The organism is Desulfosporosinus burensis (genome assembly GCF_054657535.1).
The window spans coordinates 230,687-346,029 of sequence record NZ_BAAHYN010000006.1 but is presented as its reverse complement, the minus strand read 5'-3'; the positions used below and the strand labels follow the sequence as shown (position 1 = coordinate 346,029).

The window sequence follows — 115,343 nt, the reverse complement described above, 5'->3', positions numbered from 1 at the left end:
GAGTACCGTGGTAGGAACGGTCTTTTTAAGCGCCTTTACCACTAAGACAGCTGTTTACGTTCTGGCCAGGGGTTTTGCCGGTACCGAGATATTGGTCTGGGCCGGAATTACGATGATTATTTACGGAATTGTCTTTGCTATCCTGGAAAACGATATGAGGCGAGTATTGTCTTACAGTATTATTAACCAGGTGGGCTTTATGGTCGTTGGTATCGGAATCGGTACAGAGTTGGCCATTAACGGGGCAGCATCTCACGCCTTTGCCCATATTTTATACAAGGCCCTCTTGATGATGTCCGCAGGTGCTGTGCTGTATTTGACGGGCCGCAGTAAAACAAGCCAGTTGGGCGGATTATATAAGACCATGCCTTTGACTCTACTCTTTGCCATAGTTGGCGCTGCATCCATTTCGGGCTTCCCGCTGACCGGAGGTTTTGTTACCAAATCCATGATTGCCTCAGCAGCAGGACATGAGCACATGATCATTATCTGGCTGTTGCTTACCCTAGCGTCAGCAGGTGTGTTCTTGCACGCTGGGATTAAATTCCCCTACTTTGTATTCTTTGCCAAGGATTCAGGCCTTAGGCCCGATGAAAAGAAGCTTCCGCTAAACATGAAGGTGGCAATGGGCTTCCTTGCCTTTATGTGCATCCTGATCGGGGTATTTCCCCAGATGTTGTACCGCCTGCTCCCTTACCCGGTAGATTATCTTCCCTACACCGGTGACCACGTTGTCAGCCAGCTCCAACTGCTGATGTTCTCGGCCTTGGCCTTCTTTATGCTCCTGAAATACCTTAAGAGAACCGAGACCCTTACCTTGGATACTGACTGGATATACAGAAGAGGGGCAAATATTGTTATTGCTTATCTTTCTATTCCAGTGGCATGGACCTATAACAAACTTGGTTATGTTTTCCTGGAAAGGATTCCTAACCTAGCAACTTGGTTTAGTAAAAACCCGCTGGGGGCCATGAAAATAGGGATAGATAATTTAGTCATTTCTATGGTTGGTGGTGAAAAAGCACTAAAACGCTTAGAAAAACAGAAAGCAACCTATCCTGGCCCTCTAAAGCAATGGTCCGTTAGTACAGCCGTAAGCGTTGCCCTAGTAATATTTGCGATCTATTTGATACTCTTCTTCTTCTATGCCTAACTCAACTTAAGCAAGACGATTTTCTAAAGTTGTTATCCTAGCGCACCATAAGAAAAAGACCGAGGCTGAGCCTCGGTCTTTTTGATTGTTATTAGATATCTCTCCTCCACATTTTCAGAACTGAGCTGCTCTATCCCCCATAGATATTCCAGCCAATGCGATCTTTATCATTTCAATGGTGTTCATATAGAATCCACCAACTTAATAACCGAGAAAAAATGCAATAAAGTTTCTAAAATGTCCCCTATACTTATCGCTAAGTAAATTATGGAGTCTTTAGCTTTTCGACATAATTGCCGTTTATTGACACTATAAAATAATCTCTTTTGATTAAGACTAAAGATGATTCTATATTTAAACCTTGAGGAGGAAAAAACATGAATCGTTGGTATTTAAGGTTTTTAAGCTCAGCAGTAATAAGTATACTGCTAACAACTACTGTATTCGCCTCAACGCTTTATGCTCAAACCCCATTCAGTAGAGCGAATATACCGTCTCAAGTAAAAGTTACTGCTGCCTCTCTAAATATCAGATCTGGACCCTCTGCAGCAAAGACAAAAGTCGGATTGCTTTACAAGAACCAAATAGTTGACTGTATTGGAAAAATTGGCAGCTGGTGGGTGATTCATTTAGAAAATGATACTGTAGGTTTAATTTCAAGTAATTATGCCACCCCTTACTACCCATCCAGACCGACTCCTGCACCTGCTCCTGCACCTGCTCCTGCTCCTGCTCCTACTCCAAAGCCAACACCAACACCTACTCCTACCCCAGCTCCTACACCTAGTCCTCAACAACCCACTATTGGCGTAGAAGAACAAAAAATGCTTGATTTAATCAATGCTGAGCGCGCTAAGGTTGGGGTTGCTCCGTTAAAAGCAGATATCAAAATAATGGAAGTCGCAAAGCTTAAAGCTGATGATATGGTAAAAAACAACTATTTTTCTCACACTTCGCCTACCTATGGCTCCCCCTTTGACATGTTGAAGAAGTTTGGAGTTACTTACCAAAGCGCTGCTGAAAACATCGCCGGTAACTCATCTGTTGAAGCTGCTCATAACGCTTTAATGCAATCCGAAGGACATCGCAAGAATATCTTGAATTCTAGCTATAACTATATCGGTATTGGTATCTGTCCTAGCCCTGTCTATGGTAAAGTTTTTGTGCAGATGTTTGTAGGACGTTAATTAACGAAAATAGCCGTAGAGTTTAAAAGGAGCAGTTTTGTTAATCAAAACTGCTCCTTTTAACGCATTATGCAATGGTTTTTATATTAATAATGGGTTGAATTTATTTTCAACTATACTTATAAAATGACCTCTTCACCTGCTTTAAGTGCTAAAACTTTAACATCTGGTGCCTTTACTCCTAACCATTTAACGATAAGACATTATATATTTCCCCCTTATTCCCCATTCTTGAACAGGTTTCTATAAGTCAAATTCATCTTGAGTCATGGCATCCTTGAGTGTCAGTTCACAACGTTCGCCAAACCTTATTGTATTATCCGTAAATCTTAAAAACTCTGGTATTATGCAATGCCACCGGGCCTTCGATACTCCCTTGAAAGAAGCTGGAGTTTGAAAGATGTGTTTCGCAGCAGGATATTTTTTAAAATAAGAGGCTAACACCATCGCTGTTTCCTTCAGACTATTAACTAAATAAGTGTGCCCTCTTAATTGAATACCTTGAATCTTTCTAAAATCCTTGTAGTCCTCAGTAATTGACGCCGCCATCAGAGGATTTTCTCGCAGATTACAACTATGTATTGTAGTAGGTTCAGATAGGAAATAAATTTTAAATCCGCGATTAACAAAAAATACGGGGGTTGACCATGGGGCGTCTTCTCCATAGGTCGAGAGGATTATGGTGTTATGAGTTGCTAGATAGTCAAGCATTAATTGGGCTATTTCGGTCGTCATATACTCCTCCATACTATACTTTAGTGTAGGTCAAATGAGATTCTTCCGCACTACCTCTTCTCTACATGTCTCGGATACGAATACCTATCTATATCTATGCCCCTTCGAAATAGCCATTCCGCCGTCTTTCCTGTAATAACCAAAGGCTTCTCGGAAAGTTCCTTCAAATTAGCAGCACCAACCATTAACATTGTGTGTCGTAAATCCTCAATAATGATGTCGACACGTTCATTAAGACATTGTTCTGAACCTTCTGTAACTATTCTTAAGAAATGACCTGCCATACCGACCAGTTTCGCCCCTAAGGCAAGTGCACACGCGACATCACTTTCACCTGTGAAACCACCCGAGGCAACAACTACTATGGGCAAATCCATGCTTAAAGATTCTACGAGGCTGATAGCCGTAGAAATACCCACGTTCTGGAACTTATCTCGGTAATCCCGACCTGAACGCATATATTCTATTCTTATAAAATCAGTTCCCCCTTGACCACTGACGTCAATATGCCGCACACCAACATCATAAATTTTTTTGATTGTCTCGCGGGAAAGACCAAAACCAACCTCCTTAATAATAACCGGCACCTTAGAAAGAGTTACTATTTTTTGAATATTAGCTAAGGTGCCGCTAAAATTTCGGTCACCTTCAGCCATGGCGAGTTCCTGGGCGACATTTAGATGTAGCTGAACACCGTCTGCCTCAATCATTTCGATAGCTTCTTTGACCATATCTGGTGAAGAAAGTGCACTTACATTCGCCAATAAAATACCGTCGGGATTTTCATCCCGAGCTACTCTGTAAGTGTCTCTTACTTTAGAATCCTCTAATCCGGCAGTCTGGGACCCAATAGCCATGGCGATTCCTGCCCTAGCTGCCACCCTCGCCAAACTCCGGTTAATATATTTCACCTCAGGATGACCGCCGGTCATGGCATTAATAAGCAGAGGGGCCTTTAACTTCTTATTCAAGAAGTTAAGCGAAGTATTAACCTGTTCCAGATCTAGTTCCGGTAACGCATCATAAATTAAAGAAATATCAGAAAAACCATTCCCTACCGTGAATTGGGGGGTTTTAAGAGCAAATTCAATATGTTCCTTCTTCCTATGTCGCCTAGATATTTTTCATCTCCCCTATCCTCAGTAACAGATTTTATGAACAGTTGTAGAAGATAGACCTAGCAATAGTTGTTTTCTAAACATTAAGAATTAAGCATAAAGCTCTTTATTGACTATCCCGCAGAGATATTCATTTTAGAATTTATTTTCTTTACTTTTGAGGATATCCTTTTGGGAGCTATACTCTTAAGAGTATTATTTTTCCGATCTCCTTCTTCAAGTTTACGCCAAAGTGTTGTCCGTCCAATACATAGTTGAATAGCCGCTTGGGAATGATCTCCGCCAAAAGCATTTAAAGTATGTTGTATAACCTGTTTTTCGACTTTCGAAATAATACTTTTCAAGGACCCATTAACAAACACTTTAATATGAGGACTTTTTTCGCTTTGAAGAAAAGTATAATTTTTACTTCGACAATGTAGATCAAACATCTGTTTTCCCTTTTCACTTGCTTGATTCTCAGTTAGTCCCTTTGTAACTACAGCTACACGACGAATAACGTTCTCTAGCTCCCTAACATTACCTGGCCAAGAATAATCAGGTCTGCTAATTACGACTGAGATAATTATTTTCTTCATCTTTAAGGACGAATCTGTATATTTATTTAAAATTTCCATTGCCAAAGCCGGTATATCCTCTTTACGTTCGAACAAAGAGGGAACATTTAATTGAAGGACGTCCAGTCGATAGAACAAATCATTGCGAAATTTCCCTTCGGCAATTAATTCCTGTAAATCCTTATGCGTAGCGGCAATGATACGTATATCCACCATCACTAATCGGTCACCGCCGATCCGGCGTACCTCTTTCTCCTGAATCACACGCAAAAGTTTAGCTTGTAATTCGAGCGGCATTTCCCCAATCTCATCTAAAAACATTGTCCCACCATGGGCGAGTTCAAACAGACCTGGCTTACCCCCTTTGCGCGCACCAGTAAAGGAGCCTTCAGAATAGCCAAATAACTCACTTTCTAACAATGTTGCAGGAATAGCTGCACAGTTTACTGCAATAAACATCTTTCTTTTCCTATTAGAGATACCGTGAATACTTTGGGCAAATAACTCCTTTCCAGTACCGCTTTCACCTAAGATTAAGACTGTTTCATCACAATCAGAATACCTTTTAGCTAGATCTACTGCACTACTAATAGCCCTACCATTACCTATGATATCCGCAAAGGAATATTTAGTTCCGTGGTTTTTAGTGACTAATTCTTTCCTGATCTTCTCCTCAATATCCTGAATTACTTGTAGTGCCTGGTAGCTTGCAACAGTTCCCACTATCTGTCCATCGTCGATAATCGGCACTCGATTTACAACTACTTTGGTATCTTCCACATGAGTGACTTCTCCGATAACTGCCTGCTTAGTGGTCAATACCTCGTTAAGTTTTGTTTTATCTAAAACTTCGAAACAATTACGGCCTATAACGTCTTTGGCATTAATTTTGAATATATCCTCTGCTGCACGATTATATAAGGTAATGATTCCACTTTCATCAGTTGCTACTATCCCCTCGTAGGTACAGTCTAAAATAGCCTTTAATCGATAGGTTTGTTTCCTCTCAGCCTGTTGGGCCATGGCAAGTCCTTTCGCAACTTCAATAGCACTAACGAAAGACTCCTTGCTCATATTAACTGCTTCCGTCATGAATCCTAAAGCTGAAGCTACCTGACAAACAAAGCCTCCACCAATAATAATTTGATCTGTTCCCTGAATTTTCTCCAAAAGAAATTCAAGATGTTCGGCATTGTTAAATACTAATACCTTGGGTTGAAAACCCAGTATTTCCGATATTTCAGTAAAATCAATTTGCGATTTACGATAGACAAAAATCACTACATTTGAACCGTACTGTTTAACGGCTCGGGCTATAGGATAAAAAATGTCAAATTTATGTTCTGGTACAGAAACCACAGGAATGGTTGTATGATCTTTAATAAATAAAGTATTACCCTGAGTACTTACAATCGCCTCAACACCTTTTCTCTCGAAGTACTCTAAGCCGGGCAATGAACTTTCTAGGACTCCTTCATGAACCATTAATTTAATACCTTGAACTAGTCCTATCTGACGACACAATGCAGTTAAGTGGGCGTGCGTTGAAATGACCCCAATTAAAACCTCGCTTTCCATTCGGCCCCTCCTATTCCATCTAAACTCCACCTTATCTATAATGCTTAGGAATACCACCTTTCCTCTGCCGTATTGTAAGGCCATGCATGCCATAAGTATGAAATTCAAAAGAAAGTACTAAACACATGGAAAAGGTCATTCATTAATTCAATTGAGAGGCCTTCGTTAACAGGTTGTTAATATAGAGTATCAACTAATCTATTACAAAGCTTCATTTTGGTCTGAAATATCTACTAGTGTTGTTCCCCAGCGTCTTGTTAGAATATTATCAACACCGAGCAAATCAAGGATTCTGGACGTTTGATGGTTAATAATATCATCTAGAGTGACAGGATGATTGTAAAAAGCAGGCATTGGCGGCGCTATGATTGCACCCGCTCGGGTCATCTTGAGCATATTCTCCAAATGAATCTCATTAAGTGGGGTCTCCCTCGGTAAAAGTATCAAACGCTTTCTTTCTTTGAGCATTACATCAGCTGCACGAACAATCAAATTATCTGCATAACCATGGGCAATAGCAGATAGAGTCTTCATACTACAAGGGGCCACAACCATACCTTCCACACCAAAAGAACCGCTGGCAATCGGGGCGCCTTGATTTCGATAATCATAACAAAATGTTGCCATCTTTTTCACTTGTTGGGGACTATACTTTGTCTCCAAAGCAATAGTTTTTTCTGCCCAAGGACTGATGATCAAATGCACCTCATAATCACTCATTGACTTTAACACTTCAATGAGTCGAACTCCAAAGACAGCACCGGTTGCACCAGATAAAGCTATGATAATTTTTTTCATAAAAATCTCCCTTCGTTTAGATTACAACATGAACTTGGATTATGTTTAATGTTTCTAAAATGCAAATCTTATTCCATATACCCTAATTTCTTCTCAAAAGTTAAAATGCTTTCTTGAATGTTAGCTTATCAGCCTTGAATGGGTTGATGCTCCATAATTTAAATCAAACAACTAAAGCCTCGTGCCCAATATTGAAACGATTGTTTTCAATATTGGAAAACAAACATATTCGCAGCCTAGTCTAGTTTGAGGTCACACTTAGCAAGATAATAATTCCACACTTTGTTAAACTGAAGCTCTGTCCATATACGAGGGCCTTCAGCTAACTCCTCGGGAGATAACGATTGTGGTTCCCCCATACTGTAAGCTTGACAAAGCTTATCTGCATTATCTTCTAAGTAGATCGAAGCCAAGAATACTCCCTTTATACTGTCTGCAACTAACGTTGCACCATGCCCACGAATAATTACCGCCCGCGCTAACCCAAGGGAAAAGGCCATAGCGTCTCCGCGCTCAGCACTGTTTATATGCCTACAGTCATTATAGATAGGGATCTGTTCGCCGAAAATCGCCCCGTGGTAAATTACAGGTATGCATGGCTTCCCTACAATACTTAGCGCTACGGTCCTCGGAGGATGAATATGGGCTATCGCCTGTACGTCTGGTCGAGCCCTGTATACTGAGGTATGAAGAGCTAATTCGAGAGGTGGCCGACCCTCACCTTCCAACAAAGAACCTTCTAGAGTAAGTCTCAATAAGTCCTTAGGCTTAATAGCATTTCGACTTAGGTCACGGGAATTAATCAGTATCTCTTTGGTACCTGGAATTCTGGCACTGACATGTCCACTAAAATCTATCAGACCCTGATATACAAGTAGTTTTATACAAGTAGCGATTTCATCTCGCAAGTATTGTTCATTCACAGCCTTACTTCCTCCAAAATAAAAACTTCTTTCTAAAAATGTCACATAGCAATAAAGTCAAACAGATATAGTCAAATATTCCCATCCCCAAAGCCATAAAGGATGTTACTTGATCAATTTATTTAATCCATAAATCTCCAGGTTGGCTAAAACCATCTCTCTATGTTCAATAGGAGGTATCGCGAGTGGGGGATAGCTATGTTTTTTTGTTGCATCAATGATAATCTTGGAACCAATAGATCTCTTTTTGGTAAGTTGAAGTTCCTCTGCAGACGCAGTAGAGGGATCTAGGCGTACAGATGCGGTATCGGCAACAATTGTGCAATCTTTAGCAGGCTGACAACGGAAAGACATCGCCCAATCAACCGCAAAATCATCCCAAATATCAATGTCATCATCAACAATTACTGTAAACTTACCTAGAGTTGGGTCAATCGCCCACGCTCCCCAAGCAACTTGTTTTGTAAGTCCAGCTGATCCGTCTTGTCTGATAGAAATGACTAGGTAAGCAGCTGACCCTCCGCTTTCCTTTAATCTAAGATCAGTTATAGGCAAATGTAAATCGTCCCTTAATCCTTTAAATAAGCCAGCTTCTCGTCCCACACTCCGAATTAAACTGCTTTCACTCGGAGGCATTTGACTGATAAACGCTTGATATATAGGATTATTTCGGTAAGTAATGGCCTTGATGTTTACTTCATAGGCATCACCATCTGGTCCCATATAGCCTGTATATTCTCCAAATGGTCCCTCATGCTTGAGAGTGTTTGCTTCAATTTCACCTTCGATTACGATTTCAGCTGATGCAGGAACCTCTAGATCACAGGTTTCACACTTTACAACCTCTACAGCTTGCCCACGCAGGCCACCCGCCACAGCATACTCGCTTAAACCATAAGTAATTCTTGCGACCGAACAAAGACCAATTGTAGGATCTGTACCTAAAACGATCGCCACTGGAGTTGGCTTTCCCAAACTATTGTTCTTCTCAACATGCTTTCGGGCGTGTTGGTGAAAGTTAACCATACAGCCAATTCGGTCTTTAGCCTTGACTTGAACACGGTAGGTTCCAACATTAATGACACCGGTCTCTGGATCTTTTGTTACCACATAAGGAGCGGTGAGATAAGGTCCTGGATCTTCCCCTACAGTCCAGATAGGTACCGGGAATTTACCCATGTCAATCTCTGAACCTTTAAGAATATTTTCTTTACACGAACCCGTACTAACTAAAACAGGGTTAATCGGATGATTTTGGGCTTCTGTCCAACGCTTGCTAATATTATTGATCTGTGTTTCAAGGGCTAATGAATATACTGCACGAGATGCTCCTAAAATACCTGCTACTACAGGAACACTAGATCCTTTAACTTTTTCAAACATAATTGCCGGACGACGCGAAGCAGGAACTTTTTGAAAGAGTATCCTAGCTGTTGCTGCAATTTCCCAGTCTTTATCAACCTCTTTACTTACCTTGTGCAACAGCCCATTTTCTTCGAGGGCCACTAGATATTCACGTAAATCGTTATAGGGCATAAAGTTTCCTCCCTTAAAAGATTCCAACCTGCAATAGAATATACACAATTTTGTTATTTTTTAAATATTCAATTTTTTTATCTTAAAAAATTTAGTTCTATCTTTACTTTTTTCTAGATCCATTATCTTCTAATAGATCTCTTCTTTTTATTAAAGTAAAGATACCCCTTTCGAACTGGCGTATTCATTTATTGTCGCGGGTTGCTACACAAAATTATTTACATTTCATAGCAACTCTAACTTCTGGACAATACCAGGGTAATTCATTAGGGTTTTTACCCTCTTGCAAATCATCTTGAATTAAATTCGGCAAAATAAATGTCTGATGAGTACCTTTATTCTCAATAAATACTATAGTCTTTCCTTCAGTAATTTCTTTTCCACTAATTATTTTAACTGCCTTCACAGGATCTTCTATACAAAGTTTACGAAACTCTAGATCTACTCTTGCTTTTTCCATAATTTCCGACAAGGTATCAACTACCTCATCTTGTGTCCAGTCGCTCATGTTTATATCCATTCCTTTCGCTGCGCTCAAGGCACAAAACGTTATGAAACGTGTTGGCTTTGAGCGTTATTTTATTTATCCTATAAACGTAGGGATAGCAGTTAACTACAAACCACGGGGAGGTGAGTGGGCTACTCCAAACACGGAGTGACCGCATGTTTATATGTGTAGATTGCCTTTCCAAGCACAAATAAGTGTGACTTTGAGCACGCAGACTTATCTTTGTATAAACATTACTCGTTTATAGCTAGGCAATCAGTCAATGCTGTCTATCCCTTCAAATCTAGGAAGGGAGATTCTACTGTGGCTTTAAAAATTGTCCATCAAATTTGTTGTGGCATTGACGTCCACAAAACCTTTGTGGTTGCCTGTATTGCTACGACAAACAACAAGGGGGTTACTAGTTACAAACGCCATCGCTTTTCTACCTTTACAAAAGGCCTAAAAGAGCTGTCACAATGGCTTTGTGAAAACAACTGCAGCGAAGTTTGTATGGAGTCTACAGGAAAATACTGGATTCCAATCTTCAACATTCTTGAAGATTCTTGCAACATTACCCTCGCTCACCCGAAATACGTCAAAGCGATCCGCGGTAAAAAAACGGATAATAAAGATGCTCAGTGGATTGCCGACTTGTTCAAGCATGACCTTGTCGCAGGTAGCTTTATGCCACCACTTGCCATTAGACAGCTTAGAGACTTGATGCGCTATCGCGCTAAGCTGACCAACTTTATGTCCAGCGAAAAAAACAGACTTCAAAATTGCTTGACGGTATCCAACATTCAACTTGGCAATGTCCTTTCGGACACTTTTGGCAAGAGTTCTATGAAGATTATTGACAAGATCCTTGAGAACCCCCTGGATACCACGTTTGACTTAGAATCCCTTGTACATTGTTCTCTGTTTAAAAAACTTCCTGAACTTGAGCTTGCCGTTGATGGGTTTATCACACTCGAACAAGCGGGGAAACTTAAAATCATCAAGCGACACTATGAAGATCTCACTGAGCGCAAATCAGATCTTGAGGGAATTATCCTTTCTCTTTCCGTGCCCTACGCAGAAGAACTAAACTTGATCTTAACTGTTCCGTCCTTTAAAAACATCTTTTCTACCATTACTGTGGTTTCCGAAATAGGTGTCAATATGGACGTGTTCCCGACAGCTAAGCATTTATGCTCCTGGGCAGGGCTTACACCTACGAATAACGAAAGTGCCGGAAAGAAAAAGTCTGTTAGGATTTCAAAAGCTGGTTGTTACATCAAACCACTTTTAGTCCAATGCGCCACTGCTGTGGTAAAGAGTGAAAAGCATCCTGAAATCCGTAACCGCTACTTAAAACTCAAAAAGCGTCGTGGGCACAAACGAGCAATCATCGCAATTGCGCGCATGTTACTAACTGCGATTTATATGATTCTTAAAAAGAAAGAACCCTATAATGCTGACTTATACAAAAAATCCGATGTTCTTCCAGTAGACCGCGAAATCACGGTTGAACAAGCAATTTTGATCGCTAAAAATCAAGGATACCGAATAAAAACTACAGCCTGACTCAGTATATTAATTCAATTTTAAGTCATCTCTTGATGGCTTGTTTGCTATGCTCTCGAACTAATGTGCGTTATCCTACAAATGTTTCAGACTTGTCCTCCCTTTATCCTTCTTATTCATTTAGCAAGCTTTCTTCTTATAACGAAATTCTCCTTTTAAGCAGATCAGTTTGTCGTAATCAAATAATTTCTATACATTTTTTCAAAATCCTTCTATTTTAACCTAAATATCCAAAATAGTTAAATACTTGTTTCTGTGTCCAGCGAAGGGTACAGGTCTATATTTCCACCTTACTGGAGGCTACAGACAAAATCGACTCCTCGATCTTTTTATACCCTGTACAACGGCAAAGGTTACCAGCGATGGCTTCCCGTACCTCGTCCAAGGTTGGTGTCTCGTTATTCTCCAAAAGTACCTTAGCGGACATCAACCATCCCGGTGTGCAAAAGCCACATTGGATTGCACCATGTTCGACAGCGGACTTTTGGAGAGGATGAAGTTCTCCGTTTTGAGACAAGCCTTCGATCGTTACGATCTCCCTTCCCTCGCATCTGATAGCTAAGGTCATACAACTTAAAGCGGGTTCTCCATCTATAATTACTGTACAAGCTCCACAGGCTCCCGAGTCGCAACCCTTCTTTGATCCTTGCAGACCAAGTTGTTCCCTTAGTACATCGAGCAATGTCTGATTGGCAGTAACTGTCACTTGGTAACTTTTTTGATTAACCTTAAGAGTAAGGGCTCTATTCATTCCAAACCTCCTTAAAATTCTGCAAGCTGAAGGGCTTGCTCCAGGGCTGAGTGAACATAAACTTTGACCATATCTTTGCGATATTTAGGGGTAAAATCACGCAGGTTGTTTAATGGGCGAGCAATACTATAAGCTTTCTGGACGAGAAGTTCTAATTTTTCATCCCCGAAGAGGCCCTCTCGGCTGACTTCCTCGAGCAATAGTGGTCTTTTATCGACCCCCGTCAACCCAACAGAAACTTTCTGTCCTGCTTCTGCCTGTTTCACACTAACCGCTACACCTAGAGCCGGGTAATCAATCGTTTTGCGCACTCGCAACTTAAGATAAATATTACCGCTTTTAGGACCTAGTGAAGGAACAATGATTTGAGTCAGTAGTTGTCCAGGTCGCAGGGTTTGAGGCTGCTTTCCGTTGCCAGTATATAAATCATTCAGAGGAATTATCTTCTCTCCTGTGGAGTCAACAACTTTTATCTGCGCTCCTAAAACCAATAAAACCGGGGCTAAATCACTACAATAGGTCGCCCAGCACTCTTTACTTCCCTTAACGGTATGGCAAACGTCGCCACCGGCTTTATGACAACGCTCTAGACCATGTTTGGATCCGACTGACTGATTGTAGTATTGACACAAACAATCTTGACAGAGGTTGCCTCCAACAGTTCCCATCGCTTGGATTTGAGCAGTGGCAACTTCAAGTGCTGCACGTGCCAACGCTGGGTAATTTCTTTTAACCGTTGGTTCAGAAGCCAAATGACGAAGTGTTACGAGGGCTCCAATTTGTAGTTCTCCCTGAACACCATAGCTTATTGCTGTAAGACCGGATATAGCTCGCAGATCCACTAGGCAATCCGGTACTTTTAGCCTTTCTTTCATAGGCACAATTAAGTCTGTTCCTCCTGCAATGACTAAAGCTTTGCCGTTCATTTTTTCCAGTAAGGCACTGGCCTCAATGAGTGACCTAGGAGCTTGATAATCAAACCTTGGTAGTTTCATACTATGTATCACCTCCAATTTGTTGCTTTAAAGCTGCCAAAACCTTGTCGGGTGTGATAGGTAAGCTCTTGATGCGAATGCCGACAGCATCATAAATCGCGTTTGCCAGAGCAGGGGGTACTGGCACATTGGTCGTTTCTCCAACCCCTTTGGCACCGAAAGGCCCTTCTCTGTGCTCTTGTTCCACCACGATGGGTACAATCTCTGGAATATCTAAAGCAGAAGGCAATTTATAATACAAAAACGATGGATTAAGGACATGGCCATCTTTGAAGACATAATCTTCGTAGGCCGCAAAACCGACGCCCATTGAGACTCCCCCGACAATCTGGTCAGCAACATTTTCAGGGTGAATGGCCTTACCGGAGTCATGCGCAGCATAAATTTTAAGAATTTTGACCTGCCCTGTTTTCCTGTCTACCTCTACCTCAACCCCGTTGGCTCCTAGTAACCAAAAAACACAATAAGCAGAATAAAAATCCTCCCTTTTGTCAGCTGGCATTTCCGGAATATAATATCCTCGGCCGAGAATTGTCCCACTAGAGCTGCAAGTTTTGCTAAATATTGTCGAAATGGGCAAAGCCACCTCCGGCTTTCCATTGAGAACGACGATACCCCGTTTGATCTCGAGATTTGAAGGATCAACACCCAGTACGCTGGCACCGAGCTGCAATACTTGCTGACGAGCATCATTTGCTGCCATCTTAACGGCATTACCCATATGAAACGTTGAGCGGCTGGATGTAGTCGATGCATCATAAGGGGTAAATGCCGTATCTGGGGTATGCTTCCTTACCGACTCAAGTGAGACGCCTAATTCTTCAGCGACAATCTGGCAAAGAATCGTCTCGGACCCTTGGCCAACTTCTGTTGTACTGCTTAAGATATCAACCGTACCATCTTCATTAACTTTCACAAAGGCAGCTGAACCGAAAGGAGTTTTAACGGCTCTCTCCATACATGCAATACCGCGTCCTTGATCTTTAGCCAAGGGTTTCTCTCCCCAGGCCATGCTCTTGGCGACTTCTTGAAGACACTTTTTAAGACCCTCGGCATGTAAAATCTGTCGGGTGGTAGTATGGGTATCACCGTCCTCATAGGCATGGCGAAGCCTTATTTCTAAGGGATCAATTCCTAACTTGGCCGCAATAATATCCATTTGAGATTCATAGGCCCAAGACAACTGCGGACCCGAATAACCTCGCATAGCTCCTGCAAGCAAGGTATTAGTGTACATTAAGTAAACGTCAATTTTTACATTTGGAATCTTATAAGGACCCGCTGCCGACATTCCACCAAACAGAGAAACACTTGGTCCTTTTTCGGCATAGGCCCCGGTAGCTAAATACGTTGTTACCTGACGGGCCACAATCGTCCCGTCCTTTTTAACACCGGTTTTCATCCTCGTGACCGAGGGATGACGCACCAACGACGAGCAGAATTCTTCCTCTCGGGTATACATTACCATGATTGGGACATTTCTTATCTTCCAAGCTAAGGCAATAACAATGGCTTCAGCTCTTAAGCCTCCTTTGCCCCCAAAATTCCCCCCTGTGTACGGCGCACTGATCACGCGCACTTTTGTTAAGGGAAGATGCAAAGAATTTGCAATCTCGATTCGCGCCCGATAGGGTGAATCATTATTCGTCCACAGTACGAAATTATCGTCATCATTTATTTGGCAAACAGAACCATGGGGTTCTATCGTGCAATGTTGTACTGCTTGGGTGCTAAAGTTGTCTTCAAAAATGTAGTCAGACTCCTCAAACCCACGTTCGACGTCCCCTATGTCAAAATTAACATGATTACAAATATTTGTCTTAGGGATTGGTTTTACCAGTGGTTTATGCTTGTAGGCTTCTTCATGAATTAGAATCGCGTCAGGCAGAGCAGCTTTTTCAGCATCAAATAAGCTAGGCAACTCCTCATATTCAACCTTAATTAGGGCCAACGCCTTTTCTGCAGTCACTTCGTCAATGGCCGCTACCGCAGCCACAGCTTCTCCTACATAACGGACCTTACCCTTAGCCAAATAAGGCTCGTCCAGACAAGATTCGCCATGTAGAAAAGGCAAATCTGCTCCGGTGACTATTCCCATCACGCCTGGCAATTTCGCAGCTTCAGAAGTATCAATATCAGTGATCTTGGCGTGCGCATAACTACTTCGCAAAACCTTACCATAAAGTAGTCCAGGGAACTTCATATCTTCTAAATAGATACTTCTCCCCTTTACTTTATCCCAAGCGTCGGAACGAAGTGGTGAACTTCCCACAATATCATAGTGCTTGTTTACAATCGTACTATTAAGCATACTTCCTCCCTTCTAATCTATACCCTGCCACCGCTCAGAGACGGAAAACTAGATTAGTTTTCAATGATTTTATGGACTATTATTTAATGAATGCTTACTCATGTATCCATGTATTTTTTAATTAAGCCCTCTCATTCAATAACCTAAACTGAATTCTAGACAGCTCCGCATATTCTCGGGGGGTATGACCTACCTTCTTTTTAAATAGAGTCATAAAATTAGAACTATCTTGATAACCGACCCGTTCGGCAATTTCTCCGATCGTATAATCTGTAGTACAAATTAATCTTTTTGCTTCCTCAATTCTAGTTAACGTAATGTAATTATAGATAGTTAAATCTGTAAGCTTTGTAAACAAGCGACATATATAAAATGGACTAAAGTTTACTAAACGTGCTAAATCATTTAATTGGATAGGCTGGCTATAATTACGATGAATATGCATTTTTACTGCTTCGACCGCTCGAACAGCTGACTCATTATAATGAAGGGTTACACGATCTAAGAGTTCCTTAATAATACGGTGCACAAAAGCACGGACAAGCTCGCTGGATTCTAAGACGCGTACTTCTCTACTCAGGATCGTTAAATTATTTAGAATATCCTCAGATGGAATACCAATTTGCATACTTTTGCGAGTAAATACAATGATCATTTTTAGAGCATAGGCTTTAATATAGTCTAAATCTTCCACTTCCTCATTTATTTCTGCGAGTAATTTATTTAATAAAGAAACTGTTGTCTGAAAATCACCGCCCAGAAAAGATACCAAAGCGTTTCTTTCTTTTTGGATCCAAAGCTTACCTTTGGGGACTTTCTCCGCTTCAATGCCTTCAGAGCTAATCTTCTCAAGTCCCTTTACCTTAACAAAATCAATATTTCTTCTCTTGGCATATTGCCCCGGCGTAATTCCTTCCAGACATTTAAATACTCTAATAAAGTAACTTGAGTCACGGAACCCAATTTGGAGAGCTATCGCAGCTATAGAGAATTTTGTACCAACAAGCATTTTCTTAGCCTCGTTGATTTTGATCTTAATCAAATATTCATGAAAGCTTAATCCAAATTCCTTTGACAAGATTACACGTAAAAGTGCTTCATCAACGTGTACTGCTTCTGCAACATCTTTAATTATTAAATTTCTATGGAAATTTGCTTGAATATACCTTTTCGCTTTAATGGACAATGTGCTCGTGTCTATCTCTGACTTATGATTTACCAATCGCCAAACTATACTGATATGCTCTTTAAATAGCTCCCGCAAACGGTCAATCTCAAAAGGCCTATCTTCCTTTTCCGCCAAATCAATAATTTCTAAAAGAGAATTAATACCTGGCAATACAGTTCTTAAAGGTGTTCCAAGTTGCCAAGACTTATGATAAATAACAGCGATCGCATTAATTAGCCACGACCTAAGCAAGGGCATATTACTATTTGAGAGGATAACTAGTTCATTAAAGGTATCGGAAACGGCAACGTCAATAAGTTCAGATTTTCCCGCAAATAAATACTTTCGTAAACGATATTCAAAATCTACTGGATAGCCATAAGGATAGTAGGTACACTGACTCTTTTTATTGTCTTTTGTCATAATGGTCTCCTCCATAAAACACACGGATAAAGATTAGTATGGAACTTTTCACTTTCGCCATGTAATAATGAGGGTAATAAACCAAAGAGACCTAATCGAATTTAACACTCTATTCCTAACTTAAACTCCATAAAATTCCTGTCATTGTGGACTTACTCTAAAAACGTCCGGATGTTAAACTACTCCTCAACACCCTTCATTTCTATCACAAGAGGACCGTTACCTGCGCGCATCTCTAGATAGATAGCTTCTACAATCTTTCCCCTGGGTGCGCTGGCGCCCTTTTCTGGAGCATACTTATCCATAACTGATTCGCCTAGAGAATTTACTAAAGTCCCACCCAACCGTCCATGGGGTGGAGTATCCCGAAAATTTGCAAACTCCATATCAATGAGTGACAAGCCTGCTCGTAAAGCAAGTGCGTAACCGTCCCCAGTAGTGCGGTACATTTTATGAGCGATTCTAGGTGTAACATTGGGATAAAGCCCGTTAGCTCCACCGGCAGCAAGAATAACTGACTTGGCCATGAAAGTGTGAGTCTGGTTTAGGTGGTCGATACCTAATGCTCCCAGCACAATACCCATTTCAACATAAAGTTCAACAATCATTACATCTTCAATGAGCATAACACCTTTTTTCCAGGCTTCCTTACCTAGTACTGCCACAACATTAATACCGTTTGCTTTTTCATCAAAGGTTATTCCATGGGGGGTGGAATGCCCTGAACCTTGATAAATGTCGAGACTTCCATCATTTAAACGAACAAAATGCATGCCCATACGCTTGAAGAGACTCTGCTTCGCTATGACTTGACTGTACCGCTGTATATACCGAATCAAGATCACTAATTGAACAGCCTGTTTCAATGATGTCATTCGCTATTTTAATAAATAACCAAACTTCTCACGTGCTAACTTAGCAAGCTCAGGGCTCGGATAGTTAACCCTAGGGAACTCGTCCTTCCATTCCCAAGGCCTTGTAGCATCAATGACCGCTCGGGAATTTGTATGATTTCCTCTCGCCTTTTTCTCTGGAGAAACTCGAGGGTCAAGTGGCGTACTCCAAGCCCGCGAAATTAGGTCAATTGATTCCACAGGATCAGAACGAGTTGACATGGCCCAAATCACAGCCTCAAGATCAGATGGGTCTATATCCTCATCGACGATCACCACATACTTTCCGGCATAAGCTCCCACATGGCACATAGCCGCAATGTGACCGGCTTGACGGGCATGCCCTGGATAGCGTTGCTTAATTGAAACAGCGACGAACATCCTAACTCCGCCGACTTCGTGACACCAAGCAGCCTTCACATCAGGCACACCAGCTTTTTCTAATTCCTCTTTCAAAAGCCCAGAACGTACAATGGACCGATACCGTACTAACTCATCAGGTGGACGATTTGGCGGACTACCAATAATAATCGGATTGTTTCTATGGTAAATCGCTTTGACCTCGATGATTGGCTCTGCCCTCTCTCCACTTGCATAATAGCCGGTCCATTCCCCAAAAGGTCCTTCCATCTTTTCTACACCTGGATAGGCATAGCCTTCAAATACAATTTCAGCATTAGCGGGAATTGGTAGACCCGTAATTTTACCCTCGATTACTTCGTACGGCTTACCACGTAACCCTCCGGCAATATCATATTCGCTAATCCCATAGGGCACCTCGTTACAGGCCATTAAATAAAGAAGTGGATCTCCCCCTACAACAACGGCTACAGGACAAGGCTCGTTGCGTGCAAAAAATTTATCTCGGTGAATACGACCATGTTTTCCAGGTGAAATATAGAAGGCTAAATGTTTTTCATCGTGCACCATAACTCTATAAGTTCCCAAATTAACCCAGTTCTCGTCTGGATCAATCGTTATGTCGTAACTTCCGGTACCGATATAACGCCCACCATCATGTTCATGCCAAAGAGGGGTAGGAAATTTCAGGATATTGATATCGTCACCCATTAACACATTTTCCATGACCGGTCCACTTTCAACTACCTTATAGGGAATAGGAACATTGTTCTTCATCTTTTCATTCAAAGCAGCACTAACTTCAACTTTTGTCAGTTCCGTTGAAAGTCCAAAACTCATGTTCATACGTTTGTCACCAAATGTATTAGTTATTACTCGATAACCTTGCTCGACACCAGGTATTTTGTCAAAAACAACTGCTGGAGAAGGCGAAGTATGATGCAACATTTCTGTGGCCATACCAATATCTTGCTCCCAGCTCGCTCCTTCCACAACCTTTAGTTCACCTAGCTTTTTAGTTTCCTCAATCCATTCCCTTAGGTCGTTATAAACTATCTCGCCCTGAATAACTTCACTCATTTTAAAACTCCTCTCCAAGATAATTACTAAATTTAATAAGCAATCTCTATGCCAAAATTCCCATTTAACCCTTCAATAGTCAAAATCAAAGAGCTAGTGAACAGATTCTGGGTTCTATCCGCCTTGCAAAGGAAAATACTTCAATAAATCTCTGGAAATAAATACAAAAACGGAACACTACGTTCCATAAGTGAAAGGCAATTCCTCATCTCATTTTTTATTAACAGCTGGACTAATTGCTTCTGCCCCCAACTCCCGTTTGGCATATTGTACTCCAGCTCCGAAAGCCAAATACAGCGCCCCACTTAAGACAAATGCCCAATTTACTCCCAACAGACTAGACGCAAATCCTAATAATAAAGCCCCTAAAGCGGTAACAGCCTTATTCATCAGATAAATACCCATAACCCGGCCCATATAGTCTGAAGACGTTGTAAGTTGCATTGCTGTTACAACACTATTGTTATAAGTCACTGTCGCAAATCCCAGTAATAACATTATAAATAAAGCAAGTACGGGATAGCTCGTCAAACCTAAGAATAAGAAGGTACTACCTTGTAGAACGGCAAGCAAAATGGTGATCGTTTTCCCAACATTACTACGTATTGCAGCGCTATTCATGGCCCCTAAAATGCCGCCAATACCAAAGGCAGCAGTTAATAGTCCATAAAATTGAGGACCTTTATGAAGTATAGTATCCACATAGGCCACCAACAAGCTAGTAAAAGGCATGATAAGTAAAGAAGAGATCATACCAAGATAAATTAACATTCTTAAGCGATTATTATGCCAGATGTACAGGTAACCTTTGATCAAGTCTTCTTTGAAACTAGCTGACTTTTGATTTAAGTCATTTTTGGATTGTGGCAATATCTTCATTAACATAACGGCAATTACAATGACTAGAAATGTAAACGTATTAATAAACATAAGCCCGGCAACGCCAGTAATTGGAATAAGAATACCGCCTAAAGCTGGTCCTAAAATTCTAGCTAGATTGTTTCCAGTAGCATTTAAAGAAATTGCACTAGGAATATTTATACGTGGAACTAATTCCTGTAACAAAGCTTGCCTAGTTGTCTGATTTATAATTTGAGTTGTTTCTAAGGAAAAAATAAAAAATAGAACCAGTAAATAATTAATATTTTCAGTTACTGCAGCTATACTGAAACTTAAAGCAAAAAAAAGAGCTACAAATTGAGTCAATCCTAATAATCGACGTCGGTTATACTTATCCACGAGTGGCCCACCAAGAAATCCAAAAAGCAAGCGGGGAACCATGCCCACAAATGCCGCTAAGCCTAAAGCAGTGACTGACCCAGTTATTTGCCATACTAACCAATTTTGAGCAACGAGTTGCATGTGATCGCCAAACTGGGAAGATGCATTACCTATAAAAAGCAACCGATAATTTCGAAATTTAAACGCAGACCAAGTCATAGAAATAGGAATGCCGATTTTCAGTTTCATTGAAAAACGCTCCACTTCCGAATAAAGCATTTTTAGATTAATTATCTAGGTGCTTTATCCATTAACTAATATACAAACCGACTTATCTTGCATTTAGGAGAATAACAGCTAACAATTGCTGAGCAGTAGCGGCTATTATATACATGAAATAATCGGCAGTATGCTGGTACAGCGGTTTCTACATGTGGGAGTCTAATATAGAAAAAATACCCCCCGCAAGTTTTAGCTACGGGAGATCTAAGAGCTACGAATTTATTGATCTACTTGCTTATCTTTGTTAGATATTTTTCAACAATGGAGGCGTCTAATACTACATTTGGATCATACTCCGGTGCATCTTCAAACTGTTCCAGATTATTAAGTCCACAGTATTTATAAATTCGGTTGATTGCGGAAATTAAACGGACCGGTTTATTTGGATCAGCATTAAAATGCTGGTGAATGGTATTAGGAGGAGTGTAAATCACATCTCCTGCCTGCCACTCGTACCGTTTTACCTCGTTCTGCGGCTTCCAATGATAAGTATCAGTAATCTCCACATCACAATCTTGATGAAGATCGTAGCCTTTTCCCTCCAAAACATATAAACATTCTTCTGCCAAGTGACGATGTTTTCCCGAACGGCTTCCCGGCGGTATAATCTGCATATACGCATCGACAGTCTCCATCCGAGTATTCATCTGTTCATTTAAAAGGTGCTTTAATAGGCCTTGGCGTGCCATTTCCCACGGCATTTCAGAAGGTTTTACGATTTTCTTCCGTTTTGTATCTAGAACCGGCTTAGCTGTTGCATCATCCAGTAGATCCTGATAAAAATTCTCCGATACGTTGCCTTGTTGCCATACTTTCGATTCATCCCATGACATGTCATTTCCTCCTCCCAAAATTTCATTTTTCGTCATCTTCTCTAGCCTTGAAGCCTTCCCCTTCCAGAGTAGCCTCTGTTGCACGAGGCTCAACCGTCTTTTGGAAAAGCATGTTCATAAACATATACATAGGCTTGGTCTTTATCACTAAAGCACGAGCGGGTTTATTAGGGTCTGCATTAAAGTGTTGATGCACACAGTTGTTATGAACAATCGCCACATCCCCCGCTTCCCATTCATAGCGAATTTCATCATGAATCTCGTAACCTGTTCCATCAAGAATATAAAAGGCAGCTTCGTTTACATGCCCATGTTTCTGAGATTTGCCCCCTGGACCATACTCTTCGAGATGAATATGGAACATTTGTGAGATGCCATCTTTCGGTTCCACGTAGTGTTTACTAAACGCTTGAGGACCATCGTTGAATTTAATCTCATTTCCTCTCATTACACGCGGCTGTGAGCGTAATCGTTCTAACTCTTGTTGCAAATTGTATTCACCAGAAATTCCTCTGACAAAAATACGATCCTTCTTACTGTGATAATGTGACTCTATGCCCATATTCCTATCTCCTTCCCTATACCCTAAGGCCTATACTAATAAACTTACAGGATACGCTTAGGCATACTAAGCATATCCCGTGTGTTGTCAACTCAAACTTTTACTTGATAACCAGCCAATTTATCTCCAGTGCGGTAATGTTCGCCTTGAACCGCCAGTCGAGCTTCTTCTACCAGTTCACTATCCCACTGGCCTAATGAATAGCCAAACCATGGAATTTGGGCCTTCAGTTCAGGTAGCCCAAGTTCCCGCCAGATTTGCCCTGCCCGTTCCATGTACTCTCGGGCAGGAAGGGATACCGGGGGTAGCGGTTCTTTGATTATGGCATTGATTAACAAGGCAGAATCATTTGCCGCATCCGCTTCCACAATACCCCCATCTTTTTCACCGTGAGCAGTAAACGGAGGCCCATGTCCTACTACTTTACTTCGTACTATTTCAACATCTTTATGCGGTTTCATACGGTAACTTAATGCCCACATTACAGAGTCCATATTCTCCGGGTCAATATCTTCGTCAACCGCAATCACAATCTTACCAGACTCTTGACGATAACTAGTAGCACCATAAAGTGCTCGCCAAACCTCGGCCTCTTTTGGTTTACGCATCTGAACAATGATTACCTTTCGCAGATTTGTTAAGGGTTCATGCATAGATACCCTTACGACACTTTTAATTCCTAAATGTTTATTTAGATGTTCCGTAAATAATGGTTCATAACCGACCTTCTTAATTACACTGCTTTCACTGGGAGTCACTTGACTAATAAAAGAAACCCAAATCGGTTTTTTCTTATGTGTAATACAAGTAACTTCCATAAACGGATTCATTTCACGGGGATGCATATAACCGTGTGACTCACCAAATGGTCCTTCAGGTTCGAGAACATCAGTACGTATCAATCCTTCGATGACAATTTCTGCGTCAGCCGGTACTTCAATATCTACAGTCTTACATTTAACAACCCGAATCGCCTCGCCTGCTAAACCCCCGGCGACCTCCATCTCATCAATTCCGTAAGGGAACTTTTGAACAGCAGCATACGATACCACCGGCGGGGCGCCTACGACAAGAGCTGCTTGTAAAGGAATTCCCCTCTCCCGGCACTTCTGTAGATGAACTATAATATCTTGGTTTTGTCCGGCATTTGGGTACATTCCGATTTTACCTCGTGCTTTTATATGACCACGGTAGTTTCCCAAGTTAGGAATCCCAGTATCTGGATCTTTGGTGATCCAATGACTACACGTCGTATAGGGAGCATTGTCAAATCCTGGAGTGGAAATGGGTACAGGAAACTGATCAAATCCTCCATTTTCCTCTAACAAATCCTTACCACTCTGAATTACTTCCTGTACAGGACCAGATTCAACCAATATCGGTTTAATTCGATTGGCCATTGCATTAAGCCATTTGGCGGGAACTTCTTCGGGTAAGCATTTTAAACCGGTTGCATAAATCTCAGGATTTCCTGCTAAAGCTGCGACTACAACAGGCATAGCGAATTTTTTCCCTTGACTATCGACAACATTTTCAAAAAGAAAAGCTTTACGATTAGGCTCAGTAATTCCGCCCCGGTATTGCCACCGCACTAAAGGATGCAATTCAGTATTTTTGTTAATCTCTTTGGTAACCCGAATAAGGAGACCTTTTTTTTCAAGATTAAGAAGATGCTCCTGTAAATCAACGTAATGGCTCAAAGGTTATCCTCCCTTTCGTCAGATACCCCCAATTTCACTCCTTAAATTCCGGGGCGTTCTCTAACTTCTCAAACCAGTCAAATCCCATAGCTTTGACAATCCTACTGGTGCAAGAGACGAAACGAGCAGGCTTAGCTGAATCTGCATTAAAATGCTGATGAGTGGTATAGGGTGGAATATAGATAAAATCTCCTGCTTCCCACTCACATTTTTTCGCTTCAGTTTCCCATTCCCAGATATATTCATCTGCACAGTCAAACTTAACATCCCAATGCAAATCGTAACCGTTACCTTCAAGTACGTAGAGTATCTCCTCTGATAAGTGACGGTGTTTCCCAGATTGACCGGAAGGCTCTAGGTCTTGTTGATAGATATCTAGACAATACTCCTTAGTATCCATTGTATCGTTCACCATATGCTTGATTCGACCCTGAGGACTATCTTCCCATAACATATCCTGGGATTTTACAATGGTTTTCTGTTCTGCATACACTTTCCTAAATTCTTGTGACTGCTTTAAAGAATCTTTGTAATAGGTGCCTTTTGCTTGTTCAGTCATTTTGCTCCTCCTCTTTGATACTAATACTTAGGATTATCAGGATGAAAATCCTCATAACCCGGCATAGGTACTTTGGACGGATATTCTACAACTTTTTGATAAATCATGTGGGCAAACAGGAACAATGGTTTGGCTTTAAAGACCAGAACTCGAGCCTTTTTCTCGGGATCAGCGTTGTAATGACGATGAACACAGGAATTCTCAACGATACAAATGTCGCCTTCTTCCCAATCATAACGAATAGTGTTATGAACATCGTAGCCTTTACCTTCAAGAATATAAAATACTGCACTGTTCATATGTCCATGTTTCTGACCGAAACTGCCAGGAGCATATTCATCCAGATGCGCTTCGATCATTTGAGTTACTTCTACGGCCTGGGGGTTAATCACTTTCTTACCGAATAAACTAGGCCCGCCTTTCCATTGGGAATCCTTGGTCTTGTAGACTCGTGGTTTGGCCAACAATTGCTTATAAACTTCTCCGTAAACCCCTTTCAGACCACGCACAAAAGTTCGTTCCTTTTGCCACCGCTCCCACTTCACTTCTTCCTCATGAGTGTGACCTTTTTCACCATCTTCAGTCAAAATATCACTCCCTTAAAATTAATTATTATATTCAACTCATTAAGCTGAAAATTAACTCTGAACCTGGACTTGAATAAGGGAAATAGCCCCAGCAATACATGATAATGACATTAACACAAGGGCCCCAGTAAACCCTAATCGGTCAACCGTAAAACCTATAATTACAGACCAAATTCCTCCAGCGAGATATGTAATCGTAAAAAATACACTATAAGCCATGTCTCTTTTTTCTCGCGAGCTAACATCCGCTATCAAAGCCTGAATCTGGGAACTCTGAGCAAAAGCAACTATACCAAGAAAGGCTACGGCGACCATGAGGTAAACCATATTCTTCCCAGCAAAAAATAAACTAGTTGTAGCAAGAGCCGTTAAGGTATAAGTTGCCATTGCGGTCCATTTCCGACCTACACTATCAGAAATTCGTCCCACAATTAAGGGGCCTAAGACACTTGCCAACATCATGATCGTAAATAGGGTCGCATAATCAACACTCTTAAGCTGTAATTCCTGTTGGAAGTATAAGGGGATATAAATCATAACAACCCCAATCCCTCGACCTCCGGCCGCTGCAGTAGCCCCAAAAATTACATGGCGAATATTTTTGTCCTTCAGTGGTTCAAGCCATTCTTTCCCGGCAGACCAAATGATTTTTCCCCTAGCCGTTGCCTTTTTTTCTTCTGTCAATGGTTTTTCCTGTATAGTCAGGATTAAAAGACCCGCTATGAAAGCCAGCAAGGCAAAAATCAGCAGTGTTGTTCGCCATCCAAAGGTTGCTAATCCAATCGTACCTAAAGCTGGGACAATCAGGGTTCCAACATTCCCTCCCGCAAAGTTTAGAGCAAATGCCGTACCTCTTAACTTTTTACCAAAGCTCTCGGCAACAAATGAATTCCCTACAGGATCTTGAGAACTGGTACTAACCCTTGCTAAAACTTGAACAATAAAGAAGGGCACTAAACCACCTGTTAGCGTCATAAGTCCAACAGATAACGCTAAGAGAAAGTTTCCGGAGGCCAATATTACCTTCCTATATATACGGCGCATTATAAAGACATAAATCCCTTGCATTAGGCTCTGAAGGGTGTTTCCCAATCCAACCATAAATCCAAGCTGAGTATAGCCAAATCCAAATTCCGCCATAATCGCTGGGTAGAGAATAGTCATCAAAGCAGCGTACATATGGCTTACCGAATGAGATAGTGCCACTAAAATCAAGGTGTAATAGCCTTGCTTCTTTATCATTGGGATTTGGCTATCTAGAGGTGTATGCAAACTATCCCTCCTCTACCCAGCGATTATGGATGAACGGATTCTGAAAACCATTTACCTGGAAGTGCCGTGCCTAGGCCTGCTTTTTGAGCCTTATATGTTTTCATTATTTAAAAACTTCTGACTATTTTAATTATGAGTAAAGTAATCTCTAAAAACAATTAATAATCTTGCTCATTAAGTTGGATTTTTTTGCCTCTACCTCTACCCTTAGGTCCTCAGAACTCCGGCCCGTTACATGTCCAGCTAATACCTTTCCTAACTCAACGGTCTTCTTACGAGCTATTTCATTTAAAATGCTTCGCTGCTCGTATCTCTCCAGGTACCCGTGATCCCATTACCCAATGGGTGGGTTCTTCCTTGGACCGTACAACAATTAATTCAGACCGAGCAAGCGTAATTTCATCAAGCTCTCTCCTCTGAATTGAATTAACGTGCACTCCCGGTTCTAACCAATCACCTCCTCCTACCTATACTGGGTTACAATATCCACCAAGGCTGGTACCTGTTGCTCTTCAATTACCTTAATGGCCCTCCGAAGTGCTTCACCTATGTCATTTCCATTCTCTACCGGTCCCTCAGCATACATACCCAATGAACGTGCCAAAGCAGCAAAGTCAGGAGCCGGATTGTCTATCTCAGTCCCAAGTGTTACATGCTCTTGCGAACGCCCCCTGATTCCGGCTGTCTTAAACTGGTGATTGTAACTATTGTAATAACAACGATTGTTATTCATCACGATTAACATAGGAATTTTGCTGTGAGCCGCTACCCATAAAGCACCCGCATCATACATTAAATCTCCGTCAGGTTGAATATCCACGACAAGTTTTCCAGTTCCTTTATAAGCTAGCGCTATACCCAGGCTCATTCCTATTTGTGTTGCCGTTCCCAGATGTTTACCTGGATGCCGGTAAGGAACATCGAAATCCCAAAGACGGCGAGTCCATTGGGCATCCTTAACCGTATTAGCCGTTAAAACCCAGTCCTTGCCCTTGATAGCCTCCCAAACCTCAGCGCTCAACCTGGCCGGGGACACCGGGATTATGTCCCAATCTTCGCGGGCTTTTTCCTGCCAGTATTTCCTGTCTGCTTTGTGTACTTCGGTCTTTAGCTCAATGCGTGCTTTGCTGTTGGCAACGCTACTTTTAGCCGGAGCCTTGGATGCATTAGCTTTGCATTTGTTGAGTAGCTCTGGTAAAGCAAGATACGTATCAGCGAGAATAGAAATGTCCGTCGGTTGAAAGCGCTGAATGTTCTGCGCCCAACTACTAACCTCAAGGTCGTTGACAGTGATTTCTATAATTTTACAGTTTTCTGAAATATGCTGTTCTCCAGTGGGTCTTGAGTCCTCATTCGTAATTTGCAAGCACCCATGTAAATCCCTTACGTCAAGAGCCAGCACAACGTCCGCCTCTCTTAAAAGATTCTTGTTCATGGTAAATAATGGATGGGTATTTGGGAAGTTCATTTTACCGTTAAGATCAATCACGGATGCACCAAGAAATTCAGCTAATTCCACCAATGTTTCGACCCTTTCTGGATGTCTTCCGACCAAGTCGGCGACAATAACCGGATTTTCCGCCGCAAGTAATATTTCAACCGCTTTCGACAGCTCTTGCTGTTCCGGTCCAATGCGACTATAAAGTTTAGCCTTATCACTTGCCGGAAGTTTCACTTCTTTCTGTAATAAATCTTCTAGAAGAGCCACATCATAACAAAGATACACCGGGCCCTGTGGTTCGGTCCTAGCCATCCTGTATCCTCTCTGAAAAGACTGTACTACCCCTTCAGCTCCGAACGGTTGGTCATCCCATTTGACATAATCCCTAATAGCGTTCCCCTGTACCACTGCAGTATGGTCCCAGTCTACGCGAGGTCGCCTTCGAGCAACTTCCATGGGTCCGGTAGCTCCTAAAATAAGCATAGGTGCCCTGTCAATGTAAGCATAATAAATCGCCATATTGCTGTGCAAAAGTCCAACAACATTATGCAGAATTGTTACCATTGGTTTCCCTGTAGCTTTTGCATAACCATGAGCAATCTGCACCGCAATTTCTTCATGTTGGCATTCAATAATTTCTGGCTTTTTGCCTCCAAAATTAACAATTGAATCATGAATCCCTCTAAAGGTTGCACCCGGATTCATTGCAACATAGGGAATATCGTATGTATGCATTAGTTCTACAATCAAATCAGAGCCATATTTTTTCATTTACTAACCCTCCCTCATAAGTTGTAGGGATATACTAAATCCCTTAATTATTGGCCATTAATACAACTGGCTGTCTGAACCGCTTTGACGATTCTTACATACCCTGTGCATCGGCACAAGTTACCCGAAAGAGCGGTACGAATTTCCTCCTCATTAGGTGTAGTGTTAACATCTAATAAGGCTTTAGTAGACATCACCATACCCGGGGTACAAAAACCGCATTGGACTGCCCCTTCTTCGACAAAAGCCTTTTGGATAGGGTGGAGCACACCGTCTTGTTCTAAACCCTCTATGGTTGTTACTTCATGCCCCTCTGCCTTTACTGCCAAGAATAAGCAAGAGTTGATGGGCTCACCGTCGACTAGGACAGTGCAAACCCCACAATCTCCTTCATCACATCCCTTTTTTGTACCCGTTAAATTCAAATCCTCCCTTAAGACATCTAAAAGTGTCCGGCAGTCATTGGTAAAAATATGATGTTGATGACTATTTACAATAAGCGTTATCTGTCTAAGCATTGACTCTCTTCTCCCTTCTTAAGATTAGCTCCCGAATATTGCGCTGCACGAGAACTTTTATCATAGCGCGACGATAATCAGCGGATGCTCTTAGGTCATCTATTGGAAGACATTGGGATGCTGCTATTCTAGCACTCTCATTGATTAAGGACTCTGTCCAAGGCTGACTCTCCAAAAGGGCACTTGCTTTAATTGCTAAGATTGGGGTTGGTCCCACAGCCCCCAGACCTAGAGAAACATCCCGCCAGTAATCCCCCCGCGGTGTCGCTACCAAAGCTACTCCACAAATGGCTATTTCTAGCGCCTTGCGGCGTCCAATTTTACAATAAGTGCTTAGTGTTTCTTCGTCCTGTTCTGGAATGATCAGTTCTTCAATCACCTCTCCACGTTCCAGAACTGTTAGCCCAGGCCCCTTGAAAAAGTTATTCAAGCCTATGCAGCGCCTTCCGTTAGGACCGAACAAAATTAGCTCTGAGCGCAAAGCTAAAAGAGCTGGAGCTGTATCCGCTGCTGGAGAAGCATTAGCTAAGTTTCCTACTACTGAACCCAGATTGCGAATCTGGGGTGAACCGACTAAACTACAAGCTTTAGCTAATGCAGAATACCTTTCTTTAACTTCTGTATTCCTTGCAACCTGGGCGTGTGTGACTAGCGGACCGATCCTTAGTCCTTGTTTCTCACAATACTCCAATCGACTTAAACCAGGGACCTTATGAAGAGAGAGCACAATAGAAGGTTTAATTAGCCCTGCTTTAATTTTAACTAACAGGTCTGTTCCACCTGCCATAATTGCTACATTGTCTTGCTCCATAAGAATTTCTCTGGCCTCAGTCAAACAGGTTGGTTCCAATAATTTAAACCTCATGCAGATCACCTTCTTCTCTGTTGACAGCTAAGGCTTGGAGAATTTTTTCCGGAGTAATAGGCAGATCAAGGATTCGAACCCCAATTGCATCATAAATAGCATTGGCAATTGCCGGAGCTGTGGCTGCAATACCTTGTTCCCCAATTGATTTGGCACCATAAGGCCCTGGTCCTAATTCCTCCTCCAATAGATAACTTTCTACGGGAGGTGCATCTAGGCAAGTAGCCAGTTTATAATTGGCCAAACCTCGTCCCCTTGGCTGCCCTTTATGATAAGAAAGTTCTTCATTTAAGGCAAAACCCCAACCTTGTACAACGGCACCTTCGACTTGGCTTTTTACAGCCAAAGGATTGAGTGCCCGGCCAATATCATTTACAGATAACAACCGAGCTACAGTAACCTGACCCGTTTCCATGTCAACCTCCACTTTTGCAACTTGGGCCGAGAAACAGGTATCCATACTTTTTTCAGCGACAAAACTTCCCCGACCAACGATCACATTTTGGGCTCTTCCTGCTTTGGCTAGAACTTCTTGGAGGGATAATCCCTCTTTGCCAGGCGCGATGAACAAACCATCTCTGTAAACTATCTTATCTTCCGCAGACTCTAACTGAGATGCTGCCAACTGCTTGGCTTGGCTGAGAGCATCTTGAGTCGCCTGACGCACCGCATGTCCTGTGACATGGGTTACTCTGCTGGAACCGCTACCGTTGTCATAAGGGACCAAGGCGGTACTTCCCCCGGCAATGCTGACTTTGGCAAGTGGAATTTCTAGTTCACAAGCCACAATTTGTCTCAAAACTGTTGAACTTCCAGTACCTGGGTCGGTAAAACCACTTACTACTGTAGCACCACCATCCGCATGTAACATTACGGCTGCAGCAGATCCTCCTAACCCTGAAGAGCGTTCCGTAAGAGCAATTCCGTAACCTACATTGAGTAATTTCTGACGATTGTCCCAATTTGCTTTTTTCACAGCCAGTTCTAAGACTTGTAAAGCATTGATTCCCTCCCATTTAAGGTTACAGGGAGAAATATCTCCCGGATGAAGAACATTTCGTCTGCGAAACTCTACAGGATCCAAGCCAATAGCATGAGCAAGCAGATCAGTATGGGATTCGACCGCAAAAAAGACTTGTGGATCCCCTGGTGCCCTGCAATGCCCTGCTGGTACGGAGTTTGTATAGACCGCATAACCATCAATCTTGGTATGAGGAATTCGGTACGCCCCTAATGCTCGGCGTATACCGCCGACAATAGGGTGGCTATTGGCTCCGGCATAGGCCCCCGTATCAAAAACTACTTTGGCATGTCGTGCCATTAGGGTCCCGTTCTTTAACATCCCGCTCTTAATCGTGATTATAGTGGCATGTCTGGGGTTGGCTGCAAACAGCTCTTCCTCCATTGTCATAGTCAGCCGGACCGGTTTCCGAGTGGCTAAGGCTAGATAATAGCAGATGGGTTCATCCATGATGGCCCCTTTTCCACCAAAATCTCCTCCAATATTCCCGTAAATAACCTCTAGTTTAGAAACGGGTAAAGAAAAGAGTTTTGCAAGCTTACCTCTTAATTCAAAGGGAGCTTTATTATTACTCCACACCTTAACTTCTTTATCACTTCCGACTTCCACCATGCAAACATGAGGTTCTAGATAGCCTGAATGTACAACTTGTGTACGGAAGGTATGTTCGTAGATTAATTCCGCTTGGGTAAAACCAGCCTCTAAATCACCGATACCGAAAGTAACATAATCAACAACGTTGGGTATAAACATAACTTTATTATCCTTACGATAAGTATTGAGTTCAGGATGTAAAAGTGTTGCTCCCTGTTGCATTGCCTCTAATGGATCGGTAGAACCTGACAGTTCTTCATAGTCAACATGAATTAGTCCAAGTGCTTCCATAGCCGTGTCAACATCATCTGCAGCAACGGCAGCCACCCGTTCACCCACGAAACGTACAAGTCCCCTAGCTAAAACTGGCTGATCCTGTATACCGTTACCATATCGTTGATTGGGCAAATCTTGCGCAGTTATAACTGCCTTGACACCGGGAAGTTCCTTAGCACGTCTCGTGTCTATCTTCACAATACGAGCATAGGGATAGGGGCTGCGTAAGACCTTCGCTTCCAAACAACCTGGTAGTTTCAAGTCACTAGTATACACAGCTCCCCCTGTAACCTTACCCCAAGCCTCTTCGCGTGGCACGGACAAGCCAATAGAATTTGAGTACAACTTAATCACCTACCCGTAGTATTATTGATATGCCCACCCTTTCCTTATGATCGGTCTTGCCTTCTTACAAAACTAAGAGCCTATACCGTAGATCAGTAGAAAAAGATTTCTTTCTTAAAAATATTAATAATACTCTCTTGATTTAAGTAGTTTAACCGATCAAGTACCGGCACTGGGAATACCGATGCTGGTAACTCGATCGGTTTTATAATATTAATCAAAACTTATATTTAATAGGAAGGATAAAAATAAACTTTGATCATTAACATTAGTGAGTTAAAAGAATTTATCTACGATGATCCCTGGGTAGAGTGGGATGTGCAAAATCAGACCAAAAAACCCATATAAAGCTCCCCAAGAAATTAAAGAAAACAGACCTGAAAAAACTAACTTTTCTTGCGATTTTATTTTTAAATATAGAAACAAATAGATAGGGATAGCTATTATAAAGCCCACAACGTAGATCAATAGAAAAAGACCTGTCAGCCAGGAAAAAGCAATGATTTCCTTCCGAACCTTTTCTTTATTTTTAGACTTCTCTGTAGCCGCAGCGCTTTGGTCTACAGCTGAAGGGTCTTGCTTGATCATACTTTTTCTTAACTCAAAAACTAGAGTAATAACCGTAACTAGTAACCCAGGGATACCAATAACCAGTGGAGTTAAACGTGCCCTATAACTATAGCCTAATGAAACGATAATCACTGCGGCAAAAACTAAAACCAAAAAGATATTAAAGACCACTGCACCATTAATCCGCATCTTCATGTGTTGAACCCTCCTTTCTTCGCGCCATATAATGTTTGAATAATGGAAAGAACACTGTTATCATGACGCAAATTAATAAAATCATTGTAATTGGGCGGTATAAAAAGTTGATGCCGTATAGATCCCAAGACATGTTCAGATTAACTTCGGCCATTTTACCCAGAACTAGACCCATAATCAAAGGGGCTTTAGGGTACCCGTATTTCTTAAGGAAATAACCGAGCACTCCAAAAGCAAATACCACCGCAAGATCCCCCATGCTATTGCTAGTTCCATAGGCCCCCAGAACTGCGAACATCAAAACTAGTGGCACGATAATTGAACTACGTAGATAAGTCAGCTTTGCCATCTCATTTGCCAAGAGCAAACCTAGACCTGCGCCGAAGATATTTGCTAAAGCAATAGTCCAAGCCATATTAAAAACCAGTGGAAGATTTTCAGTTAACATTTTAGGACCAGGAGTCAAACCTAAGATCAAAAACGCCCCTAATAAAATCGCCATACCCGAACTACCTGGTACGCCAAAAACCACAGTTGGGATTAAAGAGCCTCCTTCTTTAGAATTGTGGGCTGATTCCGGAGCAATTAGACCTTCAATCATGCCAGTACCAAATTTTTTCGGGGTTTTTGATGTTTGTACCGCATGCCCATAAGCCAGAAAACTAGCGGCCTCCCCACCAAGGCCAGGAACAATGCCGATGACTGATCCGATTACTGCGCAACGTATATTCAGCCACCAATGTTTCAGAACATCTTTAACCCCTTTCATGACACCTCCATCCACTTTGGCACCGTTAATATCGGCGATTGATCCCTTTTTCTGAGACAATTCCACCATTTCACTAACTGCAAAAATACCAATAACCACCAAGACCTGGTGTATCCCTTCCCACAAATACAAGCTGCCAAATCCAAAGCGTACGACGCCAGTGGAAGGATCTTGTCCGACCATAGACATTAACAAACCTAAAGACCCGATCGCCAGCCCTTTAGACGGAGATGTACCACCCAAAAAGGCCAAAGCTGCTACACCAACCATCACCATCATAAAGAACTCCGGCGGTCCAAAAGCCATAATAAGCGGGCGTACAACTGGAATAATAAACATCATTACGATTGCTCCGAACACACCACCAAACGCCGAGGCAGCCATGGCGATTCCTAAGGCTCGCCCGGTCTCACCCCTTTGAACTATGGGATAGCCATCGAAACAGGTGGCCGCGTTCGGTCCTGTACCAGGCGTATTAAATAGAATTGCCGAAATCGATCCTCCTGTATGAACTACGGCATGGCCGCCGAGCAAAAGGGCGAAAGCGGCGTAGGGATTCATGCCAAATACAAAGGGAATCATCATCGCTAACATAAAGTTTCCGCCTAGGCCGGGAATAAAACCAACTATCATTCCAATAGTTGCACCTAACAACATAAAGCCAATGTTTGGCCACATAAAGACTTGCAAAAGCCCTTCCCAACTTGCTTCTAACATATCAAGTCTCCTTCCATAAAGCTTTTAAACTATTCTACAAGCACTTGCCTTTCCTCAACCCAACGTCTATAGGTCTTACTAGGAGGAATTCTATCCTCTGGGTCAATGAAAACTTCCACAATCGCTAGTCTATTTGGAGTTTACAGGGACATGCAGTCCATGCATTGAACCGCATGTCCGATCTGTCATTTAAACAATTAACGTATCTTTTTGCATTGATTTAGCCTTTATTCAGAGGCTTTTACAGCCTCCTTAACTATAGTGACAATTTCCGGTGATTGCTTGAGAGCGGCGGCAACTGTTTTAGCAACGTCTTCTCCAGATACATACGTAATCGGTAGTTTGGCTATTTTGGCCTTCTCCAGTAATTCTGGATCGCTCAGGGCTTTCTTGATCGCATCTTCTAGCACCTTCACACGTGCGGCGGGGATCCCCGGCGTAGCGGCTAATGGCCGAGCCAACCAAGCTTGGGAATCCAACAATTCTGCTAACTCCTTTTTATTTGCTGGTGCTTTTTCATTAAGATAGGGAATATCTTTTAATTCAGGAATCTTCTCTTTTCCAATAATAATAATCGGTTTAGCTTGTTTCTGTTCAAGTAAATTTTTCATGCTGTCATAGGCACCCACTTGACCCTCTACTTCACCCCGCATCATAGCCAAATCAGCTTCCGATCCAGCATAACCACTGATTAGCTTTACCTTAAAACCAAAAATGTTACTTAGCATTAAAGCATCATTACTGGAAGCGCTTCCAACACCAGCTGAAGCCAATTTGATTTCACTAGTAGCCTTTCGCAAATCTTCGATAGAATTATACGCAGAATTTATTCTCAGAATCAGGACTCTTGATTCTGTGGACGCACACCCTATCCAGTTAAACTTATTTAAATCGAACTTTATGCCTTCCATTTCGGCTATTTGGCTCATAATCAAACCTTTATTAAACGTTCCAAACGTTAGTCCATCTGCTTTGGCATTAAATATTTCATTTGCACCGATGATATGGCCAGCACCCGGTACATTCTTTACAAGTACTGTACTCCCTGGCAAGTATTTTTGGACGTAAGGAGCCATTATTCTAGCATAGCTATCGTACCCTCCGCCCGCTTTAGTTGCGACCACAAAGTTAACTGTCTTACCTTTATAAAAGGCCAACTCATCCACTACAGGAACAGCTTTGTCAACAGTAGCAGGCGCTGCAGTTGGAGTAGTGGTTTTGGCACAACCAGACAACTCAAGCCCTAAAATCAAGAGACAAATCAGAATAAAAACCAAGGATTTATGCTTTCTCAGATTAAACATTTATCAAACCCCCTATTTATAATTTAGTTCTCTTTTGTCTTAGCTTCGGGTTACCTTATTTTCAATGACCTTTTCGAGTTTTTTTGATAATATATCTTAAGTTCTTAGATTATTCTAAATTTTCAGATTATATTTTATAAATTTTTTTTGTTTTCCATTCTAATCAATTTAATCGTCAACCTGTCGTCCAAAGAGAATACGTTAACCCATCAAGCCCCGGCACCGAAATTATTCGATGCCGAGTTTCATGATAATTTATATTTCATTTATATGAATTGTGTTCGAACAGATATCAAACCTTTACCTGAAGTCCAACCAGTTTTTCCCCAGTTTTATAGTGGTTGCCCTGGACGGCCAGATTTGCTTCCTCTTCTAGTTCTTCGTCCCACTGTCCTAAGGAATAGCCAAACCACGGCGCTTCTGGCTTTATCGTCGGAAATCCCAGTTCCTCCCAGATTTCCTTGGCACGTTCCATATATTCTTGCTTTGGTAGAGATACTGGTGGGAAGGGTTCTTTTAAAATTGCATTAATTAATAAAGCAGACTCATTGGCAGGATCAGCATGATTCGCTACATCCTTACTGTCACTCGCTCCACTGAACGGGGGCGCATGTCCTTTGACCATACCTTTGATGATATCGATATCCTCATGAGGCTTCATCCGGTAACTCATCGCCCACATCACGGAATCCATGTTTTCCGGATCAATGTCCTCATCTACAGCTATACAAATCTTACCTACACCCTGATTGAATACTGCGGAGGCATGCAAAGCACGCCAGACATCCACTTCTTTAGGTTTCTTCATTTGTATTATGATAACTTTACGTAAGTTAGTTAACGGCTCATGCATTGACACGCGTACCACACTCTTTATGCTAAGCGTATTTCTAAGATAATCAAGGAACAGAGGCTCATATCCGACCTTTTTAATCATACTGCTCTCACTTGGGGTAACCTGGCTGATAAAGGATACCCAGGTAGGATTCTTTCGGTGTGTGATGCAAGTAATTTCCATAAAAGGATTTAACTGACGGGGGTGCATATAACCGTGCGATTCCCCAAAAGGACCCTCCGGCTCCATCACATCTGTCCTAATGATCCCTTCGAAAACGATCTCAGCTTCAGCTGGAACGTAGAGGTCTACTGTTTTGCATTTGACAATCTCTATCGCTTCTCCTGCTAATCCTCCTGCAACTGATACTTCTTCCATACCGTATGGAATCTTTTGTACCGCTGCATAGGAAACTACGGGTGGAGCACCTACGATTAAGGCTGCTTGTAATGGAATTCCTCTTTTTTTGCACATTTCCCAATGAACAAAGATATCTTGGCCTAAACCACAGGGGAAAACTCCAATTTTATTGCGCCCTTTGATATGTCCACGATAATTACCCATATTATGAATACCCGTATCAGGATCTTTGGTTACCCAATGAGTACAGGTGGTGTAAGGGGCATTATCAAAGCCTGGCGTTGAGATAGGAACTGGAAATAAGTCAAAGCCACCTCCTTCTTTGGTTAGGTCATCACCCAGATAAACAACATCTTGTACTGGACCGGTTTCTACCTTTACCGGAGAGATCGGTGAACTCATTGCCTGCTTCCAGACAGTACCAATTTCCTCAGGGTTGCAATCCATGCCGGCAGCATAGATTTCTCTATTCCCAGCTAAGGCAGCTACCGCTACTGGAATTGTATACTTTTTCCCTTTTACGTCTATAACATTCTCGAAGAGAAACGCTTTCCTCTCTTTCTCAGGAATTCCACCACGGTATTGCCAACGCACTAATGGATGCAACTCAGTTTCTTTAACTATCTCCTTTATGACACGAATCAATAGCCCTTTTTCCTCTAGATGAAGGAGGTGTTCTGATAAGTTGCGGTATTTGCGCATCTTTTCTGTCCGCCTTTCTTAAAATTCTTAAAAATATGCTTTTTGCTTTTAAGTACCCTTTGAGCTTGATTCAAACTTACTTTCGGGTCTCTTTTCTCATAACGAAATAACACGAAACTCATATTCTAGAAGCCAAGCAAAACAAGACTCAGGATTTCTCCAGTTTCTACTTTAGTAGAAAATCTCCCCACTTAGCTAGCGTCTTTTCCCTTAGTTCTGGGCTAGACTCCACAACAGGTGGAAATTGATCTTTCCAGTCGTAGGGACGGCAAGCATCAATAATGGCCCTTGAGTTAAAGCCCTTTTGTCCTACTGGCATGCGAGGATCCAGCGGACCGCTCCAGCACTTGCGTATAATTTCGATTGATTCAGTGGGTTCTGATCTTGAAGCGATTGCCCACAAAACATCGAACGTATTTGAAGGGTCAATATCTTCGTCTACAACCACTACATACCTACCCAGATAGTTTCCTGCGTGGCTTCCCGCAGCTACCAAGCCAGCCTGTCTGGAATGGCCAGGGTAAGCCTGTTTAATCGATACAATATTAAACATCCGGCCTCCACCGGCCTCATGACACCAAACTCCATGCACATTTGGGACTCCAATTTTCTCTAATTCGTCCCAGATCAAAGCGGACTTGACTACACACTTACTGTATGAGTAGTCCGAAGGTGGCCTACCCGGGCGAGCACAACATAAAATTGGATTATTTCTGTAGTAAACGTTCTTCACCCTGATTAGATGTTCCGGACGGCCTGCACTGGCATAATATCCTGTCCATTCGCCGAAGGGTCCTTCCTCCGCGACATCCCCGAAGATGACTTCTCCTTCGATTGCGATTTCAGCATTAGCTGGAATCGGAAGACCTGTGTACTCTCCCAGAACTACATCTATTGGCCCCCCTTTAAAGCCGCCTGCATATTCATATTCTGACAAGCCATAGGGAATTTCATTACCGGAAGCGAGAAATAATAACGGATCCGAACCAACGACAACAACCACTGGACAGGGTTCTCCTCGATCAAAGTATTTTTGCCTGTGCAGGTTACCGTGTTTTCCTGGTGAGACAAAAAAGAACATTGATTTTTCGTCATGAACCATCCCACGATAAGCCCCAAAGTTGACCCAACCTTCATCTGGATCTTTCGTGGTAACTAAGGAGGCTGTACCAATATACCTGCCACCATCGAGTTCATGCATCATAGGTACCGGAAACTTAAGTAGATTGACATCTTCACCACGATCAATGTTTTCCAAGATAGGGCCGTATTTAACCACACGCGGGGGAATAGGCTTAAAATCCTTGAGTTTGTCCCTGTACGTTCTTACTACATCCAAGTCGTTTTTGACTGAAGCTAATCCTAAGGTTACGGCCATCCTATTTGGAGAAGTGGTCAAGCCAAATAGTGTCCGGAAGCCTTCTGAATAACCTGGTACGTTATCAAACAACACTGCTGGGGGTACGGCTTGTGTCCCCTCTTTATAAATAATTTCTGTTATAGCACCCATCTCTAAATCCCAATGTGCACCATCAATCTTTTTTAACTCTCCTTTTTCTTCAACCTGCTTCAACCATTCACGCAAATCCGTGTAAGCCATGTTTTGCCTCCTTCTCTATGAACAGTACAACAACGATCTAAATTATTAGTAAAATATTTGGATCATATCACCTACCTTTTTTATCTATCATTCGAAGAAAATGAAGAATTAATATTACAACTTTTTATAATTATATCTCGCTTGAATTTTCAAACAATTATTAATCTTGCTCATATAATTGGATTTTATCAAAACAGGAAATTATCCTAAGATAAGCATTTCAAACCCAACTGGCGCCCTCCTCACGGAAGACGCCTGTTGGCTTCGTCAATCTACCCGGACTTTCCGCCTAAATAATGAAACCTAATCTGATCATCCTTAAGCAATTGTGTAGCAGAGCCTTCTTGTACCACACTGCCATTTTCCAATACATACCCCCGATGTGAAATACCAAGAGCTGCATAAGCATTTTGCTCAACCAGCAAAATCGAAACACCCAATGCATTAAACCTATGCAACAAAGCAAAGATCTCCTCAACAACCATTGGCGCTAAGCCTAAAGACGGTTCGTCGAGCATTATGAATCTTGGATTAGCCATTAGACCTCGGCCAATTGCCAACATTTGTTGTTCACCACCACTCAGTGTGCCAGCCAATTGGAGAGCCCTTTCCCTCAAGCGTGGAAAAACGTCCATAACTTCTTCCATTTTATCCCGAACCGCATGATGAGAACGCTTGTTAGGTTGACCAAGACTGCCCAGTAATAGGTTGTCGCTTACGCTTAAGCCACTAAAGAGTTGCCGACCCTCTGGGATTAGACTTAAACCCTTCTTTACAATCTTATTGGCCTTAAGACCTGTGACATCATCGCCGTCAAAAACAACCTTCCCAGAAAGTGGTTCATGCAACCCGGCGATCGTTCGCATTAGAGTACTTTTTCCTGCTCCATTGGCACCGATGAGCGTAACAATTTCGCCCTCCTTAACTTGAAGCGACACTTGGCGAAGGACCGTGACGTTGCCATAGGCCGATGTAAGCATCTCTGTTCTAAGCACATTACGTCCTCCTTGTACCTAAATATGCCGAAATAACTTCCGGATTGTTTTGGATTTCTTCAGGCTTGCCTTCTGCAATCTTTTTTCCGTAATTTAGGACTGCTACTTCATCTGAAAGTCGCATAACCAGATTCATGTTGTGTTCAATTAATAACACGGTTATTCCATCGGAACGCAATTTTGTTACTTTTTGCAAAAATTCATTTGTTTCACTATCGTTGAGACCTGCGGCTGGTTCATCCAAGAGCAATAGCTTTGGCTGGCTTGCCAAAGCCCTTGCCACCTCTAGAAGTTTACGTTGACCTAACGGCAATTGACCAGCTACTTGAAGAGCTACCTTAGTCAAGCCCACTTCTTCCAAGCAAGCCATTGCTTTTTCGAAAACCGCCTTTTCTTCACGACGCACTTTAGCCACCGGCAGACAACCAAGAATCGGTCCCACTTTAGTCCAACGATGACAACCTATCTTTACATTATCTAGGGCACTTAAATTATCAAAGAGACGTAATATTTGAAAAGTGCGGGCGATCCCCAGCTCATTGATCTGGTGGGGAGGCTGACCAATAATACTTTTATTAAAAAACTCTATCTTCCCTTCATTAGCAGCATAGGTACCGGTGATAAGGTTAAATAATGTCGTCTTTCCTGCACCGTTTGGACCAACAAGTGCTTTTATCTGCCCCTTCTTGACCTTAAAACTTACTTTTTCTATGGCTGCTAAACCTCCAAACCGTTTACTGACAGACTCGATCGACAAAATAACTTGGTCCATCTGCCTACTCCCCTTCTTTTAAGATGCCAGGACGGAGGATAATTCGGACCAACCCGCTATGCAATAACTTCAGTAAGCCAGATATTCCTTTAGGAAAAAACACAATTGTCACAAATAAGACTAACCCGTTGATAATAAGTTGATATTTTTGAGTAAAAGAAAGAAGGTCCGGTAGGAATGTCATTAAGCCTACCCCTAATAGTGGGCCCCACAAGGTACCCGCTCCTCCCAACGCGGTCATCACTGTAATGTTGATAGATGCCTGCATGCCTACCATGTCTGGAGAAATAAAACGCATATAATGCACATAAAGGCTCCCACTCAAGCCTGCCAAACAGGCTGCAATAACAAAAGCCAATAATTTGTAATGGCTCGTGTTAACTCCTAGCATTGACCCCGCAAGCTCATCCCCGGAAATTGCCAGCCAAGCTCGTCCGACCCTGACAGAAGTAAGGTTTTTGAGCAAGATAACTAAGATGAATAGGATAACCATAACCAAAAAATACAATGGCAAACCTGATGGAATTACAGTACCTCCCACCGAAAAAAATGGAATCCCGGCCAAGCCTGATGGTCCGCCAGTTAATTCCCGAGAATTAATAAGCACTTGTTCAACTATTACACTAAAGGCTAACGTGGCTATGGCGAGATGGTAACCCTTTAGCCGAAGTACCGCTTTTCCAATCAATAAAGACAAGAAAACGGTGATTGCCTGGGCAGCCAACAACGCAAATATTGGGGGCACATTATATCGAACGATAAGAATACCCGAAGTATAGGCTCCGATGGCCATAAACCCGGCCTGTCCCAGCGAGAGCAAACCAGTAAACCCCATGAGTATGTCCATACCTAACACGGCAATCCCTAGTATAGCTGCTAAAGTCAGCAGGCTAACCAATTGTTTCGACGCAAAAACGGGAATCAGTGCTGTGATAAGAACGGCTAGCCAGCCCCAAACTGAACCACATATCAACATCTGCTTTAGTTTTCCAGCCACTGCTTTCCCTCCCTTATCATTTACTGCCACTATGCCCTAGAATTCCGGCTGGACGTACATATAAAACAAAGATTAATAAAACGAACGCCAAGAGATCCTTATATTGGGCTGAAATAAATCCCGCTCCCAAGGATTCGACTAGTCCTAAAATCAGTCCACCCACTAAGCCTCCCCAAATACTATTCATACCACCTAAGGTGAGTGCAATAAACCCCTTAAGTCCAATCATTGTTCCACTATCATAGGAAACAAACGTTATTGGAGCAATAAATCCCCCTGCTAAAGCACCTACTGCTGCACTGAGAGCAAAAGAAGCCATAACAGCGAGCCGGATGTCGATCCCAACTAATGCTGCAGCATCCCGGTTTTCCGAGACAGCGATTATTGCTTTACCAACGATGGTTTTCTTAAAAAAGTACCAACTTAGACCAGTGATTACGGTCAAAACCCCGACGACCCAAAATACTTGAGTTGCAATAATTGTTTCGCCCAAACGAACTGGCAGCTCTCCGGAAAAAGACGGAGCAGAAAGAGGGTCTTTTCCCCAGATAAGCATAGCTATTCCTTTAAGAATAATAGATACAGCCAGAGTAGCAATAAGCATGACCGTAGTCGAGGATTTCCAGGCCGGACGAATAGCTAAACGTTCAAACAACACTCCCATAAGGGCAGTAACAACCACTGCTAAAAGGATTGCTAAACCCAAAGGTATATGCCACGCACTGAAACTGATCATGAGTAAAGCTCCCCAAGTTAAGAATTCCCCTTGAGCTAAATTAATCACCCTACTAACATTGAAAATGATCCCAAGTCCTAGTCCAACCAGTGCGTAGATACTTCCACTCGTAATACCTGCAATCAAAGATTGCCACAATATATTCATTCCAGCTTGTCCTCCCTTATCATTGTGCTAACTGGAACTGGCTATCTTTAACTTGAAGCATAATAGTATCCTTGCGGGCCGTGCCCCGATGATCCTCGGTTGAAAAATTAAAGATTGCTGTGGCGCCCACTTCATTCTTTGTACTCTCTATAAATGTACGTAATTTCTCCTTATCAGGGCCGACCTGTCGCAACCCTTTGATGATCAAATTCATAGCGTCATATGCCACACCGGGACCAAAATCAGCTTCTTTTTCGTATTTACTCCTATAATCAGTATGCAATTTCTCATTGATCTTTTTTTGCGGATCGTTATCAGGAAGTGACTTCCATGCAAAATCTTTGGTCGCAGGCATTAATAACGTTTGCGGTGCGTAACTCTTGATATCTCCGATAAAGCTATACGACAAGTTTCCGTGGGAGACTACAAGCGGTATATTGAACCCCGACTGGTAGAAGTTCTTAGTCACGACATTTACCAGCTTACCCGTCATCCAGGCAATAAGGGCCTGAGGTTGCTTAGCTTTAATACTATTGAGCTGTACAGTAACATCGACGTCTGTAGGATTAACCCGTTCCAGGGCAACCATAGTCATACTAGTATCTTTAGCTAATAGATCTTTTAACGAGTCAACCGCTTCCTGTCCAGTAGAATCGGTAGCTGCCAACAAAGCGACCTTTGTTATTCCTTTGGTTTTAAAATAGTCTGTGACGGTCTGTTGCATTACTTCAGTCTGAGCGCTCGCTGCAAACATCCATCGGTTTTCAGGACGGTATCCGCCGGAAAGTGAATACACTAAAGGTCCCTGATCCTTGACCAGCGGAGCAAGGGCCTTACTTTCAGCCACTACGGAAGGGCCGAGAATAGCTATAACACCCTCACCAATTAGCTTACCCGCGCCCTTAACTGCTTGCTCAGGACCACTCGCCGTGTCATAGGCTATGATTTTGATTGGATGCCCATCGATCCCCCCTTGAGCATTGACTTGATCGGCAACCATATTAGCTGCTTTTAGCTCACCATCTCCAAGCCAACTGGCAGCTCCTGTTTGGGCTGTTAAAACACCTATACGGTAAGGGTCTTTATTAGCTGGAGTCCCTTGATTTGTCACCGTTTGACTAAGACCACAGCCTGAAAGAAGAAGTATAGTCATAATAAATATGGTTGGAAATAACTTCTTCACTTTAAAATTCCTCCTTTTTACTACTTTCTAAATCAAATACCGCTCTATAACTCTAGGTTTTCGACAGGAATACGATTTCAACTTTCAAGAATGTTTTGGTAAAGTATAAGCCCATGACCACCAAGCAAGTGATAGCATGTTTTTACATTTATTATTTGTTTTGTACATCATCCTTTCAATAACTAAATAGGAAGTCAATTATTTTCTAAATATTCTTATAAATGCAAATTTTATACCACAGTAAATCTTTTCAACTCGAACAACCTCTTTCTCAAGGCGAGATGTTGTAAATTGTACCCTGAATGGTAGTCAGTTTATAGTTGTCAGGCTTGTAGCAAATTTTGCTCCAATAATTATTCTATTAATGGAACGAAGATTTTCATAAATAGAACGTGATAATAGTTTTCCTTTTATGTTCGGGAGTGAACTCGCTCAGCTAAAGCTGAACATCGCGACTTCGGTGACGAAAGCTTCGTTGGATGGTTTCGTCAATGCCCGCTCCATCCCTAAAGGAACACTTCGCGGCGAAAGAGGAGTCTACGTCCACCGAAGCAGAATAAGGAACACCCACTTACAAGTGGGTGTCTCGAAATTGATGAATATAATTGTCCAGGGGATACGTCCCATCCTCTTCCTCTAAATCAACGATACATAGATATCCCCCGGTTTCCATGATTAAATGAAATCGTTTTAAGATCTTTTCAGTCTCTAAAACATGGTGTAAAGTCATTAAGGTATAAATCAAATCATACTTCTCATTTGGTAACGCATCTTCTAATAAATCAATGTTCATAGGGAACATATTTATTAGGTCGTTTTGTCTAATTTTCTCTTTAAGAACGGATAGCATACCTTGAGATTTATCTGCAAGCGTAATCTTTTTAAGATGTGGTTGGAGGTTAAAACTTAATAATCCGGTCCCACAGCCGTACTCAAAACCAGTCATTTCTTTAGACAATACTAAATGTCTTTTGATTTCGGCCGCAACTATTTTCGCTCTTTCGACTTTCTTAGGGTCATCATCCCAAGTTAGTGCCATCTGATCAAAGTCACCCATTTACCATCACTCTCCCGCCAATTAGATGATGAAGCCTGATATACAATACCCGGTACCGGAAATTATCCGATACCGGGTATTGATCCACTTCTTTCGTACACTCTTAATACTTAATACTATGCGTATCTCTTCACGAGAACTAAACCTTATCCTTACTTCAATAATCCTTTTTCTTTATAATACTTTTCCGCCCCTGGATGTAGCGGAATACCGTTTTTAGTTAAACTCTCTGCTGTATCTTTATCTAACTGGGCTGGAACCACTGATTTCAGATAATCAAACTCTTCGACAATCGCTTTGGCTACCGTGTAAGCAATATCATCAGAAAGATTCTTACTGGCCACTACTGTGAGTGGAACCTCGAAGGTCGGATTATCAGCGGTCTGGAAGGTGTAAGCGTTTTTGAGGATTGTGACTGGATTAACTGGGTACTTAGCGATAAGTCTGTTAATTGCTTCAGCATCAGCCTGAACCATAACTAATTTAGAAGTAGTAGCAGTTTCCGCAACCTTGGCTTCAGGAGCAACTTGCATCCCGATTCGTACATCAGCACGCCCATTTTTCATTAAATCCAAGCCCGCATTACTGGGTAAATATTGAACTTGTCCACCGTTCTTGATGATATCTTCGTAACTGAATCCGTGTTCTTGTAACACAGCACGAGTCATAACTTCTTGCGTGCTATCTTTGGTGTTGACCACAAGTACAACTGGCTTATTTTTCATATCAGCATAAGTTTTGATACCAGACTTTTCGGTAGCTATTGTTTGATAAATGAGCGGCCCAAACGTGCCAATTGCCCGAAGATCAGACATTTTTTCTCGGTAAGGAACAGTTCCTTCGTAGGCTGCCTTGGCCATAGTGCTAAACAAGAAGCCCAACTCTGCTTGACCACTGATTACAGTAATTGCATTAGCCCCGTCTTGCCCAGGTTGATAACCAAAGGAGGAACCTGGGGCAACTCTTCGAATCGTCTCTCCAATTGCTTCGCCAATTGCTGACCAACTACCACCTACCGATCCCCCTGCCAAAGTTACCTTGACCGGAGCTATTTTCTTTTCTGCAGTTGGACTAGCTGACGAAGAATTAGCCGCAGGAGCACTTGCACCGCACCCACTTGCAAAAAGTAGCATAGAAATCAATCCACAACCCACCAAAGTACTCAACTTTTTGTTCATCTCAAAATTCCTCCCTCTTTACTTAAAACTAAATGATGGTTGGAACTAAGCAGTTGTAAATCACCCCCCAAACTTCATATTGGGTGTGTTCAACTTAACAAACTGCTTTAAAAATCCAATTAAAATAAGCCCCATCCCAAGCCCGGTAGTCAACCATGCCGGGTGCATCATTAATAAGCCGCCAAGGATAGCCAAAGCTCGTTCCCACTTAGACATCTCTCGACGAAACCATCCTTCTATTCCAGCGGAAAGCGCGATAATTCCAGCCGTTACGGTAACAAGTGCCATAATTATTTCTTGGATATTCCCTTGTAAAAGTAACGCAGGCTGAAACATGAAACTGAAAGGGACGATATAAGCCACGATCCCTAAGCGGCAAGCCTGCCATCCGATATCCCAGGGATCAGCTTTGGCTATACCTCCCGCGGCATAAGCCGCCACGGCAACAGGTGGTGTTATAGCTGATAATGAGGCATAATATACAACAAACATATGCGATAACAGAAGCGGAAACCCGAGATTCACAAATACCGGGGCCACAAGAACAGCCCCTAAAATGTACACTGGTGAAAGTGGCATACCCATACCCAAAATGATTAGAACTACTGCGCCAACTAATAAAGCTGCCGGGATGAAACCACCTGATAAAAATCCTATTAGGACCATAAACTTACTTGCCAATCCCGTAACCATGATGCTTCCTACAACTATTCCTGCGGCTGCAGTAACTGCAACAAGAGGAGCAACCCCGTAACCACTGTTGATGATCGTATCAAGTAATTTGCGAGGACCCATACGAGTTTCCTTTTTAGTCCAGCTTACCAGCACAGTACTAAGTATGGCGATTATACCCGCATAGACAGGGGTATAGCCTTTTACCAGCATCACTATGAGGATCAACAAGGGTAATAGATAGTAGCTTTCTTTCAGAACCTCTAGGAAGGACTTCGTCTCTACTGGAACAATAATCTGCGGTTTGGTCTTTAAAGTATGAAAATGAACTTGAAGTAAAATCCCTAAATAATAAAATACCGCAGGAACGATGGCCGCAACACATATCTCAAGATACGGAATTCCCGTGATTTCTGACATCAGAAATGCTGCCGCCCCCATAACCGGAGGGATAATGGCTCCCCCAGTAGCAGCCACTGCTGTCACAGCCCCTGCATAAACCGAATCGTAACCGACTCTTTTCATGTTAGGAATTGCAAATGAACCTACTGTCACTGTATCGGAAGTTGGACTACCTGAGATCATTCCATATAAACCACAGGCAATGGTCGTGACTTTGGCCTGCCCCCCAACAAACCTACCTGCCGCCGCATTAGCCAATTTAAAAAAGAATTCTCCACCACCCGAGGCATCGAGAAAAATACCAAAGGTAACAAAAACAAAAATATAGGTGGCAGCCACTTGCAAGGGTGTCCCCATAATACCGTTCATGGTATAGGCGATTTGGTCAATATAGCGATACCAAGCCATATTAGAATGGGAAAAGGCCCCGGGCAAAAGATGCCCCAATAAGGCATAGATAACAGCTATTGAAACTACTGTCGTTAACCCTTTCCCAAACGTACGTCGACAGGCTTCAAATGAGACTATAACTAGAACAACTCCAAAAAAGAGATCCTGTACTGATAACTGGGTCGCCATCGGCCAACGGGTAAGAAAGTATTCGCTTTTACTAAATATATAAATACCTGCAGCAACGGACAAAACCATTAGAATGATATCTGGAATAGATGGCTGGTCTTTACTGGTTTTTCTAGCACTATGCAAAATAAAAACCACTGGAAGCATTAAACTCAGGAAGATAACAGCTTGGATGTAAGGATTCACTTTGATTACCATCAATGATGCTACTTCGAAAACTGCAGTAAGAACTGCCAAGGAGGCAGCTATCTGCTTCCAGACCCCATGAGGCTGTCGATGCCTGCCCTCACTTAACAAACCAAAGGCGGCTTTCAACCAACGCATAAATCACTCTCCTAACCTAGTATTAATAACTTATGTCAGATGATGATGTGACTTCTATCTATGGATGAACTGACTCAGTAAACCATTCGCGCGGCAATTCGGTACCCATTCCTGACAGCCTTGCCCTCTCAAGAATAAGGGAACCCACTGCTGCAAACTGTAAACCAACACCGTCATTGTTATAAAAGAAAGTGATCTCGTCTTCTCCTACCCGACCTAAAGCTTTCTTTGCAACAAGGTCCATTAGGTTATTAGACTGCTCCAATTTGGACTTTTCTAAAATCCACCAACCTTTCACGTGTTCTTTGATTATGCCGGGGGTACCTAACATTATATTATCATTGTGCTGATCCTTATTTATGATGTGTACTACAACCCTGTCGCACCTCGCCAAAACTTGACTGTCAATTTCTTGAGGTTTAATGCAACTTAAATGAACGCCCTTTTTTAGCCACTCTGGTTTAATAACTGGCAACATAGACGAGGTTGCCGCCAAAATTATATCGGCATCCTTTACGCATTCCTCTGGCGTATCAACCGCCTGAATTGGAATACCATACTTTTGAGTAGCCTCCTGGGCGAACTGTTCCCGACTTTCCCTCCGTAGACTGAAGACCTTCACTTGTTCCACAGCTCGTACTGCTAAAACAGCCATTAATTGTGAACCAGCCTGCCAACCGGATCCGATCAAAGCAACTTTACGAGCATCGGGACGGGCCATATATTTGACTCCAAGTCCGCTACTCCCACCCACCCTCATCCTTTGGGTCACACCGTCTGGGAACATTGCCAAGAGTTCACCAGTCTCTGTACTGAAAAGCAAAACCAGTCCTACCCAACGTCCTCCAGCTAACGGAAGTTTTACACGCCGTGGAATTCCAGCAACTAATTCGTGATGAATGATATCTGATTTTATCCGAAGCGCCTGGATACCTCTGTTTGACCAAGTACCCCCAGTATGTTTAAAGGCGTAATATGCGTCCTCTCGTCCGCAGGGAGCAAGATTATCGACTCCAGGTGAATATAGCGCCCTTCCCTGAGCTAAATCTAAATATGATTCCTCTAGAATTCTTATACAATCTTTCATTTCTAAAATTTTTGAGATCTCTTCATTGCTTAAAACAAGCATATACTTTAAACATCTCTCTTTAAAAATATTTTGAATATTATATTAATCTTACTTCTAGTACTCCTTAACAACAATTGTCAATCTTGCTATATAAATGGGATATTCATTATGATTACTTAACAAATATGCATCTATATAATAGTACGACTGAAAACCTAATTTCCAATAGGAAAAACACGAAACATGCCAAGCTTCTAGTGTAATTCAAAAACAAGCGCGTAAGTCCTCCCTGGACTTATGCGCAAGAACACGAGGCTGACAAGGGAAGTAACATATAGAACCCTTTTTCAAAATAGATTCATAATAATCCCTTTATATAGATCCACCTTTAGTATCATAACAAACAGGATCAAAATTACCAGACAAGCAGAAAGAGATATAGTAATCGTAAGGACCCAGCTTTCCTTCCCGGACAGGCGAAGATAAGCAAGGAGGAAAATTGGAATAACGTACAAAAACCCAAACAAATAAACCATAATTAAGAGGGCAAAAAACCAGGCAAAAGTCATCAATAAATCCCGGTTGCTAAACTCCTTTTTTATTTCTGATTCCTTTTCTACTAATTGGCTTGTTTTAGCCTTACTCCAGGTATTCCATAACATCCCTGCTGAAAGAATAAGAGAAGGAATACCTATCACCAATGGAACCATCCTGGCTTGTGGATTATAGGTTAATGCCAGCCCTACAAACACAATGAAAAACAGAAAGAGCACGAAGGCAAAAACTACTGATCCCTTAATGCGCACTAACATCGCTCTACCCCCTCTTCTTCAGGAACTTCTTAATGATAGGTGATCCTAATGTAATAATAATGGCTAATAATAGCAACAAAGTTATAGGTCTTAAGATGAATGACTCATGATAGAGCTTTAGTGAAAGATGCAGGTTTTTCTCAGCTATTGATCCTAAAACCAGGCCAATAATTAAAACCGCCCGAGGATACCCAAAAACCTTCATACCATAACCCAAAAGACCAAATACCGCAACTAAAATAACGTCTCCGAAGGTAGTATTAGTGGTGTAAGCTCCGAGAATGGACAGAACAAAAATAATGGGTACTAATATAGAACCACGTAAAAAAGTGAGTTTAGCTAGAGTATTTGCCGCAAATAATCCGATAACTGCACCAATAATGTTGGCGATAACAATTGTCCATACCATAAGGAAGACTATATCAAGATCCTGGGTTAGCATTTGTGGGCCTGGTTGAATCCCGATAATTATGAAAATTCCTAACAAAATTGCCATGCCAGAACTACCGGGAATTCCAAATCCCAAGGTTGGTACCAAAGACCCGCCTTCCTTAGCATTATTAGCACTCTCTGGAGCGATTACCCCTTCAATATTACCTTTACCGAAAAGCTCCTTATTCTTGGAAGTTTGAGCTGCGTGTCCGTAAGCCATGAAACAGGCTACATCACCTCCTAGACCCGGAATAATGCCAATCACACTTCCTATCACCGAACAGCGCAATACTAAAAACCAATTCTTAAAGGTCAGTTTAACTCCTTCTAACACATCACCTTTTGCTTGTTTAACCTCCCCTTGAACCAGTGCACCTTTTTTAACCCCCAGTTCAAACATTTCTGCAATTGCAAACATCCCGATAACTACAGGCACTAAATGTACTCCATCCCAGAGATAGAGGGTGCCCAAACCAAAACGGATAATCCCTGTAGAAGGATCCAACCCAACAAAAGATAGTAACAGTCCCATTCCTCCTACTAGAAGACCCTTGCCAATGGAGGCTCCTCCTAGGACCGCAATAAAGGCTATACCAAGCATTGCCAACATAAAAAACTCGGGTGGTCCAAAGGCCAAAACTACCTGCCTCAAGATGGGTAAGGTGGCCACTAATACCAAGGCTCCAAAAACTCCTCCCAAGGCTGAAGAAGTGAGCGCTAAACCCAAAGCCTGCCCTGCTTTACCTTGCTGGGTGAGAGGAAAGCCATCAAAAATTGTAGCTGCATTAGGCCCTGAGCCTGGAGTATTAAACAATACGGCTGAAATGGAGCCACCAGTAGCAACAACAGCATGGGCACCAAGAATGAAAGCTAACGCTTGCTCCGGCGACATCTTAATAACAAAGGGAATCAGAATGGAAAGTACAAAATTGCCGCCTAAACCGGGGATAAACCCAATAAATAATCCAAAACATATTCCTACTAACATATACATTAGAGTACCTATCTGAAAAACACTTGATAATCCCTGTAGTGCAGCTTCGAGCAAAGCAATCCCTCCTTGCATAATTTCTCTATCTAATAAGGGAGGAAATGTAGGTCTATAATTTCCGCCACTATGATCCACCTCGTAAGTGGAAAATAAGTGGCGGTTCAATTGAAAAAGTATTCGTTACTATTTTACGGCTTCTTTGATCTGGTTTAGGATGTCTTCTGGAAGCTGAACGGCTTCTTTAATCATCTTTTCAGTCTTAGGACCATCAAGGTAACTTATTGGTCGGTCCCCTTTTTTCGCAGTGGCTACAACTTCTGGATCTACTAAGGCTTTAGCAAAGGCTTCTCTGAGGAAAGCAAGACGGTCAAGAGGGACATCTGATGGAGCAGCTACCATACGACCCGTCTCTAACATGGCTAATAAAGTCTTAACCAGTTTTTCCTTATCCGCTGCTACCTTTAATTCACCCAAGGCGGGAATATCCGGTAATGAGGGATCCCTTTCCAGCCCTATTTGTAGGAGGGAAATTGCGTCATTTTGTTTTACAAGCTGAATTTTGCTGCTTAAGGAACCGAGGGTTCCTTCCACCTCACCTCGAAGCATGGCTAAATCTGCTTCAGCAGAGGTTTCATATCCTGTTACCATATCCATCTTGAAATTGAGAATACCAGTAAGCAATTTGCATGTAATATATTCACCGCTCCCTACCCCTGTCATTGAGAGCTTAAATGGGGTGTCAGATTTCAATACTTCATCCAAATTTTTATAGGGTGATTTGGTACTAGCAATAAAAAGTCTAGGCTCTGTGGCCATCCGGCCCAACCAACCCATTTTAGCAAGGTCATATTTAATACCCTGAGCACCAATTTGTTGGTTGATTACCATTCCCATGCCATTGATAATCCCAACAGTAAGGCCATCAGCCTTAGACGCATATAATTGATTAGTGCCTACCAAGCTACCTGCTCCCGGAACATTTTTAACGACAACTGTTGCCCCTAAATGTTTCCCCATAGCCGGGGCAATCATCCTGACATATTCGTCATAACCTCCACCGGGAGTATAAGGAACAATAAAATTAACCACCTTATCCTTGTAAAAGTTGACTACTTCCTGTTGCGCATTTTGAGCATTATCAGTATTATTAGAAGAATTACTATTTTCCGTAGTCTTTTGGCTACAACCAGCTACACTTAGAATTAAAAGTGCTACTATTAGAAGGGCTAACACTTTAGGACGTTTGAATATATACATGTTTATCAAACACTTCCTTTCTTAAAGCTAGGAGCATCTTCAAGTAGATCAAACTAACTCAGAAATCTCTTTTTCTTTAAAAGAATTTACTTATCACCCTCCTTATGGCTACCCAAAAAGCATTCCCTCCTCTGATATTCAACAAGTATAATTTAAACCTTAGAAGCATTCTCCCACATTATATACTTGACTAAATTTTCAGACAATTACTTATCTTGCTCTATTAATTGTACTTTTTTACCTGAGTTTGGCTGCATAAGTTTCCAATCCCTTAAAATAAAGAAAGTCCGGGGTTAAACAAAAAAGGACGCAAAACATAAGAGATTGCGCCCTATACCAAGTAATAAATAGATCTTTCCAGAGTGTCGAGTTGGCTAATCAGCCAGCTCACTGTAAATTTTCTTTACGCTTATCGGTAGCCAGTTCTTTTTTTCCCAGTTCTCAAATTCCGGCAGCTGCAAGTGTTTTTCCGCTTCCTCCATAGGAACTTTCTGGGCAATCAATTCACCTATCCGGGCCCTAAAGGTTTGGAAATAATGGAGCAACCTCACCTCCTTCTAACGCTCACTCCCCCGCCAATTGATAATAAAAGTATCGTATAAAAAATGATATGCTTCTGAAGTTCCTCAGAAATACCAAGAATATTGCCAAATATAAAAACTTCTGTTTAAAATGTCACATGTAAAAACAAGTCAAACAGTACAAAGTCAAATATCCCCATCCCCAAGGCCAAGTAGGCTGATTCACGCCATTTACGATCCCCTTCAATTTTGGTAAAGAACAAGAGCCAGACCGGTACAGCAATTAAATAAGTGACAAAACGCAGTGCAACTAGAAATCCAACCAACCATAATAAAATACGGATTAACTTTACGTTTTCATTGACAACTACAGTGCCTTTATTTTCTTTAGATGCAAGATCTTCCTCTTTTTTTTGTATATCTGTGAAAAAGCCTTTTTCATTCATAAACTTTAAACGTTTTTGAAAAAAGGGAACATTATCCCCTAAGAACAGAAGACTCGCAAGTAAAAACAAGGCAGCACTAAATATTTCTGGGGCAAGCCTTGCCTTTGGATTATACCTAAAAGAAACGATAAAAAACAACGCACAGAAAGCTACTAAAGCAAGCTCAAATATCCCTTTACCATTAAGCTTCACCTTGAATACCTCCTTTTTTCTTACGACGATGAGCCTTTACAAAAGGGGTAATCAGCATTACAAGGGTTATGATGAATACTACCAAGGAGATCGGTCGCATAAAGAATCCTTGCCATCCCATACTATCCATCGTCTGATGGTAGGTTTCCTGAAACATCGTACCTAAAACCAAGGCGATAACCATCGGTACGCGCGTAAAACCATATTTGTTTAAAAAATAGCCGATAATCCCGAAGACGAAGGCCAATACCACGTCTTCCCAAATACCTTCCGTAGCGTAAGCACCTACTAATCCTAAGGCAAAGATCATAGGAGCAATCAATTTAACTGGCAGAAAGGTCAGTTTAGCTAGGTATTTTGCGCCCAACAGACCGATCACACCGGCGATGATGTTGCTGGCAACTAAGGAGAAAATAATGACGTAAACTATTGTAGGATTATCTAACAGTAATTTGGGCCCAGGTTGTATACCATGTAAGATTAGCGCTCCTAGCAATACAGCGGTTTCAACGCTACCAGGGATTCCAAAGAGGATCGTAGGAACCATGGCTCCCCCATCCTTGGCAGTGTCCGAAGCCTGAGGAGCAATGACCCCCCTGATATCCCCCTGACCAAAATGGGGATTATCACGGGTCGTTGAGACAGCATGTCCATAGGCTAAGAAATTAGAAACAGACCCGCCCACGCCGGGAATAATACCGATTATCGTCCCGATAACCGAACAACGGATAAATAACCAAAAATGCTTAAATACTGACATGATTCCTTCCCAGACCCCGGAATTCATATTACCTGAAATTTTTCCGCCGCTAGTCAATTCTTTTCCTTGAACCATCATATCCAAGGACTCAGATATTGCAAACAAGCCAATCAGAGCCGGTACAATTTTAATACCATCATAAAGATAATCGAACCCAAAGATGTAACGCAGAGATCCTGTCACTGGATCATACCCGATTGTAGTGAGTAACAAGCCTAAGAGTCCCGCCGCCAAGCCCTTCCAGATTGAGCCTAGGGAAACAACTGCGATGACAGCAATGCCCATAAAGGCCATCATAAAGTACTCAGGATAGGAAAAGGCTAGAACAACCGGCTTGCCAAGAGGAATTAATACAGCCAAGACCAGCACACCAACTATGGCGCCCAAGACTGAGGCGCTGGCACTAGCCCCTAGGGCATACCCTGCTCTGCCTTGTTTAGTCAACGGGAAACCATCGAACGTAGTTGCTGCATTTTGTGGGGTTCCTGGTGTATTAATCAGAATCGCGCTAATTGAACCACCAAAGGGTACAGCACCCATGGCCCCGATTAGCATAGCTATCGCCACATTGTCTGGCATACCAAACGTGACAGGAGTTAAGAGAGCAAGTGCTTGTGCCCCTCCCAAACCAGGTATAAACCCAAAAAGCATCCCGAGCAAGGCCCCCAAGAGCATAAATAACGGGCTAGGCCAAGCCAAAAACGCCGTTAATCCCTGGAAAATTTCATTCATGAACAACCCCCCTAATACTACCTGAATATTATGAATACTAATTAGGAAAATTTGAGTCGGAAAGCCCATCTTTCCGGCTCAAATCCGCTCTTATTTCATTGCCGCAGCTATTAGGTCTTTAAATTTGACAAAAGTCTTCATCGAATTTTCGATATTCTTAGCTGCTTCAACATCTGTACTAGGATTAACCGGTTGACCGGCATCCGCCATTTTTTTCATGAACTCAGGATCTTTAACTGCCTTCTGAAAAGCATCCCGCAGGATTTTAGCGACTTCAGGTGGTGTTCCCGGAGTTGCTGCGACTTGGTAATATGCGATAGTAACATCTATTAGGGATTCATAACCCAGCTCTTTAATTGTAGATACATTGGGAAGAGCTTTATGTCTTGTTGTAGAGAAAACTATTAATGGGTTTAGTTGTTGAGAATCAACGATAAACTTCTTTAGGGATGGATAAGGATACTGAACATAGTCCACATCACCGCGGATTGCTGCCATGATTGCCTCTGAACTGCCCGCATGGGTTATAAATTTGGCCTTTATCCCCATCTCTTTAAAACCAATCAATGAACTTAAGCCTGCAGTCGAGGAAAGCCCAACCACACCTACTTTTACCTCCTCTGTAGCAGCCTGCATATCTTTGAGGCTCTTATACTTCGACTTAGGGGAAAGAGCACCTACATAAGTGGTATCGGTTATACTGCCAAGCCAGGTCATCTTAGTTAAATCAAACTCTGCACCCATAATTTGATTAACGACATTACCAGGAATATTAAAGATTCCCATGGTGTAGCCATCTGGTTTAGCACGATTTATTTCGCCGATCCCAATATTATAGCCTCCACCAGGTACATTTTTTACAATCATGTTGACCTGCTTTGGTAGATACTTGGGCATATACTGTGCAAGCAAACGAGAATAGGTGTCATACCCTCCACCTGGTGAATCAGGTACTATAAATGTAATATCTTTGGTAGGATAATCGACTGCAGTTGCAGTTGGAGTTTGGGTTGTTGCGGTAGTTCCACAGCCTGACAACATAGAGAATAGCATGATCGCAATGAGTGAAATAACCAGCATAGTCTTCTTGTGATTCTTCCCCCTAATCATTCAGATCCCTCCCTAACGTAATAAATAACCAATTTCTCACGAGCTTCCTTAATCCATTCCCTTATAATGGTATAAACCATCTCTCCCTGAATGCCATCGCTCATTTAACTCCTTTCCAAGTAATAGATAATTTAAATATGCAATCTATATGCCAGAATTTTCAATTTACTCTCAATAGTCATAATTAAAGAGCTAATGAACAGATTTTTGGTTCTATCAGCCTAACACATGAAAATATTTAACAATATTTCTCTGGAAATAATTACAAATTCGAAACATCAAGTTTCATAATTGAAAGCAACTTTCTTTCTTCTTCCCAAGTAGGTTCATCCATAACTTCAATTCAGCTATCTGGGCCCGAAAAGTTTGGAAATAGTGTAGTAAGATCTCTGTATTGCCTTTGCCGTTGTTCACTGGCCCATGCCCTGGAACCGTCATACGGATATCTAGACTTACCAGACGCTCCTGGATAGCCATCCACTGGCGGTATCGCCGTTACGTGTCGCCTACAATCAGTCCAAAGTTGCTGTCGCCCCCGCTGTCCCCGATTTCAGTCATAATGGCGTAAATTCCCTTTTGCAGTTCTGTGACATACATTTCCTCGCCTCCTTCTTAGATCTGGCTAATCCAAGCTGGGATGCTGAACCTATAGAACAAATTATTCTAATGCCTTAGCTTTCTCTTTTTTCAGGCGTAGTCGGGTGGCAAGCTTAATTCCTCCTACATCCAAACTAAAATCTAAAGCCTTTACGGAATGTGTTAATGCACCGATTGAGATAATGTCAACACCAGTTTCAGCTACTTCACGCAAGTGCCCTATCTTTAATCCTCCTGAGGCTTCAACAAGCACCCGATGATTTATCAAGGAAACCGCCTGCCGCATCTGTTCAGTACTCATGTTATCGAGCATGATGAGATCTACGCCACAATTAAGCGCTTCCTGAACTTGAGCTAAATTTTCACACTCTACTTGAATCTTAAACATGTGACTAGTTCTTTCTCTAGCTTTCTCTACACTGGCCGTTAACCCACCCATAGCCGCTATGTGATTATCCTTTAACAAAACCGCATCATATAAGCCGAAACGATGATTATAGCCACCACCAATCCGTACAGCGTATTTCTGTAAGTCCCGTAAACCAGCCAGAGTTTTCCTAGTATCAGTTATCTTAACTGGCAAACCGTCAATTTGGTCCACAGCATCTCTTGTGGCCGTTGCTACCCCAGATAAATGCTGAATAAAGTTTAATGCTGTCCTCTCCGCTTGAAGAATACTTACTAAAGGCCCACTGAGTTCCAACACGGTCGCACCAGGTACAAGTCTTTCTCCATCTGATATAAGGGCCTTAGCTTTTATCTTCGAATCTACACGTTGAAATACTTGTTCTGCAACTTGGATACCAGCTACAACACCAGCCGCTTTAGAGTAAAGTATAGCATTTCCTTCTAAAGTGTCTGGTATTATCGCCGTACTGAGGTCACCCGTTCCAAGGTCCTCTTCGAGAGCTCGATCAATAATCTTCTGTAATTGAAACAAAGCTAACATTGACACCCTCCTATTTTCTGTAATTACTTAAATATACAAAACCTATCATTCAGAGTCCAAAGGATGCGGATATTAAAAAGAGCATTAAGAAAAATGCTCTTTTTTAAAACCGTTTGCTTAATATGAAATAATTTATGCGATTGAACCATTTGTAATAGCCATCTGATAACGTTCCTCAGTCATACCAAGAATATCTCGAAAGAACAGCTCATTATGTTCTCCCAAGCACGGACTAGGCCTATCCAGCACCGCAGGGGTATCAGACAGTTCAAAGGGTGGCGCCATATAATGGAAATTACCCATTTCTGGATGTTCAATTCCTTGCCAAATCCGACGATGCGCGTATTGAGGATCAGAGTAGATATCCCTGATTCGGTTCACCGCACCAGCTCTTACCCCTACAGCCTGCAATTTTTCCATAAGTTCCTCTGGCGTAAACCCTATAGTCCAAGCTTCGATTCTAGACTCTAATTCATCTTCATTTCTTTTACGGTCTAGTATTGTGGAGAACTTGTTTTCAGCTGCCCAAGCAGGTTCATCCATAACTTCCCGAAGTTTCAGCCACTCTGCATCCGTAAAGACGCTTAGAGCGCACCACCTGTCATGACCCTTACAGGGATAGACACCATGTGGTGCTGCGTATTCATGGCGATTTCCCATACGTTCCCAGACCCGTCCATTAATATTATTTTCCAGAATGATTGGCGCCAAAAATTGTAGACCGTTTTCATACTGAGCTAAATCAATATATTGCCCTAGACCTGTCCTACGACGATAATCTAAAGCTGCCATAATAGAAATAACCCCATATCCGACGCCAATAAAATCAATATACGGACCAAATAAAAGTGAAAGAGGACCATCAGGAAATCCGGTTAAATTGGTAAAACCGGTTAGAGATGTTAATTGGGACCCAAACCCGGGATGAGTGGCATGTCGCCCACCTTGACCCTGGTTGCAGGAACTGAACATAATCAGCTTTTCGTTAACTTTGCACAATTCCTCGTAACCTAAACCCAGTCTTTCCATTGTACCGGGTGTAAAATTTTCAATCACCACATCAGCCCAAGCTACCACTTCTTTGGCGAGGTCGATCCCACCTTCAGCCTTAAGATTAATTGTTATCCCATATTTGTTGTTATTACAAACTCCAAAGCATCCAGATCGGTTCAAACCAGGTTTGTTTTCGGCAAACGGAGGATATTGCACTCGAAATCCATCCGGTCTACCACCTGACTCAATATGCACTACTGTTGCTCCAAAATCCGCTAAATGCTTTCCAGTCACTGGGCCGGCGGCATAAGCAGCGAATTCCACTACCTTGAGACCTTCTAAAGCATGTCTACTCATACTATTGTCACCCCCTTAAATAACCCCGCTCTCTTTAAGCCTAATTACATCTATAGTACTAAGGCCGAGTTCTGTTTCAAAAATTTCATGATTATGCTCACCAATCAATGGTGCACGTCTCTTAATACCACAACTGGCCGTAGAGAACTGTCCAAACGCTCCCGGATAACTAATCGTAACCCCTAATTCCGGATGCTCAACAACTTGCCAGAAACCGCGATCCATGAGTTGTGGATCGCTCACGATGTCCTGTGCTGAAGCGACCGGATAGCCTAACATTCTGCGTTTGATCGCATTATTAAAGAAGTCACTTTTAGTTTTTGTTAATAGAAATGCGGCGATCGGTATTTCAATTTCGTCAATTTCTTCTTGTGTTACGACAGCTATATTGAATTTATCCCAATCCTTTTCAATGAGAAACTGGGGAGCCATCTCTACTTCCTGCATCCAGGCTACTAAAGCCTTATTAGTCGCTCTACCTGCAGACCCACCGTACAAGATGAAATTTATATACCCATCTTTGCACTTATAAATAGCTCTCATTTTGGCCCCAGTAACACTTCGACCAGTAATAAACTCTCCATCTCGACTTAGGTCCCTTTGCAATAAATCCCAATGAGCCTGAGCAGGGGTTACTGCCCAGAGACAACTAGCTTGGGCTGAAACGTCGATTTTTTGTCCCTTGCCCGTTAACCCTCTGCTATAGTTGGCTATTAGCGCACTCATTGCAGCATTCATACCTGCCCACATATAGGATTGGGGAACAGCTACACGAACGGGCGGACGATCCGGACTGCCAAATAGTGTCATTAGCCCACTCGTTGCCATCATTTCTAGATCCGAAGCTTTGTAGTCACTATAGGGACCAGTTTGTCCAAATGGCGTTACTGAGACTAAAATCAAAGCGGAATTAAGTTGACTTAACTCGGCATACCCTAGTCCATTTTCTGCTAAGTATCCTGGAGCAAAGGATTCCAAAATGAAATCAGCTTTAGTGGCTAACCGGCGAAAAAGTGATCGTCCGGTCTCCTTAGTAATATCAAGGGTTATACCCCGCTTATTATTGTTATAGGCCCACCAAGTAAGGCTCTTATCTGGATCAAGGATATCATGGTAGAAAGGCCCAATGTTACGACCGAGATCACCACCAGGCATTTCAACTTTAATTACATCCGCTCCTAAGTCCCCCATGATCTTCCCTGCTAACCATCCTAACTCATTAGTCAGGTCCAAAACACGATATCCTTCTAGTAAGCCCCTTTTTTCTACTGAAGACATATCACCACCCCCAACCATGTTTATAAAATATTAGGTCATTTTATTTTTAGGAAGCAGAGTAACCCTGCTTCCTATTGCACCAACGATTTAGCAGGGGTTAAATTCCCTTACTAGCCATTAACTTAGAATATTCATCAACGTTTTCTAAGGCTTTTTTGATATCATCTGCTTTGAACCACTTATCCAATTTAACCCTGTCAACTGGATAGCCAGCTCGCTCATAAGCCCATTTAAACTCAAAAGGTACTGTTGCATCAATGGCAATTGCGCCTGAATATTTTGATTCAGAACGTACCCACTCGGCGCCTGGTGCCGCTGCACTTCTCTCAGCTGGTTGGAATGTCTGTCCCATACCTCCGGCCGCGATCGTTTGAATGTCTTTATCTGCATCTACCCGAGTAGATAGGGCCCACATAATATCTTCCATGTTGTAAATATCCACATCTTCATCTACGGCGATGGCCAGACGCAATCCTTGCGAAAGCGCACATGCAGCAGCTAGGATATTCTTTTGCCAGCCTTCATCCCGTTTGCGGCGTTTTTTAACTTGGAAAATACAACCGCCCCAGTCAGTCATACCGTAAGGGATATGGGTATCAACTACTAGTCCAGGTACAATCCGCTCTGCCAATTCGAAGAAGGTTGCCTCACGAACTGAACAATCGATATAGTGGTCATCATAGCTATGAACGGCCAGTGGATAATAAATCGGTCGATCCTTTCGATGGGTAACCGCCGTAACCTGGAATTTATAGGTTCGGTAAGCCTTACCCATATAGCCTGACCACTCTGGATGGAAGGGGTAGATGCCTTGTTTTTGGTCTTTTTCTGCCAGAGGACTTTCCCAGACTTTTTGAGTTGTATCCAAGAATCCTTCGATAACAATTTCTGCTTGAGCAATAGAGTAAGCATCAATGGTCTTACATTTAACCAGATCAATCGCTGATCCCTGTACTGCTCCTGCTACACCAATCTCATCGCAACCTCTTGGCAAGATTGCGTACATGAAACCACTACCTGCCATCAAGGTACAAGCTGGAGGAACACCCATATTAATCGTCATAGGAATGGGTCCTTTATGATACCATTCAGTGGCCACCATATCTGTATGTGATCCTGGGGAGATCTGGAAGCTGGAGAAATCCTTATTGTCGCGGAAATTCATCCTATTATAACTGATGTGAGTTCCACCCCAGAAATACTTGCCGGTAACCAAGGTATTGCCACCACCAAGAGTACGACCTGGGTCACTTGGGGTATGTTGGATCATTGGAATGATTGGCCATACGTCAATATTTTCTGTAACACATACTTCTTGGCAAGGTGCTTGGTCCTGTTCCACAATTCTTGGGGCGATTGGATTATTGATTCCTTTGGCAATTTTAAATTTCAATTGGCTGTAGTCTTTGACATCAAAAATCTTCGCAAGTCTTGAACCAGTTGCAAATAAGTTACAGGATAAACGAGCATTGTCATAGCCTTTTACATTTTCAAATAAGAGAGTTGGTCCTCCATCAAAGGACTTTTGAATTCCTGTCATTTCTAGAAAGGGATCAACTTCTACATCGGTAACCAAAATTTCTCCTTCTTCATTTTTAAGCCACTCCAAAGTACTTCTTAAACTGGTAATGTCTTTCTTTGGCATGAAAGTTCCTCCTATTTCTCTGTTTTGATATATATACAAACCAATTGGTTTGTTTCCCATAAAGGAAATACGATTTAACGACTAGCTAATTTCTTAAGAAGTTCTGGTACTTGAAAGGTAAGCTCAGCGATCAATGCTCCTGACGCTGTAAGTGCCTCAAATTTACTCTGAAAAGTGCCCTTACCTCTCTCAATGATTGCACCAGCATGCCCCATCCTCTTCCCTGGAGGTGCATTTTTGCCCGCAATATAGGCGATTACTGGCTTACTCATTTGCTTAATGTAGACAGCTGCCTCTTCTTCGGCGTTGCCACCAATTTCTCCAATTAAGACGACTGCCTCGGTCTGTGAATCTTCTTCAAACCTACGAAGCAAATCTGTGAAAGATAATCCTACTACCCTATCACCACCCAAACCTACAACGGTTGATTGTCCATAACCTGCAGCTGTCAGGCTTCCTACTATTTCATAGGTTAACGTGCCACTTCTAGCCACAATCCCGATGGGACCTGGGAAAAAGAATTGATCGGGCGGAATACCCACCTTACTTTTACCGGGAGAAATAATGCCAAAAGTATTAGGACCAATAATTATTGCACCCCGCCTACGAGCAAACCCAATAATTTCGATCTCATCTTGTACCGGTATATGTTCTGTGATAACTACAACCACTTTGATCCCAGCATCTATTGCTTCAAAGGCTGCATCTTTAGCCAAACGCGCCGGAACAAAGAGGCACGATACATTTGCACCGCAATCTTTAACGGTCTCTGCGACCGTATTATAGATCGGAACTCCTTCAATTTCCTGCCCGCCTTTGCCGGGGGTAACACCAGCAACAATGTTTGTACCATATGCTAGCATACGTTTAGTGTGAAAGATCCCTTGCTGACCAGTAATTCCCTGTATTACGACCCGAGAATTCTCATCTATAATTACTGCCATTTTCCCACCCCCTTTCAGGCCATATTTGCAAGTTCTACAACCTTTATGGCTGCCTCATTCATCGTTTGATAGGCTTCTATCCCACATTCTCTGAGAATCTTCAACCCTTCATCCTGATTCGTGCCTACTAAACGGATGACAACGGGCACCGGAATACCTTTATCCCTTTTCACCTGAGCAAATGCCGCAGCAACATCATCACAACGAGTAATCCCACCAAAAATGTTTATAAAGATTGCTTTCGGTTTGCTATTTAAAAGGATTTCTAGAGCCTTTTCTGTGCCTTCCCGGCCAGTTCCACCCCCAGCATCGAGAAAATTAGCGGCCCGTCCGCCATGATATTGAATAGCATCTATCGTACCCATCGTTATCCCAGCTCCGTTGGCCATAATGGCTATATCTCCATCAAGTTCTACATAAGAAAGCCCCGCCAAATGAGCAAGTTTCTCTAGGTCAGTTCTTTCCTCTACACTGGGTATATCTTTTTGTCTAAAGAGAGCTGAGTCATCAATAGTCACTTTAGCATCACCGGCAATAATACGATTTCCACTCAGTATCAAAGGATTGATTTCCACTAGCTCTGCATCTTTTTCCCGAAAAACCCTATATAGTGCAGATAAAACTCTAGCAAATTCCTTAGCAGCCTCTCCTATTAAGCCCATCCGATAGGTACACTCTCTAATATGATAAGGCTGGATTCCAAGGTTGATATCTAAATATCTTTTAATAATTTCTTCGTCGGGAACGTCTTCTATATCCATCCCACCAGCCGCGGAAGCGATCAAGACAGGCGTGCCTTCCTTGGTGTCGATGGTAATTGCTAAGTAAAATTCTTTGTCGATCGTTAATTTCTCTTCTACCAATAACTCTTTAACGCTAAGTCCCTGAATTTTCATCCCAAGTAGTTGCAGTGCAGCTTTCTGCGCTTCATCGGCCTGATTAGCGAACTTTATTCCTCCTGCCTTACCTCTTTTACCAGAAAGCACCTGTGCCTTAATTACTACAGAACCTCCTATCTCCTCAAATGCTTTTACCGCCTCAGTTGGGTTAGTTACCACCCTTCCTTTAGGAATTGGAAGTCCAAAGCTAGCAAAAAGTTCTTTGCCCATGTATTCATATAATTTCAACTCATCCCCCCCTTTCTTAATTAGATTGATAATGTACATAGACTAGTGCAATCTTCATACCAAGTTAATCTTAAATTGGCTCAATTGCCATTTCTAAGTGACTAACAATCGAAATTTACTGTTAAATGGTTTAAATCTATTGAGCAAAATCTCAAGACATTTCTAATGGGAAAATAATAATTTTGTTTTTGGAACTTGTCGTTCCAAAAATAAAACTTAGTCTAAAAAAGAAAAACGTTACTAAATGTAAAAAACCCCCAACTAATCTCTTAGCAGGAGTTTTCTAATGGAATTGTGATGTCTATTGTATGACCAATCATCTGGGATTATTGCTGATTGTTCTGAGCTTGGTAATTTTCATAACCATCTTTTTGTTTCTCAGTAAAGCATTCGTAAGAATCGTTAGGGATTATACTTTCACGTTTTGCTTGTGAACACCAAATAGCACTAACAACTTGTCTGAAAAAACGGCAATCCTTACATTTATGAGTAGCCATGTTTATTCCTCCTTTTTTTAAAAAAAATTAATAGTTGATAACATATCTATTTTTTTTAATTAAGCAATTTTCTCGCCAAGGTTAACTAAAATAGCTTGAGTTGTAATATGTAGGTACCGAACGATCAAAATGTAATGTTAAAAAGAAGGCTTTATTGAAAGGTGCCTAAATAAATAACTATAGTTTGTTATAAATGATTTAATAAATGAAACTGAATGTTTCATACTTAGAACCTCTGCTGTTAATAAAGGCTTGAAAACAAATTCCTCAACATACACCGTTATGCGTAGTGCATCTATTCCTGTCTCATGTCCTGCAAATATATGTTGTGACCTATACTTGTTCCCTTTCTATCTAATAAATCGCATCATATATGGCAGGAGATATGTCCCATCACGAAGAATCACCACTAAATTGTTCTATCTCAGCCACTGCGAATACCTACTCGATATTAATTAACGACAGCGTCTTAGAATTATGATTAACGGGGAGTAATGAAATGAGTATAAGCGACCAAAGATCGACAATTATCACTGGCGCAGTGTGCACCGGTGTACAACAAGCAGCCTTATTTACCAATCTAAATTGGGTAAAGGAAAAGTGCGTTCAGCTTCTTGGTTTTTTGCCTTATCCGGGAACCCTGAACATTCGTGTTGATGGAAAAGAATTCGAACAATGGCGGGAGTGGCGTCGAGAGGCGAAAGGGTTACAGATGACGCCACCAAATACAGATTATTGCGCCGGACTACTATTTCCCGGACACCTAGCTGAGTTCGAGGTAGTGGCAGTTGTGCCCTTAGTATCCGGATATCCAGGGGACGTCATAGAACTCATGGCCCCGTTCCACTTGAGATCAGGATTAGGGCTGAAAGACGGTGACCTTGTATCAATGTCTTTAGACCAATTGTAATGCCGTAAGGTATGGTGCATTAAATAGAGGTGGGACCAGCCAAACATTTTACATAAAACACAGGAACCATTGCCAACCTATAGGAATAGTATATCTTAGTTAATTGATAACGGTTATCTGTCTCATATAAAGGAGGACTTAAGATGTGTGGAATCGTAGGTCAAGTAGATTGGGAACGTGATTTAACTCTCCAAAAAGATGTTTTAATAGGGATGACACAAACCTTAATCCCTCGGGGACCCGATGCTGAAGGTTACTGGCTTACTCCTCGGGCCGCGTTCGGACACCGCCGATTGGTAGTTGTCGATCCCAAGGGTGGTCTTCAACCGATGATTCGTCGACGTGGTGAACATACCTATACCTTAATCTACAACGGCGAACTCTATAATACACCCGAACTTCGTCAAGAACTTTTGAGCCGAGGGTATTTATTCGAAGGGCATTCTGATACAGAGGTCGTCCTGCTCTCCTATCTAGAATGGGGACCCTCCTGTGTCGAACGTTTTAATGGAATTTTCGCTTTTGGAATCTGGGATAGTCAGGAACAACGGTTATTTGTGGCGCGTGATCGTCTGGGGGTTAAACCTCTCTTTTACAGTGAACTGCTAAAAGGCCTGGTTTTTGCTTCTGAACTTAAGGCATTATTGAAACACCCCGCCATTTCCCCCAACCTTGGGATAGAGGGACTATCCGAAATTTTTCTTCTAGGTCCAGCGAGGACTCCCGGAGTGGGCGTCTACGAGGGAATTTCCGAACTTAGACCAGGGCATTTTTTAATCTATTCTGCCAACGGCCTGCTAATTCGAAGGTATTGGGCCTTACCTAATCATGTTCATGAAGATGATTTACCGACGACCATCGCCAAGATCCGTGAGCTTTTTGTCGATACCGTCCAACGTCAGTTGGTTTCTGATGTACCGATCGGCACTCTACTCTCCGGGGGATTGGATTCCAGTGCTATTACAGCAATCGCTGCGGAGTTCCAGAACCTCAACGGCCATGGTTCCCTGCCGACTTTTTCAGTTGATTATGCTGAGAATGATAAGTATTTTCATGCCAATGCCTTCCAACCCAGCGCAGATGGACCATGGATTGAACGAGTGTCCCAAACCTTCGGAACTAAGCACACTAACTGTGCTTTCAAGATCCCTGAGCTTGTTCAAGCACTTAAAGCCTCTACTATAGCAAGGGATCTACCTGGTATGGCTGACGTTGATGCTTCTCTGTTACTCTTTTCGCGTGAGATCAAGAAAAAAGTTACCGTCGGTTTGTCAGGAGAATGTGCCGATGAAGTTTTTGGAGGTTACCCTTGGTTTCATCGTCAAGATGCCCTCGACGCTCAAACCTTTCCCTGGACACTACATGTTGAAAACCGTTTACAGATCCTTTCCCCTGAACTCCATGAACTTCTTCACCCCCGCGACTATTTACAGAAACGCTACGAAGAGGCTCTGAGCGAAATCCCCCTGCTTCCCAGTTCTTCCTCTGTAATTCACCGAGACAGCCGAACCTTGACCGGAAATCTGCAACGCGAAGCGCGAATCCGTGAGATTACCTATTTAACGTTAACCCGTTTCATGCCGACTCTCCTAGATCGCAAGGACCGCATGACAATGGCAACCGGGCTTGAAGTACGAGTTCCATACTGTGATCATCGCTTAGTCGAATACGCCTGGAACATCCCTTGGGAGATGAAGGCTATTGAAGGCAGAGAAAAAGGGCTTCTGCGCCAAGCCCTCACCGGGATCTTACCTGACGATGTGCTTTGGCGCCGCAAAAGCCCCTACCCAAAAACTCATCACCCCAGTTATCTTTCTACAGTTCGTACCTGGCTAAGTGACATCCTCGAAGATAAGACTTCCCCGGTTCTTCCCTTCCTCAACCTCCCAGCCTTACGGGATCTCATGAAGATCTCAGATACCATGCCTTCTGGTCGTCCCTGGTTTGGGCAGCTGATGGACCTTCCACAACTCTTTGCCTACCTTATTCAGGTCAATTATTGGTTAATGGAAAACAAAGTTAGGATTCTTTAAAGATTAGTAACAAAGAAAACCTGGCTAGTACGATGCCTTCAGAGGCTCAACCGCAACAACTTGCGGGGATACTTTCACTTTTAGGATTTTACTTCACTGGGTTTTGTTTCGAGGGGCTTACTCACGATCTTTACCTGGGTAATTCTAAATCCCATTACCTCTATAACTTCAAACTGAATTCCTTCGAAAGAAACGCTATCCCCTTTGACAGGTTTTCGCCCTAGCCTCGAAAAAATATATCCTCCAATGGTTGTGACGGTTTCCTCTTCTAGTTGAATGTCGAGCATTTCTGAAACTTCTTCCATTAAGACACGCCCATTTAGGAGATATTCATTGTCAGATATTTTCTGAATAGGCGGTTGTTCCGACTCGAATTCATCATAGATTTCTCCGACTAATTCTTCCAACATATCTTCGATCGTGACCAGTCCCGCCGAGCCGCCGAATTCATCCACGACAACTGCTATGTGGGTTCGCAAACTTCTCATTCTTTGAACAAGATGAGATATAGGCATGCCCTCAGGAACAGCAAGGATATCCCGCTTAATCTGAATAATATCCTTCTCACCCGACTGTTCCTGTAGCCGGAGGATGTCTCTCATATGAACTAAGCCGAGGACATGGTCTTTATCATCATCACACAGCAAATAACGCGTATGGCCATATTTTTTGACGACCTCTAGAACCTCCTCGAAGGTGTCTTGAATGAAAATGCAGACCATATCTTGCCGAGGAACCATCACTTCACTAGCGTTACGATCCGAAAATTCAAAGACATTATCTAACAGTTTACCTTCTAATTTATCTAAATATCCATGCTTTTGACTGGCATCGACTAACATTCTGAGTTCTTCTTCACTATGGGATAAATCTGCCTCATTGGCTGGTTCAATTCTCCACATACGCAAGACAAGGTTAGCTAAGCCATTAAGTGCTCGTATAATTGGATAACAGATCCAGTAAAAACCCTTTAAAAGTCCAGCTGTAGCCAGGGCGGTACTCTCTGACCTTTGAATTGCTAAGGATTTAGGCACGAGTTCACCCAAAACAATGTGTAATAATGTAATGATTGAAAAGGCTATTACTAAAGAGATAGTATGGGTGTAGATGGTGTCCCAACCGGCAATTCCAGTAAACAACGGTTCAATAAGGGTCGCAATTGCTGGTTCACCCACCCAACCTAAGCCCAAGGAAGAAAGTGTTATCCCAAGCTGACAGGCCGAAAGGTATGCATCAAGCTGTGAGGTAACATCTAGGGCAGTTTGTGCTCTGGGCGAACCATTCTCCGCAAGCTCTGCCAAACGTGTCTTACGCACTTTGATCAAGGAAAATTCAGCAGCCACAAAAAGTCCATTTAATCCAACTAACAAGAATGCAATTAAGATCATTATGACACTCCAAAGTAGACCTTCGATGATTTTTCTCCTCCTTGTTTTTTGGAAACAAAACATGGTAGTCCCTATTTAATTTAGTCTACTTATATTGGGAAACATTTATACACCCTATTGACTAGTCAATAGGGTGTGCTTAAACTCAGTTCAAATGTCAAACTGCCTGATGGATATCCTTCACTTCGTCGGCTTTAGTTTCGAGTAGCTTTTTCTTGACCATAACCTTGGTAATTCTGAATCCGATCACTTCCATTACTTCAAAATGGAACCCATCAAAATAAATGACATCCCCTTTGACTGGCCTGCGACCTAACCTAGAAAAGACATATCCACCAATTGTAGAGACCGTTTCCTCTTCGAGCTCAATGTCCAGAAGTTCCGAAACTTCTTCCATTAAGACTCGTCCATTAAGGAAATATTCATATTCAGCCACCTTTTGAATAGGAGGCTGCTCTAATTCAAATTCATCGTAAATTTCTCCGACAAGTTCTTCTAACATATCTTCAATCGTCACTAACCCAGCAGACCCACCGAACTCATCCACCACGATCGCCATATGCGTTCGTTGGCTTCGCATCTTCTGGACAAGATGAGAAATTGGCATTCCCTCAGGAACGACGATGATATCCCTCCTAATCTGAGTGATATCCTTCTCGCCTTCCTGTTCCCTAAGCCGAAAGATGTCCCGCATATGCACTAACCCGAGAACATGATCTTTATCATCATCACACAGCAGATATCGTGTGTGACCATACTTTTTAACAATATCGAGAATCTCTTCAAACGTATCCTGGATAAAAATACAGACCATATCTTGCCGTGGAATCATCACTTCACTAGCAATACGATCCGAAAATTCAAACACATTGTCTAGTAGTTTACCTTCCATCTTATCTAAATAGCCATGTTTTTGACTAGCCTCGACTAGCATTCTCAGTTCTTCTTCACTATGGGATAAGTCCGCTTCATTGGCAGGTTGAATTCCCCAAATACGTAACACTAGGTTAGCTAAGCTATTAAGCGACCGAATAATTGGAAAACAGAGCCAGTAAAAGGCTTTTAGGAAACCAGCAGTAGCCAGGGCAGTCGCTTCTGCCTTTTGAATTGCTAATGATTTAGGGACAAGTTCACCTAAAACAATGTGTAATAATGAGATAATTGAAAAGCCTATCGTTATAGAAATTGTATGAGTGTAGATGGTGTTCCAACCAGCTATCCCACCAACCAAGGTTTCAATCAGGGCAGCAATCGCTGGTTCACCAATCCAACCTAAGCCCAAGGAAGAGAGCGTGATCCCAAGCTGACAGGCAGAAAGGTATGCATCAAGTTGCGAGGTAACATCCAGGGCAGTTTGTGCCCTCGACGAACCATTCTCCGCAAGTTCTGCCAAACGAGTCTTACGTACTTTAACCAAAGAGAATTCAGCAGCCACAAAAAAACCATTTAATCCCACTAATAAGAATGCAATTAATATCATTATGACACTCCAGAACAGACCGTCTATGATTTTTCTCCTCCTTTTAATATCTAAAAGACCTTACCATGATTGTATTATTATGATTATTTGTACTTATGCTAGACCATAATTATACATCACTATCGTTACTTATATCAAAGGAAAATTTCTATTTTCCCTTAATCTATTTTCCCTTAATCTATTTCCCCTTAATCTATTTCCCCTTAATCTATTTCCCCTTAATCTATTTCCCCTTAGCTATTGGCCCCTTTCATTTAGAAAGCCTTGCAAAACCTTCAGAACTGCCTCGTCCTCTTCTGTACCGATAATATGCTTCATCATATACTCAAAACCTGCCGGTCGAATTGGTTCATCCTCTCTTAAGGATTCCACATCAAATTCACCGATCTGTTCAGTGTCTTGGTCAGGTACCTTGACCTCAAATAAAGCCTCTAATGAAAAGGTTTCAGTTCTTTCAAGCTCATCGTCCCGCAAATCCGCCTGAATTTCCTGATCATTCACCTTAGAAATTTCCCCTTCTTCGGGTAAATTGCTTGCAGAGTTTTGGTTTTCCTTCACTAATATCCCTTCTACGCAGTTTCCTATTAGTACTTGTCTCAAAATCGCTTTAATAAAGGAACTTCGCTCCTCTGGTTCAATCCGCTGTATAGCTAACCAGAGATCCGTCTCAGCTTCATCAAAAAACAGCGGAATAAAGGTAGGCTGAGCATTAATCATACTGGCGGGTTCGATTTCTTCGTTATATTATTCACCAGAGTCGTAGCCATAATCCGAAATCCTGTGGCATTACCAAATTGTGGATCGTCAATCAGAAGCTTATTTTCTAATTGGATATGCTCATAGACCATTTCTCCGACCTTTCCGGCTACTAAGACGGTATGCAGTTTACCAAGCATTGGTTTTAAGGCCTTTTTCACTTCCCGGGAGATATCAGTTCCTAACTGAGCAAGCATGTTCTTCATGATCGGATTAAGATTAATCGAGCCGTTATTCCAAGGATACAATCCCCCGTTCACTCGGAAAATTTTATCTAATTCCTTATCATCCGTTTCAATGGGGTTTTCGTGATTTGCGGTCAATTCCTTCAGTTTATCGGCCACTCCAATATACGCCCACTTTAACCCCTTTTCAATACTAAACGAATTGGGTGGATCAAGCATTACGCCATCATAAAAAGTGGCAATATCTGTCGTGCGAAAGCCCGGATCGATGACCACCACATACCCGCTAAATAACTTGGCGCTCGTCGGCATCCCATATTCATTAAGAGTTTCCTTAATAAAGACTCCATAACTCTGGGGAAGCACTCGAGAGCGCAAGATGTTCAGTTGCCGTGTCAACCCTTTCATGGGACCTGAATGAAAGGTTACCGAAAAAGACCCCTTTAATTCCGCTTCATACTTGTCCTTTAAACTAGCATAATACTTAACGGGCACGCCAGTTCCAAGATAAATATTCGCTTTAGGAGTTTTTTGGGCTAGGGCTAAAGCCACTACCAGTAATGCTGTTGCTTCTTCATCCGAAGATTTGTCTTCATCCCAGCAATAATGAGCTTCGTTCGGATTCAGGCTTTCAGCCAAACTTCCCATGAAGTAATGCCGTTCCACACCCGTCGAATTATTCTTGACCAAAACATCCAAAGTAGAAATCTGAGTTTCTAAGTCAGATCCTTTACTAATCAGGGAATTACCTAAGGTTGAGAAAATCCGCTCATTCCCTTTACAAATTACAGCTGGAAATAATACTTTTGCATCTCCAGTATCCAGTTTAATCGCTCCAAATCCCGGATCTGCTCCGGCCACAAGAATATCACTATCTAACACACGTGTTCCTCCTCGATTACAATCAATTATGGACAAACTAATAACTACACCTACACCTACACCTGCTACTGCTATATCTATCATTATATACGAAGCTAACACGCTTGTAAAAATGGGTTATTAAAATTCTTCTAAATATTTAAATAGTGACCAACACTATACTTGAGATTAGAAAAAGGTTGTGGTATGCTAAAAGAAAAATTACTTGAATTTAGGTGCCCTTTGGGGAGAATAGGGAAGTTCGGTTCAAAACCGACGCGGACCCACCACTGTATTCGATGAGCTTTGTTGACCACTGGCACTTTGCTGGGAAGGTGACAAATTAAAGCGATGATTCGATAGCCAGGAGACCTGCCTAAATCTTTAAGTCTTTCCACATCGTGGAGAGCGGCGGTGATGACGGTAAAGTCCCGACCACAGATTTATTTGTGGTCGGGATTTTCTATTTTTCAACAACTATATTGAGGAGGAGTTTTAATGAAAAATTTGTCAGAAGCACAACTCTATGCCCAACTCGAAGCTCTAACTGCGAACATCTCAGAACTTGACGAGGATTCCATGGCTAAGGTCCAAGCACGCTTGGACATCCTGACCAAACCACAAGGCAGTCTTGGACAATTAGAGCATATAGCCAAGCAACTTGGAGGTATCCAACGAACCTCTAATCCTCAGATCAATAAGAAAGCAGTCCTCTTGATGGCTGGAGATCATGGCATCGCAGCTGAAGGAGTTAGTGCCTTTCCCCAAGAAGTTACCCCTCAAATGGTGTATAATATCATAAGTGGTGGCGCAGCCATCAATGTACTGGCTCGCCAAGCCAATGCCGAGGTTTTTTGTACGGATGTTGGGGTTGCCTTCCCCTTAGAAGGAAACCTTATTCACAAACGGGTTGCTAATGGAACCCAGAACATGACCAAGGGCCCGGCAATGACCCGTCACGAAGCACTGCAAGCTCTACTGGTCGGTGCTGAAGTTGCAGCAGAAAAGATCGGTGCAGGATATAACCTCTTTGCTACAGGTGACCTCGGAATTGGCAATACTACCCCTAGCTCTGCAATCGTTGCCCTCTTTACCAATTCCCCCCTTGAGGACGTTGTCGGACGAGGAACTGGAATTGATGATGCTGGCTTAATTAAGAAACGCCAGGCCATTCAAACGGCCTTTGACGTCAATCAACCTAATGCAGACGACGCTCTAGATGTTCTAAGCAAAGTAGGCGGTTTAGAAATTGCGGCGATTGCTGGTTCAATCCTTCAAGCGGCAGCTAGCCGTGTTCCGATTGTCATTGACGGGTTTATCTCGACGGCCGGAGCACTCATCGCTTCAAAAATTGCCCCAAAATGTACGGCCTTCATGATTCCCTCCCACGGTTCAGTCGAACCTGGTCACCGTAAGGCCTTAGCAAGCCTAGGCCTTGATCCGGTAATTAACCTAAATATGAGACTTGGAGAAGGAACGGGAGCGGTCCTAGCCTTTCACTTAGTCGAAGCTGCACTTCATATTCTTAAGGAAATGGCAACTTTCGGCGATGCTGGAGTCAGCGAAAAGTCAAGCTAGAGAATCAAAAATCAAACACTATTCAAAGTCAGAAAAGACGAGTCAAAGCCTCTACTTAAGTAAATCAATCTTAATAAATATTCATGGGAGTCGATGAATGCCATGTCTCAATTCACTTTAGTAACAGGCGGTGCACGGAGCGGAAAGAGTAGCTTTGCAGAACTTCTGGCCGCTTCGGTAAATCGTCCTGTAACGTACATTGCCACCGCCCAAATCTGGGACGAAGAAATGGCCCATCGTGTTAAAAAACACCAAAACCAGCGCCCGGCAACTTGGCAACTCATTGAGGAACCTCTAAAGATTCGAGAAACACTTTGCCAACTCAAAGACTATGACGGAGTCATTCTGCTTGATTGTGTCACGCTCTGGCTTACTAATCTTCTCTTAACTCAACAAACTGGACATGCAGAACAAACAGAACGAGCTGACCATTCTGATCACGAAGGAGTAGAATCCACCCTAGGCTCCTCTAAACAGGATAAGATGTACCCCGACCTCGAACCACAAATCCTAACTATGGTTCAAGAGGTTGCCCAACTTGCCCAAGAGATTAAACCTCAAGTCCTCTTTGTCACCAACGAAGTCGGCCAGGGCATTGTCCCTGAGAACCCTTTAGCTCGGGCATACCGTGATTTAGCTGGACGTAGCAATCAAATACTTGCCCGCTGTGCTGATCATGTCTATCTTGTTGTAGCAGGTTACCCCTTGGAACTTAAACACTCTGGCGGGCAGCTTCTTGCTTCCCTGCACAAGGAGTGATCTGAGATGCGCGGATTCCTCATAGCACTTACCTTTTTTACCCGAATTCCTTTACCGATCCCTAAGAATGTTACTTCAGAAGAATTCCTGCGCAGTTATCGATATTATCCGTTCGTAGGACTAGTCTTAGGTCTTATCCTCTGGCTGCTGGCGAAAGTCATGATGCCCTATTATCCCCCTTTAGTTCTCGGGGCTCTCATCTTAGTTGCGGAGTTAGTGCTCACCGGAGGAATCCATCTTGACGGATTCATGGATAGCATGGATGGTTTATTATCCGCTCGAAGCCCAGAAAAAATCTTAGATATCATGAAAGACAGCCGAGTTGGTGCCCATGCCTCAATGGCTCTCGTGGGCTTATTGCTCTTGAAATTCACCTTCCTAGCCAACCTAACCGTTCCGATGTTACCGATTCTTATCGTCATGCCAATGCTCTCTCGCTGGGTCTTTCAGATTGGGATGATCGGATTTCCCTATGCCCGCTCCCAGGGGCTAGGCAAAGGGTTTCACGAAGCAACCCAGTGGATTCCATTCCTGCTCAGCGGAGCGCTGGTCTGCGGAATATCTTTTTATCTGCTCGGCTCAGCTGGACCGATCGCCTTAGGAGTTACCGCCTTAGTCATATTCTTAATGGCTTCTAAAATCTCCTCCTTACTAGGGGGTCTGACAGGTGATCTATATGGGGCTTTTATCGAACTTTCGGAAGTTATCTGTTTAGTTATCGCTTTTCCTTTTATAAAGTAGGCATAGTGAACTTCAATATAAGCAAAACGGAAGGGTAATGAACTATCAATACCCTTCCGTTTAAATATTAGTTTTACTATTTGTTTTACTAACTAGTTTTGCTTATTTAGTCTTGCTTATTTAGTCTTGCTTATTAGTCTTGCTTATTAGTCTTGCTTATTAGTCTTGCTAATATTGTTTGCCTATTCCAATTTAATTAACTTAGTCTCATGTTTTCGGGCCACGAAAAAACTTTTCTAGTCAAAATCGTTTCAAAAGTAGGTATTAATCTTAGCGTTATATTAATATGATAAAATTAGTCCATAAATGTACAATAAGGAATTTTTAGAGTACACTAGAGATAATTGGCATTGCTAATTATTTAGTATCGCTAGAGAGGGAGAACCATGACAGACTTTATCCTCTTATTTTCATTTTATGCATTTGCCGGCTGGGTAATGGAAACAATCTACCGTACAATATCCCAACGAAAGGTTGTCAATCCTGGATTTTTAGTTGGCCCGTTCCTCCCGATCTATGGCTTCTTTACGACTTTGGTGATCTGGTCCTCTGGGCTGTTATCTCAACTCGCTTGGGAATGGCAGTTTCTTAGTTTTGTGTTTTTGAGCACCTTGCTGGAATATGTCGCTGGATGGTTTTTCGAGCGCTTCTTTCGCCTGCAGCTTTGGGATTATCATACAACACCTTTTAATCTTCATGGGCGCATCGCTCTCCAGTTCTCCCTTCTTTGGGGGGTTTTAGGGCTTGCATTTCATCTCGTCATACACCCAGCCGTTCAAATTCAAATGTTGCGCATTCCACCGACTGGCCGTTCTATCTTAGCTATTATCTTGACAGCCTATGTTATTTGGGATATTATCCGTTCCACCCTCTTACTACGTCGTCTTGAACACTTTGTCTCGATGTTCCAGGAGCAGTATGAACGTCTGGAACTCACGTTATTTCACTCAGCCTGCTCTCCGTATCAAAGATTTCTTCATGCCTATCCGAAAATGCGCCATACTTTAAGCGAAAAGATGGCTTTACTATATGCTAAGCAGGAAGCTCTCGAGCACTTTTTAAGCCTTCAACGGCAAAAATTCTCCAACCCAAGTGGAGAAAACGACCCCCACTCACTTGACTAGGAAGGTGAACTGATTTTGGATTTATCAGAGCACGTCGAGGACATTCTGAACCACGAAGAGTATCAACAATTGGCACGTTTTACCCATCATCGTCCATTTACTACTTTAGAGCACTCTCTTCGTGTTGCGCAAATAGCCTATGACTGGTCACTACGCCTTGAAAGCAAGCTCAAGTTGGACACACACGCTATTACTCGTGGCGCCCTACTCCATGACTTTTTCCTGTACGACTGGCATGAGCCAAGACCAGACCGATCCCGGTGGCATGGTTTTCGCCATCCTCGCATTGCCTGCCAGAACGCGGAACGATGTTTTCAGCTCAGCGAGAAGGAAAAAGACATTATTTTGAGCCATATGTGGCCACTTACCCCGCGCTTACCTAAAACCCGAGAGGCTTTTCTGGTCATGGTTGCAGATAAGATGGCCTCGATCCAGGAATTTCGCTTAAAATTCAAACGTGATCTTCCGCCTTCTGAACGATACACGTCTCTTCGCCTTATTAAACACAAGTCATGAATAATCGAACGACATACTATTGACTTTAGCATGCGCATCCCAAAGAAAAGAGCCTTTCACCGCTAAATTCAGAGTGAAAAAGGCTCTTTTCTTTGACTTTTAGTATACTTTTTTATCCATCAGTTATCTTTTTTCGAACGCATTTTCCGTCACAATATGCCCCTTACCATTTTGCTTGCCGAGATAAAGCCGATGATCTGAAAGCTTGTAAAGAGATTCATAGTCCGTAGATTCTGTAGGAAATTCTGCAACTCCTATGCTTATGCCCAAACCATAGGTTTCTAAATCCAAGTTACTCTTTAAGCGCTGCATGATATTCATTGCATCTTGGCTTAACTTAAGATCCGTTAAAATGACCGCAAACTCATCTCCACCTGTACGAGCGACAATATCTTCTTGTCGAACGGACTTCTGGAGATTCTGTGCTACATGGCTTAAGGCCTTATCTCCCATGGGATGACCTTTTGTATCATTTAAAATCTTAAATCCGTCTAAATCAAGGAGCAGAAAAAGGAACGTTGAACCACGTCTGAGTGTTCCCGCCATTTCTCCTAGGATCCTTTGCTCAAACCCTTGGCGATTCATGATTCCAGTTAGGCGGTCCGTCGTCGCCAGACGCTCAAGTTCCTTTCTTTGCCGGATAGCTTCTAATGCCATGCTTAACATCCGTACAAATGCGTACAGGATCTCTTGGGTATGCGCAATGTCTCGTGTCCTAGAATCAAATAGCCAAAGTTCCCCAACGACTCCGCGATAGGTTTTAATAGGCTGAATAAGGATTTTTTCCACAGGATATGGAATCTTATTATGTTCGTCTTCTTCAAGTATTCGCAGGGTAGGTGTCTCATTCGGTATGTATCCAAGCGGAAAATGGGCTCTTTTATCTTTTTGGATCCATTCTTGCCAAACATCCTCAGACTGTTTAAGCCGGCCAAAGGGAGAATGTATTTTCCATTCCCCATCGGTTTCCATATGAAAGAATCCTGCCTCTAGGTACAGAATTTCCATGGCCATTTCTCCGGCTTCAGCTAGTAACTGCTCTTCAGACACGGCCTTGACCAAAATTTCAGTTCCCCTGAGCAGCAATGATAAGGCTTGTTCACGATCAACAGCGGCCATACGCAATTGTTGTTCATAAACACTGGAGGAAAGTAGGGGCATTAACTGTTCTAACCAGTAGACGCTTCCCTCGTCAAAGGAAGCGGGATTATCACTGAAAAGCAACAAAACACCTAATAATTGACCAAAATGAAGGAGAGGAATGCAAAAGATTCGCCGAACCTTGAAGTCCCTGAGAGTTGTCCGCCAAGCATTGAAACAATGCGTTTCCTCGGAATTCGATGCGTCTCGCTCGTCGCCATCATCATCAATTTCGTGAATCATCAATTTTCGTTCTACATACGTATTCCCTTGTGCTACTTTTCGGATAAATAGTTCAAAGTCTTGAGGGAGAACATTACGAACTAAAAAACTTTCCTGAAGCTCAGTCCGAGCGTTAATGGCCATTGGGTGAAACTCCTCACCCCGCGATAGCCAGATACCAGCCATTGTGCAATTGAAAAAATCAAGCCCACGTTTGGTCAAGATTTTCAGAGCATCTTCTAAATCTTCCTCACAATTTATTTCCTGAAGGAGCTCTAAGATATCTTCCGGCTTAAGTCTATATTTGTACGGAGGAAGCAGCATGGGCTTATCAACCTTTCATTACTCGCATGATTATTATAAAACATTTTATCATAAACCTTCCAAATAAACCTATTTATTTAATGTTTCAATAAAAGTTTTATTCTTAATTTCGAACCCAGACTATTCCCTTCCAGCCATAGAAAAAGCTACTCATATTAAACGAACTATGTTATATTTAACCTTCAATTATCTTACAAGTCACTTTAAGGAGGGATATCTCCCTGATTAAAAAATACGCCTCACTACTAACATTGGTCATCTCCCTCACGTTTGTATTACTACTTTATCCAAAGCTCCAAAATCCTGATGCCTTTCAAGCGTTTGTTTCGCAATGGGGATGGATCGGCATCTTTGTCGACCTGTTGATCATTATGCTTTTTGCACTCTTTCCACTGATACCCTTTGTCTTAATAGCAGGGGTGAACACCCTTCTTTATGGTTGGGTCGGAGGATTTCTGCTTTCCCTAGTCGGAAGTCTGCTAGGGGCTGCTGTGGGTTTTTGGTTAGCTCGTACACTTGGACAAGCATGGGCGCAACCCAAAATGGGAAAGCTCGGCAAGTGGGGTACACTAATTGAAGGAAATAGTTTCACCATCATTTTGATCTCACGACTCATCCCAATATTACCCTCTGCAGCTGTCAATTATGCTGCCGGCTTATCTCTCATGTCCTTTCCTAAATTTCTGTTAGCGACTTTCATTGGTAAAATTCCTATGATTCTATGGGAATCTTGGGTGGGACATGACTTTTGGCGTTTGACGGATCATCCAGGTCGATTATTACTGGCTTTAGCGATCGGAGCTCTTGTCTTTGGGTTAACTGGCCTCTACTGGTATATTTCCATGAAACGCCTTAACAACCCTGAACCCTGATCATACAAAATAAGTAATAGCCGCTGAGAAGGCGGCTATTACTTATTTTTGAGCTTACTTATCTCGACTACTTTTCCTTATCCTAAACCTTTTTAATATCGAGCAAACGCTTTAGCAATTAGTTGATACCCGACAGCGTTCGGATGTGCCTGATCCTGACCAGTGAGCAAGCGCTCTTTTCCTTTAAACTCTCGATCTACATAAACGACTACGAATCCAAATCGCTTGGCCCATCTGATAATCATAGCATTACTATTATCAATCATCTCCTGCGCCAGTCGATAATAATGCGCATAGGGGCCCCACTGAGTCAAAGGATTGTAAAGAGTTGCAACTTTAATGGTAGCATTCGGGCTCAGTAACCTGATTTCTTGCCCCACTAGCTCCAAAGTTTTGGCCATATTCGCATAAATTAAGGGTATTTGAGCTGGATTAAAGCTCTGTTGAGGGTTACCCATAAGACGAAGTAAATCATTGGAGCCAATGGTCAGTGAAATGAGAGAGGCTTGGGAAAGAGAATCACGAAAGCCCCGATTTGACATTAATAAGTTTAACAACCCCCTTGTTGTTAAACCGTTGATTCCTAAATTTAGAATGCGCAAATCTTTATCGTGTCGTCCCAAATAATTTCCATAAACATTGGGAAAAGAAAAGGGGCTAGCTACGCCATATCCTGCAGTAATCGAATCACCTAATGCGACATATAGACTCACATTTATCACCGCTTTCAAAGCACCCATATGCTACAGGATATGTATGTTCACTACTCTTTGTCACATCCTGAGCATAAATCACCGAAAATATGGGATCATAATCAAAAAGCTTTGAAACGATGTGAGGATCATTGACGACAATTCGAGAACTCATTAGTAAAGGGAATTCTTCCTCTCTATATGCGGCCCTTGGCAACCTCTTCTTGCTGATTATCAAGGGAATCGCCGCAATTTCTAGTGGGAGCGGTGCAATGTTTGCTGAGGCTATGCATACTGGTGCCGACGCAGTTAACCAGCTCTTTGTCTTTATTGGCAGCATTCTCTCTGAACGGAAACCAACCCCACGGTTTCCATCAGGATTTGGGCGACTTATCAATGTCTTCTGCATGGGGGCAGTCATCGTAGTGACGATCATGGCCTATGAAACGGTTCTAGAAGGAATCCACTTAATTCAACATCCAGCACCCTTTGGCAAGCTTGGTTTGACGATTTTTAGTCTCGCTGCTTCTATCTCTATCGATGGTTATGTCCTATCTAAGGCCATGAGTGAAATATTAAGCGAAACTCGGACTACGGGAAAAGGATTAGGTATTGTTCCAGTCGCCGTAAAAAATGTCAAACGTGCCTCTCCAGCCACACGACTTGTCTTCTATGAAGATCTTGTAGCCACCTTCGGCGCCATTTTGGCTCTAATAGCTATTCTGATTACTCACTATTCGTCGATCAAGGCCTTGGATGGTATTGCCGCGATCATTATTGGATTCCTCATGGGAGGAGTCGCTTTTCAAGTAGGATATGAGAACATGGTCGGATTGATCGGCGTTTCAGCTCCCAAGGACGTTGAAGACACGGTCTCACAAATTATCTTATCCGATCCCGATGTAACGGATATTAACAAAATGCGTATCCTCCAAGAAGGACGATTTTATCACGTCGAAAGCTACATAGAACTGAGACCAGGCCTATCCTTAGCCGTGGCTGATGACATCAAATTTAGGATTCGAGATAAACTCTTGACCTACAAGGATATCACGGATGTAACATTAGGAATTATTGAAGATACTGGGATAAAAGACTGGGAAACACCTATAATTGAATGACATATCTGCCCTTTTATTTAGAATCATTTCAATATCACAAAAAAAGTGCGATTTCAATCACACTATTGTTCCTTTTTCTCAGTTATCCTTGTTTTAGGGAGGGAAGAGCATGCGTGGAAGAGCTCAGAATGATTTGAAGACCCTACTTAAATCCATTGAAGATTTACGAGAAGAATTACACGACGCTGTCAGACAAGGAAGAAATCCACTCGATCCCCTTGTTTTAAAGTTAAGCCAAGATCTGGATGAGGAACTTAATAGGTTCTACAAATTTAACTTAAAGGTCTCAAATAGTTAATATTTTTTGTATGAACCCTTACAATAGTAAATCGTAAAAATCGAGCTGGAGTAATAACCCTAACTGTTAAATTCTCGTCAAGGGCTATAATTCCCTTGTGTTTTTTACTTGATCCTGCTCTGCCAGGACTTTATATCAGGGATGTACCATCGGATAGGGAACTGGTACTTCCACTTTCTAAATACTGTCGAACCCCTTTACTAAGTCAGTTAATGTACTATTATGATAACATTGGAAGTACTCTCACACAATGGAAACAATTCTGAAGTGATTTAAGAAGGGTCCATTACTCCCACTTTTAAAATCCTTGCTTTTTCTTGTTCTTTTCTTTGATATACTTTCTTGCGTTTTTCATGCCGCCTACACTGCTAAACATTTCATTCAGTTTTGCTGTTTCAATTTGCTTTGAATTTAACCCCTCGTACTTCGTTTCCTTTTTCAGTTTTCTATAGCTTTCTAGCCTTTCGATAGAGAGCACACCGTCACAAATGGCTTGTTGTATCGCACAACTTGGTTCACTGTTATGGGTACAGTCGTGAAATTTACACATTTCCGATAGATTGTCAATATCAGAAAAGGCTTTGGAAAGGTCAACACTTTCCAGTCCTAACTCTCTCATCCCAGGTGTATCAATCACCATACCACCACTTTTCAATATGATTAACTCTCGTCTTGTAGTGGTATGCTTACCCTTATCGTCATTTCTAAGTTCTTTAGTTGCAAGTACATTTTCACCTAGCAATCGATTAATTAACGTAGATTTTCCAACACCGGACGAGCCAATAAATGCAACTGTCTGACCCTCCTTGATGTATGCTAAAACCTGCAGATAGCCGTCATCACTCATGCTTGTAGTGACAAGAACATCTACCCCAATGGCAACAGATTTTAGATCTGAGAGCTTATGAGCTAAGTCATCACACAAGTCCGCTTTTGTTAGTACAATAACGGGAATTGCTTTACTGTCCCATGCAATGGAAAGATAACGCTCAAGTCTGCGAAGATTAAAATCATTGTTGAGTGACATACAGATAAAGGCTGTATCAATATTAGCCGCCACAATCTGCTCTCCGCTTAACCAAATAAACATGTATCAACCCTCAACCTTTTTCTTCCTAACCTCAATTTCTTCGAGAAATGGTCCTTACAATTTGTTCTCCATTCATGGATAATTTACCTTTATTTGGACCTCGATCCAATAAAGCTAACACGAATAAGTGTGGTAGCCAACGGGGTTAAATCTATGGGGTGTAATGAAATAGCTATTGTACCGGACCCGCACTGAAACAAAAGTCCCTGTTTAAAGCCCAAGGCCCGTTCTCTCCGGTGAAGTGTAGATTAATATCTCTTTAAGGCTGGATAGGATTGAATCTATTTTAGCGAGACCTTCTGAATAAACGATTTCTTGTAGATCAGACTCCATATTACTAAGCTTACAAAGGCAAAAACCACATACATGAGCCCCATAACCCTAACCCTATTTGCCCAATCCAATGAAATCATCATCATGCCTATGCTAGCAAAGATAGTAAAGATAAAGGACATGACGGATACGACTGCACCAGTATCTCCCTTTTGTTGCTCCAGCATTAAGTTAGAGGTTGGAGGACGGGTAACACTGCCGGCAAATGTCGCAGGCAATAATGACAATGCGAACAACATCGGGCTCTGACTTCCTATCGTTACGATTAATAATCCACTGAAACAGGCGATAACATAGCTGACTGTGATTAGTGAAATTGGGTTAATTAGCCTTGTTAGTCTCATATAAAGCAAGGGACCAATGACCATAAAAACAGCATTGGTAGCAAAATAATAACTGTAAACCTGTTCACTTAACCCAAATTGATTGACAAAAATGTAGGACGAGGATGAAATGAACGACATCATCGGAATAGCCATTAAGGAAAACGTCAGTAAAAGTACCATGAATCTTGGATTTTTCACAACAACTCCTAATCTCCCTAAGGACTCTAGGATGCTTCCTTTAGAACGCTGCTCAATGGTTTCTTCCATGGCAAGCACCGCGAGGGTGATCAAAAGACCGATCACCGCCAAGACGATAAATACTCCACGCCATGACGTAAACCTTAATATCAAAGCACCGAAAACCGGAGCGACAATAGGGGCAACCATCGTCATCGAGGTAACTAGGGCTAAAATCGATAAGCGTTTTCTCCCGGAATAACTATCCTTCACAATCGCTTGTGCGACAGAAGTTGCCGCTCCACAGGCAATGGCCTGGATAATTCGAAACCCTATTAATTGGTATACATTTTCTGAAAAGGCGCACAGGACACTCGCCACTGTGAAAATAATTAACCCTATCAACAAAATTGGTTTTCTTCCATACTTATCGCTGAGCGGTCCCCAGAACAGAGAGCCCGCCGCAAAGAAAAGAAAAAACAAGATTAAGGTTAGATTGATTAAACTTGGAGCAGCGTTAAGATTCTCGGCCATGCGTGGTAGAGCTGGAAGGTAAAGATCGGTTGATAATGGGATAAATGCACTTAAGAAGGCAATTAAGACGATCAGACCCTTTTCTCCTAAATACTTTTGGGTTCTCAGATTACCTTCTGTGTGATCCATGGTGGTGTTCATTCGTTTTATATCCTCCATTCAATAACGTTAACCCTTTTACTGGGCAATCCAATAACCAATTTGGGACCCATCCCTACCGTTGACATGACAGCACCGAGGAAACAATGAGTCTTGTCACCGTTTGCATTAAACAAAGAAGCCGAGCACGTTTGAACGAAACCCGGCAGATGATTTATTCGATTTGATGGACATAAGGAAAGGAACAGCTGTCGTGTAAAATCATCAAAGGAATTCTCAAGAGCTCGTTTAGAACATTTCTTTGCTCATTCGATCGATTTCTTTGCTTACTGTAGCGTATACGCCCGGAAATGAATCGATAGGCAAACCCGATGTCAGACACGGAATGAAGTATTTACTACTATTACTTCTGCACGCTTCCTCTACGTGATTGGCACAATTTTCAGGTGTCCAATCTGGAAAATCAATCAAACCGCTGTGGAGCCCTCCCATGAAGGAGATTTTTCCACCATATTGCTTAATCAGCAACCGATCTGCCAATGAACCTGCTGCGAGGCTGAGGAGTACAGCTGGTAACATGGTGCAGACATAATCAAGGCAAACTGTGAAGACGTAAGCTGCAACTCAGGAATAATCTTGAAAGCCAGTGCTGCAACTTGAAATTGTGCCAGGCATCCAATAAACGTAGCCAACCACATGACACTAAGAATCACCCAACGGTACGACGATGGCTGTGAACATACATTCGTGTTTTTGATGATTTATTCCCCTTATAACAATTTAGAATAGTGTAAAAAGGACGGGTTACCTTAGGAAACGTTGACTAAATAGGGATTCTTCCCGCGCTAGTAACCCCAATATATCCTAAAGTCAAACTTGTTTGGCAACTTTGATGATAAAGGAAATTTCTGTTATTTAATAACCTGTTTAGAACGTTTCTTTGTTGATTCTGTCGATCGCTTCACTTGCTGACTCGTATACGCCGGGGAATGAGCTTAAGTTCAGACCCTGGGTTAAATTCGGAATGAAGTATAGCTTTCCGCAATTTTTGCAAGCTCTCGCGATTTCTTTAGCAATAATTTCAGGTGTCCAAGCTGGAAAATCAACCACACCGCTATCGATGTCTCCCATAAAGGAGATCTGTCCTCCATATTTCTTGATCAGCTCAGGCGTGTTGTTCGTGGTCATGACTCCCTGCCAAATATCGATTCCCATTTCAATCATATAGGGAACAAAGTTAGCTGCATAAGAATCACTATGGTGCACAATCAGTTCAACACCATTAGCTTTATAGTAGCCATAGATTTTCTTGTAGGCCGGCACAAAGAACTCTGCGAACATTTCAGGAGAAATGAAAGAGGATTTTTGGCTACCCCAATCATCATGATGGAAAATGCAATCCGGATGAATTTTCTCGATCAATACTTTGGCCCATTCCAGTTCACGCTGGGTAAGGGCTTCAATGAATTCATGCATGGCTTCAGGCTCTTCATACAAAGCCATTAAGGCATCTTCCATGCTCATAAGGTGATGGGTCATCTCAAATATTCCGGGTGCAACGAACCCTGTGACAAATTCCTCGTTACGGTCAACAGCGTTGGCATGGGTGACAGCTGGAGCCCATGCTTCATCGGACGTTTCAACCTTAGGTATTGTCACGTATTTCTTCCACTCGGCGATATCCTTCAAAACCTTGCGTTGAGCGTCATGCATAGGGAACATGCCAAGTTGGCCTTCCGGCCAGTTCCAAGTGATGCCCCATTGATCTTTCCAAATCTGACCATAATTAAATTGAACTCCTGAGGGTGCTTCCATGATTATATTCATAAACTCGTACTGATTGACATATCGATCAGGATTTCCACCCTTAATTGTTTCCATTAAATTCTGTCGTTTTGTTAACATAAATTTCAGCCTCCTTATTCTAATGCCTAGTTTTTACGCGGTGACTAATTCCTTAGCTTTGACAGCGGCACTTCCTGCATCGGGAGCAAAACCATCGGCCCCGGTTTCTGCTGCGAATTCTGGTGTTAAAGGCGCACCGCCGACAATGACCTTAAAACCTGTTAATCCACTGTCTTTGAGCGCCTGAACGGTGCCCTTCATCGCTGGCATTGTTGATGTAAGAAGTCCTGAACAGGCCACTAGGGTGACATTTTCATTGTCTTTGACGGCATTGATGAATTTTTCTGCAGTAACGTCTACGCCAAGGTCGACGACTTTAAATCCGGCGCTTTCGATCATCATAGCAACGAGGTTTTTGCCGATGTCGTGGAGATCGCCTTCAACCGTACCGATAACGCAGGTGCCGAGAGAAGAAGTGCTTTCGCCGGTGAGCAAAGGTTTAAGGACCTCCACACCCTTGGACATGGCTTTGGCTGCCATCAGCATTTCAGGAACAAAAAGATCCCCTGTGGAGAATTTCTCACCGACTACGCCCATTGATTCAATCATAGCCTCAAGAATCTGGCCAGCTGCGTTTCCTTCATCTAAGGCTTCCTGTACCAAACCTGCCACGAGTTTCGCTTTTCCTGCCTCTACCTTAGCTTTTACTTCTGCTATTTTTGACATTATAAATTCCTCCTTAAATGATTATTTCTTCTGCCCGAATTTATCTTCACGGAATGCTCCGATGTATTCCATGCAGTATTCGTCCTCACCCATAAGTGCTTCAGTTGCATAGATCATGCCCATCATATCTCTGTTTAACGGGTTAATGATCGCACTGTCCATTCCTGCGTCCATCGCCAAAACGAGGAAGGCTTGATTCACGAGTTTTCTAGAAGGGAGATTATAGGAAATATTGCTTGCTCCTCCGGTGACATGAATGGTCGGATACTGTGCTTTGATTGCTCTGATGACTGCTGTTACTGAGTTAATTCCGTCTTCCGAGGTGCAAAGCATTTGTACCAAGGGATCAATGTGCAAGCGGGACGGATCAAGGTTATACTCCTTTGCTTTGAGCATCAGTGCAGCAAACACTTTCATGCGCGTCTCAGCGTCCTGGGGAATTCCAGTGTCATCGTTTAAGAGGGCTACGCACTCCCATTTCGTATCGGCTATCAGCGGGAATATGACCTCAACCTTGTCGCCTTCCATGGATACCGAATTGATCAGACCAGGCTTGTTACAGAACTTCATCGCTTCGGCACAAATACCTACATTCGGGCTGTCGATCGCAATGGGTGTGTCTGTAACCTCCTGTACCAAATCAATTAGCCACTTGATTGTTTCGAGTTCAAGGCTGTTTTCAACCGATGCACACACGTCAATAAATGCAGCGCCTGCTTCTGCCTGCGCTTTAGCCAGATTTCGAATAAAGTCGGCATCCTTTTCAGCGATTGCCTTGGCTACAGAAGGAATGGTACCGTTAATTTTTTCACCGATGATTATCAAGATCGATCTACCTCCATTTCTAAGTTTTGCTCGCTGGGTAAATTAGATGGCTTTCTCAAGTAACATTCGCTAAAGTAATGCATTTTCGGTATAATAAAGATTGCTTGGATGCTGTCCCCACCTGGGATCTGTAGTTATTTGTCTTGATATCTCTACAGTTATTATTCTTTTTTTTGAAGATTCTCCCTTTGTAAAATGTGACGAAATAATCTGTAATTAAAGTACAAAATGCACATTAACCTGACCAAGGAGGTATTTATGGAGGATAATTCGATTCTTGCTCGCTATTCCCTAGAGTTAGTAAAAACACTCAGCAAAGGGTCCGACCTGCAAGCCCTAGTCGATCTGGGCTATCAAATGCTAGGCAACCCTTTTACGATCACTGACCTTAGCGTAAAGCTTCTTGCTTCAACCGGCGAAACATTGGTAACCGATGACCCCGTCTGGAACGAGCTTCAGATTAATAATAATTTTATTTTTGAGACCTATTCGTATTATGTTAAGGAAAGCCTCTTTGACGAAATAGCGAAACATGAAGAACCTTTTTACTGGCAGGACCCCTACTGTAAATACCCCAGAATTATCGGAAAAATCCCCATCAACAATCGGAATGTGGCTGTTTTGGTGGCTTGCGCCCATAACCAGGATTTTAGAGAATGCGACAAAGAAATCGTCTCCATCCTTTGCGATGCCTTTTCGATCGAGTTACAAAAAAATAAGTATAATCATTTATCTCAAGGCTTACTGCATCAAAGCTTTCTGCTCGATCTTCTCGATGACAAGTTCAAAGACGAAAGCAAAATCGATGAACGAATAAAGATATTAGGTTTGAGGTTAAAGCGTAAGCTGTTTGTTATATTCTTAGACACACAAAATTTTGACGCAACAAAGTCAACGCTTCCTTTCTTGAGAGAAGAAGTTGAGCTTAAATTAGCGAACGCTAGCGCAGTAATCTATAATAACAACGTTGCAATACTCGCCAGTTGTGAAAATGAAATGCATTTTCTGGAGAATGAATCCAAGGGTTTAAGAGAATTCATTAGTTCGAATAATTTACAAGCAGGAATCAGCCGCTCCTTTACTGACTTAACGGAAGTAAGAGACCATTACTTGGAGTCTGTTGAGGCGTTAAAGCTGGGTAATCTCGTCAAAAAAGAGACTCATTTTTTCCGTTATGCTGATTACCTTATTTATGATCTTATAAATTGTCATCCTGATAGCGAAAACTATAAAAAGTTTCTGCACCGTTCCATGCTCAAACTGATTGACTATGATAAGAAAAACGGCACTGAATTTGTCCACAGCTTTCATATTTATCTCCGCAATTTTAAAAACATCAAGGATTCAGCTACTGCTTTAAATATCCATCGCAACACCATGTTTTATCGGATAGAAAAGATCGAGAGTATCTTAAATGTCGACCTTAACGACGTTGATATTTTGTTTCAGCTATATCTGTCCTATAAAATCTTAGAAATGACGTTGGAGGTTGGGGTCTGAAATCCGAAGTAAAATCAATGGTTTGACTGTGGTAGAGGCTAAAGCGCTGACTCTACAACAAACAAAATGCCCCAGAATATTTCTAGGGCATCATGTCTCAAAAATGTAGTCTTGCTGTTGATACAGTTACAATTTGGTATTGAATCATGTTATGAATCACCATTGTTCTTACCCTTGTTCTTACCCTTTTTCTTTCGCTTTTCCTTTTCGTGGTCCAGCCCCTTTGCTTTGTCCTTTTCCTGGCCCATTTCCACTGTCTTGATCATTATTGTTACCCATAATTTTGAACCCTCCTTAAGTAACCCGAATTATAGAATAGATCCTCAGGTGGTTATTACTCTTCCTCGAGCCGCTTTCTTACCCATTCCCTTGACCTTTTCTAGGTCCAGTCCCTTTTCCTTTTCCTTTTCCGATTTATAAAACCATTCCTTTATAATTATTTTATAACTTCTAATAGGATAACCTAAAATGAAAAAAGGATATTGAACAAGCGAATCGTAAGCTGAGTCGTACGCGGTATGTCTCTGTTATCAATTGGCCCTGTATCGAAAACAGCCATAATTATGCCTCCCTATCAAGTCATATACTATAAATTAGTGTATGTGCGATAGTGAGGATTGGTGTACAAGACCTCCCGGGCAAAACGCTCGAGAGGTCATATTTTGTTAAAACAACAACACCCCGCCCCCCCAAAAACATTCAACTTAAAATAAAAGAATTGGGGTAATCGCAATTCCTTCAGGAGCAACCCCTGCAGGCAGGGTTGCAATTATCGCATTAATAGCCGTATCGAGCAAGCACCCGAACACCAAACACGTCCAGGTCCGCATAAACGTTATCCAGGGCGAAAGAAGAACCGGGTGTACCTAATGGATTAAGGAGAACTAGCTCTACTACATAAAGTGTTTTATTCCCGAATCCATCTCCAGGCGGATTGATATAGTACACTTCAATACCCACAAGCGCAGGCAGGCATCAACTTCCGTTAATTCTTCTGAAATCTTTTGGGAGTTAGGACAATCGCTTGTTATCTCCAGCTTTATCATCTTGCTTCTTCGCGAATTTGATTGACTATCATCGATTACTGCCTTGACATTAATAGTAAAACCACATACCCCAGCGTGAATAATTCCTGTCGCCATCTTAATCCCTCCAACACTTCAATCAGAGTAGGCCTCGATTTTTTCCTCAATGGCACTTCAGATCAAAGAATTTCTCGGCTCCAAGGTCGGCTCCAAAACCAGCCTCTGTCACGAGATAATCCGCCAGTTTGAGACCAATTTTTGTTGCCATTAGACTGTTGCACCCATGAGCAATATTCGCAAACGGCCCACCATGGATAAATACAGGCGTGTTTTCCAGGGTTTGAACGAGATTCGGTTTAATGGCGTCTTTCATGAGAAGTGCCATGGCCCCTTCAGCTTCTAAATCATGGGCGGTTACAGGCTTTCCTTCATAGGTAAAGGCCACGACGATCTTGCCAAACCGTGCTTTAAGATCCATGAGATCAGAGAGAGAGACCTTTCTCTCTCTCGATTTATAAAAGTAAATCTACTTTCCGGGAGTATCGTTCGTTCACTTTTCACGAATATCCGACCCAATTTCTCAGTAATGGTAATTACAATTATCTCGAACTTCTTAGATACACAAATAAAGAATGAACCCCATCATCATTTCCTCATAGCCTTGTATCTTTGGGGCCACGTACGGTATAGTTAGTGACAACATATTCTGATACGGCTCGTAAATTATCAAGGTTAACACTATCCGTAGTAACCGGAATTTTATCGAGGCTAAAGAAATACTTACCGCCAGGTGCCATGATATCGATAATTTCTTTGGCCTTATCAATACATTGCTGCTTCGTTCCTGTTTTTAATAACGTTACAGGATAGAACCCTGTCAGTATATGTTGTTTCCCAAGTTTTTCTTTGACAAGTTTAGGATCTCCATACTCAAACCAAATTCTAGTATTATCTGGCAGTTCGGTTAGATAGTCAAGGTATCTCATCCAGTCCTGTTCAGCAAAGCTTAAGGCTGTAAGTCCAGCTTCTTTTAGTCCCCAGACCATCTTCTTAAATGAAGGCCAATACAGTTTTTCAAAATCCTTCGTTCTTAAATAAGGGGCCATGTGCAACGGGATAAAGGTTGCACCGTACTGTGAGGGAAATGGGTGCATTCCCATTTTAACCATTAAAGGTGTAAGCGCTTCTGCAGCAGCTTCTACTTTCTCGGGAATTCTTCGGACATCCATATTAATCCCTTTAAAGCCTCTTAATTGATCCGCTAAGAAATCAAAGGGTGCCTCACACATTCCAGCCATAAAAGGTATATTAGCATAACCGTACTTTGCCGTTAACTTTCCCGAAACTATAGCAGTATTCATCATTTCATCATGAAACGCCTTAAACTCTTTGGCCAACACAAACGCTTTTTTTTGAATCTGTATCAAGTTCAGCGCACAGCTTTGGTAGTACTTTCTCAACGATACAATCGTATGGCGAAGCAATCATAGCATCATAATCTTCTACAACTAATCCTTCTACCTCCGGATGCTGAAGAAAGCCGTTTGAACCCATCACAAAGTTTCTAGACCCTAATATTTTGTAAACAGAAGGAAATCTAATATTAAATAATGGTATTATGTCAGAAGGGAAATCCTGACAAAGTTTATCGCCAATTTCTTCAAGCATCGTCGTGTTCCACTGAGCTTCCTTTAAATCTTTTCCTGCATATTGGACGGCAAATTCAAGTGGAAGTAAATTGACGAAAGGTACTCTCTTTGGAATCCTTCCTTCATAGAGATCTGTAAATAACTGGTCTCTCTCTTGAGCTAGTGCAGTTATATCGCTCATATTATTTCACCCACCCTTGACAAATTTTGAGTCCTTCCGCAGCGTTGGTTGTGAATGCGTCTGCGCCAACCATCATGCAGGCTGACAAATGATGTATTTCTATTCTTATATGAAGACTATGTATTATTCCATCTCTTCTATATATGCTCCTCTCAGAAGCAATTAAAGGATTTCTGCCATGCTTCCATGTTCAAACTGATGGAATATGACCGCAAAAATAAAACCAATTATGCAAAATCTCTTGATATTTATCTTACTAATAATAAAATATTGGTAAAAACGGCAGATGTTTTGCAGATCCACCGTAAAACCATGGCATCCCGCGTTGAAATGATCGAAGAAATAATGGATGTCGATCTGGATAATCCCAATACCACCCTCCACCTTCTTCTGACTTTTCAAATGCTCAAATTTATAGATAACGACTATACGGAGACAGTAATCATATAAATGAGTTATTTAAGAACTTACGGACGATACGTTCGCATTAGGGTTCATTATAGCCCTGCTGATTATCACCGGAGTACTTGATCTCTGGATATTAAAAGATAGGCTCAGCAGTATTCCTTTACTGTTGAGCCTATCTTCGTATTCGAACCCCACATATAACATAAAGACCTCTATTCTTTTAACGAATAAGTGAAGTTAAATCACCAATATTTGATAAATTAAAGAGCCCACGATCTATTTAGCACCAGGGTATACCCCTAGACAAGTCTACCATTGATATGGAACAAAGTGTCCATGTTAAAAGCCGCCTATTCCTTGGGTTCCTACGAGACCTTTATGGCCTGTATAAGCTAACACATCGGCCTTTAGTCTAACAAAGTCTATAGTTAAGAAACCCGCTAGAAATCCAGCTACAGCATCAGCCACGCGTATTTGCCAACATTGCCCACAAAGGACTGCCCGGCAACTCTTTCCACCATTTGCAAGAATACCCTCCCTGCGTCTAACCAACGAGGGAGGGTATTTCTTCACTTTATGCTTTTCTTACTGTCCAGTTAACTGCGAGAATTGTTGCTCAACCGTTTGGCTGACAGCCCCGTCTCCACCAAAGATGGTAATGCCCCTTTCCTTCACAACCAGCTTTGGCAATTTCCAGAGCCGTATCGACGCTATTTGCTCCTGCTGCTGGCTTCAACTAGAATCAATTGAGAGATGCAATCTCCCATCCTGGCGGTTTCGGACGGCTGTATGAAAGTCAACCTTATCACAATGCAGTCTTTATCGGCTTCGACCGCAAAGGCGCACCGAAATATTCAACCCTCCGTGGAACCACAAACCGGCGCTATATGGGAGAAGCCAACGGCAGTGACAAGCATTTCTCCTTCTCCATTCCCTCACTGGAGGAAAGCACTCCACCCGCCGCACTCATGCAATACCTGAAAGATTTCCCGCAGATCAATGAAATAGCCCTGCACCTGGATAACGACACAGCGGGGCGGCTGGCAGCTATGACAATTCAAGCCATCCTCCCATCCGCTTACATCATTTCCGATGAGCCACCGAAGCGTGGAAAGGACATGAACGATTATTTGAAAATTACTCTAGGATTGCAGCGCCTACAGGAAATTGAAAGGCTGTAACACAATTTGCGATTGATTTCATAGCATGAAATGGGTATAATATGGGTAGGATATTACTACAAGGAGTTGATACCATGCAGATTAAACCATCCGCAAGCATCCGGCAAAATTATAATGAAATTGCGGCTTTATGCAAGTCCTCCGGTGAGCCTGTGTATCTTACCAAAAACGGCGAGGGCGATCTTGTGGTTATGGATATAGATACATTTGCCCGTCGTGAGAAAATGCTAAAGCTGCGTGAAGAGCTGTTGGCGGTTGAGGAAGATCGTCTGGCCGGCCGCGCCGGAACCACACCGGATGAACTGGACAGCTATCTGGAAAGCATTATTGATGAGGTGGAGCATGAAAAAAAAACATCAATATAAGGTGATTGTTTCCGACCGTGCCCGTCAGATGCTGGCGTGCCATGTTCTGTTTTTGGCACAGAAAAGCCCTTCTGCTGCGCGTAAGATAAAAAATGATTTGATGGACGCTATTCGCTCCCTCTCCACCATGCCGGAACGTTTTCCTTTTCTCAACGCGGAATTTATACCGCTCAATAAATACCACAAATTATTCGTGGAAAAGTGGTATCTGATTCTGTATCAGATTAAGGATCAGACAGTGTATGTTAACTATATCGTTGATTGCAGGCAGGATTATGGATGGTTGGTGCGATAGTATTGCACACATGACAGCATATGATGCCGATTGCTATAGAAGGTACTTATGATTTATTCAGTGCATTTATATTATCACAAAATCAATAGTAAAAAAGTCTCAAATAAGTTTGAAGGTTTGGTATTTGCGCAAAGTCAAGAACATAGCCAAAAGGGATAATAAACCTATTTTCCTAAGTATTGGCTATTCCACATGCCACTGGTGGCACAGAGAGTTGATGACCCAGCCTAAGACCGCTGATACCAAGGCTTTAAGATAAACCCCTCCAGAGCAACTAACTTTAAGTCCCTAAAAAAAGAAAAAAGAGAGCAAGGAATTTATTTCCCTGCTCTTTCTCTTTCCCTCGCTTCGCACTGACGCACTATCCTCACAATTGTCTGGGCATATCTTTTCAGTGCTTCCTGTGATGGTCTGTTGGCTCTCACAGTTATTGTACTCATTCTACCATTAATCACTCTTTGCTCTGTTTTTTCATAGCAGTACACCTCTATCACCTCAGAAGTCATGTAGGTAACTGCTAAACTCTGTGACTTACGGTGACAAAACTTCTTATAAATAACCTATGTACGTTATATCTAGTATTAGTTACAGTAAGTTTAATAAAGAACGAAGCGAATAACAACAAAAGAATGGCTCTCAACACAGTGATCACCTAAAATATACCAGAGTGACGCAGTAATTTAATGGACACCGCGAGAGAAGGTTACGAAGAGGAATTTAAGTTAGCCTTACAGGAAGTTCGAGAGGTCGAAGAAGTCATGAAACAACTTAATATAAAGATCACATAAAAAAGTAAGACAGAGGATTTAATTATCCCCTGTCTTTTTATTCCAATATTATCGGATGTGTTATCAGTGTGAAAGCAAGTGCAATCAGTAGTATAGTGAGGGACCTTTTTGCGTCTCCATGGAAATTAGAAAAATATTATCTTTTACGGTTAGTATGTCTTTTTTCTCCGGTGCTCTGCCCGTAACAATGACTTTATATAACGCTCTCGTTCTACATGCCAAGTAGGCAAAATGCCATGAAATATCGTAGGCTGTCCGCAGAGTTCACAGTAGCGAGCATTCCGATCATTCTCATGGCCGGATTGGCATTCATTTTTGTCATTGGCTAATTTGGAATAAACAATGCTCAATATCCCTCTTGTAGTGAAATTATTAACCTCAGTACCACAAATTTTGCAGTATTTCGCACAAGGCGAGAAATGCGTGTTCCCGCAGGTTTTACAGGTGGGAAGGGGTTTTGTTTTGTAAAGGTCAAGCCGTTTAAGGTTATTCACTCTTATAAAAAGTGCCTGACTTGTCACCAAAAACTGTCCAGTAAGACCGGTTATGAAGTTGCATTGTAGAAGAAGATTCTCCGGCATCAGCAAGCGGGCCGCAAATTCGTCGGCTTCCCTCTCTTCATAAAGCCTCTGGGTTTCAGATTTCAGTTCGTAAGGGATAAAAAGGTGCCCAAGAAAGATGTGCCCCAATTCATGAGCCAAGGTAAAATTACAGCGCCGATTCGGAGCGAAATCAAATGAGCCTATCTTCCGGGAGTTGAACATAATACAATAACCGTCTTCCTCGCCAAAATATAAGGCAGCGGCATCAACATTCCCAGAGAGATCGTTGCTCATCTGATAGTCAAGCTTAATTGTGTTGCTGGCTATAATTTTTTTCAGAAGTTTAAAGCAATTAATAGGGTAATGCGTAATATTATAACGCTTACAAAACTCTTTTAGCCTGTTATTTATCATTATAAGGCTGTTTTGCGATAGTCTATCGATTGTTAAATAGTCGGAGTTAAATTTTTTCATAGGCTAAGTATATCATATTTGAACTATGTATTTAACGCTTTTTCTTATGTTCCAAATATTTCTTGGCCATATCTTTCAATACTTCTCTGTCCTCATCAGTCAATTCTCGCGAAACCCGGTAAGCAACATTGGCCCAATCCTCGTCACGCCGGAACATCTCCTTAACACCCCGCCTAACGTCAACGACATTCCCGTCGGAATCCTTGAATACAAGCTCATAAAACTTATCCTGATCGTGTACTTCCTCAATGTACCCGGCCAACTTCATTAAATCCCGGTACTCCACTTGCAGGGCATCTGCCAGGGCACGTAGGGTAGAGGGCGTAGGGTTTGTGCGTTTCCCTGCTTCAATCCGGGATATTTCAGTATTACTAATCCCGCTTTTTTCGGCAAGTTCCCGTTGGGACCATTTTTTTTCAGTGCGTAAATCCGCTAGATATGTACCAACCTTTGTGGGCATATGAAGCACATCCTTTCACCTAAAGTATAAGGCTAGTGTAACCAGCTGTCAACAAAATAATAGATATTTGCCTAAAGTATTGACGAAAAATGTCGTAATATGTTAAAATTCAAAGTGTCACCACGAGACAAACATAAGGAGCGAATGTCAATCATGGTGCCAATCAAAAACTATATTTAGAAACTGGTTAATGAGCGGAGTTGGACGCAAACAGAATTTGCCGAAAGGTTAGGAATGTCAAGGGCAGAGGTTAATCGGTTCTTCAATGGGAAGAGGAAAGGTGGCACGAAATTAGCGGGTAATATTATTAGGGTCTTTCCAACTGAACCATTAGAAAGATTATTTTTTTTTAGACAGAGTGGTGCCTGAAGGCAAAGGTGAAAATATTGTTTGCAAAATAAGTAAAGAGAGACAACTAATATGAATTGCATAAGCTTTTTGCTTTGTATTCATGTATAATCATCAATGTTAGTTGTTGTTCGGAATTATTTTAAATTAGAAAGAGGGTCAGATAGCATTGGTAAAAGTATCTTTAGCAGAAATATTGGAGAATGAAGAAATGATCCGCAACAACAAAATTAAAAGAGTCAAGAGTAAAAAACCATGTCGGTGTTCTTGTAGATATTTTAAAACTAGGTGTTGCCATTTACTATCTGTAAAAGGTAAAGTCTAACAGCGCTAACAGCATAATTCAACTTAAATAGTTGAAAAAAAGAAGCAGTCAGGATGTTTAGTCCCAACTGCTTTTTTATTTGCTTGTTTATTGAATTTTGCCGATATACTTCAAGACTTCCAGAGTGGTATCATCCCTGTCATACCCTTTAACAACTGTCTTAACCGCAGGATTAAAAGTACCACCGCCAACACCAATAGGAGTCTCGACAAAGCTATAATCAAAAGCAGTAACCTGTGAAGCGTCAAGCGTAGGACACTGTAAGAACTCAGCCAATCTCTCAGCACCCCTCTTGTCAATTGGGTTATTGTAGACTACCAGATACTTCAATTTCTTAACTACTTCCACAGTCTTTTCTACAACCTTTTCCACAATCTTCTCTACAGGCACTTCCACGATTTTCTCAACTATCTTCTCTACTACTTGCGGAGCAGGAATCGGTGTAGGTGTGAAATCGACATATTGAGCAGACACCCAACCAGTATTTCCACTGTAAGATATCTGATACCAGCCATTAGTTTGAGCCAGTACCGGACAGGTCGTGCCATTGGGTACACTGACTAAGACTGTAGCAGAAGTGTTAGGTTCTTGTCTCATATTCAATCCGATGTTAGCTGTGATGACCGCAGTTCCAATTGTATTTGCCACAGTCGTTTGACCTCCCACTCTCTTTTTAAATTCATCCCACTTTGCCCAGTTATTAGCTGACATAGTGGCAGGACAGTTCTTTCTGCTTGCGTCATAGTGCCGAACTACATGAGCCAGATCAATTCCGAATCTCTTCATCAGGTGTTTGACCAAATCGACTGCATTACTGACAGCCATTTCGTAGTTACCATCTGAGTTAATACAGATTTCTACACCGATACTGTTAGCATTGGTGATACTGTATTTACCGCCACCATCACCGCAATGCCAACTATTCTTAGTAGGATCAACTGTCTCAGTGATGGAGTCCTTATCGACAAAGTAGTGAGCAGAAGCGTTCCTTACTGCCCCATCAAAATACTTATAATGAGAAATATCATCAGCACCCCGACCTGTGTTCCCAGTATCATGAACCACGATGTAGGTCTTCTTTATACCAGTCGTAGAAAAGTTATATCTGATGTGCTTTATATCAATCGGCAACATACTGAAAACCCCCTTCTAATAAACTCTTTTTGCTGTGACAAACCGTGACTTCCAGTAAGAATTGATTGTGACCACAGCAACCCCTGTACTTGACTGAGAACCGATGAACTGCCCATTTCCGATATAGATGGCAACGTGATCGACAATCCCATTTTGGGCAAACGAGAAGAATATCAGATCGCCAGCTTGCAGATTCGCGTAAGCTACTGTGCCTCCCATTGTGGCTTGATCTCTGCTGACTCGGAGGATATTGATCCCCTGTGCCTTAAAGACATATTGGGTAAAGCCAGAGCAGTCAAAACCAGCAGTAGTTGTTCCACCCCACTGGTACTTGACACCGATTACACTTTTTCCTTTGGCGATTATTCCAGCAGTGGTTAATGCTCTGCGTGTCTGCGATCCTACTACTCCATCAACAGTTAATCCTCGATCCTTTTGGAAGTTAATTACAGCACTCTTTGTCTTATTGCCGAATACACCGTCAACAGTTCCAACGGAATAACCCAGCATATTTAGGTCTGTCTGTAACACCTTTACTTCACTGCCACCTGAGCCATATTTAAGAAGAGTTGAAGCGTTTGTAGTGGTCGCAGTGAGTAGGATGAATACCGAGATAAGAACAAAGATGAAACCAACCTTTTTCACCAGATCACACCCCTTTTTGCACAAATAAATAGAGAGCCAATGACCTAAGAAGTCCTGACTCTCTGTGATAATCTCTACCTTTCCAGTTATTCTCCCTTAGTATTTTCCTGTTTAGGAGTATCAAGTGCAGTAGACTTTGCAAAGTAGAAGGCAATAACAGTGGTCACAACATACTCAACCAGCTTCATGTCGATCCTGCCCATCAGTGCTAGGGCAATAAATAAAGCAGTAATAGCAAGAGCGATAATCTTCCGTACTTCAATAAGATTCATTAACTTTTTCATTATTGTTTCATCCCTTCTAATTCCATAATTTTTGCTTTTAAGCTGATAACCTCTTCAACAAGTAGCTGATTCTTTTCAGTTAAATCTCTGATCTCAGTCTTTAACTCTGCTAACTCAGCTTTGTAACTTTCAAGCAAATTCTGTAGCTGTTTGTCAACATAAGCTTCTCTTTGTTTGTAAAGATCAGCAGACTCTTTCTTTAAACCTGTTTGGTATGCTATAAATCCTGTAAACACAGAACCGATTACACCCCAAACAGCAGGATTTCCGAGGAGTGAATTAAAATCCATACTTGTTCCTCCTATTTGTTTGTTCGGGCGGTAAAAAGCACCCCCACAGGTTCATCCTCTAACCTTGGTAAACTAAGGAAATACAACACAACATATAGATAAAAAAATAAAAGAGGAGAATTTAATCTCCCCTCTTACCACATTATTGACCTTTTTGAACTTCAATCTCTTTTTGAAGTGTCTCGATCTGAACGTCCTTAACTGCCAGTTGAAATGATAACTGCTTAATTTGCTCTGCTAACTTATCCATAACGCTATTTACATCAACATTCATTAGTTATTTTCCTCCTTGTTCTGTTCCTTTTCATTATCCCTCTTGGCTTTTATCTGAAAATTAACAGGTGCTTCTGGGTATGTCGGCTTGTGGATATTCTCATCATGGTCAGCAATAACAGGAGTAGATTTAGCTGTAACCTGTACCTTCTTGTCCCTACCTTTAGCTACCTTATCCTCAACAAAAGTATTCCAATCTTGGAAGTCCTTATCATTAACTCCTAAAGAAGCCAATGCCTTACGGATTAACTTTATTTCATCTTCAATAGAATACTGTTTGGCAACTTCCGCACTCGTCTGTTTGTCAACCTCCGCGAGTCTCTCTGTATCGTCATAACCTAAATGGTAAAGCTTTACCCTATTCTTTCCCATACTGGTTTACCCTCCTCGAACGGTGTTTCATATAACCTATCTGCTACAAACCCTCTAACAAAAATGTCGATAGTGGTTAAATCAGAGCAGTTAGGAGGAACCCAGAAGTTTGCAAGGAGAACTATAGCAGTTGCAACCAACGGAGGTTGTTCTACATAATTTCGTGCTATAACTACATGGATAGGTTCTACACTGTCAGGTTGTAGGGTTATGCACACATTCTGCTCCACATCACTCACAGGTATTTCAATACTTACTGCCTCTGAAGTAATGTCACTGCCATATGACCCTGACCCAATAATGAGACCCATAGGATTAGAGGGGTCGTGACTAACCACAAACCCCTGTCCTTCAGGTCTACAAATTCTCCGTAAATACATCAACTCACATGACCTCCTTCTTATACGAACGCGAATAACGCTATATTGATATAACCAGACTGTGTTCCAGCGAAGTAGGTTGCAGTTGTTGTTGCCCCTGCTGTGGCTTTACAGGCTACTGCTGTGTCCCTTCCACATGCTACTGCCTCATATGCCCCTGCGACATCAGGGTGGTCGTAATAAACAGTAGCACCATTCGTACAATACACCTGTGCATGTGCGATTGCAGGCCCGCGACCAGATACGTTTAGGTTTCTAATGGCATAACCATCGTTTCCACCAACTTGTAGCTTGATAGCTGCGTCATAAATAGCGTCATTAGCACTACCACTAAATGAAGCCATTGATACACCCTTACCGTTCATGATCTTTGTAGTGACGAAGTTGGTAGTACCACCACTCGTTCCTCTGTAGGAAAGATACAATGTAGTACCAGAGTTACACCAAATTTCATTACTTCTACCAACACCCACACCATTTATTACGCTATCTCCACTATTTACAACTAAAGACGCACATTTCAAATTTCCACTATTATCAACTCCAAAGGGAGCGTTTGCATAACCAGCACCATCACCTGTTTGAATCGTTCCATGGACAATAAAATCGGCTTCATCATAAGTTCCACTGAAATAAACACTTCCACGATACGCCACATTATTACTGCTGTTTACATTCCAGAAAAGAGTGTCGTATTCCGAGCCACTAATCCCAGGGTTTGCAGGGGTTGCTACAATAGTGGAACTACCGATTGATGTGCTACATTTCCAAGTGAGTCTCGGATTAGAAGGTGAATCAGAAGCACCAATAATACCCAGATTTGTACTGGCATTGATCGTTACACCATTGATCGTACCACCTGATATTAAATCCGCAGAAATCGTTCCAGTAGTGATACTGTTACCACTGATGGTTGTCCCATCTACTATTCTTCCCTTGACCCCTACTCCACTGATCTCCATGTCGTAGAAGAAATAATAATACGTGGGAGAACTATAATAACTAACTTGGAAGCTACCACCATCGTAAGGGAATGCCACACCCACGTTGTTTCTCCACAGTTTTGAGGTTGTGGTTACTCCATTGAGCCTGTAAGTTCCTGCTACGCTGGGGTCAAGTACCCAGTCTAAATTCAGGATATTCTCCCCAACCACAAGAGAGAAGTTTTTAGTAGCGACCAATGCACCAGAACCATTATTATATAGGTTGACATCCATTGAACCAACGACATCGGCATATACCTTGCATTTACCTAAATGGATAACTTCTATAACAGTGAGCAGTAAGCTGTGCGTTGTTCCTGTCAGATACCCACCATTTACAAGTCCAGAAGGACATGGAGCAACTACATGAGTTCCCACTGTTTGAATTATTCCAGCAGTTAATTTATCAGCAGTAATTGCACCTGAAGCGATTTCCGTTGCTGTGATCGTACCAGCCATAATCTCATTAGCTGTGATCGTACCAGAAGCTATCTGAGAAGCTGTAATTGTATTTGAAGCAATCTCATTAGCTGTGATAGTGGCAGAAGCAATTTCCCTAGCAGTAATAGCGTCCACTACCAATTTGTCACCAGTTATGGTACTTGCGAATATCTTGTCATTTGTTACAGCATTTGTGGCAATTTTAGTTCCATCTACAGCACCATCAGCAATACGCTGTCCATTTATAGTACCAGCAGTAATGTTATTCGCATTAAGATTGTTTACGTTAATTACCCCAGCGTCAATAGTTCCAGCAGTAATCTTGGAAGCAGTCAATCCAACGATCTTAGCGTCAGTAATTGAACCATCTGCTATCTGTGCTGTTTCTATTGCTCCTGTACCTATTAGAGCAGTGGTTATAGCTCCTGTAGCGATCTTGGCAGTTGTGATTGTCGCGTCTGCAATATCCGCAGAAGTCACTACTAATTTATCAGCAGAAACTCTATCTATCTTAGCGTTAGTTATAGAAGCGTCAACTATCTTAGCAGTATCCACAGCCAAGTCAGCTATCTTAGCAGTGGTAATCTGAGCGTCAGCTATCTTTGCATTGTTAATACTAGCGTCCTGTATATGAGCAGTTCCTACAGCCAATGCAACGATCTTGGCATTGGTTATAGAAGCGTCAGCAATCTTAGCATTGTCCACAGCCAAGTCATCTATCTTTGCAGTTGTAATGGAAGCGTCTTCAATCCTTGCTGTGCCAATGATTGCAGTGTTAGCAGTTATAACATCAGCATTAAGGACAGCCACATCATTAACAAGCTGTGCTAACCCACTGCCCATTTTCATTACACTACCAGAACTACTAACAAGTCCAGCAAAATTACTGGTAGCTGAAACTATTGACTTAACAAAATTACCCAGTTCGAGGACAGTATCTCCGACATTCAACAGATCAACTTCTCTGGAAATGATATGGGTAGTTACTACATAGTCAAACAAAAAAGACCTGTCAACAACCGTTACGATGTCTCCAAGTCTTACCAATAAGTCCATATCGTTTGTGTAGTCATAACCAGATAAGGCGAACAGATCAATGACCTTCATCTTGTAATTTATCATCGGAGCATTTATTAGCTGTAGCTGATTCCATGCGTCCTGTATCAGATCGGCAGGATCAGTGATGTTGGTGTTCTGATAGTAAACATACCGAGGATACTTAGTGCCAGCAGGGTTACTGAATCCCCAAAGATTGGTAGCTGTATCGTCCACCAGATAATCCTGACCATTCGGCTTATTCGCAGGATTGGTAGGAGTTGTCCAAGTGACACCTGTGATCGTAATCGGTGGAGTGTCTTTGGGTGAGTTTGCAGGGACACCGCCAACTGGGATTATCGCGGTCTTGACATCTGTGCTATCTATAACCCTTTCTACAGAAGCAATATTGTGGTTATAGTCGAACACCATACCACGGTCATCACCAATCTCAGCCTTCATAGTGACATATCTTTGTTGAATTGCACCATCATAGTAGTAAATCTCGAACTTCAAGTGCAGACCATATTCACTGGCAATCATCTGTAAAACTTCAAGCACAGATTTATTCTTTGTTTCCTGTGGGAACTTGATGTGAGGTGGATCGTCAGGAGCGTCAGGATTTATTGCCCATCGTGTACCTGATAACACCTGAGTCATTTTAGAAAGGACACTGTACTCATCGCCCTTCAATTCAATCCTACACACATTGTCGATTAGTTCTAGTGCATAATCCTCGCAGTAGACCGACATTGTTCTCTTGTGTAGATCGTCAGAAACTACTATCTCTTTTATTACAAAGAATCTCCAGCCATAAAGCAGATCATCTCTAAACCCAATTATATTTTCTTCCTTGACATACAAGGCAGTATCCACCGTAATTGCAATTTCCATATTTAAAGTAGGCAGACCATCTACTGTCTCTTTAAGCTTTGCCGACATAACCGTAGCACTATCATAGCCACTGCTCGTCAACATAATCTGAGGTATTTCCTGCCTATCCATAACTACAAAATCCAAGGTCTCTCACTTCCTTTCTTATAGGAAATACTCTGTACAGCTAACTTCTAAAGTACAGTCGGGGTTAAAATTCCAGTCGATAGTGTACGCTCCTCTCTTTGGAAAGTTTATCCATTCAGTAAAATTAAGAAGAACGTCCTGCATAGACGTTCCAGTTGTCGAGGTTATCCTTCTTTTTTCACAGTCGATGTAATTATTACCAAAACTCATAAACTGTTTCATCTTCAGCCTGTCACCTGTTTCTTGAACAGTCATTGACCAATCATCTGCTTCAACGACAGAGTAGTTCGGGTGATAATAGATATAAGCACTGGATGGAGCAGTACCATTGTAGTACACTGTGACTGTCTTTAGTCCGTAATCGACAGTAGCTATATTGCCATGAATTGCCCCTCTTGCTACTCCTGATGGTACGATAAACTCAATCTCACCTTCACCAGCAAACAGCAAGTCAGTGATGTCAACTGAGTTATTAACAATAGCGTCATAGTAGACATTGGGATCATCTGAAAACCACAGCTCACTCGGCTTAAACTGATTACCCATTAGCCACTCACCCAATGCCCTTACCATGCTTGCCAGCTCCCCAGAATTCTCAGGAACAATTATGACCTTCAGCTTTATCCGCTTAGCACCTAAAGTAGTACCAGTGTGAATACCACCGATACCACCAGTCTTTGGAATAATATTAGTGGAAACAGAGGCGAGAGCAGAGATATCCACTGCTCTCACTTTTACATAGTTCGGTATATCTAACCCATTAAAGGTTACATTAAACACTATCTACCACTCCTTCCTAACCTTCTGCTTTCCCTTTGTTGTTCCTTATAGAGAGCCTGTCCGATCTTTTCAATGTCAGCTTCTTCTCTTATTACTACATTACCGTTCATGTTGATTACAACACCATTCCCTGCACTATTTCCATTTTTTTCAAGATCAGGCATATATTCGGCTACTTTAGCACCGAGCATTGACATTGTTCGGCTGTTAGTTAATGGGAGAACAGCTTCCGACCCTGCTTCACCGACACCGATAACAGAAGCACCATTGAACAGACCACCCTTTTTGTACCAATCAACTCCCAGTTTAGGAGCAGATATATTAGGTGGAGTCAAGTCCCAGCTACCAGAAATGGAGATATGCGGAAGTTTAAAAGCACTCTTTACCCCTGACCATGCCGATTTAATCCCTTCAACAAAGTTATCAAACTTGCTCTTAGCACCGTCCCACACACTGTCCCACGTAGCTTTAACATCATTGATTACAGATTTGACAGTCTCCATCACAGGAGTTGCTACACTATTCCAAGCAGATTTAAGAGCAGTAACGAACGCAGTCCACTTGGCTTTAATTGCGTCTACAGTCGTTGCCCACCAGTCCTTAACAGAAGTGATACCTGACTTCATACCATCCACAACAGGAACTACTTCCTCTTCGTAACCAGTGGTTACAGCACCAGACAACTCTGCCCATTTTGCTTTGAAAGCATTGATAGTGGCTACGATATAGTTGTTGTACATATCAGAGAAAAACTGCCCGATGGAAGTGAAGGTATCGCTGATTGCAGTACCGACAGGAGCGATCACATTGCTGTATAACCACTGCCACTTCTCAGCCAACCAATCAATAGCCATAATAATTAACTGTTCAATCGCCCAGACAATCAGTTCACCAACCGCAACAAAGAACCCACCGACATACTGTAGGAGAGGGAGGATTAAGTCCTTCCATACATAAGAGATAAACCAGCCAACCGCAGACATTACCGACATTACAGATTTTCCGAATCCGACAACTACACCAGACACGGAGTTGAATACACCCTTTGCTTTGTCAACGACAGGAGTTACTTTATTCTCAAACACACCAGTAATCCCTGCCCAAATCCCTGCAAAGAATCCAGTTATTGAATTCCATGCTGACGAAGCAACTTTCTTGATATATTCCCACTCGTTAGCAAGCCAAGCACTAATACCTTCCCAAGCTTTTACCGTGAATGCTTTAATTTCATCCCAGTATTTAACAACCAAGAATACAGCTACCGCGATCCCTACAATAATTGCAATAAGCCATCCCACCGAGATACCGATAGCAGTAGCAACAGTTGTCATAAATCCCATGACCGCAGAACCAATTGTAACTAAGAAAGATTGTATCTGAATTGCCCAAACACCGATCCGTGTAGGCAGTAGCAACAGTTCCTTACCGAACCACTTGAACCCAGTAATCATCAGTCCGAAACCCTTACCAGCAAAAGCAAACAGCTTAAACAGCCTACCAAATGCTTCTATAGTAGCACCGAGGTACATGATCAGTGGGGGAATAACAATAAGTCCGAGTGCTACCTTTGACCAGAATATTATTTGCTCGTCTGACATACCGTCTAGCTTCTTGGCAAGTTCATTTAACTTTCCCATAAAGTCCAACACTGCTGGCTCTACAACAATATAGAATTTCTCAGCAAAATCATTAAAGGTCTGTTTTAAGTTTGCCAAACTGTTCTGGTAGCTGACTGCTTCTCTAGTTGCTTGTCCTTGAGCCTGTGCTGTCTGCTTAGTAGCCAGTGCATACAGGACATTAGCCTTGGTAGCAGAGTCTAACGCGGAATACTGACCTTTAATACCCATTGTCAACATCTGTGCTTTTAGCTGTGTTTCACCCATGAAGATACCCAGTGTCTCAACAGCGTCAGCTTCACCACGGAGACCAGACTTCATCCTGTCAGCAGCGTCTTCAATCGAAACATCATTAAATGCCGCGAGATCAAGAGTCATCTTTGTCCATTTAGTACTGAAGTCCAATGCTTCCTGGCCTGTTAAACCAAAAGCACCAGCCATCTTAGCGAAGCCTAGGTTAGTCTTGTCGATGATCCCCGAACTGAGACCAACCGACTTACTTAATTCCTTTGACCAAGCCTGTGCTTCATCGGTCATATCACCGAACACTACTTTAAATGTCTGGTGCATTGCCTTCATTGACGAACCAGTTTCGATCAGTTTCTTACCTAGTGCAGCCAGTGGAAGTGATATACCTACTGTAGCGTTCTGCCCAATGCTGTACATGTTCTGTCCAACTTCTTGAATCGTGTGGCCCATTCGGTATAACCTTGAGGATACGGTGTTCACAGTAGCACCGACATGGGTTAAGGATTGGTTAAGCTGACTTAAAGCACCAACTGCCGAGCCAGTATTAGCGTCAACCTGTATATTCACATTGCTATCTGCCATTTATTTCCCTTCCTTTCTCCTACAGCGTCTAAAAAAAATAAAGAGGAAGTTCAATTAAGAACCTCCCCCTGCTTTGTCTTTATCTTTTAAACCGAATGTCCTTAACAGATCATCCCTCTTAGCCCGAACATCGTCATGTTTAACAGGCTTTTTCTTTTGTGCGTACATGGTATCGTAAAGCTTCTCAGGTTTAACTGGACGTTTGTAATTTCCAGTGGAATTCATGATGTAAGCTGTTTGCCATGCGGTTTTCATCATCTCCAGATCATAGAGGTGTGTTTCCTTGTCAATTTCAGCTTTTATCATGACACTCAGGATGTCTAAATCCAGATCGAGCATATACTCATAGTCCAGCTTGCAGTAAGCCAAACCATACATCCAGATTTCATCCCAAGTTAAACCTGAGATTACTTTAAACCCTGCATTGCTTCTCCTAGCTTCCCAGTAACTGCTTCCAAGTTTTCCATATCAATCAAATCGCCAACATCTTCTAATGTCAGTTCCTTATCTTCCCATTTAAGTCCAGCATAGAGCATTGCTCGAAGGAACGCTAAGTCGAATCCTTCACCACTTTGGCTGAGTTCGGAAAGCTTCTTACCAGTGATCTGCTCTGCTGTGATGAGTGCGTTCAAGTTAAACTTCAAGTGACGAACCTTATCCAATTCAATAGCAACGATTTTTTTCATTTCTTATTTCCTCCTGAGATTTTATTTTTGTGCATAACAAAAGACAGTTGTTTAAGGTACAACTGCCAAAACCGCCTAGATTCAAATTAGACCACTACACCAACAGTACGAACCAGAGGAGAAGCACCCTGTAACGAAAGGGAGATCGAAACAGCGTCATCTTGCGGATAGTCTTCAGGGAAGTCCGTGATAACTGCTGATCCAGTGTAGGTGTAACCTTGAGCGTTAGTATTAGCACCAACACGGATTGTTACGTCAATAGGTGTACGTGCTTCAAAAGCAGTGTGTAAAGCTTCGAGAGCAGCGTCACCGAGAACAACAAAAGCGTCACAGTCGATTGACCATGATTTAACCCCAGCCATGCTCTCTGCCCAACCATTACTGTTCTTATCAGTAGTGTCAATCGTATTAGCAGAACGAGAAAGCGAAGCAGATTTTTGACCACCCAAAGCAGTATCAGTACCAGATACATCAACTTTGAGCAATACGTCTACGCCAGCAACTTTAGCCATTATGAATTACCTCCTGTTTTTTCTTTAAAATAAAAAAAGACCTTTCAGTCTTTAAGTGGTCTTTACTACGAAGTCACCAATAATCGGAAGTCCGTGGTGTATATATAGTTGTTGTTGCTGTCCTGTCCGTTATAGAAAGGATTAGGATTTTTAGCTTGCATGAGTATCACTTGCAGACCATCCCACAGCAGACCATTGTTGTTATGCAGAGTAGCAATGACTGTGTTAGCCAGTTCCTCTGCTGTAGCTGGATGTTTACTCCGAGTCATGATTTGAATGTTCATTTCAGTAACAGAACCTGTAATTGATCCATTTATAATATCTACAACCAAAACATCTTCCAGCTTTGTATTGTAGGGAAATTCTGTGGGGTACGTTTGTTTGCCAGTTACACTGGCGATGAAAGCTACTAGCTGAATCAACCTCAACTAACACACCTCATTTCCTGCCATTTTTCTTCAATGACTGTTTTAGCTTTCTATCAATATTTCTAGCAATGAAGGCAGTCCATTCATCTTCGGAAGCGTCAATTACCTGAGATACATAACCCTTACCGACCTTGAGAGGTTTATTAGCGAACCTACTTCTTCTAGGTCTTTTTCTCCGTGAACCAGCACCTAGATTATAGTCCTCATCATGAGTCCATTTAGCATAGTCGAAACCTTTATTCACACCTTTATATGAGATTGTGAAATAGCAGTTTTCCAGATTCTTGTAATACCGTCTTGCATAGTGGGACTTCTCCAACTTACCTGTCTTATGAGGAGCAAGACTTTCAGTAGTAGCTACAACATCATCTCTGATATCATCCATAGCGTCCTTAACTGCGTCAAACACAACTTGTCCAGCGTTCTTAAAAGCTTCTAAACCAGTGGCTGTAATTTTAAAACCTTTTGCCATTAGCAACAACCACCTCTACTTTAAGACCTTTTACCATTACCAACCACAACCCTAGTGCCGATTATTTTTCCTGCCCAGTCTTCAAGAAAGAAAACATCGCCTACTTGGTATCGGTCAGTAACTCCCATAGCTGTTGTAAACTCCACGAAGTCACCGTCAGCGATCAGTACCTTACCACGGAACAGTATGGTAGCAGACATGGCAGTAGTAACACCATCAAGACCAGAGATCGTAGTCAAGTCAGTGTTATAGTTTATCTGGCATTTTCCAGTGTAGGTCATGGTTAGTACTGGCTGACCCCAATCATCAACTTCACCTGTTTGCCTGTAGATGGAAGCAGTTCGATTAATAGGAATAAAATCCAACATTGCCATGATTACTGCTCCCTTCTATAAAGACTCTCAGGTGTACCGACTTTCCTGCCAGAGTAGCTTCCAACCTTCCTCTTAGTGACACCGCCAGTTAATGGATCAGGTGTGATACCTAGTGCGTCCATAACATAAGGAGCAATGCTTCGATCCTTATCCTTGATGTTTACCATGACACCTGACATCTGGATATAAGAAGCACCCATTTCTGCTCGTAGAAAGGTATCATCAATCCGCATAAACCAGATCGTCTGATGAGCTAGAATATTTATAGGAATATCTGTCTCTGAAGTATAGATACCCTTTAGACCCAGGATCAGCAAGTCAATACTGTTGTTGATCGCTTTTCCTCGCTGGGTATCATCTGACTCATCCCAGATCGTGCTGTGGTAAATGTTATCTGTGATGTATTGAGAAACATCGAGGAGAGTTTGACTGAGCATTACTTATTCACCTTCTTCTTGGTGACTGGTTTGACTTCTTCGACTACTTCATATTTTCTGTGAAACATTTCAGCGAACCGAATACCTTCTACGTCAGATGTGAACACGTGGATACCGTCCAAGAACAGGACACCACCGAGCCAAGCGTTAGTCTTACACCCATAGAATACTTTTACCATTGGATTACCTCCTATCCCTTAAATGGAAAAAGGAGAAGCAATTAAGCTTCCCACTATTTGTTCATCGGCATTTGTTTCATCGGCATATCTTTCATAGGCATTTGTGGCTTACACACATCTTTACCAGACTTCTGTACCTCTGTGTTAGTTCCCTTCGCCATTTGCGTTTCCTCCTTCAACTACTTTTAGTTCCGTCTTTAGGTCAAAATAAAAAACGGAGAGTGAAGGGAAAACCCCTAAACCCTCCGTCTTTCTGTATGAAACTCCTATTAAGCCTTGATTCCTTTTAAACGTGCTACAGAGTTAGGATTGAACACTGCCAGACCGCAGTACCATTCAATACGAGTTCTGTAAACAGGCATAGTTTCTAATTCGCCAATGTCCGTAACACGGATAGAACCGTTTTGGATACCGCAAACATCACTCATAACACCGAACTTAACAGCGAAGATTTCATAAGCACTGGATTGTTGTGGCATAACAGCGTCCTCACATACACGGATAGGAATACCAGCGTACATTTGGATCGGCTTGCCGAAAGCGTCTTGTCCAACTTCAAGGTAGTGCTGATTAGCTTGTAAAAGATTCATCAGAATTCTACGAGCAGAACGAGACATGAAGAGAACGTCAGCACCGAAAGGTACAGCGTCAATTAACTTGTTCAAGTCAGCAAGAGTTAAAACACCGTTAACAGTGTCAGCAACAGCAATGTCTTGTCCACCAGCAACACCTTTAGCAAGACCGTCAAATGACTTAGTGTTAACAGCAGAGTCACCATAGAAGAACGTAGCGGTGTAGGTTTCAGCAACAGCTTTAGCTTTGAGTTCAGTTTGGATAGCACGTTGATCATTTAAGTTACCGCGAGTTTCAGCGATGAACTTGTCAACATCAACATCTCCACCGAGCATTTTCAAGGAAGCTGTCTTTTGAACGAACGCACTTGCACTCTCGGTATACCCTTCGTTTACATCACGGAAAGCAACAGTAGGAAGCGTAGCAACCTGATTGTAGGTGTAGGCATTGCCCACGATTTCCATAAACGGTAATACTTCAAGAACTGCTGAAGTCCGAACTATAGTCTCGATTACTCCACGTTGGAGCATATCTTGTGAAAGCTTTGCACTTTCTACCAATGTAACTGCCATTTGCAATTTCCTCCTTATAATTCCCTAAATTTTTGCAATAAAAAAACGCCCCATATTTCAGAGCGAAGTTAACTACTTTTTACTTTTTGAGTTTCCGTAAGCCATTGCCATGATCGCAGAAGCACTCAACTTGGCTGTGTCAGCCTGTTGTTTTACAGTGTTTGGATTCATTGGCTTGCCGATCTCGATGTCAGGATTGCTTACTTTGAAGATTCCTGATTTCTCAGCTTTAGCTAACCAGTCCATTCTTTCTTTAAGAGATAAGTTTGCTGGCACTAACTCTTTCAAGTTCTCAGGAACTTCAGCCATCTTAGCTTCAATGAGTTCAGCAATAATGCTTTCATACTCGTTAACCAAGTTCTTTTGCACTGTTAATAGAGCGTTTACTTGTGCGAGTTCAGCACTGGAATCACCTTTGGCTTTTACCTGTTCCAGTTCGCCTTGAAGCTTTTCTAATTCAGCCCTAAGTCCGATGATCTCTTCATCATCCTTCTTATCTGGCTGTTCCTCTTTCTTCTCAGGTTCTTTCTTTTCTTCTTCCTTCTCAGGCTCTTCTTTTTTATCTTCTTCCTTCGGAGGTTCTTTCTTTTCTTCTTGTTTCTCCTCGGAAGTAGTATCAGTGTTATCTTCTTTTTTCTCAGGCTCTGGATTGTCAGTCGGAGGAGTCTTATTCTCTTCCTTCTGCTCTGGATTCGGATTTGTTTCCTCCGCGAATTCATAGAGGAATTGCTGATTCAACCGTTTTAAGTCTGTAAGAACCATACTTTTCTTCCCAACCTTTCTGTTTATTTGTCCTTCACACCAGAATTAAAAAAAGCAGTCCATATTGCAGAACTGCTAATCTCAGGTGGGAAGAACTTTGCTGGAAGTACTGTGTAATCGTCAAAACACAGCGTAATCCTCCATCAAGGTATCCACTGCTTTCGGTAACTTAACCTTTACTGGAAGCTTTTTACAACCTTACTGGTTTATATTCCCTAATATTTTGTCCGACTTATTGCGTACTGTCTTGTGCTTCCTAATGGTGGAGTTCGGAATTGATTCCTCGTCCCAGTAAGCAACAGGATTGTGTCGGCAACGAGGGTGGAAGATCAGATTAGTTGCCTTTAATTCATCATAAGTTCTGTAACCCTCTGTCCGACCAGTCATGCTAATGATAAGACCTTCAAAACCTTTACAAGCGTCAATAGTAGTCTGTCTGATAGGGATACGAGCGAGATCACCGTGACCATCATGTTCATCTATAAAAAGTCTTACACCCTCAACATGGGCCTGATGGAACTTGGTTTTTACAACCATATCTACATAGGTATTAACATGCCATTTACGTCCTGCACGGTCAATAATACCTGTCATGTTCTCGTCAATGGTGTCCAGCAGGTTGTTACCTGATAACTCCTTTGCCAGCGTCTTTGCCAAGTCTTTCCTGCCGATGTTAAGCATGTTCTGGACGTTCATGTGCTTGACAAAAGTCTCTCTAACCAATCTCTTGACTGAGTACTCTGTGTTGTTTGTGACCAGCAGTAAATCCTTCATGGTTACTTCAGCAAGTCCAGTGGTGATACTGCCATTCTTCATAACCCTTGGAACGTCCTTTAGAACCTTGTCAAGGGAAACATTTGACAATCCTTCAGCTAGATACTTGGCAGATAATGCTTCTGCGTAGGCAATGGAGAAAGCTGTTGAAACACCCTTGGGTACGGATGATTTTAATTCCTTGGTCAATTCCAGTAGTCGCTGCTCAACATACTTATCAATTGTGTATTGGGAAACTTTAGTGTACATAGGATTGTTGCTGTAGCTGAGATTTATCTTTAACTTCCTTGCGATCTCTCTATAAGCGTCATCATAGGCTTTAAGAATAATCAGTAGGTTTCTATCATTAAGTTCGTAAGGATTCATAAGCCTTCCCCCTTAAAAGAGTGAAAGGATATCCTAGTTTAGGACACCCTTTTCACAGTTATTACTTTTTAGTTCCAGTCTTGGTCAGGTCTTTGTTAGAGTCATCCGTCACAGGATTTCCTTCAGCGTGTTTCTCTGTGTCGGTTTCGTCTTCCATATCCAGCATAGGATTGAAGTCCTCTGGATTGGTCAAGGCTGGTGGCATATTTGCTTTTGTCTCTTCATTGATCCTCTCGATCTCAGCGTCAGCTTGTTCCTCAGTCATACCTTCCATTCTCATGATCGCTGTCTTCTGAGATATTGTCTTTGCTCCACCAGTTCTGATATTCATGACAGTTGCTTCCTGAGTGTCATCTTTTGGAAGTCCATCTTGGAAGGTCAATTGTGGAACTGTGAGTTTATAGTCAGCCACACCGACAGCTTGCTCCAGCAACTGAGCAATGGAGAAGACTTGCTTCAAACCACGGTCATAGTACTGACGTTTTCTGTTGATCTTGGCGAGTAAGTTATTCATTCTCCACTTGATGGCGAGACCAGAAGTTCCACTTGTACCACCACCGTCAGACTTACCCAAAGCTACAGCAGGAATCTCGGCTGTGGTTAATAATAAATCCACCAATTTGTCAAGTTCCGTAAATGCCTGTTGTAGCTGTCCATCCCACGTAATGTACTGAGGGATGACATCTTCCTTGCCCATGACTTCAAAGACCTTATCTCGCTGTACATGGAAGGTAGGATTACCGTCATTATCTTCACCGAGAATTCCACTCGGAACTGCCATGGCTGGATCGCTATGCTTGTCCAGAATGTCAGCAATCTGTGTGAGCCTGTTGTTGATCTCGTCTAGGATGGCAACGTGTTCTGAGATATCGTCTAAGCCTTCCCAAGAATCATCAGAAGCAAAGTTTGGAATGTGAACTACCAAAGGAACTGCAATTCCTGTGAAGACTACCGATCTACCTTCCATAACTTCATCAATGATCTTCCAGCCGATGACTTCATAGTAGCCACCGAAGTATTTAGTTTCGATTGCTTTCATGTTGTACACACGATATTCAATCCGACCAGCATAGTGAGATTCAACAAATAATTGCCAGCTATCATTACCGTCAATCTCAACCATAACTGGAACAGCTATATGATAAGCCACGATCTTATTCTTATTGTAGAGGGAACTTTCTGGGAAAACGTGTTCTGGATTCACTGGCTCAATGATTACACGAGGAGCGTCCAGTTCTTTTGGCAGCTCTCCACCATATTCCTGACCGTAGCGAATTTTGATGAAGCTGTCACCACGGTAAGCATTGGCTAAAGCGGATTCGTAAGTCAAGATGTTCAGTCCATTGTCATCTTTGA

At 42.1% G+C, this 115,343-nt stretch carries 111 protein-coding genes, 4 pseudogenes and 1 riboswitch (2 of these 116 running past the window's edge); of the genes and pseudogenes, 21 read left to right on the top strand and 94 right to left on the bottom strand.

Going from position 1 to position 115,343, the window contains the following annotated elements; all coding sequences use genetic code 11:
• Positions 1-1,153, top strand: the 3' portion of a protein-coding gene (locus ACYQ3Q_RS13200) for a Na(+)/H(+) antiporter subunit D (RefSeq protein ID WP_459928999.1). It extends 629 nt beyond the left edge of the window; only the last 1,153 of its 1,782 coding nucleotides appear in the window; the start codon falls outside the window, past its left edge; it ends in the stop codon at positions 1,151-1,153.
• Between the two features lie 377 nt (positions 1,154-1,530).
• Entirely contained in the window at positions 1,531-2,340 is an 810-nt protein-coding gene (locus tag ACYQ3Q_RS13195) for a CAP domain-containing protein (protein ID WP_459928998.1), read from the top strand.
• Between the two features lie 243 nt (positions 2,341-2,583).
• On the opposite strand, the gene ACYQ3Q_RS13190 is transcribed toward ACYQ3Q_RS13195, so the two are convergent.
• The 7 genes from ACYQ3Q_RS13190 to ACYQ3Q_RS13160 all read right to left on the bottom strand — a co-directional run bounded on the left by ACYQ3Q_RS13190 (position 2,584) and on the right by ACYQ3Q_RS13160 (position 10,123).
• A complete protein-coding gene (locus ACYQ3Q_RS13190) occupies positions 2,584-3,075 on the bottom strand; it encodes a pyridoxamine 5'-phosphate oxidase family protein (protein ID WP_459928997.1) in 492 nt (163 codons plus the stop codon).
• Positions 3,076-3,125: 50 nt separating this feature from the next.
• Entirely contained in the window at positions 3,126-4,196 is a 1,071-nt protein-coding gene (fni, locus tag ACYQ3Q_RS13185; protein WP_459929038.1) for a type 2 isopentenyl-diphosphate Delta-isomerase, read from the bottom strand.
• A 110-nt stretch (positions 4,197-4,306) separates the two neighbouring features.
• Entirely contained in the window at positions 4,307-6,328 is a 2,022-nt protein-coding gene (locus ACYQ3Q_RS13180; RefSeq protein ID WP_459928996.1) for a sigma 54-interacting transcriptional regulator, read from the bottom strand.
• 201 nt (positions 6,329-6,529) lie between these two features.
• Positions 6,530-7,126: a UbiX family flavin prenyltransferase gene (locus ACYQ3Q_RS13175; RefSeq protein ID WP_459928995.1), complete on the bottom strand. Its 597-nt coding sequence runs from the start codon at positions 7,124-7,126 to the stop codon at positions 6,530-6,532.
• A 236-nt stretch (positions 7,127-7,362) separates the two neighbouring features.
• Positions 7,363-8,049, bottom strand: a complete 687-nt coding sequence (locus tag ACYQ3Q_RS13170) for a class II aldolase/adducin family protein (protein ID WP_459928994.1) — start codon at positions 8,047-8,049, stop codon at positions 7,363-7,365.
• A gap of 105 nt (positions 8,050-8,154) precedes the next feature.
• Complete coding sequence (locus tag ACYQ3Q_RS13165) at positions 8,155-9,585, bottom strand: UbiD family decarboxylase (protein WP_459928993.1); 1,431 nt, start codon at positions 9,583-9,585, stop codon at positions 8,155-8,157.
• A gap of 214 nt (positions 9,586-9,799) precedes the next feature.
• A complete protein-coding gene (locus tag ACYQ3Q_RS13160; protein WP_459928992.1) occupies positions 9,800-10,123 on the bottom strand; it encodes a M14 family metallopeptidase in 324 nt (107 codons plus the stop codon).
• 273 nt (positions 10,124-10,396) lie between these two features.
• Here ACYQ3Q_RS13160 and ACYQ3Q_RS13155 point away from each other — a divergent pair, with 273 nt between their 5' ends.
• Positions 10,397-11,641 carry an IS110 family RNA-guided transposase gene (locus ACYQ3Q_RS13155; RefSeq protein WP_459928991.1) on the top strand — a complete coding sequence of 415 codons (1,245 nt, stop codon included), beginning with the start codon at positions 10,397-10,399 and terminating at the stop codon, positions 11,639-11,641.
• 277 nt (positions 11,642-11,918) lie between these two features.
• Here the strand turns inward: ACYQ3Q_RS13155 and ACYQ3Q_RS13150 are convergent, their stop codons facing one another.
• The 46 genes from ACYQ3Q_RS13150 to ACYQ3Q_RS12925 form a co-directional block, all read right to left on the bottom strand.
• On the bottom strand, positions 11,919-12,392 hold the full coding sequence (locus ACYQ3Q_RS13150) for a (2Fe-2S)-binding protein (RefSeq protein ID WP_459928990.1): 474 nt from the start codon (positions 12,390-12,392) through the stop codon (positions 11,919-11,921).
• 11 nt (positions 12,393-12,403) lie between these two features.
• The gene (locus ACYQ3Q_RS13145; RefSeq protein WP_459928989.1) at positions 12,404-13,387 is read right to left on the bottom strand and encodes an FAD binding domain-containing protein; all 984 of its coding nucleotides are present in this window, start codon (positions 13,385-13,387) and stop codon (positions 12,404-12,406) included.
• A gap of 1 nt (position 13,388) precedes the next feature.
• Positions 13,389-15,698 carry a xanthine dehydrogenase family protein molybdopterin-binding subunit gene (locus ACYQ3Q_RS13140; protein ID WP_459928988.1) on the bottom strand — a complete coding sequence of 770 codons (2,310 nt, stop codon included), beginning with the start codon at positions 15,696-15,698 and terminating at the stop codon, positions 13,389-13,391.
• Between the two features lie 121 nt (positions 15,699-15,819).
• Complete coding sequence (locus ACYQ3Q_RS13135) at positions 15,820-17,289, bottom strand: helix-turn-helix domain-containing protein (protein WP_459928987.1); 1,470 nt, start codon at positions 17,287-17,289, stop codon at positions 15,820-15,822.
• 179 nt (positions 17,290-17,468) lie between these two features.
• The gene (locus ACYQ3Q_RS13130; RefSeq protein ID WP_459928986.1) at positions 17,469-18,164 is read right to left on the bottom strand and encodes an FAD-binding protein; all 696 of its coding nucleotides are present in this window, start codon (positions 18,162-18,164) and stop codon (positions 17,469-17,471) included.
• Between the two features lie 3 nt (positions 18,165-18,167).
• The gene (locus tag ACYQ3Q_RS13125; protein WP_459928985.1) at positions 18,168-19,622 is read right to left on the bottom strand and encodes a UbiD family decarboxylase; all 1,455 of its coding nucleotides are present in this window, start codon (positions 19,620-19,622) and stop codon (positions 18,168-18,170) included.
• 210 nt (positions 19,623-19,832) lie between these two features.
• On the bottom strand, positions 19,833-21,092 hold the full coding sequence (locus tag ACYQ3Q_RS13120; RefSeq protein WP_459928984.1) for an MFS transporter: 1,260 nt from the start codon (positions 21,090-21,092) through the stop codon (positions 19,833-19,835).
• A gap of 260 nt (positions 21,093-21,352) precedes the next feature.
• The gene (locus ACYQ3Q_RS13115) at positions 21,353-21,958 is read right to left on the bottom strand and encodes a cupin domain-containing protein (protein WP_459928983.1); all 606 of its coding nucleotides are present in this window, start codon (positions 21,956-21,958) and stop codon (positions 21,353-21,355) included.
• Between the two features lie 22 nt (positions 21,959-21,980).
• Positions 21,981-22,520: a cupin domain-containing protein gene (locus ACYQ3Q_RS13110; protein WP_459928982.1), complete on the bottom strand. Its 540-nt coding sequence runs from the start codon at positions 22,518-22,520 to the stop codon at positions 21,981-21,983.
• Positions 22,521-22,612: 92 nt separating this feature from the next.
• On the bottom strand, positions 22,613-24,220 hold the full coding sequence (locus tag ACYQ3Q_RS13105) for a UbiD family decarboxylase (RefSeq protein ID WP_459928981.1): 1,608 nt from the start codon (positions 24,218-24,220) through the stop codon (positions 22,613-22,615).
• Positions 24,221-24,254: 34 nt separating this feature from the next.
• Positions 24,255-24,779 (bottom strand): cupin domain-containing protein, encoded by a 525-nt coding sequence (locus ACYQ3Q_RS13100; RefSeq protein WP_459928980.1) that lies wholly within the window; start codon positions 24,777-24,779, stop codon positions 24,255-24,257.
• Positions 24,780-24,799: 20 nt separating this feature from the next.
• Entirely contained in the window at positions 24,800-25,366 is a 567-nt protein-coding gene (locus ACYQ3Q_RS13095; protein WP_459928979.1) for a cupin domain-containing protein, read from the bottom strand.
• A gap of 51 nt (positions 25,367-25,417) precedes the next feature.
• Complete coding sequence (locus ACYQ3Q_RS13090) at positions 25,418-26,608, bottom strand: MFS transporter (protein ID WP_459928978.1); 1,191 nt, start codon at positions 26,606-26,608, stop codon at positions 25,418-25,420.
• Positions 26,609-26,922: 314 nt separating this feature from the next.
• A complete protein-coding gene (locus ACYQ3Q_RS13085; RefSeq protein WP_459928977.1) occupies positions 26,923-27,075 on the bottom strand; it encodes a hypothetical protein in 153 nt (50 codons plus the stop codon).
• Between the two features lie 26 nt (positions 27,076-27,101).
• The gene (locus ACYQ3Q_RS13080) at positions 27,102-28,850 is read right to left on the bottom strand and encodes a thiamine pyrophosphate-binding protein (RefSeq protein ID WP_459928976.1); all 1,749 of its coding nucleotides are present in this window, start codon (positions 28,848-28,850) and stop codon (positions 27,102-27,104) included.
• A 47-nt stretch (positions 28,851-28,897) separates the two neighbouring features.
• Positions 28,898-29,368, bottom strand: a complete 471-nt coding sequence (locus ACYQ3Q_RS13075; protein WP_459928975.1) for a (2Fe-2S)-binding protein — start codon at positions 29,366-29,368, stop codon at positions 28,898-28,900.
• Positions 29,361-30,233 (bottom strand): FAD binding domain-containing protein, encoded by an 873-nt coding sequence (locus ACYQ3Q_RS13070; RefSeq protein ID WP_459928974.1) that lies wholly within the window; start codon positions 30,231-30,233, stop codon positions 29,361-29,363. Before ACYQ3Q_RS13070 ends, ACYQ3Q_RS13075 begins: the two co-directional genes overlap by 8 nt.
• Positions 30,223-32,478 carry a xanthine dehydrogenase family protein molybdopterin-binding subunit gene (locus ACYQ3Q_RS13065; RefSeq protein ID WP_459928973.1) on the bottom strand — a complete coding sequence of 752 codons (2,256 nt, stop codon included), beginning with the start codon at positions 32,476-32,478 and terminating at the stop codon, positions 30,223-30,225. The genes ACYQ3Q_RS13070 and ACYQ3Q_RS13065 overlap by 11 nt, the downstream gene beginning before the upstream one ends.
• Positions 32,479-32,745: 267 nt before the next feature.
• The gene (locus tag ACYQ3Q_RS13060; protein ID WP_459928972.1) at positions 32,746-33,234 is read right to left on the bottom strand and encodes a tripartite tricarboxylate transporter TctB family protein; all 489 of its coding nucleotides are present in this window, start codon (positions 33,232-33,234) and stop codon (positions 32,746-32,748) included.
• Positions 33,218-34,720 carry a tripartite tricarboxylate transporter permease gene (locus tag ACYQ3Q_RS13055; protein WP_459928971.1) on the bottom strand — a complete coding sequence of 501 codons (1,503 nt, stop codon included), beginning with the start codon at positions 34,718-34,720 and terminating at the stop codon, positions 33,218-33,220. Before ACYQ3Q_RS13055 ends, ACYQ3Q_RS13060 begins: the two co-directional genes overlap by 17 nt.
• A gap of 227 nt (positions 34,721-34,947) precedes the next feature.
• The gene (locus ACYQ3Q_RS13050) at positions 34,948-36,024 is read right to left on the bottom strand and encodes a Bug family tripartite tricarboxylate transporter substrate binding protein (protein WP_459928970.1); all 1,077 of its coding nucleotides are present in this window, start codon (positions 36,022-36,024) and stop codon (positions 34,948-34,950) included.
• A 292-nt stretch (positions 36,025-36,316) separates the two neighbouring features.
• The gene (locus ACYQ3Q_RS13045; RefSeq protein WP_459928969.1) at positions 36,317-37,921 is read right to left on the bottom strand and encodes a UbiD family decarboxylase; all 1,605 of its coding nucleotides are present in this window, start codon (positions 37,919-37,921) and stop codon (positions 36,317-36,319) included.
• 166 nt (positions 37,922-38,087) lie between these two features.
• On the bottom strand, positions 38,088-39,521 hold the full coding sequence (locus tag ACYQ3Q_RS13040; protein ID WP_459928968.1) for a UbiD family decarboxylase: 1,434 nt from the start codon (positions 39,519-39,521) through the stop codon (positions 38,088-38,090).
• Between the two features lie 272 nt (positions 39,522-39,793).
• Positions 39,794-40,516, bottom strand: a complete 723-nt coding sequence (locus ACYQ3Q_RS13035) for an ABC transporter ATP-binding protein (RefSeq protein ID WP_459928967.1) — start codon at positions 40,514-40,516, stop codon at positions 39,794-39,796.
• Between the two features lies 1 nt (position 40,517).
• A complete protein-coding gene (locus tag ACYQ3Q_RS13030) occupies positions 40,518-41,288 on the bottom strand; it encodes an ABC transporter ATP-binding protein (protein ID WP_459928966.1) in 771 nt (256 codons plus the stop codon).
• 4 nt (positions 41,289-41,292) lie between these two features.
• Positions 41,293-42,285, bottom strand: a complete 993-nt coding sequence (locus ACYQ3Q_RS13025; RefSeq protein ID WP_459928965.1) for a branched-chain amino acid ABC transporter permease — start codon at positions 42,283-42,285, stop codon at positions 41,293-41,295.
• 16 nt (positions 42,286-42,301) lie between these two features.
• Positions 42,302-43,168: a branched-chain amino acid ABC transporter permease gene (locus ACYQ3Q_RS13020; protein ID WP_459928964.1), complete on the bottom strand. Its 867-nt coding sequence runs from the start codon at positions 43,166-43,168 to the stop codon at positions 42,302-42,304.
• A 19-nt stretch (positions 43,169-43,187) separates the two neighbouring features.
• A complete protein-coding gene (locus tag ACYQ3Q_RS13015) occupies positions 43,188-44,351 on the bottom strand; it encodes an ABC transporter substrate-binding protein (protein ID WP_459928963.1) in 1,164 nt (387 codons plus the stop codon).
• 571 nt (positions 44,352-44,922) lie between these two features.
• Positions 44,923-45,408, bottom strand: coding sequence for a class I SAM-dependent DNA methyltransferase (locus tag ACYQ3Q_RS13010; protein ID WP_459928962.1), 486 nt, complete (start codon positions 45,406-45,408; stop codon positions 44,923-44,925).
• 152 nt (positions 45,409-45,560) lie between these two features.
• Complete coding sequence (locus ACYQ3Q_RS13005; RefSeq protein WP_459928961.1) at positions 45,561-46,586, bottom strand: TAXI family TRAP transporter solute-binding subunit; 1,026 nt, start codon at positions 46,584-46,586, stop codon at positions 45,561-45,563.
• A gap of 60 nt (positions 46,587-46,646) precedes the next feature.
• Complete coding sequence (locus ACYQ3Q_RS13000; RefSeq protein WP_459928960.1) at positions 46,647-48,563, bottom strand: TRAP transporter permease; 1,917 nt, start codon at positions 48,561-48,563, stop codon at positions 46,647-46,649.
• Between the two features lie 58 nt (positions 48,564-48,621).
• Complete coding sequence (locus ACYQ3Q_RS12995; RefSeq protein WP_459928959.1) at positions 48,622-49,692, bottom strand: ornithine cyclodeaminase family protein; 1,071 nt, start codon at positions 49,690-49,692, stop codon at positions 48,622-48,624.
• 287 nt (positions 49,693-49,979) lie between these two features.
• Positions 49,980-50,444 carry a tripartite tricarboxylate transporter TctB family protein gene (locus ACYQ3Q_RS12990; RefSeq protein WP_459928958.1) on the bottom strand — a complete coding sequence of 155 codons (465 nt, stop codon included), beginning with the start codon at positions 50,442-50,444 and terminating at the stop codon, positions 49,980-49,982.
• A 4-nt stretch (positions 50,445-50,448) separates the two neighbouring features.
• Positions 50,449-51,924: a tripartite tricarboxylate transporter permease gene (locus tag ACYQ3Q_RS12985; protein ID WP_459928957.1), complete on the bottom strand. Its 1,476-nt coding sequence runs from the start codon at positions 51,922-51,924 to the stop codon at positions 50,449-50,451.
• Between the two features lie 126 nt (positions 51,925-52,050).
• Positions 52,051-53,124, bottom strand: coding sequence for a Bug family tripartite tricarboxylate transporter substrate binding protein (locus ACYQ3Q_RS12980; protein WP_459928956.1), 1,074 nt, complete (start codon positions 53,122-53,124; stop codon positions 52,051-52,053).
• Positions 53,125-53,498: 374 nt separating this feature from the next.
• On the bottom strand, positions 53,499-53,669 hold the full coding sequence (locus ACYQ3Q_RS12975) for a hypothetical protein (protein ID WP_459928955.1): 171 nt from the start codon (positions 53,667-53,669) through the stop codon (positions 53,499-53,501).
• A gap of 122 nt (positions 53,670-53,791) precedes the next feature.
• Positions 53,792-54,283, bottom strand: a complete 492-nt coding sequence (locus ACYQ3Q_RS12970) for a tripartite tricarboxylate transporter TctB family protein (RefSeq protein WP_459928954.1) — start codon at positions 54,281-54,283, stop codon at positions 53,792-53,794.
• Positions 54,273-55,775, bottom strand: a complete 1,503-nt coding sequence (locus ACYQ3Q_RS12965) for a tripartite tricarboxylate transporter permease (RefSeq protein ID WP_459928953.1) — start codon at positions 55,773-55,775, stop codon at positions 54,273-54,275. Before ACYQ3Q_RS12965 ends, ACYQ3Q_RS12970 begins: the two co-directional genes overlap by 11 nt.
• 90 nt (positions 55,776-55,865) lie before the next feature.
• Positions 55,866-56,885 (bottom strand): tripartite tricarboxylate transporter substrate binding protein, encoded by a 1,020-nt coding sequence (locus ACYQ3Q_RS12960; RefSeq protein ID WP_459928952.1) that lies wholly within the window; start codon positions 56,883-56,885, stop codon positions 55,866-55,868.
• Between the two features lie 658 nt (positions 56,886-57,543).
• Positions 57,544-58,431, bottom strand: a complete 888-nt coding sequence (gene nadC / locus ACYQ3Q_RS12955; RefSeq protein ID WP_459928951.1) for a carboxylating nicotinate-nucleotide diphosphorylase — start codon at positions 58,429-58,431, stop codon at positions 57,544-57,546.
• Positions 58,432-58,563: 132 nt separating this feature from the next.
• On the bottom strand, positions 58,564-59,781 hold the full coding sequence (locus ACYQ3Q_RS12950; RefSeq protein WP_459928950.1) for a CaiB/BaiF CoA transferase family protein: 1,218 nt from the start codon (positions 59,779-59,781) through the stop codon (positions 58,564-58,566).
• A 15-nt stretch (positions 59,782-59,796) separates the two neighbouring features.
• Positions 59,797-61,059, bottom strand: a complete 1,263-nt coding sequence (locus ACYQ3Q_RS12945) for a CaiB/BaiF CoA transferase family protein (protein WP_459928949.1) — start codon at positions 61,057-61,059, stop codon at positions 59,797-59,799.
• A gap of 97 nt (positions 61,060-61,156) precedes the next feature.
• On the bottom strand, positions 61,157-62,704 hold the full coding sequence (locus ACYQ3Q_RS12940; protein ID WP_459928948.1) for a UbiD family decarboxylase: 1,548 nt from the start codon (positions 62,702-62,704) through the stop codon (positions 61,157-61,159).
• Positions 62,705-62,778: 74 nt separating this feature from the next.
• Complete coding sequence (sucD, locus tag ACYQ3Q_RS12935) at positions 62,779-63,648, bottom strand: succinate--CoA ligase subunit alpha (RefSeq protein ID WP_459928947.1); 870 nt, start codon at positions 63,646-63,648, stop codon at positions 62,779-62,781.
• Between the two features lie 14 nt (positions 63,649-63,662).
• Entirely contained in the window at positions 63,663-64,775 is a 1,113-nt protein-coding gene (gene sucC, locus ACYQ3Q_RS12930; protein ID WP_459928946.1) for an ADP-forming succinate--CoA ligase subunit beta, read from the bottom strand.
• Between the two features lie 326 nt (positions 64,776-65,101).
• Entirely contained in the window at positions 65,102-65,272 is a 171-nt protein-coding gene (locus tag ACYQ3Q_RS12925; protein ID WP_459928945.1) for a hypothetical protein, read from the bottom strand.
• Positions 65,273-65,771: 499 nt separating this feature from the next.
• Between ACYQ3Q_RS12925 and ACYQ3Q_RS12920 the strand changes: the two genes are divergently transcribed.
• Together ACYQ3Q_RS12920 and asnB are read left to right on the top strand one after the other, a co-directional pair.
• Entirely contained in the window at positions 65,772-66,182 is a 411-nt protein-coding gene (locus ACYQ3Q_RS12920) for a DUF120 domain-containing protein (RefSeq protein ID WP_459928944.1), read from the top strand.
• A gap of 143 nt (positions 66,183-66,325) precedes the next feature.
• On the top strand, positions 66,326-68,215 hold the full coding sequence (asnB, locus tag ACYQ3Q_RS12915; RefSeq protein WP_459928943.1) for an asparagine synthase (glutamine-hydrolyzing): 1,890 nt from the start codon (positions 66,326-66,328) through the stop codon (positions 68,213-68,215).
• A gap of 80 nt (positions 68,216-68,295) precedes the next feature.
• Here the strand turns inward: asnB and ACYQ3Q_RS12910 are convergent, their stop codons facing one another.
• The 4 genes from ACYQ3Q_RS12910 to ACYQ3Q_RS12895 all read right to left on the bottom strand — a co-directional run bounded on the left by ACYQ3Q_RS12910 (position 68,296) and on the right by ACYQ3Q_RS12895 (position 72,906).
• Entirely contained in the window at positions 68,296-69,603 is a 1,308-nt protein-coding gene (locus tag ACYQ3Q_RS12910; RefSeq protein WP_459928942.1) for a hemolysin family protein, read from the bottom strand.
• A 157-nt stretch (positions 69,604-69,760) separates the two neighbouring features.
• Positions 69,761-71,083, bottom strand: a complete 1,323-nt coding sequence (locus ACYQ3Q_RS12905) for a hemolysin family protein (RefSeq protein ID WP_459928941.1) — start codon at positions 71,081-71,083, stop codon at positions 69,761-69,763.
• A 237-nt stretch (positions 71,084-71,320) separates the two neighbouring features.
• Positions 71,321-71,800, bottom strand: a complete 480-nt coding sequence (locus ACYQ3Q_RS12900) for a hypothetical protein (protein WP_459928940.1) — start codon at positions 71,798-71,800, stop codon at positions 71,321-71,323.
• Entirely contained in the window at positions 71,797-72,906 is a 1,110-nt protein-coding gene (locus tag ACYQ3Q_RS12895; RefSeq protein WP_459928939.1) for a ParM/StbA family protein, read from the bottom strand. Before ACYQ3Q_RS12895 ends, ACYQ3Q_RS12900 begins: the two co-directional genes overlap by 4 nt.
• A gap of 196 nt (positions 72,907-73,102) precedes the next feature.
• Positions 73,103-73,279, top strand: a riboswitch (cobalamin riboswitch).
• 104 nt (positions 73,280-73,383) lie between these two features.
• Here ACYQ3Q_RS12895 and cobT point away from each other — a divergent pair.
• The 5 genes from cobT (at position 73,384) to ACYQ3Q_RS12870 (ending at position 77,603) form a co-directional block, all read left to right on the top strand.
• A complete protein-coding gene (gene cobT / locus ACYQ3Q_RS12890) occupies positions 73,384-74,463 on the top strand; it encodes a nicotinate-nucleotide--dimethylbenzimidazole phosphoribosyltransferase (protein WP_459928938.1) in 1,080 nt (359 codons plus the stop codon).
• A 102-nt stretch (positions 74,464-74,565) separates the two neighbouring features.
• Positions 74,566-75,222: a bifunctional adenosylcobinamide kinase/adenosylcobinamide-phosphate guanylyltransferase gene (gene cobU, locus ACYQ3Q_RS12885; RefSeq protein ID WP_459928937.1), complete on the top strand. Its 657-nt coding sequence runs from the start codon at positions 74,566-74,568 to the stop codon at positions 75,220-75,222.
• Positions 75,223-75,228: 6 nt separating this feature from the next.
• The gene (gene cobS, locus ACYQ3Q_RS12880) at positions 75,229-75,963 is read left to right on the top strand and encodes an adenosylcobinamide-GDP ribazoletransferase (protein WP_459928936.1); all 735 of its coding nucleotides are present in this window, start codon (positions 75,229-75,231) and stop codon (positions 75,961-75,963) included.
• A gap of 386 nt (positions 75,964-76,349) precedes the next feature.
• Positions 76,350-77,087 (top strand): putative ABC transporter permease, encoded by a 738-nt coding sequence (locus ACYQ3Q_RS12875; protein WP_459928935.1) that lies wholly within the window; start codon positions 76,350-76,352, stop codon positions 77,085-77,087.
• Between the two features lie 15 nt (positions 77,088-77,102).
• Positions 77,103-77,603, top strand: a complete 501-nt coding sequence (locus ACYQ3Q_RS12870) for an HD domain-containing protein (RefSeq protein ID WP_459928934.1) — start codon at positions 77,103-77,105, stop codon at positions 77,601-77,603.
• A gap of 123 nt (positions 77,604-77,726) precedes the next feature.
• Here the strand turns inward: ACYQ3Q_RS12870 and ACYQ3Q_RS12865 are convergent, their stop codons facing one another.
• Positions 77,727-79,289 (bottom strand): sensor domain-containing diguanylate cyclase, encoded by a 1,563-nt coding sequence (locus ACYQ3Q_RS12865; RefSeq protein WP_459928933.1) that lies wholly within the window; start codon positions 79,287-79,289, stop codon positions 77,727-77,729.
• A gap of 221 nt (positions 79,290-79,510) precedes the next feature.
• Between ACYQ3Q_RS12865 and ACYQ3Q_RS12860 the strand changes: the two genes are divergently transcribed.
• Positions 79,511-80,161 carry a TVP38/TMEM64 family protein gene (locus tag ACYQ3Q_RS12860; RefSeq protein ID WP_459929037.1) on the top strand — a complete coding sequence of 217 codons (651 nt, stop codon included), beginning with the start codon at positions 79,511-79,513 and terminating at the stop codon, positions 80,159-80,161.
• A 92-nt stretch (positions 80,162-80,253) separates the two neighbouring features.
• Here the strand turns inward: ACYQ3Q_RS12860 and ACYQ3Q_RS12855 are convergent, their stop codons facing one another.
• Entirely contained in the window at positions 80,254-80,901 is a 648-nt protein-coding gene (locus ACYQ3Q_RS12855) for an SGNH/GDSL hydrolase family protein (RefSeq protein ID WP_459928932.1), read from the bottom strand.
• A 104-nt stretch (positions 80,902-81,005) separates the two neighbouring features.
• Here ACYQ3Q_RS12855 and ACYQ3Q_RS12850 point away from each other — a divergent pair, with 104 nt between their 5' ends.
• Positions 81,006-81,974 carry a cation diffusion facilitator family transporter gene (locus ACYQ3Q_RS12850; RefSeq protein WP_459928931.1) on the top strand — a complete coding sequence of 323 codons (969 nt, stop codon included), beginning with the start codon at positions 81,006-81,008 and terminating at the stop codon, positions 81,972-81,974.
• A 109-nt stretch (positions 81,975-82,083) separates the two neighbouring features.
• Positions 82,084-82,272, top strand: coding sequence for a Spo0E family sporulation regulatory protein-aspartic acid phosphatase (locus ACYQ3Q_RS12845; protein ID WP_459928930.1), 189 nt, complete (start codon positions 82,084-82,086; stop codon positions 82,270-82,272).
• 298 nt (positions 82,273-82,570) lie between these two features.
• Here the strand turns inward: ACYQ3Q_RS12845 and rsgA are convergent, their stop codons facing one another.
• The 6 genes and pseudogenes from rsgA to ACYQ3Q_RS12815 all read right to left on the bottom strand — a co-directional run bounded on the left by rsgA (position 82,571) and on the right by ACYQ3Q_RS12815 (position 88,227).
• Positions 82,571-83,362, bottom strand: a complete 792-nt coding sequence (rsgA, locus tag ACYQ3Q_RS12840) for a ribosome small subunit-dependent GTPase A (protein ID WP_459928929.1) — start codon at positions 83,360-83,362, stop codon at positions 82,571-82,573.
• A 281-nt stretch (positions 83,363-83,643) separates the two neighbouring features.
• A complete protein-coding gene (locus ACYQ3Q_RS12835; protein ID WP_459928928.1) occupies positions 83,644-84,873 on the bottom strand; it encodes a multidrug effflux MFS transporter in 1,230 nt (409 codons plus the stop codon).
• Between the two features lie 246 nt (positions 84,874-85,119).
• Positions 85,120-85,356 (bottom strand): annotated as a pseudogene (locus ACYQ3Q_RS12830) (uroporphyrinogen decarboxylase family protein); the annotation flags it as partial.
• A gap of 402 nt (positions 85,357-85,758) precedes the next feature.
• Complete coding sequence (locus tag ACYQ3Q_RS12825; protein ID WP_459928927.1) at positions 85,759-86,736, bottom strand: uroporphyrinogen decarboxylase family protein; 978 nt, start codon at positions 86,734-86,736, stop codon at positions 85,759-85,761.
• A gap of 33 nt (positions 86,737-86,769) precedes the next feature.
• Positions 86,770-87,402 (bottom strand): corrinoid protein, encoded by a 633-nt coding sequence (locus ACYQ3Q_RS12820; protein WP_459928926.1) that lies wholly within the window; start codon positions 87,400-87,402, stop codon positions 86,770-86,772.
• Between the two features lie 21 nt (positions 87,403-87,423).
• Positions 87,424-88,227, bottom strand: coding sequence for a methyltetrahydrofolate cobalamin methyltransferase (locus ACYQ3Q_RS12815; protein ID WP_459928925.1), 804 nt, complete (start codon positions 88,225-88,227; stop codon positions 87,424-87,426).
• Positions 88,228-88,485: 258 nt separating this feature from the next.
• Between ACYQ3Q_RS12815 and ACYQ3Q_RS12810 the strand changes: the two genes are divergently transcribed.
• Positions 88,486-89,727 (top strand): PucR family transcriptional regulator, encoded by a 1,242-nt coding sequence (locus ACYQ3Q_RS12810; protein ID WP_459928924.1) that lies wholly within the window; start codon positions 88,486-88,488, stop codon positions 89,725-89,727.
• Positions 89,728-90,620: 893 nt separating this feature from the next.
• Here ACYQ3Q_RS12810 and ACYQ3Q_RS12805 read toward each other — a convergent pair.
• From ACYQ3Q_RS12805 to ACYQ3Q_RS12790, 4 genes and pseudogenes are all read right to left on the bottom strand, one after another.
• Positions 90,621-90,869, bottom strand: a complete 249-nt coding sequence (locus tag ACYQ3Q_RS12805; RefSeq protein ID WP_459928923.1) for a DUF6951 family protein — start codon at positions 90,867-90,869, stop codon at positions 90,621-90,623.
• Positions 90,870-90,921: 52 nt separating this feature from the next.
• Positions 90,922-91,236 (bottom strand): annotated as a pseudogene (locus ACYQ3Q_RS12800) (formate--tetrahydrofolate ligase); the annotation flags it as partial.
• Positions 91,237-91,405: 169 nt separating this feature from the next.
• Positions 91,406-92,582 (bottom strand): annotated as a pseudogene (locus ACYQ3Q_RS12795) (uroporphyrinogen decarboxylase family protein).
• A 1-nt stretch (position 92,583) separates the two neighbouring features.
• Positions 92,584-92,664, bottom strand: a pseudogene (locus ACYQ3Q_RS12790) (cobalamin B12-binding domain-containing protein); the annotation flags it as partial.
• A 104-nt stretch (positions 92,665-92,768) separates the two neighbouring features.
• Here ACYQ3Q_RS12790 and ACYQ3Q_RS12785 point away from each other — a divergent pair.
• A complete protein-coding gene (locus ACYQ3Q_RS12785; protein ID WP_459928922.1) occupies positions 92,769-93,032 on the top strand; it encodes a helix-turn-helix domain-containing protein in 264 nt (87 codons plus the stop codon).
• 297 nt (positions 93,033-93,329) lie between these two features.
• Here the strand turns inward: ACYQ3Q_RS12785 and ACYQ3Q_RS12780 are convergent, their stop codons facing one another.
• Positions 93,330-93,542, bottom strand: a complete 213-nt coding sequence (locus ACYQ3Q_RS12780) for a hypothetical protein (RefSeq protein WP_459928921.1) — start codon at positions 93,540-93,542, stop codon at positions 93,330-93,332.
• 194 nt (positions 93,543-93,736) lie between these two features.
• On the opposite strand from ACYQ3Q_RS12780, the gene ACYQ3Q_RS12775 reads away from it, so the two are divergent.
• The 4 genes from ACYQ3Q_RS12775 (at position 93,737) to ACYQ3Q_RS12760 (ending at position 95,090) form a co-directional block, all read left to right on the top strand.
• Positions 93,737-94,171, top strand: a complete 435-nt coding sequence (locus tag ACYQ3Q_RS12775) for a DUF3991 domain-containing protein (protein ID WP_459928920.1) — start codon at positions 93,737-93,739, stop codon at positions 94,169-94,171.
• Between the two features lie 74 nt (positions 94,172-94,245).
• A complete protein-coding gene (locus ACYQ3Q_RS12770) occupies positions 94,246-94,536 on the top strand; it encodes a type II toxin-antitoxin system prevent-host-death family antitoxin (protein WP_459928919.1) in 291 nt (96 codons plus the stop codon).
• Positions 94,514-94,831 carry a type II toxin-antitoxin system RelE/ParE family toxin gene (locus ACYQ3Q_RS12765; RefSeq protein WP_459928918.1) on the top strand — a complete coding sequence of 106 codons (318 nt, stop codon included), beginning with the start codon at positions 94,514-94,516 and terminating at the stop codon, positions 94,829-94,831. Before ACYQ3Q_RS12770 ends, ACYQ3Q_RS12765 begins: the two co-directional genes overlap by 23 nt.
• Before the next feature lie 109 nt (positions 94,832-94,940).
• Positions 94,941-95,090: a DUF255 domain-containing protein gene (locus ACYQ3Q_RS12760; RefSeq protein ID WP_459928917.1), complete on the top strand. Its 150-nt coding sequence runs from the start codon at positions 94,941-94,943 to the stop codon at positions 95,088-95,090.
• A 678-nt stretch (positions 95,091-95,768) separates the two neighbouring features.
• Here ACYQ3Q_RS12760 and ACYQ3Q_RS12755 read toward each other — a convergent pair.
• Both ACYQ3Q_RS12755 and ACYQ3Q_RS12750 read right to left on the bottom strand, forming a co-directional pair.
• A complete protein-coding gene (locus ACYQ3Q_RS12755) occupies positions 95,769-96,455 on the bottom strand; it encodes an ImmA/IrrE family metallo-endopeptidase (protein ID WP_459928916.1) in 687 nt (228 codons plus the stop codon).
• 211 nt (positions 96,456-96,666) lie between these two features.
• A complete protein-coding gene (locus tag ACYQ3Q_RS12750; RefSeq protein ID WP_459928915.1) occupies positions 96,667-97,095 on the bottom strand; it encodes a helix-turn-helix domain-containing protein in 429 nt (142 codons plus the stop codon).
• A 183-nt stretch (positions 97,096-97,278) separates the two neighbouring features.
• Here ACYQ3Q_RS12750 and ACYQ3Q_RS12745 point away from each other — a divergent pair, with 183 nt between their 5' ends.
• Together ACYQ3Q_RS12745 and ACYQ3Q_RS12740 are read left to right on the top strand one after the other, a co-directional pair.
• Positions 97,279-97,464 (top strand): helix-turn-helix domain-containing protein, encoded by a 186-nt coding sequence (locus ACYQ3Q_RS12745; RefSeq protein ID WP_459929036.1) that lies wholly within the window; start codon positions 97,279-97,281, stop codon positions 97,462-97,464.
• A 190-nt stretch (positions 97,465-97,654) separates the two neighbouring features.
• A complete protein-coding gene (locus tag ACYQ3Q_RS12740) occupies positions 97,655-97,768 on the top strand; it encodes an SWIM zinc finger family protein (protein WP_459928914.1) in 114 nt (37 codons plus the stop codon).
• 87 nt (positions 97,769-97,855) lie between these two features.
• Here the strand turns inward: ACYQ3Q_RS12740 and ACYQ3Q_RS12735 are convergent, their stop codons facing one another.
• The 22 genes from ACYQ3Q_RS12735 to ACYQ3Q_RS12630 all read right to left on the bottom strand — a co-directional run.
• On the bottom strand, positions 97,856-98,902 hold the full coding sequence (locus ACYQ3Q_RS12735) for an N-acetylmuramoyl-L-alanine amidase (protein ID WP_459928913.1): 1,047 nt from the start codon (positions 98,900-98,902) through the stop codon (positions 97,856-97,858).
• A 15-nt stretch (positions 98,903-98,917) separates the two neighbouring features.
• Positions 98,918-99,547, bottom strand: a complete 630-nt coding sequence (locus tag ACYQ3Q_RS12730) for a C40 family peptidase (protein WP_459928912.1) — start codon at positions 99,545-99,547, stop codon at positions 98,918-98,920.
• An 86-nt stretch (positions 99,548-99,633) separates the two neighbouring features.
• The gene (locus ACYQ3Q_RS12725; protein WP_459928911.1) at positions 99,634-99,831 is read right to left on the bottom strand and encodes a hypothetical protein; all 198 of its coding nucleotides are present in this window, start codon (positions 99,829-99,831) and stop codon (positions 99,634-99,636) included.
• Positions 99,831-100,121, bottom strand: coding sequence for a hypothetical protein (locus ACYQ3Q_RS12720; RefSeq protein WP_459928910.1), 291 nt, complete (start codon positions 100,119-100,121; stop codon positions 99,831-99,833). Before ACYQ3Q_RS12720 ends, ACYQ3Q_RS12725 begins: the two co-directional genes overlap by 1 nt.
• A gap of 142 nt (positions 100,122-100,263) precedes the next feature.
• A complete protein-coding gene (locus tag ACYQ3Q_RS12715; protein ID WP_459928909.1) occupies positions 100,264-100,395 on the bottom strand; it encodes a hypothetical protein in 132 nt (43 codons plus the stop codon).
• A complete protein-coding gene (locus tag ACYQ3Q_RS12710) occupies positions 100,395-100,766 on the bottom strand; it encodes a hypothetical protein (RefSeq protein WP_459928908.1) in 372 nt (123 codons plus the stop codon). The genes ACYQ3Q_RS12715 and ACYQ3Q_RS12710 overlap by 1 nt, the downstream gene beginning before the upstream one ends.
• Complete coding sequence (locus ACYQ3Q_RS12705) at positions 100,748-101,149, bottom strand: hypothetical protein (protein WP_459928907.1); 402 nt, start codon at positions 101,147-101,149, stop codon at positions 100,748-100,750. Before ACYQ3Q_RS12705 ends, ACYQ3Q_RS12710 begins: the two co-directional genes overlap by 19 nt.
• Positions 101,150-101,166: 17 nt before the next feature.
• Positions 101,167-104,625: a phage tail spike protein gene (locus ACYQ3Q_RS12700; protein ID WP_459928906.1), complete on the bottom strand. Its 3,459-nt coding sequence runs from the start codon at positions 104,623-104,625 to the stop codon at positions 101,167-101,169.
• Between the two features lie 18 nt (positions 104,626-104,643).
• Complete coding sequence (locus ACYQ3Q_RS12695; protein ID WP_459928905.1) at positions 104,644-105,405, bottom strand: distal tail protein Dit; 762 nt, start codon at positions 105,403-105,405, stop codon at positions 104,644-104,646.
• Positions 105,405-107,852, bottom strand: coding sequence for a phage tail tape measure protein (locus ACYQ3Q_RS12690; protein WP_459928904.1), 2,448 nt, complete (start codon positions 107,850-107,852; stop codon positions 105,405-105,407). Before ACYQ3Q_RS12690 ends, ACYQ3Q_RS12695 begins: the two co-directional genes overlap by 1 nt.
• Positions 107,853-107,906: 54 nt before the next feature.
• Positions 107,907-108,230 carry a hypothetical protein gene (locus ACYQ3Q_RS12685; RefSeq protein WP_459928903.1) on the bottom strand — a complete coding sequence of 108 codons (324 nt, stop codon included), beginning with the start codon at positions 108,228-108,230 and terminating at the stop codon, positions 107,907-107,909.
• A 29-nt stretch (positions 108,231-108,259) separates the two neighbouring features.
• Positions 108,260-108,538 (bottom strand): hypothetical protein, encoded by a 279-nt coding sequence (locus ACYQ3Q_RS12680; RefSeq protein ID WP_459928902.1) that lies wholly within the window; start codon positions 108,536-108,538, stop codon positions 108,260-108,262.
• An 86-nt stretch (positions 108,539-108,624) separates the two neighbouring features.
• Positions 108,625-109,050: a phage major tail protein, TP901-1 family gene (locus ACYQ3Q_RS12675; protein WP_459928901.1), complete on the bottom strand. Its 426-nt coding sequence runs from the start codon at positions 109,048-109,050 to the stop codon at positions 108,625-108,627.
• A gap of 65 nt (positions 109,051-109,115) precedes the next feature.
• Positions 109,116-109,478 carry a minor capsid protein gene (locus ACYQ3Q_RS12670; protein WP_459928900.1) on the bottom strand — a complete coding sequence of 121 codons (363 nt, stop codon included), beginning with the start codon at positions 109,476-109,478 and terminating at the stop codon, positions 109,116-109,118.
• Between the two features lie 10 nt (positions 109,479-109,488).
• Positions 109,489-109,950 carry a hypothetical protein gene (locus ACYQ3Q_RS12665; protein WP_459928899.1) on the bottom strand — a complete coding sequence of 154 codons (462 nt, stop codon included), beginning with the start codon at positions 109,948-109,950 and terminating at the stop codon, positions 109,489-109,491.
• Positions 109,951-109,970: 20 nt separating this feature from the next.
• A complete protein-coding gene (locus ACYQ3Q_RS12660) occupies positions 109,971-110,324 on the bottom strand; it encodes a hypothetical protein (RefSeq protein WP_459928898.1) in 354 nt (117 codons plus the stop codon).
• 2 nt (positions 110,325-110,326) lie between these two features.
• Positions 110,327-110,761: a hypothetical protein gene (locus tag ACYQ3Q_RS12655; RefSeq protein ID WP_459928897.1), complete on the bottom strand. Its 435-nt coding sequence runs from the start codon at positions 110,759-110,761 to the stop codon at positions 110,327-110,329.
• The gene (locus ACYQ3Q_RS12650; RefSeq protein ID WP_459928896.1) at positions 110,761-110,940 is read right to left on the bottom strand and encodes a hypothetical protein; all 180 of its coding nucleotides are present in this window, start codon (positions 110,938-110,940) and stop codon (positions 110,761-110,763) included. Before ACYQ3Q_RS12650 ends, ACYQ3Q_RS12655 begins: the two co-directional genes overlap by 1 nt.
• Positions 110,941-111,209: 269 nt before the next feature.
• Positions 111,210-112,085 carry a major capsid protein gene (locus tag ACYQ3Q_RS12645; protein ID WP_459928895.1) on the bottom strand — a complete coding sequence of 292 codons (876 nt, stop codon included), beginning with the start codon at positions 112,083-112,085 and terminating at the stop codon, positions 111,210-111,212.
• A 72-nt stretch (positions 112,086-112,157) separates the two neighbouring features.
• Positions 112,158-112,847, bottom strand: a complete 690-nt coding sequence (locus ACYQ3Q_RS12640; protein ID WP_459928894.1) for a hypothetical protein — start codon at positions 112,845-112,847, stop codon at positions 112,158-112,160.
• Positions 112,848-113,045: 198 nt separating this feature from the next.
• Entirely contained in the window at positions 113,046-113,987 is a 942-nt protein-coding gene (locus tag ACYQ3Q_RS12635) for a phage minor capsid protein (protein WP_459928893.1), read from the bottom strand.
• Between the two features lie 61 nt (positions 113,988-114,048).
• On the bottom strand, positions 114,049-115,343 hold the 3' portion of the coding sequence (locus ACYQ3Q_RS12630; RefSeq protein WP_459928892.1) for a phage portal protein. Its footprint extends 403 nt past the window's final position; the window shows 1,295 of its 1,698 coding nt (coding positions 404-1,698); its start codon lies off the right edge, out of view; its stop codon occupies positions 114,049-114,051.

Excerpts from the sequence above, each read along its gene's own strand:
- ACYQ3Q_RS12845 (WP_459928930.1), top strand. The coding sequence starts at position 82,084 with ATGCGTGGAAGAGCTCAGAATGATTTGAAGACCCTACTTAAATCCATT.
- ACYQ3Q_RS12820 (WP_459928926.1), bottom strand. The coding sequence starts at position 87,402 with ATGTCAAAAATAGCAGAAGTAAAAGCTAAGGTAGAGGCAGGAAAAGCG.
- ACYQ3Q_RS12785 (WP_459928922.1), top strand. The coding sequence starts at position 92,769 with ATGTTCAAACTGATGGAATATGACCGCAAAAATAAAACCAATTATGCA.
- ACYQ3Q_RS13100 (WP_459928980.1), bottom strand. The coding sequence starts at position 24,779 with ATGACTGAACAAGCAAAAGGCACCTATTACAAAGATTCTTTAAAGCAG.
- ACYQ3Q_RS12715 (WP_459928909.1), bottom strand. The coding sequence starts at position 100,395 with ATGAATGTTGATGTAAATAGCGTTATGGATAAGTTAGCAGAGCAAATT.
- ACYQ3Q_RS13195 (WP_459928998.1), top strand. The coding sequence starts at position 1,531 with ATGAATCGTTGGTATTTAAGGTTTTTAAGCTCAGCAGTAATAAGTATA.
- ACYQ3Q_RS13000 (WP_459928960.1), bottom strand. The coding sequence starts at position 48,563 with ATGCGTTGGTTGAAAGCCGCCTTTGGTTTGTTAAGTGAGGGCAGGCAT.
- ACYQ3Q_RS13120 (WP_459928984.1), bottom strand. The coding sequence starts at position 21,092 with ATGAAACTGAAAATCGGCATTCCTATTTCTATGACTTGGTCTGCGTTT.
- ACYQ3Q_RS13070 (WP_459928974.1), bottom strand. The coding sequence starts at position 30,233 with ATGAGGTTTAAATTATTGGAACCAACCTGTTTGACTGAGGCCAGAGAA.
- ACYQ3Q_RS13125 (WP_459928985.1), bottom strand. The coding sequence starts at position 19,622 with ATGAGTGAAGTTATTCAGGGCGAGATAGTTTATAACGACCTAAGGGAA.
- ACYQ3Q_RS12875 (WP_459928935.1), top strand. The coding sequence starts at position 76,350 with ATGACAGACTTTATCCTCTTATTTTCATTTTATGCATTTGCCGGCTGG.
- ACYQ3Q_RS12720 (WP_459928910.1), bottom strand. The coding sequence starts at position 100,121 with ATGGATTTTAATTCACTCCTCGGAAATCCTGCTGTTTGGGGTGTAATC.
- ACYQ3Q_RS12710 (WP_459928908.1), bottom strand. The coding sequence starts at position 100,766 with ATGGGAAAGAATAGGGTAAAGCTTTACCATTTAGGTTATGACGATACA.
- ACYQ3Q_RS12825 (WP_459928927.1), bottom strand. The coding sequence starts at position 86,736 with ATGTTAACAAAACGACAGAATTTAATGGAAACAATTAAGGGTGGAAAT.
- ACYQ3Q_RS12755 (WP_459928916.1), bottom strand. The coding sequence starts at position 96,455 with ATGAGCAACGATCTCTCTGGGAATGTTGATGCCGCTGCCTTATATTTT.
- ACYQ3Q_RS13165 (WP_459928993.1), bottom strand. The coding sequence starts at position 9,585 with ATGCCCTATAACGATTTACGTGAATATCTAGTGGCCCTCGAAGAAAAT.
- ACYQ3Q_RS12665 (WP_459928899.1), bottom strand. The coding sequence starts at position 109,950 with ATGGCAAAAGGTTTTAAAATTACAGCCACTGGTTTAGAAGCTTTTAAG.
- ACYQ3Q_RS12640 (WP_459928894.1), bottom strand. The coding sequence starts at position 112,847 with ATGGTTCTTACAGACTTAAAACGGTTGAATCAGCAATTCCTCTATGAA.
- ACYQ3Q_RS12765 (WP_459928918.1), top strand. The coding sequence starts at position 94,514 with ATGAAAAAAAAACATCAATATAAGGTGATTGTTTCCGACCGTGCCCGT.
- ACYQ3Q_RS13110 (WP_459928982.1), bottom strand. The coding sequence starts at position 22,520 with ATGGGCATAGAGTCACATTATCACAGTAAGAAGGATCGTATTTTTGTC.
- ACYQ3Q_RS13175 (WP_459928995.1), bottom strand. The coding sequence starts at position 7,126 with ATGAAAAAAATTATCATAGCTTTATCTGGTGCAACCGGTGCTGTCTTT.
- ACYQ3Q_RS13115 (WP_459928983.1), bottom strand. The coding sequence starts at position 21,958 with ATGTCATGGGATGAATCGAAAGTATGGCAACAAGGCAACGTATCGGAG.
- ACYQ3Q_RS12865 (WP_459928933.1), bottom strand. The coding sequence starts at position 79,289 with ATGCTGCTTCCTCCGTACAAATATAGACTTAAGCCGGAAGATATCTTA.
- ACYQ3Q_RS12685 (WP_459928903.1), bottom strand. The coding sequence starts at position 108,230 with ATGTATGGTTTGGCTTACTGCAAGCTGGACTATGAGTATATGCTCGAT.
- ACYQ3Q_RS12855 (WP_459928932.1), bottom strand. The coding sequence starts at position 80,901 with ATGGGTGCTTTGAAAGCGGTGATAAATGTGAGTCTATATGTCGCATTA.
- ACYQ3Q_RS12725 (WP_459928911.1), bottom strand. The coding sequence starts at position 99,831 with ATGAAAAAGTTAATGAATCTTATTGAAGTACGGAAGATTATCGCTCTT.
- ACYQ3Q_RS12660 (WP_459928898.1), bottom strand. The coding sequence starts at position 110,324 with ATGGCAATGTTGGATTTTATTCCTATTAATCGAACTGCTTCCATCTAC.
- ACYQ3Q_RS13075 (WP_459928975.1), bottom strand. The coding sequence starts at position 29,368 with ATGCTTAGACAGATAACGCTTATTGTAAATAGTCATCAACATCATATT.
- rsgA (WP_459928929.1), bottom strand. The coding sequence starts at position 83,362 with ATGTTTATTTGGTTAAGCGGAGAGCAGATTGTGGCGGCTAATATTGAT.
- ACYQ3Q_RS13030 (WP_459928966.1), bottom strand. The coding sequence starts at position 41,288 with ATGGACCAAGTTATTTTGTCGATCGAGTCTGTCAGTAAACGGTTTGGA.
- cobS (WP_459928936.1), top strand. The coding sequence starts at position 75,229 with ATGCGCGGATTCCTCATAGCACTTACCTTTTTTACCCGAATTCCTTTA.
- ACYQ3Q_RS12735 (WP_459928913.1), bottom strand. The coding sequence starts at position 98,902 with ATGTTGCCGATTGATATAAAGCACATCAGATATAACTTTTCTACGACT.
- ACYQ3Q_RS12905 (WP_459928941.1), bottom strand. The coding sequence starts at position 71,083 with ATGATATTAATTGCATTCTTATTAGTGGGATTAAATGGTTTTTTTGTG.
- ACYQ3Q_RS13020 (WP_459928964.1), bottom strand. The coding sequence starts at position 43,168 with ATGAATATATTGTGGCAATCTTTGATTGCAGGTATTACGAGTGGAAGT.
- ACYQ3Q_RS12960 (WP_459928952.1), bottom strand. The coding sequence starts at position 56,885 with ATGATTAGGGGGAAGAATCACAAGAAGACTATGCTGGTTATTTCACTC.
- ACYQ3Q_RS13055 (WP_459928971.1), bottom strand. The coding sequence starts at position 34,720 with ATGTTAGAAGCAAGTTGGGAAGGGCTTTTGCAAGTCTTTATGTGGCCA.
- ACYQ3Q_RS13080 (WP_459928976.1), bottom strand. The coding sequence starts at position 28,850 with ATGAAAAAATATGGCTCTGATTTGATTGTAGAACTAATGCATACATAC.
- ACYQ3Q_RS12750 (WP_459928915.1), bottom strand. The coding sequence starts at position 97,095 with ATGCCCACAAAGGTTGGTACATATCTAGCGGATTTACGCACTGAAAAA.
- ACYQ3Q_RS13060 (WP_459928972.1), bottom strand. The coding sequence starts at position 33,234 with ATGAAGATGCGGATTAATGGTGCAGTGGTCTTTAATATCTTTTTGGTT.
- ACYQ3Q_RS12805 (WP_459928923.1), bottom strand. The coding sequence starts at position 90,869 with ATGGCGACAGGAATTATTCACGCTGGGGTATGTGGTTTTACTATTAAT.
- ACYQ3Q_RS12995 (WP_459928959.1), bottom strand. The coding sequence starts at position 49,692 with ATGCTTGTTTTAAGCAATGAAGAGATCTCAAAAATTTTAGAAATGAAA.
- ACYQ3Q_RS12635 (WP_459928893.1), bottom strand. The coding sequence starts at position 113,987 with ATGAATCCTTACGAACTTAATGATAGAAACCTACTGATTATTCTTAAA.
- ACYQ3Q_RS12655 (WP_459928897.1), bottom strand. The coding sequence starts at position 110,761 with ATGCTCAGTCAAACTCTCCTCGATGTTTCTCAATACATCACAGATAAC.
- cobU (WP_459928937.1), top strand. The coding sequence starts at position 74,566 with ATGTCTCAATTCACTTTAGTAACAGGCGGTGCACGGAGCGGAAAGAGT.
- ACYQ3Q_RS13010 (WP_459928962.1), bottom strand. The coding sequence starts at position 45,408 with ATGGGTGACTTTGATCAGATGGCACTAACTTGGGATGATGACCCTAAG.
- cobT (WP_459928938.1), top strand. The coding sequence starts at position 73,384 with ATGAAAAATTTGTCAGAAGCACAACTCTATGCCCAACTCGAAGCTCTA.
- ACYQ3Q_RS13190 (WP_459928997.1), bottom strand. The coding sequence starts at position 3,075 with ATGACGACCGAAATAGCCCAATTAATGCTTGACTATCTAGCAACTCAT.
- ACYQ3Q_RS13050 (WP_459928970.1), bottom strand. The coding sequence starts at position 36,024 with ATGTTTAATCTGAGAAAGCATAAATCCTTGGTTTTTATTCTGATTTGT.
- ACYQ3Q_RS13040 (WP_459928968.1), bottom strand. The coding sequence starts at position 39,521 with ATGGCTTACACGGATTTGCGTGAATGGTTGAAGCAGGTTGAAGAAAAA.
- ACYQ3Q_RS12940 (WP_459928948.1), bottom strand. The coding sequence starts at position 62,704 with ATGCCAAAGAAAGACATTACCAGTTTAAGAAGTACTTTGGAGTGGCTT.
- ACYQ3Q_RS12965 (WP_459928953.1), bottom strand. The coding sequence starts at position 55,775 with ATGAATGAAATTTTCCAGGGATTAACGGCGTTTTTGGCTTGGCCTAGC.
- ACYQ3Q_RS13180 (WP_459928996.1), bottom strand. The coding sequence starts at position 6,328 with ATGGAAAGCGAGGTTTTAATTGGGGTCATTTCAACGCACGCCCACTTA.
- ACYQ3Q_RS12740 (WP_459928914.1), top strand. The coding sequence starts at position 97,655 with ATGATCCGCAACAACAAAATTAAAAGAGTCAAGAGTAAAAAACCATGT.
- ACYQ3Q_RS13090 (WP_459928978.1), bottom strand. The coding sequence starts at position 26,608 with ATGATAAAGAAGCAAGGCTATTACACCTTGATTTTAGTGGCACTATCT.
- ACYQ3Q_RS12950 (WP_459928950.1), bottom strand. The coding sequence starts at position 59,781 with ATGAGTAGACATGCTTTAGAAGGTCTCAAGGTAGTGGAATTCGCTGCT.
- ACYQ3Q_RS12920 (WP_459928944.1), top strand. The coding sequence starts at position 65,772 with ATGAGTATAAGCGACCAAAGATCGACAATTATCACTGGCGCAGTGTGC.
- ACYQ3Q_RS13140 (WP_459928988.1), bottom strand. The coding sequence starts at position 15,698 with ATGCTTAATAGTACGATTGTAAACAAGCACTATGATATTGTGGGAAGT.
- ACYQ3Q_RS12770 (WP_459928919.1), top strand. The coding sequence starts at position 94,246 with ATGCAGATTAAACCATCCGCAAGCATCCGGCAAAATTATAATGAAATT.
- ACYQ3Q_RS12835 (WP_459928928.1), bottom strand. The coding sequence starts at position 84,873 with ATGAACACCACCATGGATCACACAGAAGGTAATCTGAGAACCCAAAAG.
- ACYQ3Q_RS13045 (WP_459928969.1), bottom strand. The coding sequence starts at position 37,921 with ATGCGCAAATACCGCAACTTATCAGAACACCTCCTTCATCTAGAGGAA.
- ACYQ3Q_RS12980 (WP_459928956.1), bottom strand. The coding sequence starts at position 53,124 with ATGTATATATTCAAACGTCCTAAAGTGTTAGCCCTTCTAATAGTAGCA.
- ACYQ3Q_RS13150 (WP_459928990.1), bottom strand. The coding sequence starts at position 12,392 with ATGAATAGAGCCCTTACTCTTAAGGTTAATCAAAAAAGTTACCAAGTG.
- ACYQ3Q_RS12990 (WP_459928958.1), bottom strand. The coding sequence starts at position 50,444 with ATGTTAGTGCGCATTAAGGGATCAGTAGTTTTTGCCTTCGTGCTCTTT.
- ACYQ3Q_RS12675 (WP_459928901.1), bottom strand. The coding sequence starts at position 109,050 with ATGGCTAAAGTTGCTGGCGTAGACGTATTGCTCAAAGTTGATGTATCT.
- ACYQ3Q_RS13135 (WP_459928987.1), bottom strand. The coding sequence starts at position 17,289 with ATGACAAAAGACAATAAAAAGAGTCAGTGTACCTACTATCCTTATGGC.
- ACYQ3Q_RS13130 (WP_459928986.1), bottom strand. The coding sequence starts at position 18,164 with ATGACATCATTGAAACAGGCTGTTCAATTAGTGATCTTGATTCGGTAT.
- ACYQ3Q_RS12650 (WP_459928896.1), bottom strand. The coding sequence starts at position 110,940 with ATGGTAAAAGTATTCTATGGGTGTAAGACTAACGCTTGGCTCGGTGGT.
- ACYQ3Q_RS12690 (WP_459928904.1), bottom strand. The coding sequence starts at position 107,852 with ATGGCAGATAGCAATGTGAATATACAGGTTGACGCTAATACTGGCTCG.
- ACYQ3Q_RS12810 (WP_459928924.1), top strand. The coding sequence starts at position 88,486 with ATGGAGGATAATTCGATTCTTGCTCGCTATTCCCTAGAGTTAGTAAAA.
- ACYQ3Q_RS13145 (WP_459928989.1), bottom strand. The coding sequence starts at position 13,387 with ATGAAACTACCAAGGTTTGATTATCAAGCTCCTAGGTCACTCATTGAG.
- ACYQ3Q_RS12680 (WP_459928902.1), bottom strand. The coding sequence starts at position 108,538 with ATGAAAAAAATCGTTGCTATTGAATTGGATAAGGTTCGTCACTTGAAG.
- ACYQ3Q_RS12945 (WP_459928949.1), bottom strand. The coding sequence starts at position 61,059 with ATGTCTTCAGTAGAAAAAAGGGGCTTACTAGAAGGATATCGTGTTTTG.
- ACYQ3Q_RS12910 (WP_459928942.1), bottom strand. The coding sequence starts at position 69,603 with ATGATCTTAATTGCATTCTTGTTAGTTGGATTAAATGGACTTTTTGTG.
- ACYQ3Q_RS12925 (WP_459928945.1), bottom strand. The coding sequence starts at position 65,272 with ATGGCTACTCATAAATGTAAGGATTGCCGTTTTTTCAGACAAGTTGTT.
- sucD (WP_459928947.1), bottom strand. The coding sequence starts at position 63,648 with ATGGCAGTAATTATAGATGAGAATTCTCGGGTCGTAATACAGGGAATT.
- ACYQ3Q_RS12645 (WP_459928895.1), bottom strand. The coding sequence starts at position 112,085 with ATGGCAGTTACATTGGTAGAAAGTGCAAAGCTTTCACAAGATATGCTC.
- ACYQ3Q_RS13005 (WP_459928961.1), bottom strand. The coding sequence starts at position 46,586 with ATGAACAAAAAGTTGAGTACTTTGGTGGGTTGTGGATTGATTTCTATG.
- asnB (WP_459928943.1), top strand. The coding sequence starts at position 66,326 with ATGTGTGGAATCGTAGGTCAAGTAGATTGGGAACGTGATTTAACTCTC.
- ACYQ3Q_RS12900 (WP_459928940.1), bottom strand. The coding sequence starts at position 71,800 with ATGATTAATGCTCAGCCTACCTTTATTCCGCTGTTTTTTGATGAAGCT.
- nadC (WP_459928951.1), bottom strand. The coding sequence starts at position 58,431 with ATGTTAGCTTTGTTTCAATTACAGAAGATTATTGATCGAGCTCTCGAA.